Source organism: Pseudomonas sp. fls2-241-TYG-175 (assembly GCF_030209155.1).
Taxonomy (GTDB): Bacteria; Pseudomonadota; Gammaproteobacteria; order Pseudomonadales; family Pseudomonadaceae; genus Aquipseudomonas; species Aquipseudomonas viridiflava.
In genome coordinates, this window is record NZ_JARVSO010000001.1 from 57,040 (window position 1) to 170,393 (window position 113,354).

The following is a 113,354-nucleotide window of genomic DNA, read 5'->3' on the forward strand; positions in this document are numbered from 1 at the left end:
GTGTGCAAGCGACGAGTGCCAACGAGATCTGGCGCTGGAGTGCGGCTCAGGCGAAGGACTTGCCGGACGCCTACCGGCAGAAGCTGCTGTCGCATATCGACGAATGCAAGCCGGTCGAAGGTGGCCGCGCCATTCTGGTGACGTCTTCGACGGGCGGTGTGGTCTTGCTCGATCGGGCCTCGGGTCGGGTTCTGTTTAAAGCTTTGGCGCCGATGGCGCATTCGGCCGAGTACCTGCCCAACGGTTTGATCGCCGTCGCGTTGTCGATTGAGCCCAAGGGCGACCGGCTGCAGCTCTACGATCGGTACCGCAATGAAACGCCACTGTTCGAGACGCCGCTGCCCTCGGGGCACGGCGTGGTCTGGGATGAGCAGCGTCAGCGTCTGTTCGCGTTGTCCCATGACCTGTTGCAGGCCTTCACGCTGAGCGGCGACCGCGCATCACCCGTGTTGCAGGAATCTGAGCGCTGGACGTTGCCGGGAAGGCGCGATGGCCATGACCTGTCGGCGCTTGGCGATGGTCGTTATGCGGTCACAACCGATGATGGAGTCTGGCTGTTCAGCCCGGACAGCGGTGTGTTTTCGACGTTCGAGCCTTTACGCTCGGCTTCAAGGGTCAAGGCATTGAGCGTTATGGATGAGCGCATGGCCTGGGTCGAAGTGGAGCAAAGCTGGTGGGCCTTTGGTTTTCATCTGGCCGAGCGCGACGGTAGCGGCGGGGTGCGTGTGCCGGTCTCGGATCTGCATCTGTACAAGGTGCGCTGGGTGCATTGACCTGTCGGTCTCTGGCGGACTGCCTGCTCATTTTCCTGCGCCCATCTCGATCGCGCTTCGCAACCGGCTGGCATCCCTCGCAGGTGGCAGACCGAACAGGCGCACGTAGTCCCGACTGAACTGCGAGGGGCTTTCGTAGCCGACCTGATAGCCCGCACCGGCCGCATCCACAGCTTCGGCCACCATCAAGCGACGTGCTTCCTGTAATCGCAACTGACTTCGAAACTCCAGCGGACTCATTGAGGTCACGGCCTTGAAATGCGCGTGGAATGTGGAGCGGCTCATGCCCGCCAGTTCGGCGATGTCATCAATCCGGCAACCCTGTCGGTAGTGCTCGCGCATCCAGGCAATCGCCTTGGCAATCTGCCGCAGTCGGCTGTCTGCCCGGGCCAGTTGCCGGACGATGCCGTTGCCGCTCTCGCTCAGCAACCGATACAGCATCTCTCGGATGATGAGCGGTGCCAGTGCGTCGATATCCTTGGGTGTGTCCAGCAGACCGACAAGCCTGGCTGCGGCGTCAAGCAACTCCGGCGTGGTGGCGTTGAGTTCGATGCCAGCAGTCGGCAGGTCGCTCGTTTCGCTGGTATCCGGGTGCCGAAGCGCCAGTTCGCTCAGGATGGCCATGTCCAGATCCAGCACGAGACACAGGTACGGCAATGCTTCGCTTGCCTCGATGACCGAGCCCATGACCGGCATGTCCACCGACGCCACCAGATAGGTGGATGCATCGTACACATAGGACAAGGCACCAGCCGCGACTTGCTTGCGGCCCTGAACGATCAGGCAGAGGGTCGGTTCGTAGACCACCGGCATCGGCACGGTAGGCGCGCCCGAGCGAACCAGGCTGACACCTGCGACAGGCGTGGTGTGCATGCCGTCGGTCCTTGCATGCCGGCTGATGACGTCGATCAGTTTTTCAAGAGAACCCATAGCGGCTCCGGTCGCACGATGATGAAAACAGCCTTCAATCCCGTTCGGATAATCGTGCAAGAACGCAGGACGATCCGGCTACAGCGCAGCGCCTCCCTGACGGCAGACTGAACCCGACTGTTCAGAACTTCACATCCACAAGGAGGCCATCATGCCCGCTATCACTGCACTCGACCACTACCGCCTGCTCGGACGATCAGGTATGCGCGTCTCGCCCATGGCCCTTGGCACCATGACCTTCGGTGCCAACTGGGGCTGGGGCGCCGAGGCCGATCAGGCACGGCAGATATTCGATGCCTATGTCGACAAGGGCGGCAATTTCATCGACACCGCCGTCAACTACACCAACGGCGAGTCGGAGCGCATCCTGGGGCAGTTTCTCAAGGGCAAGCGCGAGCGCCTCGTCGTCTCGACCAAGTTCACCATGGCGCGTGATCCGGGTAATCCAAACTCGGGCGGCAACCATCGGCTGAACCTGATGCGTTCGGTCGAGACCAGCCTCAGGCAGCTCGACACTGACCGCATCGAATTGCTCTACCTGCATGCCTGGGACTTCACCACCTCCGCCGACGAAGTGATGCGTGCGCTCGACGATCTGGTGCGCGCCGGCAAGGTGCTTTACCTCGGTATCTGTAACACCCCGGCGTGGAAGGTCGCTGAGTTGCAAACCCTGGCGCTGCTGCGTGGCTGGTCGCCGCTGGTTGCGCTGCAGATCGAGTACAGCCTGGTCGAACGCAGTGTCGAGCACGAGCTGATTCCGATGGCCGAAGCGATGGGGCTTGGCGTGCTGCCGTGGTCGCCGCTGGGTGGCGGCATTCTGAGCGGCAAGTACAGCCGCGACGATCTGCAGCAGGTCAGCGAAGCGGGGGTTTCGACCACGCGCAAGGGCGTGATCAGTTCATCGGGGCATATGACCGAGCGATCGCTGGAGATCGCCAGTGTCGTTGGCGATATCGCGAAAGACATCGGCGTCACGGCTTCACAGGTCGCGCTGGCCTGGACGCTCATGAACCCGGCCGTGGTTGCGCCGGTACTGGGTGCCAGGACGCTGGCGCAGGCGCTGGACAATCTGGCCGCACTTGATCTGCAACTGGATGAGGAGCAGGTCGCCCGGCTGGATCAGGTCAGTGCGCCCGCGCCGATCTTCCCCGAGCGCTTCGTGTCGCGGCCCATGGTTCAGCAACTGATCTTCGGCGGTGCCCGGCTGCAAAACCGGATGTGACAGCTTCGAAAATGCCCGCTCATCCTGGGCGGGCCTTCTGCTCTTCAATGCCGTGACGGCCAAAGGAGTCTTTAGATGCACATTTCCATTCTGAAAAAAATCCACGCGTTGGCGCTGGCAGTGGCGGCCCTGATTGGCACCGGGCTGATTTCCGGCAATGCTCATGCCGCTTGCGCCCCGGATACCGAGGCATACAACAAGCAGCTCGTGACTCAGGCCTTTGATCGCTGGGCGGCTGGAGGAACGACCTTCTTCACTGACATGCTGTGGCCGGATGTGGTCTGGACCATAAAGGGTTCGGGTCCCAGCGCGGGCGTTTATCGAGGCGTCGATTCATTCGTTCAGCAGGCGGTGCAACCGTTCGTGTCGCGGTTGTCCAGTCCGGTCAGGCCGGTAAGCAAACGCGTCTGGGCAGAGGGTGATCACGTCATCGTGCAGTGGGACGGCGTTGGCGTGGCGCGGGACGGACAGGCTTACAACAACAGCTACGCGTGGATCTTTCACATGCGTGACGGCAAGGCGTTTGAAGCCACTGCGTTTCTCGACCTTGCACCTTACGACGAGGTGTTGCGACGGATTCCGGTGCCTGCCGCGAGCGGCGGATAGAAGATTTTCATTCGTGCGATAGACATTTATTGATGTCGATCAGCATCAAAGTCGTTGACGGCTACGATTACGTTCATCATCATAGCGCCATCTTCAGCCAATCGACCCGCGAAGGAATTCCCATGACGACTCCTAAACCTGTAGCACTGGTGACCGGCGCTTCTTCCGGTATCGGCGAAGCCACTGCCAATGCGCTCGTTGCGGCAGGCTATACCGTGTACGGAACCAGCCGGAAAGGGAATCAGAGCGGACAGCGTAACTTTTCGATGCTGGCCCTTGATGTGACGGACGATGCGTCCGTCGAGGCGGCGATCAAGGAACTGCTGGTGCTGGAAGGGCGCATCGATCTGCTGGTCAACAACGCCGGATTCGGGCTTGCGCCTGCAGCAGCAGAAGAGAGCTCAATCCAGCAGGCCAAGGCGATCTTCGACACCAACTTTCTGGGCATTGTGCGCACCACTCGTGCGGTCATGCCGCACATGCGTCGGCAGGGCAGCGGCCGAATCATCAACATCGGTTCCATTCTGGGCATCGTGCCGGTGCCGTTCGTTGCGCTGTATGCAGCCAGCAAGCACGCAGTGGAAGGGTACTCGGAATCTCTGGATCACGAATTGCGCACCTTTGGCATCCGGGTCACGATCATCGAGCCTGGCTACACCAAGACCTCGTTCGAAACCAACAACCTCGAAGCCGACGCCAAGCTTGAGCTCTATCAGGACGTGCGGGCCAGGGTGTCCAAAGCGGTCAACCACGCCATGGCCAATGCCGACAGCCCGGAGGTAGTCGCCCAAGTGGTGCTCAAGGCTGCGCGTGCCGAGCGTCCCAAGTTGCGTTATACCGCCGGTAAAACCGCTGGCCAGTTTCAATTCATGCGCCGCTTTGCGCCAGCGGGTTTTCTGGATGCGGCCATCCGCAAGAACCTGAAACTGGACGCAAAATCACCTTCGCAGGCACGCCCGTCTCACCAGCCAGGTTGATCCGGCTGGCATCGCCCGAGCAATCCATGTTCGCCAGACGCGCGTTTACTCACTACAGTGGTTCCCGATGGCAACTTCAGGAGGAGCCCGATGACGCTTCCAAAAGCGCTGGCGTTTGATGTCTTCGGTACAGTGGTTGACTGGCATTCGGGTATTGCCCGCGAAACCGCAGCGTTTCTGGCGAACAACCTGCCTTCGGTCAGCCCGGCCGAGTTCGCGTTGCAGTGGCGCAAGCTGTACGCCCCGGCAATGCGCGAGTGCATCAATGAGGCAAGGGGCTTCGTGGTGCTGGACACCTTGCACCACGAGACGCTGCAACAGCTGTTGACGACCCACGGCCTGGACGTCGGCCGGATTCAGCCCGATGAGTTATGGCGGCTCGCCCATGCCTGGCGCCGACTGGATCCCTGGCCCGATGTGCCTGAAGGGCTGGTGCGACTGCGCGAGCATCTGCCTGTCGTGACCCTGTCCAACGCCAACGTCGAGCTGATGATCGCGATGAACCGCTACAACGGCTTGCAGTGGGACGCACTGCTGGGAGCCGAATTTGCCCAGACCTACAAACCGGAGCCTGCCGCCTACCTGACGACAGTCGATGCACTGGGCCTGAAACCCCAGCAGTTATGTCTGGTGGCGTGCCATCACAGCGATCTGGCGGCAGCCAGGGATTGCGGCCTGATGACGGCTTTTGTCCATAGGCCCATGGAGTACGGTGGAGCGCCTGCGCCCGACGCGGATTATGCCCAGGACTGGGACTACGAAGCCGACAGTCTCATCGATCTCGCCCGGCAGCTTTGCACTGCACCCTGAACCTTCCGACGATACAGCGCTCACTTGTTAAGCCGCCGCGTTGAGTGACCGCGCTGTCCCATTGCCGATAAGGAATTCGCATGCACCAAGCCTCGCCATCGCTTTCGTCGACGACTTCGCTGGCCGGACCTGTAGAGCGTGAGCTCAGCCTGCGCGCTGTGGTTACCGGAATCGTGCTCGGTATCCTCCTGACGCCTTCCAATGTGTACGCGGGACTCAAGATCGGCTGGTCGTTCAACATGTCGATCATTGCCTTGCTGATCGGCTATGGCATCTGGCAGGGGCTGGCCCGGCGTTCGAGTACGCAATTGCCCTGGACCCTGCACGAAAGCAACATCAACCAGACGGTCGCTTCTGCCGCCGCATCGATCATTTCCGGCGGGCTGGTTGCGCCGATTCCTGCCTACACGCTGCTCACCGGCCAGCAACTGGATGCGATTCCGATGATCGCCTGGGTGTTCTCGGTGAGCTTTCTGGGCATCTGGATCGCCTGGTACCTGCGCCCGTCGTTGCTCAACGACAAGGCGCTAAAGTTTCCCGAGGGCATGGCGACGCTGGAAACCCTGCTGCACATCTACAACCACGGCCATGAAGCCGCGACACGTCTCAAAGTGCTGCTGAGCGCTGCATTGCTGTCGGCATCGGTCAAGTGGGTCGACACTTTCATGTGGGCCTTGCCACGCTGGTCGCCGAACGCACAGCTGGAGCGTTTGACCTTTACCGCCGACCCCTCGCTGCTGCTGGTGGGCTTTGGCGCCATCATCGGCATTCGCGTGGGCCTGACGTTGCTGCTCGGTGCCGCTCTGGCGTGGGGCGGGCTGGCGCCCTGGCTGCTGGAGCAGGGGCTGGTGCAGTTGCCGCCCGACAGCAGCGGACCACAGTTCGCCGCGCTGGTGGAGTGGTTGTTGTGGCCGGGCGTGAGCCTGATGGTCTGCTCGACACTCGCGTCGCTGGCGATACGGCTTTGGTCACTGCACAAAACCACCCGGGCGGAGGGCGGCAAAACCTGGACCCTGCCCAAGCCTGGACCGGCGGCCGGTTTCGCGCTGGCAATCGTGTTGGTGGTCAGCCTGCAGGCCCTGTTGTTCGGCATCAATCTGTGGATGGCGCTGCTGACCATTCCATTGGCCATCTGCCTGGCTGCAGTGGCTGCCCGAGTGGTCGGCGCCACTGGCATTCCACCCATTGGCGCCATTGGCCAGCTTTCCCAGTTGAGCTTTGGCATCGTCGCGCCGGGTCAGGTGCCGATCAACCTGATGAGCGCCAACACCGCAGGTGGCTCGGCCGGGCAATGCACCGACCTGATGAACGATTTCAAGGTCGGCCGCGCCATTGGTGCGACACCGCGCAAACAATTGATCGCGCAAACCCTGGGGATCTTCGTCGGCAGCATTGTTGGCGTGTTTGCCTATCTGGCCCTGATCCCCGACCCGCAGAACATGCTCCTCACTGAAGAATGGCCTGCGCCCGCCGTCGCTACCTGGAAAGCCGTGGCACAAACCCTGACCCACGGGCTGGACTCGCTTTCCACGAGCATCCGCTGGGCGATCTTCATCGGCGGGCTGGCCGGGCTGCTGCTGGGCATTCTCGACAGTGTGTTGCCCGCACGCCGCGCCAGATTCCTCCCCAGCACCGCCGCGCTGGGTCTGGCCTTTGTGCTGCCCGCATCGGTATCGCTGATGATGGCCCTCGGCGCAATCGTGACCTGGCTGGTGAGCTGCCGCTGGGCGAGCCTGACCGAGCGATTCGCGATTACCGCGGCTGCGGGGCTGATTGCAGGGGAGAGTATTACCGGGGTGGGGGCGTCGTTGTGGCAGATGGTGGGGAATGGTTGAAGTGCAGAGATATGCTTTTGCACGCAGGGCGCGGGATATTTTGGCGGTTTCATCTAATGCGTTGGATGTGCAGGTTTTGCTGCTGGGCCCCGGCAGATCGCAGGTAAGCTGCCTCTTATCAAATAACCTGTAACTTACTGAAGAGAAAAGATTTTTTAGGAGCGCGCTTGGTCTGGGCGGCAATCCGATAGGAGCTTACAGACAGAAAATCAGCGACTGAACTGACGCAATCGCGGGCAAGCGCGCTCCTACGGTCCGTGTTTGCTGAGCGACAGCGCTACGTCGAAGACATGGCGGGGCATCACACAGTTCGCTGCTTTGTATGGTTCCGCTGCACATCAAAGCAGCGAAGCCCTCTCGAGCAGCTCTGACAGGCCTTCAGGTACGAGGGGAGATTCAGCCGAGAAGCTGGACGCTTTACGCCACGCTGCCCTGAAACACGATCCGTCGCTCTCATACCCGTCCAGCAGGAGCTTTTCGTAAACAGTCACGTCATCAAACGCCGCGTCATACACCTGGACTATCTCGTGTCCGGGCTTGCCAGCGTAAGTGAAAATGCTTTCCAGCGTGCCGATCAGTCGCAGGTTGCTGATTGATAGGCCTAGCTCTTCCTGGACTTCCCGGACGATGGCATCGCTGCTTCTTTCGCCAAACTCGATACCTCCGCCGACGGGGCGAAAGAAGGTTTGCTGTTTGGCCTCGTCGTAGAACTCATTCACCAGAATCTTCCCTTGGTGATGGAAGATGCAGATGGCGAGGGGACGAATGCGTTGTAACGACATGGTGGGAACTTCCTTGTGAGTAAACAGCGCTGTGAGCTCAGCCTTTTTTTTGCGAATGCGTCATTGTGTGGCTTTTCGATGACATTGAGGCGCTGGTCAAAGCAAGACAGTCTGGGTATGACTGAATTATCCAACAAGCGACTTCAAAAGAATGTGCCGATTCCACGGTCCGCAATAGTTGGGGATGTATGCGATCAGCACATAGCCGATGCGCTGATACCAACCGGCAACCCCGTCATCCAGCGTTTCAATGATTGAATCCACGCAGCCTCTTTCGAGCGCCAGCGCCTCTAGCTTGTGCAGTGCCTCGGCGCCGAGCCCGGTTCCGCGCCATTGTTGATCGACCCACAGGAAATTGACAAACAAGCGTTGAAACTCTGTGCGGCCTGTAGCACCACCCATGAGCAACGAGTCTTCAGTGAGCGCACAGGCAATGGCTTTGGCATTTCCGCCTAGTGGCTCGGATAAATCGCGTCCGGTGTCGATGACGCCATTTCTAATGCTCTGCAGAACGTCACTACCGACCTTGTCATCGGTTATCCATTTTCTCATTTCTGTGCTCCATGCATGTGTGTGCCAAATACACAAGCAAACGAAGTGCCAAAGCGGTCGGTGTCCAGAATGAGCTCCGGAAAAATGCGCTGACAAGTTGGCGCGCGCTCTTCTACAAAAAGCGCGCGCCTGATAAACCCTGCGGGTCAATCACGATAAACAGGGTAATCCGTATACCCCTCGGCATTCCCGCCATACACCGTCGCCGGGTTCAGCGTATTCAAGGGCCAGTCATGTTTGATCCGCGCAGGCAGGTCGGGGTTGGCCATGAACGGGCGGCCGAACGCAACGAAGTCTGCCAGTCCTGAGTCCAGCAATCTGGCACCCGATTCGGCGTTGTAGCGACCTGCGTAGATGATCGCGCCCTTGAACGTGTCGCGTACTGCACGGCGGAAGGTTTCCGGCATGGCAGGGGCGTTGTCCCAGTCGGCTTCGGCGATGGACAGGTACGCGATGCCCACATCCTGAAGGATCTTGATCGCCTCGATGTACGTGGTGTGCGGGTCTTCCTCGACCATGCCCAGGTAAGTGCGGGCTTCGTCGGTGGTCGTGAACAGTGGCGCAAAACGCACGCCGACCTTTTCCTTGCCGATGCATTCGGCCACGCCAGCGACCACTTCGCGCAGAAAACGCAGGCGGTTTTGCAGGGAGCCGCCGTACTGGTCGGTGCGAAGGTTGCTGTGAGCAGAAATGAACTGGTTGACCAGATAGCCATTTGCGCAGTGCAGTTCGATACCGTCGAAGCCGGCTTCCATGGCGTTGCGCGCAGCCTGAATGTAGAGCTGGATCAGTTCCTGGACTTCATCGGTGCTCAGCGCTCGTGGAGCGGAAGGTGGAACCAGTTCGCCTGCGCCGGGGGCGGTTTCGATGAACACGCTGACGCGATCGGTGGCAACGGCAGAGGCCGACACCGGGGCATCGCCGTTTGGCTGCAAGGCGGTATGCGATACACGGCCCACATGCCAGAGCTGGGCGAAGATCACGCCGTCTTTGGCATGAACGGCTTCGGTCACTTTGCGCCATCCGGCGATCTGCTCTGCGGTATGAATACCTGGAGTCCAGGCGTAACCCTGACCGCGCGGCTCGATCTGCGTGCCTTCAGTGACCAGCAGGCCAGCACCGACGCGCTGTTGGTAATACTCGGCCATCAATTCGTTGGCGACGTTGCCCGGTTGTGTGCTGCGCTGGCGGGTCAGCGGCGGCAAGACAATGCGGTTTTTCAGGGTGTGGGAACCCAGTTTGGCTGGGGTGAAGAAAGCGCTGTTTTTCATCGGTGTACCTTGTTTGGTCTGATTAGACCAGTCGACTAGTATTTGGGTGAAAATAAAACCGCGTGCCAGGCACACGGTTTCATGAGCTGCTGAAGAAAAATACTGGCCTGCGGATCAGCCAAGCATCTTCAGAAGCTTGTCGGCCACTGCAGCCGAGCTGGCGGGGTTCTGACCCGTGACCAGTTGGCCGTCAACGACCACGTGGACTTGCCAGTCAGCGACTTTGGAGTAGTGGCCGCCAAGGCGTTGAAACTCGTCTTCGATCAGGAAAGGCACGACGTCGGTCAGGCCGACCGCAGCTTCTTCGGCATTGGTGAAGCCGGTCACTTCGCGGTGTTGGATCAACGGCTTGCCATCTGCTCTGACTACGTGACGCAACACGCCCGGCGCATGGCAAACGAAGCCATGAGGCTTGTTGCTGCGATCAAAGGCTTCAATCAGCGCGATGGAATGCTTGTCTTCTGCCAGGTCCCACAGCGGGCCATGACCGCCTGGGTAGAACACCGCATCAAAGTCATCAGCGCTGACATCGGCCAGGCGACCGGTAGTGGCCAATGCCTGCTGAGCAGCAGGGTCATTGCGGAAACGATCAGTCTCGGCGGTCTGTGCATCCGGCTCATCGCTCTTCGGATCCAACGGAGGCTGGCCGCCCGCTGGCGAAACCAGTGTGATCTCTGCGCCAGCGTCCTTGAAGGCGAAGTAGGGGGCGGCGAATTCTTCCAGCCAGAAGCCGGTTTTCTTGCCGGTGTTGCCGAGCTGATCGTGTGAGGTCAGAACCATCAAGATTTTCATAGCGCACCCTGTAAGTTGGTCAGGCATCAGCGACGTGCAATGAATTTGCGTGTCCCGAGTACCTGTGGAATAGGTTGACGGGGCGCAGCATAGTTTCTAATTAGACCAGTCGTCTAGTGGTTTTTTTAACCCGAGGTTTTTCACCACCGGATGTGGCAAACTCTCGGTCCTTCGAATACGACTGGTCTATTGCCTGGTAATCCGCCCCATGAAACCGACCTACGACGACACCCGCCAACACCTGCTCGACACCGGCCACCGGATGATGGCCGAGCGAGGCTTCACCAGCGTCGGCTTGAACGAACTGCTGCAGGCGGCAGGCGTGCCCAAGGGCTCGTTCTATCACTACTTCAAGTCCAAGGAACTCTACGGCCAGGCCTTGCTGGAGGACTACTTTGTCGGCTACCTCGCTGACATGGAGCGACGTCTCACGCTGCCCGGTCTGAGCGCTTACGAGCGTTTGATGGACTACTGGCAGGGCTGGCAGGATCGCTGCGTGCCGGACGGGCAGGGCGACGAATGTCTGGTGGTCAAGCTCAGTGCCGAGGTGTCGGACCTGTCCGAAACCATGCGTCTTACGTTGCGTGACGGTACGGAGCGGGTCGTGTCGCGTATCACTGTTTGCATCGAGCAAGGACAAGCCGACAAGTGCCTGCCTGTCGGCGATCCCCGTGCACTGGCGGAGACGCTTTATCAGCTTTGGCTGGGGGCCAGTCTGCTGAACAAGTTGCAGCGCACCGGGCAGTCACTGGGCAGGGCGATGGAGACGACGAAGCGGTTGCTGAGTGTTTGATCGAACGCAACAGCCCGACTAGGTGGAATGACTGAGAATTGAATCGAGCAAGCCTGGAAAGCGTCTTTCAAGCTCATCCTTGCGAAGAGAGTTCATGTGGGTTGTACCAACCGTGCGGGTGCGCATCAATCCCGCATCACGCAGAACCCTGAAGTGATGAGAGACGCTTGATTTGGGGCGCCCTCCATCCAGCTCACCGCAGGTCGCTTCGGCCATGCTGTCGAGACGGCGGATGATCTCCATGCGTACAGGGTCGCTCAAGGCATAGAGAACACGCTCAAGAACGAACTCACTGGCTTCCGGATGTTTGAGTGCTCTCATGATCAGCAACCTTTAACGCAGAACGGTTGGAGCGGATGCGAGGTTTTCAGCGCACCTGACCTCTGAAAGCATCAAGGTTTTCACGAAGCCAATCGGACAACGAGCGGGGCGCGTTACCGGTGAGGTCTTCTACCGTGAAGGTCCGTTCTGTCAGTACGCAGTCATGGAAAACCCGGTCAAGCCCCACGAGAATTTCAGCCACGAACGGAGAGAGTCCGTCGGCAACCAGCGCAGCATGCTGGGCGGCGGGAGTCCTGTGGGTATAGCTGACAGCGTGACCTAGCAAAACGGATAGTTCCTCGGCAATTTGCGGCATGGTCCAGTTTCCAGATCCTGTCAGGTGATAGGCACGCCGGGAGCCTTTCTCCACATCTTCCAGTAGCGCTATACGCGCACAACTGGCCACGTCTCGAGTGTCGATCAGGTTGACGCGCCCATGCCCTGCGGCACCGGCCCAGGTGCCCGCAGCAATGGCATTGCCGGCGCGTTTGAGTACGTCCATGAATGTGGTGGGTCTCAATACGGTAGAAGCCAGGGATTGCTGACCCAGATGAGCTTCTATCGTTGAATGCCAGGCGAATGGATTCATAGGGGTCGATGGCCCCATGACCGAGAGCTTTACGATGTGCTGCACACCTGCTTCTACGGCAGCGTCAATGAGGGCAATTTCATTGGCGACCTGTTGCACAGACGTACCGTGAGCAATGAACAGTTTATCGACATCTGCAAGCGCCTTTCCGAGCGTTGACGGTTGATCAAAATCCACTGTCGCAGACGCCAGCTTCGCGATGGAGGGCGGGGATGATTGGTGGCGTGTAAGCGCCACCAGGGTGACCGGGTCAGGTGCGAGTTGATTAATCAACTGCATGCCTACGCGGCCCGTAGCGCCTGCAATGGCGATGCGCAGTGGTTTCGTTTGCCTGTTGGATGGGTCAATCATGATGAATTTTCCGTATCATGGAACGATCAGTCCATCTATCCTGTACTGATCGTTCCAGCGTGTCAACGGAGGAATCATGAGCGGTAAACCGCAATATGATGAAAATGCGGTGTTGAAAGCCGCTACAGGCGTTTTCTGGCGCCATGGGTATGCAAATGCCTCTGTGAGCGATCTGACCGAGGCGACGGGGCTGTCTCGATCAAGCCTGTATCAGCGCTTTCAAGACAAGGACGGGCTCTTCAACGAGTCCCTCCAGCTGTATACCGAGCGCGTATTTGCCCGGATGAAATCGACTCGCGTACAGACCTCCAAAGCGAGCGTGGAAGCGCTGCTACGTGAGTTTCTGCCCAAAGAGTCTGATGTAACGCGTCCGTCAGGCTGTCTGATTTCGCGCAGCAACGCTGAGCAGGAAGGTCTTAGTGCCGCAGGAAAGAGCGCTGCGAACGCTGCTGCCTGCAAGCAGCGGCAGATTTTTCTGGAGATTTTGATGGATGGGCAAGTGGCAGGTGAGATCGAGCGCGACGTGGATGTGGATCTGTTGGCCTGGTATTACTTCGGAATATTGCAGTCGATTGTAAATCTGCCTCTGGTGGGTGCTAACAGCCAGACGCTTACCCGTCTCATTGACGTCGCCATGCTCGCATGGCCGCAAGGCAAGGCGTGAATGACGGTCGTGTTGAGGCTGCTTCGCCGACATCCGGAGACCCGTTGGCTGAACAGGTTGGCGTCGCTTCGATCAAGGCTTGCTTACATATAATTGGTAACTAATTGTTGGCTGATTGCCGCCCCGCATTTGATGTATACCCTTTTTCTTTTTTTGCCGTCGCCGCTGCACGAAGAGTGAAGGGTGAAGGGTGAGCGTTAAGGACTGACCATGAAGCCCGAAAGCCAACCCGCCATGCAGGCGAAAAGCGGCCCGATTACGTTTGCATGCAATGGATGCGGAATCTGCTGCAAAGGACGCCTCATACCTCTCACGCTACAAGAGGCCGAGGAATGGCTGGATCGCGGTAACGATGTCGCCGTCATACTTGAAGCGTTCGACCACTCGACCTACCTCGATCCGGCGCACTACGCCCACAGCGTCAAGCGCGCTGCGGAAGTGATCAGTGGCGAGGCACGCATCCAGGTGGTCGCCGTCTTTGCGGGTAACGCGCTGACACAGTGTCCGAGTCTGGGTGAGGATAACCGCTGCGGAATCTACGAAGACCGGCCGCTGGTCTGTCGAATCTATCCCATGGAAATCAACCCGTTTCTGACCCTGCGTCCTGAAGAAAAGGTGTGTCCGCCGGAAGTCTGGGAGTCGGGCGACGTGTTGTTTTCCGATCGGGTCGTTGACCCTGTCCTGGAAGATCAGATTCAACGCTCTCGCCAGGCTGACCGAGACGACGCCGGGGCCAAGATTGCCGTGTGTGAACAGATGGGAATGAACGTCGCCGCCTGGAAAGGCGATGCCCTGGCTGTTTATCTGGCTGACCGCGTGTTACTGCGACAGGCCATAAGGCTCGTCAGGGCTGGGGATCCTGGGCCTGCAAACGTGTTCTGGAAAGTTCGTGCCGATGATGCCGATCTTCATCGCCGTCTGGACTTGGCGGGCGTTGAAATGGATTTTGGAAAACAGACTGACTACATCTTTCATTCCGTTGCCGTATGAGCCTGCCGGGTGGTGGTTGTGCTTTTACGGAATGAAAAAATACCGAGACGTCAGCGCAACCGTTGATACGCCAGCAACCGGTGCTCGGTCGCTCGAAACAGGCCAACCAGAGTAAATGCCACCAGCATGTAGAGCAGCGCAGCTATCCCGTAGGCCTGAAAAGTCTTGAAGGTGGCAGCGTTGACGTCGGTAGCAATTTTCAGAATATCGGGCACCGTTGCGGTAAAGGCGATGGCCGTGGCGTGCAGGACAAAAATGACTTCGTTACTGTAAGCGGGGAGTGCCCGGCGCAACATGCCGGGTATCAGCACGTGAAGGAACAGTCCGCTGCGCGTCATGCCCAACGCCAAAGCAGCCTCGATCTCGCCACGGGGTGTGGTGCGCAATACGCCGGAGAGAATTTCGATGGTATAGGCACAGGTATTCAAGGCCAGCGCCAGAATCACGCAATGCATACCGTCCTTGAAGAACCACCACAAGCCCGGCGACTCCCTGATGACGCTCAGACTGGCCATGCCGCTGTAGATAATCAACAACTGGACGAACAGCGGCGTACCGCGAAACACCAGGGTGTAGAGCCTGACCGGCAGAGCGAACCATGGGCTGCTGTAGGTGCGTATCAGGGCCAACGGTATTGCGGCGAGCAAACCAATGGCGGCGGACGTTACCAGTAGCCATAACGTGACGGCCAGACCGCTCCAGTGGTAACCGTCTGACCACAGGAAATTCGGCCCGAACTCTTTCAGTATGTCGATCACGATAGCCTCCGCTTTGGCTCGATGCTGTAACGCCGCTCAAGCTGTTTGAGCGCAACACTTGAAAGGATTGCGAAGGCAAGGAATATCGCGGCAACCACCAGGTAGAAAAACATCTGCCTTGAAATCGCGTTACCGGCCTGCTTGGCTACCTGCACCATGTCGTTGAGACCCAGCAGCGAAATCAGTCCGGCACCTTTCAACAGGACTTGCCAGATATTGCCGAGGCCAGGCAACGCAAAGCGCATCATCAACGGAAACCGGATGCGGCGCAGCACTTGCCAGTGACTCATGCCGTAAGCACGAGCGGCTTCCAGTTGCCCAGGTGGAATGGCCTGGAACGCGCCGCGAAAGGTCTCCACGCAGTACGCTCCATAAATGAATCCCAGCGTTGCGATGGCAGTGCCGTAAGGGTTCAAAGGCCATGAATCCTGGCCAAACGCTTGCGCCATCTGGTTCAGTCCGATCTGTGCGCTGTAGTAAATGAGCAGCATCAGGACCAGGTCCGGAACACTGCGCACCAGTGTGGTGTAGAGGGTCGCGATCAGCCTCAGCGGTGCCAGTGGCGCCAGTTTTGCCAAGGCTCCCAGCAGGCCGAGCAGGACCGCGACGCAGGCAGCCCAGATGGCCACCTGAACGGTCAACCATGCCCCCTGAAAAATGAGATAGCCGTACCCCTCAAGGAACATGATTTCAGGCTCCGCAGTGGTGGTTTATTGAGGCGAAATGTCGAAGTCGAAGTATTTTCTGGCGATACGGTCATAGGTGCCGTTTTCGTGAATCTTCTTGAGCGCCTGGTTGATGTCGGTGGCCAGCGCGGTGTCACTCTTTCGCAAGCCGATTCCTGTTCCCGGCCCGAATATTTCGGGTGATTTGACGACGTCGCCGGCGTAGCTGAAACCCTTGCCTATCGGCTTCTTGAGCAAGCCTTCATTGATCGCGATGGCGTCGTCAAAAGCAGCATCGAGCCTTCCGTTGATCAAGTCCGAATAGGTCAGGTCGCTGCTTTGATAAGGCACTACTTCTACACCCTTCAAGCCCCACATCCGCTTGGCATAGACTTCGAACACGCTGCCTTGCTGCACACCAATGCGCTATGACCTTGCGCAAGGCATTGCAGATACTGATCGACCGAGGTGTGCTTGAGCGTCGCGGCAACCGTGGAACCTTCGTGACGGCACCAGGCGTTGAGCGGCCACTCAATACGATGGCGCGCAAGGGTATCGCCCAAGTGGTTGAACAGGCCGGGGCTCGCCCAGGCAGCAAGCTGCTCTACTTTGAGCAAACCGCTGCAAGTGCTCGCGTCGCCAGACTGCTGAAGATCCAGGAAGGGGACGTGCTACTCACCATCAGGCGTCTGCGCACAGTGGACCAGAAGCCCTTCTGCATCGAGACCAGCTACATCCCCGCCGCCAAAGTCCCTGAACTGGTTGCTGCCGACCTGATTGAAGGGGCGTCGCTGTATGCGCTGTTGTCGGAGCGCTATCAGATCGAAATAGAAAGTGATGAAGGGACGTTAAGCGTTGCCACGATGAACGACCAGGAGGCCCGGTTGCTGGAGGTTGAACCCGGCACAGCCGCATTGGTTTATCGAGGCGTGATATTCGATACCCAAGGGCAGCCGGTCGAGTATCTGGTCTCGGTCAACCACCCCCAACGCGTCGTGTTCAAACTGGCAGACAGTCGGATCAATGGTTTCCATGCCCGTCCCTAGACCGCCGGATGCAGGCCAAAAACAATTTGACATATGTTATTTGTGATCACATATTGAGCGCATAAGAACGCCAATATGAGCCAGATCCATGACCGACAGTCCGACCCTCCTGCCCAGCATGCGCCAGGTTTCTCGCGATACCCTGCAGGATCAGATCTACCGTCAGATCCGTGAAGCGTTGATGAGCGGTCGTTTCCAGCCGGGCCAGAAGGTAACGATCCGTGGCCTCGCCGAGGCGCTGGGTTCCAGCCCGATGCCGGTCCGTGAAGCACTCAATCGCCTCAGTGCAGAGAATGCCTTCGAAGTCACCGAAACCTCACGTCTGCGCGTCCGCATGATGACGCCCGAGCGACTGCGCGAGATCCGCGACGCGCGGGTTGCGCTCGAAGGCCTTCTGGCCGAGAAAGCGGTCCTTCTGCTCAAGGACATCGACCTCAAGGAAATCAGCCACCTCTGTGACCAGATGCAGCAGGCCGCCGACAGCGTCGATGTGCCCCGTTATCTGTGGACCAACTTTGCCTTCCACCGGCGTATCTACGCGGTAGCGAACGCTGAGCTGACCATCGCCGCCGTTGAGAATTTCTGGCTGCACATGGGCCCGTGCTTTGCGCTGGTGGCACCCGACAAGGCGCACCTTCAGCGCTCGATGGAGGCACACAACCGCATCGTTCAGGCGCTTGCCGAGCGCGATGGGGCTGCGGCCCGGGCGGCAGTCACCGACGACATCATGCAGGCCGCCGATTCTCTGGCGCGCCTGATCGTCAAGAGCGGCCGTTCAAGGTCGTCTGTCTCTGGAGCAAAAAAAGCATGAGCGTTCTCGATCGACTGATTCCCTATAGCGGCCTGCGAGTCCTGATCTCTGGAGGTGCCGCCGGCATTGGTGAAGTACTGGCGGCGGCTTACATGGAAACCGGTGCACACGTGCATGTGTGTGATGTCAGCGAAGCCGCCCTCGCATCGTTTCGCGACCGGTATCCAGAGAGTGTCGCCACCCAAGCGGATGTGGGTGATCCTGCGCAGATCGAAGCGGTGTTCAAGGTTCAGCGCGAGCGCTTCGGCGGTCTCGATGTGCTGATCAACAACGCCGGGATCGCAGGTCCTACGGCGGGCATCGACGCCATCACCGATGAAGAATGGCAGCGCACTGTCGACATCAACCTCACTGGGCAATACCGCTTTGCTCATCACGCGGTTCCGCTGCTCAAGGCATCGCCCAACGCGCACATGATCCACATTGCTTCCGTTGCCGGCCGCCTGGGTTACGCCTGGCGCACACCGTATGCGGCGACCAAATGGGCCATTGTGGGTTTGATGAAATCGCTGGCATCCGAGTTGGGCGAAAGCGACATCCGCGTCAACGCGTTACTGCCCGGCATCGTCGAAGGCCCACGCATGGACGGTGTGATTCGTGCCCGTGCCGAACAGATGAAGGTGCCTGAAGCCGAGATGCGCGAGGAGTACCTGAAAAAAATATCGCTCAGACGCATGGTCACCGCTGAAGACGTCGCGGCGATGGCGTTGTTCCTGTGTTCGCCCGCCGCGCGCAACGTGACCGGCCAGGCCATCAGCGTGGATGGCAACGTCGAGTACCTCTAGACGTCTCGATCTGAACGAAGATAACGGCCGTACGTATTCCGGTCGGGCAACCCCAATCACTTTCTCGCCAAGAACAAGAATGGAGAAGACTCATGCCCAAAAAACGCCCGGTGATCATCACCTGCGCCGTCACCGGCGCCATCCATACGCCCTCGATGTCGCCGCATTTGCCGATCACGCCGCAGGAAATTGCCGACGCGGCCATCGGTGCCGCTGAAGCGGGTGCATCGATTGTTCACCTGCATGCTCGCGACCCCCATGACGGTCGGCCCAGTCAGGACGTGGGTCTGTTCCGCCAGTTTCTGCCACAGATCAAAGCCAGCAGTGATGTGATCATCAACATCACCACCGGCGGCGCGCCGACCATGGGTGTGGAAGAGCGTCTGCAGCCGGTGGCGCAACTCAAGCCCGAGTTGGCGTCGCTGAACATGGGCTCCATGAACTTCGGTTTGTACGAAATGCTTGATCGCTTCACCGAGTTCAAGCATGACTGGGAGCGCCCATACCTGGCCGAAAGCGATGACCGGATTTTCCGTAACACTTTCCGCGATATCGCTCACATTCTCGATACCTGTGCTGAAAACCGCACTCGCTTTGAAATCGAATGCTATGACATCGGTCATTTGTACACCGCTGCGCATTTTCTGGAGCGTGGCCTGCTCAAGGCGCCGATTCTCATTCAATCGGTGTTCGGCCTGCGAGGTGGCATCGGCGGTCACCCTGAGGATCTGACGCACATGCGCCGTACGGCAGACCGCCTGTTTGGCGATGCCTATCAATGGTCGATTCTCGGCGCCGGTCGCAACCAGATTCCTTTGGGCACAATGGGCCTGTCGATGGGCAGTCATGTACGCGTAGGTCTTGAAGACTCGCTGTGGGATGGGCCGGGCAAACTGGCAGCGTCCAACGCTGATCAGGTCAAACGTATCCGCACGGTGATCGAAGCCTTGGGCGGGACCGTAGCGACGCCAGATGAGGCGAGGGAAATACTCGACCTGAAGGGCAAGAACCAGGTCGACTTTTAAAACCTGTTTTCAGTGACCGAACGTGCCATCTCAATAACAACAAGACAGAGGTGAAACATGCGTATCGAAGTCGTCGTGGACGTCAAGACCACGCTGGGCGAAGGGCCGGTCTGGGATGTCGAACAGCAACGGCTGTACTGGATCGACAGTTTCGACGGTCGGATCCTGCGCTGCACCGGGGACGGGCGCGAACTGCGCGCCTGGGATGTCGGGCAGAAAATCGGCTCCATGGCTCTGCGCAGGAATGGCGATGCAGCTATCGTCGCCCTGCAGAACGGGCTCTACAGTCTGGACTTGCCAACCGGCGATCTTGAACTGATCGTCGACCCCGAGCCTGGGCAGCCGAACAATCGGCTCAATGACGGCAAAGTCGATCGTCAGGGCCGATTCATCGTCGGTTCGATGGATACGCAGGAAGACCAGGCGAGCGCCAGGCTCTATCGTCTCGACCCGGACCTGAGCCTGCATACCCTGGACGAAGGCATCATCGTTTCCAACGGCCCATGCTGGAGCCCGAACGGCGAGACCTTCTATTTCGCCGACACCTGGTCCGGAGAACTCTGGGCTTACGACTACGACAATACGACCGGAGCCGTCGCCAATCGCAGAACCTTCGCCAAGGTCGATACCTCCGGTGGCGGCGCTGCGGATGGCTGCACCGTGGATGCTGAAGGCTGCCTGTGGCAGGCGCTGGTCTACGCCGGAAAACTGGTTCGCTACACGCCGGACGGGCAGGTGGATCGCATCATCGACATGCCTGTGAAGAAGGTCACCAGCCTGACCTTTGGCGGACCGAATCTGGACACGCTGTTCGTCACCTCCATGGCCAAGCCTCCGCTACCGCGCTTTCCCGAAGACGGCCAGCAACGGGGTGCTTTGTTCGCCATCACTGGGCTGGGTGTGCAAGGCATCGCCGAAAAACGCTTCGCCAGCTGATCGACCCGAAAAATCGGACCCGACCGTTAAGGACGACTGAACTCTCTTCACAGAGCGTGCGTGGCACGCCTGGAGATTCTCCCGTGCAAAATAATAAAAAAGCATCGCTGGGCCAGATCCATCGTTTCTCGTGGGTATCGTTACTGGTGTGTTGGTTGATCTGGATCCTCAACGCCTATGATCGCGAGATTGTCCTGCGCTTGGGGCCGACCATTTCCAAGCACTTCGATCTGTCGGCAGATCAGTGGGGCACACTGGCGACTGTCGTCATGCTGGCCCTGGCGGTTCTGGACATTCCCGGCTCCATCTGGAGTGACCGCTACGGCGGCGGCTGGAAACGCGCGCGCTTTCAGGTACCGCTGGTGCTGGGTTACACCGCGCTTTCGTTCCTTTCCGGCTTCAAAGCACTCAGTGCAAGCCTGGTCAGCTTCGTTGCCTTGCGGGTGGGTGTGAACCTTGGAGCAGGTTGGGGCGAGCCGGTCGGCGTCAGCAACACCGCAGAATGGTGGCCCGTGGAACGCCGGGGTTTTGCACTTGGCGCTCACCACACCGGCTACCCCATCGGCGCGATGCTCAGTGGCATTGTCGCCAGCTTCGTGATCACCACGTTCGGTGAAGAAAACTGGCGCTACGTGTTCTTCTTCGCGTTCGTTGTAGCGCTGCCATTGATGATTTTCTGGTCGCGCTACTCAACCGCCGAGCGCATCACCCAACTGTACGTCGACATCGCCGCCAAAGGCATGACCCCACCGGACAGCACGCCATCAACCAACGTCAAAGGCCAGGCCTGGAAAACGTTCAAGGCGACGCTCGGCAATCGCAACATTGCCCTGACCGCCGGCAACACGATGCTGACGCAAGTGGTGTACATGGGCGTCAACATTGTCCTGCCCGCGTACCTGTACAACATCCTTCACCTGTCGCTGGCCGAATCGGCAGGCATGAGTGTGGTATTCACCCTGACCGGCATCCTCGGGCAACTGGTCTGGCCGTCACTCTCGGACATCATCGGCCGGCGGGTGACATTGCTCATCTGCGGCGTGTGGATGGCTGCCAGCGTCGGTGCGTTCTACTTCGCCAACACCACATTCATCATCATCGTCGTGCAATTGCTGTTCGGTCTGGTCGCCAACGCAGTCTGGCCGATTTACTACGCAGTCGCCTCTGACTCCGCACAGCCATCTGCCACCTCGACCGCCAACGGCATCATCACCACCGCGATGTTCATCGGTGGCGGTATCGCACCGATATTGATGGGCACCCTGATCAGCATGGGCGGCGGCTGGACCAGCCTTCACGGCTACACGGTGTGTTTCTTCGTCATGGCAGGCTGCGCGCTCGGCGGGGCATTCCTGCAGCTGTTTTCTCATCGGCGGCAGGTGTTGGTTGCTCAGACGGGGCTTTGATTGGTTTGGTCCCGGTGGCGAGGGCTGCCGGGATTTCAGTGGCCCAGAATGCGATTGCAGACGGCACCAACGGCTCTCTTTTTTGTGGATTAAATCCATTCTATTGTGGTTAAAACCTAAAATTGGCCAATAAGACCCAAGATATGGGAATTAAGTCGCATGAGACAAAGCGGCTTTCGCGAGAGCCAATCACCGGTTTCCTGGCGTATCGATCAGAACGTTGGTCGGTTGCACCAAGGCCACGACGGCGGCGGTCGTCGCTGAAGATCGGAAGTGGCGGGCGACTCTCATATCACAATGCCTGGAGACAGTCCCAACAGCATGAACAGCTGCTTGTTAAGGGCTGTACATGTGAGGCGTTCAGCGCGTGGAGGTGGGCTTTTTCAGCAGGATGAAGCCTGAAACCAGGATAAGGACAAGGCCTGCTGCAGTTCGGCTGTTTAGCACTTCATTGAACAGCAGGGCTCCCCAGACAATCGCGAAGATCAGGTAGGTGTAATCAAATGCACCGATGATCGAGGTCTCGCCGATTTGATAGGCCCTGGCGATGCCGGTACTGACCAGTACCATCAGAATTGCCAGCACGACCATTACGCCCCAGTCACCTGTGCCCATGGGTGACCAGCCGCCTAGCAGGAAGCGCAAGCCTTCGTTGTCCGGCAGGTGAGGACCGGTCTGTAAGACGACAACGCTGCCGATCACCCCCATCAATAGCAACGCGATGTTCAGTGCCAGGGCCAAGTGCATCGGCACCTCGTTGGCGCACTTGCCCTTGGTCACGACCGCTGCCAAGGCATAGAAAATTGCCGCGAGCACGGGCAGCAGTGTCCATAGATTGAAGTCGGCCTGACTGGGCGCGAGCGTGACCAGCACCCCGGCGAACCCCACCAGAATGGCCACCCATTTGCGCGGTGTGACATGCTCGTCCAGAGTCACTGCCGAGAACAAGGCAATAAACAGCGGTGTCGTATAGATCGCCAATGCGGCCGTGGTCAGGCTGATGAAGGGCAGTGCGCTGTAGAAGGCGATCCACATCAGCGCCAGCAGCAGGCTTCTTGTTCCTACCCAGAAGGGGGAGAGTGGCCATCTTTGCGTTGTGCCACCACCGCGCATCAACAAGGCGGCGATAATGCCGATGGCCAGGAGCGAGCGAATCACATAGAGCTGCCACATTGACGTCTCGGCGCTGGTGGCCTTTATAAGAGCGTCTGACAGTGACAACAGGAACACCGACCCTACAACGATGAGGATGCTTTTTCGGTTTTCAGCGGCGGTAACTGTTGTGGTTGCAGGCATGATGGGTCCTGATGTGATCGAGTGGACGTACGTGCAAGGGAGACGTTGCAGGATGTTCGAGCTTAATTCGTTTCGCGAGACAGTAGAGGCTATCGCTGCATGCTCTGATGATCGGGCGCTATGGCAGCGATACGCCTGGGTCTACGTTCAGGGCGATACAGCGTTGCTGGAAAGTCGCTTTTACCTGGTGCCGAATCTCGATCAGGACGATGAGCGCCGCGTTTTGGACCTTGGCGATCAGTACAACCTTTCTCCATGCCTGGAAGCGGCTGATTTTGCAGACGTGTTGTGTGTACAGAAGCGACAGCAGCCGCACTCCACCCTGGAGGACTACGCTATCGCCCTTGAGCATTACGCTCAACAGGATGCTTTTCTGGAAGTGCCCGGCGGTGATGACATGAAGGCAGCAGAACCCGGGTTGGCACGCGAGTTATACGCCGAGTACGACCTGTTTCTGGCTGGATGCGCGCCTGATCGGTTGGGTGTTGCAGCACGGGAGGTGAGTGCTGTTCTGGAAATCAACATTGCCACAGCGTTGCAGCGTTGTCGGGCGTTGCCCTTGTGTCTGGGCGAGCGCATGACCGGCGATCAGTGCATGCAGATCAAGGCGCGTTTTTTTGCGCTTTCGGTTCCGCTGCAGGAAGTGACCCATCGCTCGTTTCCCTGGCAGTGAGGTGACTTCAGGACTTCAGATGAATGAACGCTTAGTCATCGTCGGTCAGTGGCTCTCCGTCGTTGTATGGACAACAAAGACGTCCGTTCACGCCCATCATGGCATCAATACCTTCGCCGAGCGTAGACGTCAGTAGTCTTCATCCTCGAAAACGAAGGCGTAGTTTTCATCAATCAACTGTTGCAGGTAATGATCAAAGCTTGGCGCAATCACTTTGTAACTGTCAGGGTCGTGAAGGTAGCGCACGACCTGACCCACGTTGCCGCCAGCCACTGGATTAAAATCGATATACAGCTTCGAGCTTCCCCCGTTGTTCATGCAGTGCGAGAAACATAGCCGCTCATGCATGCCCAGCGTGATGTCAATTCCGGGGCCGACCAGATCGGGCTCCTCATCCAGATAGCCTGCATAAATTTGCGCGATGCTCCGGGTGTAAGTGTCACTTTCTTCAAGGATCTGATCGATCGAACTGAGGTAGTAGGGATACTCGAATACATCTGAGCCCAGTACCAACACCATGACTCTGCCGTCCGGGTAATCCCCATAGTGCGTGCCATCGATCTGGCCAAGCAGTTCCAACAGGCTCGCGGGGCAGAGCGGATAACGATCGTTCAGCCGCTGCACATCTGCCGTCGAAGCCCCATGTGCATGTGTCAGCTCATTGAGTTGTTCGGCTGGCAGGGCCTTGCGCAGACCAGCGAGGTACGTATCGACGAGGCTCATGATTGAGATCCTTGCAAACCATCCATTGATGGATTCACGCTACATTATTGGCGACCGCTCGACTATCTCCGCGCGTTCTCTCACCGAGGTTCAGTCATTAACTGAGGTGAAGGGGAGTTCCATGGTTCGTTGAGAGGCAAAAATGATCAGATAATCAGCTGCCCCAACGAACCCTAAAGACTCTCAGGATCCCCAAAAAACATCTGAATCCGCGACCGCAACCACCGCTCCCCCGGATCATTGTCCTGCGCCCCACGCCACGCCATGTGCAGTTCAAACGTACGCGTCTCGATAGGCAGCTCTTCAGCCCGCACACCACCGGCCGCAGTCAACACCTGCGCGGCATAATCCGGGACGGTGGCGATGATGTCGGTGCCGGTCAGCAGTGTGGCCAGGCCATTGAACTGCGGGACGGCGAGGACGACATGGCGTTTGCGGTCCAGTTGTTCCAGGTGCTCGTCGATGAACCCGCTCAGGTCGCCTGCGAAGGACACGAGGGCGTGGGGGCGGGCGCAGAAGTCGTCGAGGCTCAGTGGGCCGGGGATCGAGTCGGCGCGCAGCAGTTGCGGCTTGCTGCGGCGCAAGACCTTGCGTTTGGCGTTGGCGGGCAGGTCCTGGGTGTAGCTGACGCCGACCGAGATTTCGCCCGATGCCAGCAGGGGCGGCATCAGGATGTAATTGACCCGTCGGATGACCAGTACGATGCCCGGCGCTTCCGAGCGCAAGCGTTTGAGCAAGGTGGGCAGCAGGGCGAATTCGACGTCGTCGGACAGGCCGATACGGAATACCGAGGTGCTGGTGGCCGGGTCGAACTCCGAGGCGCGGCTGACGGCCGTGGAGATGGAGTCCAGCGCCGGCGAGAGCAGGCCGAAGATCTCGGTGGCGCGTGCGGTGGGCTCCATGCTGCGGCCGGTGCGTACGAACAGTGGATCGTCGAACAGCCCGCGCAGTCGCGACAGGGCGGCGCTGATGGCCGGTTGGCCGAGGAACAGTTTCTCCGCCGCGCGCGTCACGCTTCGTTCATGCATCAGTGTTTCAAAGACGATGAGCAGATTGAGGTCGACGCGACGCAGGTCGTTGCGATTCATACGAAGGGTCTCGGGCCATTTGTCGAATGGAAGCGGGGGCAGGGTGCGATAGTACGAGCAAACGTCAATTTCACGAATCAAAAATTAACAGAAAGATCATTGACCTGCGTTAAATGCCCACATGGGTTGCAATGTTTCGTCGACATGCGAACAATGGCCGCCATCTGCGAATCGCCGCACAAGCGTTGTCCGGCAAGCTGTGCAGCCTTTCAGGGACAATCGATGACAGGCATGTCGACTATTAATAGCCACTGATAGTGTTACCGGCAATGCCCGGATAGAGTTTGTGGCATCAAGGTTTACGAGGCGAGGTTCTCAATGTCCCGCATGATCCGTTTTAACCAGTTTGGCCCGGCCGAGGTGCTCAAGATCGAAGAGCACCCCGACGCGTTGCCTGCACCCGGTGAGGTGCAAGTGCGCGTCCAGGCTATCGGTGTCAGCTGGTATGACGTTCTCTGGCGACAAAATCTGGCTTCCACCCATGCCCGCTTACCCGCCGGTCTGGGGTACGAAATGGCCGGCGTGGTGACTGCGCTGGGCGAGGGTGTCGATGACCTGCGCGTTGGCGACAAGGTGGCAAGCTTCCCCGCAGCGGACGCCAACGAGCATCCGGTGTACGGCGAGTCCATTGTGCTGCCGCGCAAGGCGCTGGTCCGTTACCCGGATGTGTTGACGCCGGTTCAGGCCAGTGTGCATTACACGTCGTATCTGGTGGCTTACTTTGCCTATGTCGATCTGGCACGGGTCAAGGCGGGTCAGTACGTGCTGGTGACCGATGCAAGCCACTGCGCCGGGCCTTCCTTCGTGCAGTTGGGCAAGGCGCTGGGTGTACGTGTCATCGCGGCGACCAAGACGGAAGATGCTCGCGATTACCTGCTGTCTCTAGGCGCCGAGAAGGTCGTTGTGACGGAAGAACAGGACCTGTTGATGGCGATCAACAAGTACACCGATAATCGTGGCGTCGATGCGGTCTTCGATGGCCTGGGCGGCCCACAGATGTCGTTGATGGGTGATGTGCTGGCCCCGCGAGGCAGTCTGGTGCTCTACGGTCTGCAAGGTGGCAACCAGACACCTTTCCCGGCCTGCGCTGCCTTCCAGAAGAACATCCAGTTTTACGTTCATTGCCTGGGCAACTTCACCGGCAAGCCGGAACTGGGCATTACTCAGGATGAGGAAGCGCTGAAGCGTGCGCTGCAGGACCTCAACCAACTGACTGCCGACCGCGTGCTGGCTCCGTTGCAGACCCGCAGCTTCCCGTTCGAGCAGGTGGTTCAGGCGCACCGATACATGGACACCTGTCCGATTGGTGGGCGTGCGGTGCTTGAGATCGAATCTGACTGATTACGTACGATTCAATGAACGTTGTCCTGAAGCCTTCCTGTTAAGGAAGGCTTTTTCAATTGAAGTTTCAGAACGACTTCAGGCTGTTTCTTTGTTTGCTACTTCATCAATGGCTTTATCGAAGCGGCAAACTCGCTGCCTCCATCGGCCGCTGTGTAGACCAGATGCAGTTGAATGTCTTCCAGTAGCGCTCTCTCTTTTTTCTCCGAATCTTTGCCATAAAACTGTTTGACAACGCTTTCATCCGGGAACGCCAGCGTCCAGTTCGAGATAGCCCCTGTGCCTTCGAACGGCAGATACCGACCATCGCCGAACAGCAGTTGGCACAGCCAGCCTTCCTTGCCTACACCTCGACCGTCGTCTGACAGTGTTGAAGACAACGCTATTTGCTGCAAGGCCCGCAAATTGGTTTTGATGTGAGGATGGGCCTTACGTGCGCCATAAAGCAGTTTTGCCGCTTCAATATCTGGCTTGATCAGTGTAGTACTGCCTGTTTGAGTCAGGACGGCACTCAGGTTCTGCAGGCTGTTCGGGTTATCGGATTTCAGTTTGAACGACACGGACACATGCGTGATCTGCCTCAGGTAATGTCCGGGATAGTTGCTGTCGAAGTCCTTGGATTGCAGCGAAAAGGAGAGCGGTGTCGAACTCAGTGATTTCAATGTCTGTAGCCATTGATCGACACTATTACCTAACAGGTCTCTGATCGAAATGGTCTTGTTGATGCTCATGCGCCGCTCGTGGTTTTGCAGATAGGCCGCTTCCATTTCCTGAACGTCGAGTTGCAGCGATTCGCCGGCGAGCATGCCTCGATAATTGTCGTTCCAGGCGCTGGTGCGAATGAAACGAGGTCTGTCGTAGTCGCCCGTTTCAAATCGCCAGGCATTCTCCTGAGCCAGACACAGAGAGAGCACCGCATCGTAGGCTGGCGCGTACAGCGTGGATGTGCGCGCCACCATCCAATTGTAAGTAGCAACGGTGGCAAAGCCTGTGGTCAACGAAACATACGTCTCCTGAAGGGCGGTGCGCTGTGCTTTCGATTCCTCAACGCAAATCTGTGCTGCCCGAATCAGTATGTCCTGCTCGGCGACCTCGGCTGCAATGGTCTCAAGCTCATGTTCTGCTATGCCGACCTGCAAATCCCATAGGCGCGATCTGCGTTCGTATTCAGCTTCTGTGGCAAGCATTTCCGATGTGAAACCTACGGCGCGGGTAGCAGCGTGCGCGGCTGCTATACCTGCCCCCACAGCAGCTGACGGTTTGAATCCGCCATTGGCGAGACCAAATATAGTCGGCAGCGAATCCAATGCCCCTTTGACGACCTCTGGTGCAGACATGGCCGTTTCATAAACCGCTGCCAATGCCTTGAACCTCTGCGAGCTGATTTCCAGTGCGGTCCGACTTTCAAGGAGTTGTGAACTGAAGAAAGTCCTTCGAAGCTCCGCTGATTTTTTACTCACGAGCAATGTTTTTCTGACTGCAAGTGCAGCGTTCAGGGCCTCCGTTTGCAGTTTGACCGTAAAGTCCGCCAGCCGTATCTGCTGCTCCTGCAGCTGCACATCGAGCATGACATCCGCTTCGGTTTCAATCAGGTGCAGCAACTGACGCCCCATGTCGATCAGTCGGGCGACTGCCTGCTGCACGGAGGGCAGCAGGGCCTTGAAGCGATGCGCCGGAACGGGGCCCGTGCCATTGCCAAAGGTGGTGCGCAGACCACCGGGCGCCCCCGACGCGTATTGAAATGCTTCGTCACTGGCATAAAAGGGCATGAAGGGCATTATCTTGCCATCGATTGTCAGTGCATGACGCAGATTGAATACACGTTGCTCAAGGGTTTTGCGCAGTTCAACAAGCCTGGGATTGAGGGGGCGAAGGAAATCTGTGCTTCTGGTTTGCGCCAGTTGCCGCGTTGTCCAGGTTTCGCTCCCATTGCTTGTCGGTAGTGCACCGATCAGCTTGAGGGCCTGCTGGTAGCAGAGCCATGCCTGGGTCAGGCTATCTCGGCTGAGCAGCCTGTAATGGTGGTCGCCCTCGCGCTGCCAGTGCTCCACCAGAAACAGAAAGACGGCACGACGATAATGGCGTGACGAGGTGAAAGCACGTACTGCAGGCTCCACATTGCCAGCCAGTTGCCCGGTGCCAGAATCCGGCTCGGCGAGCGGCCGAGTGCTCCAGAGGGCCGGTTCGCCGTGCTCGCCAGGTTCTGTGCGGTACGGATCGAACAGGTGGTCTGTGCACCAGCGCAAGGCGTGCTGAAACTGTTTTTCTTCACTCAGGCGGCACGCCACGAGGAAGGGCAGGTGCAAAAATAGCTCGCGTAGATAGCGACCGTTGGCGCCGTGAAAGTCGACTTGGGTTGTTGCACCTGCGTCTATGGCGGGCTCGTTCAGCGTCTGGGTTTCCCAGTCAAGTACCCGGTCTACTGATTGGGTGACACGACTGACCAGTTTTTTTCCGAACAGGGTGTTGAGACGGATCGTATTGAAAGGTAATTCTTTTGTGCCTGTAAGATCAAGGTAAAGAGCCTGGTCCGAATTCCGGGTTATTTTGCAGTTCGGCGCAGAGACGGTAGTGGCGCTGTAAATTGTTGTCCGGTATATGTAATAAGTATCTTCAAGCGAATCGGCAAGTGCGAAGCGATAAGTTCCAGGTGATTCACAATTAAAGTCAGCTTCAAGCATGGCTGTTCCGTCAAGTTTCTTCCAGCCGGTGTGGAGCGCGAAAAAATTTTCTTCACTCGGTCTCTTCATTAATAATTTAAGGGACCTTGAGCTAAAGAGGATTTTCGTTATTGGTTCTTTTCCGTTTGTTTTGTGTTCAGTTGTTTCTTGCTTTGTGTAAGTGGCCTTGATATGAGCCTTTTTGGAGATGGGATCTATGATCGATAGTTGGAATCGATAGGGGAGGTGTGAAAGGTAGTCGGGCCTTTCTGATGTTGTATTATTTGTTGTGTTGTCATAAAAACCTTTAATTTTATCCAGTATGTTTGGATTTGTTTCATGGTCGACTATTATGGGGCCAATTATTAAGGTTTCACCTGAGTAGATGTGTTGTATTTTGCGAGTTTGGTTGTATTTGCTATAGAGTTCTTGAAAGAAATCTGTCTTAGTGTCGTTCGTGCTTTCTTTTTTTATAGGTTTGTCGTCAATTAATAATAAGTCACGAACGCGTACGAAGTAGTCTTTATTTTCGATGCCGATCTTTTGTTTCGTGCTCGTGTCATAAAGTATGATTATGAACCATGGGTCTTTCTCTCGCCCACTGCTCTTGTCGACAACAGCAATCAATCCAGGCTTATAACTTTCATCCTTCAAGAAGTTATTGGTTTCGGGTATGTCCTTGTCGGGCTGTGTCGCGGGCTGTGTCGTAGTTGTCGAATTGGTTGCTGTGGCGGTCGCGGTTTCCTGATTCTCAGGCTGCGTCCCATCCAGACACATCAACTCGTTGGCCGGGCTCCATAATCCGTCAGCCTGTTTGTAGCAGTAATACACCGTTATCTTTTTGAATCGGGTTGGCTTCTGGTCCTGTCCATCGTTGCCGGGAATATAGGTCTTGGCGCGTTCGACCCAGATCACATAGGGTCTGCCTGCGATGATGATCGGGCGGATGACGTCCAGTTTTTGCCCGTCCTCGGTCGTTATCTGGACAATCTGACCGCTGATAGGCAGGCCTATCCTTTCCCATTCGCTCCATGCCAGCGGACTCAGCTGTCCCTTTTCGTCACGCTGGCTGATGTGCAGAGAGCGCCAGTAGTATTCGAGCGGCTCGACATTGGTCCTGCCAATAAAGTGATAGGTGTCCTGTGCCGGGTCTATGCCGTCCAGGTAGCCGCTGACCACTTGCAGGTTGCTGACGTGTTCGAACTTGCCGATATAGTTGGCGACGGCGAGCTGCACCATGTCATCGGTCAGCTTCCCCTGATTCAGCTCATTTTCCAGCTCTATGAAGGCCTTGCTCTTGCCGGGGCGTAAACCGGGATGGATCAGGTTTTCCGGGTGGTTGTTCTGCTGCTGCCAAATTCGCCAGTGGTCATACTGGCTGCGATAACGACGCCAGGCATCATGGGCATTTTTGATCACGCCGGGTGCCGCCGCCTGATAGCCGTTTTCAAGGTGAGCAAAAAAACGATTCAAATAGTGCTGCAGGCTTGCGGTGGCATGTGCAACACGAGTTGTGATGACTTCGTTGGACACTTGCGTATCGGTCAATAAGTAATCTGACAGATCGTCCACGTCCGAACGTGATGAAAATCCGGAATCGGATCTGGACGGCAACTTGACCAGCAGATAGCTTGCCAACGCATCCCGCCAGTGCTCGTCCAGCCGGGCTTCGATATTTTTCTGCTGTATTTCAGTACAACTGCTCAGCAGCTGAGTGGCCACCGAGTGGAAAGTGGAGAACGCGGACTGTTGCGTCAGATTGCTTAGTTTAATGAGCGATTGACACGATACGTTGGTTTTCAGGCAAAGTGATTGCAGTCTCATGACTTGGTCGATGTCGCTGACTGAAACGATTCCTTGAGAAGGATGCAGTTGTGTATCTTTAATGACGTCTGTGTCGGTGTCTGGGGAGCTGCTTTCCGTCTTGATAAAACTTACGCCTATCAGAGGGTTGCCTATGCGCTGGCCGTCGGTAAAGCTGATGACCGGGTTGGCGCCACGTTGTCGTGCTTGAGCTTTGAGTTGTCCCGCAACCTCATCGAATTGATCACGGGTAACAATCAACGGACCCGGATTGTCTTTTATGAATGCGTGGAACTCTTGCATTAATGCTCTTTGTTCGGCTGCCGGATGTTTGGTAATGTCAGTGATGTAATAATAAAGCCATATGACGTACCAGATCTCCGGCTTGGTTTCGTAGCTTGTTTTTGCTTCCTTGCCAAGGTTGGCTATGAAATCCGTAAAGGTCTTATTGGACATGTCGGGTGGTGCTGGAAATACCGGGCCACTGGCTGATGTAATCAGCTCTTCCGGAAGGTCATAGAGTGTATCGATTGCCGCTGATGTTTCTTCCACTCCCCACCCAATGAGCCTGGCCAGGCGGTCCGCAGTTTCGCTGGCGGTCAATCCTTCCGCGCCGTTGAGCGTGTTCAAGCAGGCGAGCACATCCGATTCCTGGTAGCCCAGCCCTTGAGCCCGGTTCACCCAGGCGCGATAGCAACTGAATTGGTAACACAGTTCCAGCGAGGCAGATCCGTTACCGACGTCCATGCATTCCGGAGATTCAAGATAAAGCTCCATCGCTGCAGGGCTCACCTCAAAAGCACAGATTAATGCCGCATGCCGTCTCAGCTCCGACCACAACATGAATGCCTTCTTGCCAAAGGTCCCTTGAACGCTTTGTTTCATTTCACTGAGCAAGGTCGCCGTGTCGCTATGCAGCCAGCGAAGCAGCAGCAGGATATGTTGTTCGCTCAAGGCAAAACCTGCTGAGTGGACAGTAATCCCGCTCAACGTCCTGGCGATAACTTTGCAGACATCCTCCTGAGCGACCAGCGCACCGTTTATCAGCCCGGTCAGCGTTTCACCCAATGTCAGGAAAGTATCTGCGTCCAGTGTGCCCTCGTGGGCTAGCTTTCCGGCAAGACACTGCGAGACCCTTGCGTTGATGGCCGATTCTCGCGTCTGACCCTTTTCAGGAATGACGGTAATGATCCATCCCTCCGGGCTGACCAGCGCCCCAAGAGCCTGTGTCCAGGTGCCGGACTTATCCAGAAGCGTTACCTGCCGAGCACTCGCTGCATCAATAAGCGCCTGCTCGGTCAGTAATAGCCTTTCCAGACGATCATTGGTTTCAGTGATCAGATTCGACCAGTCCGCAGGCACCGGCGCGGGACGGTCGGTGGTATCGGGAGTTGGCCGGATCAGCATGGCCAGACGCTGCAGACTCACCTTGTGTTGTCTGGACCATTGCGTGACGTTGACCATCGCCATGATCACATCGAGTATGTCTGGCTCTTCACCTGTCTCTGAAAGAACCGGGGTTTCTGCCAGTTGTTTCATAAGACTCTGGTCGGTTGTCAGCATTATTTCGGTAAGCGCCTGACCCTCTGCATCTGAAAGTCTCAGGACTCTTGGCAGATGGACAAAGCGGTAAAGCGCCGAGAAAAGCTTCAGTGTTTTCCCGGTTTTGCCTGCTAACCGGCCGATCAACGAAACAAGTGTCCTGCCGGTCTGTTCATCGATACTGAGCGCCTGGCCTATTTGTGCCAACGTGAGGCCGCCAGCTTCACTGTCTGGATCGAACTCTCCGTTGTCGAGAACCAGCCTCGCCCGGGCTTCGCTCCCGCTATCCGATACGTTGCCACTCATCACGCGGTCGAGGAATGGAAGGGGCTCGCCGGTTGTGTAGACAGGCAAGTCTCCAAGCAGCGCTGCAAATTCCTCGGTTGTCACGTTGAAGCTGGCATGCAGGTAGCGGAATACACCGATGACACGCAAGGTGTTGCGGGTGAAGTGAAAGTCGCTGGCCTGGCCCTCGGCACGCAGCGCTGACATGATCAGCAGATCGACCTCTGCGTAAGGAAGTTTCAGCTCGTGTTGCAAACGGATGATTTTGTACATCCGGTACAGTCGGTCGGCGTTGATGTGGACAAGTTGTGTAGAGAGGTGGTCTGGAGTTTTCTTGAGCGCGATGGCCGGTTCCGTTGCGTTGTTGATGAACGATGCGCCGAACAGATGGCTCGCAGCAGGCGTACCGTCACTGCCCTGGACGAGCCTTGAACGTGTCACGGTGGTCTCGGAACCTGTTTCGGCAGCAGCACCGACAGGCTTCACTGCAAGCGCCTCGCAAAGTTGTAGCTCACTCAGTCCAGTCCGTTGACACATATACGTGACGTCTTCCAGAGCTTTCAGCGCAGCTGTGAAATCGCCGTTTGTCCCGTAGGTGATACTGAAAAAGTCAGGCTTCGAAGTCGCTTGCTGATCCAGCAGCAGGGTGGTGGTTTCAGGGTCAATCCCACTGGCTGACAGCATGGCGCTGCGCAGGCTGGTACTGCGAAAATTCTGGTAGCAGAAGTTCGGGTAGTAGTAGGAGGTCTTTTGCAGAAGATCCAGCGGGTGGACGCCTTTTTCTTCCAGCACTGCCTTGATCTGTTCGAATGGACGGTGAAACGGTAATGCCGAATGTGCATTAGCTTTTGCAATGGCTTCTGGCAGCGGAAGGCTGCCGGCGTAGTTCTTCGCATGCTGTTCCAGTATCTCGTTCACCCGTGTCAGCGCCCGCATGGGGGTATGGGTGCTCTTATTGTCCAGCTCGAGCTGCTGCAGGTCTGGCCGTCTGACGCGAAGCGGTATTGCCTTGTCATCACCCATTACCTCCATCGCCAACGCGTGTTGATAAAGGTCGCTCAAGTAGGCCAGTGGTCCGTCATTGGCGTTCAGGGCGTTGGACGAAGTGGTAAGCGTGATGTTCTGCGGAAACAGACTCGCGTAGTCGGGGTGGGCTTCGGGAGTCGCGGGATTTTTAGGCAGGGCCATGGGTTCACGTTCCTTGTGAGTTTTTAGAAGTGCCCGGGCTTGCCGCAGCACCTTGTAAGTCTAGAGCGTAACCTGAGACCGCGATATTTCGAACGATCAGGCGTGAACTGCCAGAAATGCTGTGTATTCAACGGGCTATTTGCAAACAGGCTGCCCCACCGGTATTCCTCGTTTAGATTATTTTGCTATCAACTCATGTTGACGCTACGCATGGCGCGTGAGCTGCTTCCTTTTGTATTGGTATCGGAAGCCTTATGAAAAACCGTACTAACAGGCGTTATCCCTTGGTGGCGTGTAGTTTGACACCAATCAGCATGGAAGTACGGTAAAAGCAGCTCTGAAGAGGCTGTCATGTTTATTTTGCGAATAACCGTGTTTAATCCTTCTGTCGGTGACGCCATTGATTAATTGTTTTTTCCTACGCAGGTGTTCATGTGAGGGTAGCTCCAAGCGCGCTTAGGGTTCGGTCCTTTCCGTATTTTCCGGTCTTCAGGCTCGGTTGCTGAGGTATTTAAAAAGTCAATCAGTCAGGCAGTAAAAGTTGTTGTTGATAAACGGAATGTTTAATACCCCGTGGAGAGAAGAAACTGCACTCTTTTCCGCACATATCTGTGCCTTGTAATTGTTTCAAGGATACTGATAATAGTTGGGTAATTATTACTCAGGGAATGAGTCATGGTCGATTTCAGATGGGTTGGTCAGCCTGATGTTGAATACCGCGTGCGCGTGGTGCCTTGCCTTGATAAACAGGCAGGGGGAACACGATGAGTGCGATTCACGAACAGGCAATGAATTATGTATACCAGCAAGTGCTGCAACGTTTGTTGGGTTATTTCTCGCGGGCCGAGCGTACGGCGTTGCAACTGTTGATTCAGCGGTTGATTGTCGCAGCTGGCGGCATAGAACGAATTTCCACCTTCAAGGTGCTGGTCGCGTTCGGTGGGGGCAAGGACAGTGCCTACACGCTGGCGTTTGTTCGGGCTGCCCAACTGAGCATTGCCTGCCGCGCGCCAGGGACGTTCAACCTGCGTGTAGCCAATCGGCGTCACGCAGGCATGACTCCGGCGGTCATGGACAATATCGACAGAAGCTATGGCGCGCTGTTTCTCTACGATGATCCGCGGGTCGAAATGCTGGTTTTCGATAATCAGTACGTCCAGCCCTTCGAGCCGGATCTGCCGTTTTCCAGCGCAGGTCGCGAACAGAACCGCTCCGATATGTTGCTGGCAGGCCATCTCTCGGCGGGCGATGCGCGCACTACGTTCTGTAACAGTTGCTACCTGGGGCTGGCCGAGTTTCTGGGCCGGGCGTCGTGCTGGGGCAAGGGTGTCGATGCGCTGGTCAGTGGCGATTCGAGAAAGGAGCAGAAGCAGTACATCACCTGGATCATGCGTCTGGCGCAGGGCACGGGGCAGGGTGCCGGTCGCTGGAAAAACCAGAGCGCCAACACAGTGCTCAGAACGCTGGACCATGTAGGCGAGGCGTTTTACCAGGAGTTGTATGGCGACGAAGAAGGGTTGAACCGGGTCGCTCGACCTTCCGGCTCTGCATTCAGACCGAGTGCGCCAGCGCTGATTGGTATTGCCGATCTGGTCAGTTGCAATGCCGACGAGCACTGGACGTTGCTTACAGAGTTTCTGGGCTTTCGATTCGACGACCTGTCGTTCAGTTTCAGTGAGTCCGATTGTGCCAATCCTCTGTTGATGGCGCACATGCGAGGGCTCACCACGCAGTTTCTGCAGGACCGCAGCTATGCCGCCGGAATCGCCGAATACCTGACGTTGGCAGGATCCCTGATGCGTGCCAAGCAGATGCCTGCCCGGCTCGTCGAGCAGGCCTTGAGTGCCTACGAGGGTCAGGAACGCATCGAGGCGCGTCGTGACCTTGCCGCCAGTTTCGCTCAGGAAGGCTATGGCCTTAACGAAACGCAACTGATCTGCCTGTTGTTCTCTCCCTTTGTGAACGAAGGGCGCGGACTGGAAGCTTTTCTGCGGCGCTGCCATCCCGGAATGCTGATTGCGCTGCCTGACCTGCACAAGGTGTTATCGGGTGCCACAGCGCCTGATCAGGTGCTTCATTGGTTGATGGACATCAGCGGTCTCACGATCGAGGGACTGCGCAGCCTGTACACCCGGCAACGGGTGGATTTCAACGAAGATGACTCGATCATCGCCCGAATCCGTGCCGCCGACCCTGACAAGCGTCGGATCCTGACGATTGATCCGGCAACCGGTGAGTCCGTGGTGCAGATCCTTTCCGGGCGTTAAGCCTGCGTTGCGACCTTGGCCGTGTCGATGTCGGCATCGGTCAGGTCGCGGCCGCCTGGAATCTCTTATTGGCTGAGCGCCAGGTAATTCTTCGATGAAAAACAAAACGGATTTCGCCTATCAGGCGGTCTACCGCTATCTGTTGCGTCTGGTCAACGAGGCGCAGGCTACATCCCCCGTCAAACTGCCCTCGCTGCGTCAACTGGCAAGACGTCTCAAGGTGTCCATCTCGACGGTACAAAGTGCCTATTCGATGCTGGAAAAAGAGCGGCGCGTCTGCTCGGTGCCCAAGTCGGGTTATTACTCGGTCCCTGTCGACAGCGCCGAGAGCCACGCAGAAAGCGACAGTGACGGTTCGCTTCTTGACCTGTACTGCCGAAGCGCTCGCCGTCCGGGCTTGCATCTGCTGGGCAGTGACGAGCCGAGCGCAGTCAAGGAATCGATCTGTCCGCTGTTACTCATGGAGCGGGAGCTGGCGCGGCTGTATCCGCGTCCCGATGGCCTGGGGTATCAGCCTTTTGGTGACCTTGAGCTGCGCGCAGCGCTGGCAGCCCGCTATACATGTGATGCCGGACACGTCTGGTACGCCGACAATGTCTATGTAGGGTCGGACCTGCCGGGCATGCTCAAGGCCGTCATTGAAACCCTCGAACTGCGTGGCGCTACGGTTCTGGTGGAGTCTCCTTGTCCGTGGACGTTGTTGCGGATGCTGCAGGCGTTCGACATCCGCGTCATTGAAATGCCGCTGGACGAGCACGCAGGTATTGATCTGGCCAAGCTTGAGCAGGTGTTGCTGAGCGAACGGATCAGTCTGGCGCTGCTCTCATCGGTGCTCAATCCGGTCCGGGGCAGCATTCGTTCTGATGACAACACCCGGGCTGCAGCCTTGTTACTGAACCGCCACCAGATCCGGGTGCTGGAAAATGACAGCCACGGCGAGCTGTTGTTTGCACATCAGGCCATCCGCCTGCGTGATCTGATCGAACCGCGACACCTGCTGATTCTGGGTTCCTTCGCCAAAACGCTGGGGCCGGAGGCGCCGTATGGCTATCTCTTGTGTCAGACGCTGAAGCAGAGCTGGCAACGCTATTTTCTGCAGCGTTCGTTCGAGCTGCCGCCGATTCGCCAGAAGGCCATCGCCAGGCTTTACACGAGTGGACGTCTGGACCGGTACCTGGATTCGCTGCGAAGCTCACTGGCCGGGCGAATGCGGAATACAACCGAGCGGCTCGACCGCCATCTGGCACATACGCTGCGATACGAAATCCCGGCAGGTGGCAGCGGAATCTGGGCTGAAAGCCTCCACACAGTGGACATGCGAAAGGTCTTCGCGTGCCTGCTGGAGCAACGCATTGTCATCAGTCCCGGCGAGTTGTTCAGCCTGGAAGGGCTGCATCGACAGCATCTGCGTATCAGCTATGCCGTGAACGGGAGCGATGACTCCGAGCCTCTGTTCATCGCACTGGGCGAGGTGTTCGAGCAGGCAAATGGCACTCAAGTGGCCAAGTGATTGCCCGTCGATCCATTTGTGTTTGCCAGCGCTGCCTCGAGCCTGTTAACTGGACGCCTGTCCAGTACTCATCATTAATGGCTTCTCCTCGCAGTGACTTCGACCGCTCCCGCCCCCGCTGAATCCGTGCCTGTCCTCGACCGTTTGCCGACGCAACGGTACACGGTGGCCGTGCGCGCGCTGTGCGAGTTCACCGCCAAGGTGGGCGACCTAGACCTGCGCTTCACGCCATCACCCACGGCACAGGAAGGTATCGCTGGACATCGCACGGTCGCTTCCCGACGGGGTGCTGACTATCAGGCCGAACTGAGCTTGACGGGTGACTACGAAGAGCTGACTGTCAGGGGCCGGGCGGACGGCTACGATCCGGGCCGCAATCAGCTGGAAGAAGTGAAAACCTATCGCGGCGAGCTGGACGCCATGCCGGCCAATCACCGGCAGTTGCACTGGGCTCAGGTGAAAGTCTACGGCTGGCTGCTCTGTCAGCAGCTCGATCTTCAGGACGTCACGCTCGCGCTGGTCTATTTCAACATCGTCAGTGAGCAGGAAACCTTGATTCGTGAGCAGTTCAGTGCCGAGGCGCTGCGAGGTTTTTTCGAACAGCAGTGCGCGCTGTTTCTGAGCTGGGCGCGTCAGGAGCTGGCCCACACTCAGGCGCTGCATCAGTCACTGGATACACTGGCCTTTCCTCATCCCGCGTTTCGTACCGGTCAACGAACCCTGGCGGAGTCGGTCTACAAGGCCGTGAGCACTGGGCGTTGTCTGATGGCGCAGGCCCCGACCGGCATCGGCAAGACTGTCGGTACGCTGTTTCCGTTGCTCAAGGCGATGCCGGTCCAGGCGCTCGACAAGATATTCTTTCTGACTGCCAAGACGCCGGGCCGAAGACTCGCGCTGGATGCCTTGCAGGTGATCGGCAAAAGCGCACCGACGCTCGGATTGCGAGTGCTGGAGCTGGTGGCGCGGGACAAAGCCTGCGAGTACCCGGACAAAGCCTGCAATGGCGATTCATGCCCGCTGGCCAAGGGGTTTTATGACCGTTTGCCTGCGGCACGTTCGGCGGCCGTGCAATCGCCCTGGCTGGATCAGGCCGGTGTGCGCGATGTCGCGTTGCAGCACCAGGTCTGTCCGTATTACCTCAGTCAGGAACTGGCGCGCTGGGCCGACGTTGTCGTCGGCGACTACAACTATTACTTCGACCTGAGCGCGCTGCTGTTCGGTCTCGGCCAGTTGAATCAGTGGCGCGTCGCGACGCTGGTAGACGAAGCCCACAACATGGTCGAGCGCGCGCGACAGATGTACAGCGCCAGCCTCGACCAACATACGGTCAAGACGTTGATCCACACGGCGCCTGAGCCAGTGAAGAAAGCCTTGCAGCGCGTGAGTCGGCAGTGGACAGCGCTGCACAAGGAACAGACGGGCGTCTACCAGGCCTATGCCCAACTGCCGGATAAATTCCTCAACAGCCTCAACCTCTGTATTTCAACCATGGGTGATCATTTCAACGAACACCCACAGGCGGTGGACGTTGCCTTGCAAGGCTTCTATCTGGAAGCGATCGGTTTTGTGCGCATCGCGGAACTGTTCGACGAGCATTTCCTGTTCGACATTGCCAAGCGGGACGTCGGCAGCAAAGGCAGCCTGTCGCGTCTGAGTCTGCGCAATGTGGTGCCCGCGCGCTTTATCCAGCCGCGTCTGACGGCGGCGCGCAGTACGGTGCTGTTTTCCGCCACACTCAACCCGAGCCATTATTATCGCGATCTGTTGGGATTGCCCGCTAGCACGGTATGGATCGACGTGGAGTCACCGTTTCATCACGAACAACTGGAGGTGCACATCGTCAGTCGCATCTCTACGCGCTACACCCATCGGCAGGCGTCACTGGCGCCCATCGTCGAACTGATGGCGGAGCAGTTCCAGGCACGGCCGGGCAATTACCTGGCGTTCTTCAGCAGTTTCGATTATCTGCAACAGGTTGCGGAACTGATGGCGCGCACGCATCCGCACATCACGCTGTGGCAGCAGGCGCGGGGCATGGACGAGGGCGAACGACATGCCTTTCTCGAGCGCTTCACCCTGAGCAGTCAGGGCATCGGTTTTGCGGTGCTGGGCGGCGCTTTCGGCGAAGGGATTGATTTGCCCGGTGCACGCCTGATCGGTGCGTTCATCGCCACGCTCGGGCTGCCACAGCTCAACCCCGTCAATGAACAGTTCAAGCAGCGCATGGCGGCCTTGTTTGGCGCTGGCTACGATTACACCTACCTGTATCCCGGCGTGCAGAAAGTCATACAGGCGGCCGGCCGAGTCATTCGCAGCCAGAGTGATCGCGGTGTGGTGATGCTGATCGATGACCGTTTTGGCGAGCACAAGGTGACGCAGCTGTTTCCTGCCTGGTGGCGTCCAGTCGGCTCAAAGACTTAAGGATCGATATTCAAGCGTCGCTGTCGAACTGCCAGTAAACTGCCGCATCGCTCGCGGTCCGTTCGATTTCTTCTGTACGAATTTTCTTTTTTATCCACGGAGGTTGTATGAGTCTCAGTCCTTTCGCCGGCAAGCTGGCACCTGCGCAGTTACTGGTCGATATCCCGAGACTGGTCACGGCTTACTACACCGGCCAGCCCGATGCTTCGGTCGCCACCCAGCGTGTTTCGTTCGGCACCTCCGGGCATCGTGGCACCTCGTTCGAACTGAGCTTCAACGAATGGCACGTTCTGGCCATCAGCCAGGCCATCTGCCTGTACCGTCAGGCCAAGGGCATCGACGGCCCCCTGTTCCTGGGCGCCGATACCCACGCACTGTCCACTCCGGCTGCTGCCACAGCGCTTGAAGTGCTGGCGGCCAATGGCGTGCAGGTGATGATTTCCCAGGGCGACGAGTACACGCCGACGCCTGCGGTTTCCCACGCGATCATCTGCTACAACCGTGGCCGTACCTCGGGTCTTGCGGACGGCATCGTCATCACCCCGTCGCACAACCCGCCCCAGAGCGGCGGCTTCAAGTACAACCCGCCCAACGGCGGCCCGGCCGACAGCGACGTTACCAAGTGGATCGAGAACAAGGCCAACGAATTGCTGGCCGAGAAGATCGTGGGCGTGTCGCGCATGAGCCACGAAAAGGCCCTGCGTGCTGACACCACTCATCGTCATGACTACGTCAATACGTACGTGGCAGACCTGAAGAATGTCATCGACATGGATGCCATTCGCGATGCCGGACTGCGCCTTGGCGTCGATCCGCTGGGCGGCGCCGGGGTCAACTATTGGACGGCGATTGGCGAGCATTACGGCCTGAATCTGGACGTGGTGAACAAGTTCGTCGATCCGACTTTCCGCTTCATGAGCGTCGACTGGGACGGACAGATCCGTATGGACCCCTCGTCCAGCCATGCCATGCAGAGCCTGATCGGCCTCAAGGATCGCTACCAGGTCGCCTTTGCCTGCGATCCTGATCACGACCGCCACGGCATCGTGACGCCGACCGGCGGCCTGATGACGCCTAACAGCTACCTCGCGGTGTCCATCGATTATCTGTTTCAGAATCGTCCCGAGTGGCGCGCTGACGCAGCCGTCGGCAAGACAGTCGTCAGCAGCGGCATGATCGATCGTGTTGCTGCGCGTCTGGGTCGTCGTCTGTACGAAGTGCCGGTGGGCTTCAAATACTTCGCTGACGGTCTGTTCGACGGTTCGCTGGGCTTTGGTGGCGAGGAAAGCGCGGGCGCTTCGTTCCTGCGTCGTGACGGCACGGTCTGGACCACCGACAAGGACGGTCTGATTCCGGCGCTGCTGGCGGCAGAGATCACCGCACGTACCGGCCGTGATCCGAGCGAGCACTACCAGACCATGACCGAGCAGTTGGGCAAACCGTATTCGACCCGTGTCGATGCCAAGGCCAACCCGCAGCAGAAGGCGTTGCTGAGCAAGCTGTCGCCGGAGCAGGTCACCTCCACTGAACTTGCGGGCGAGTCGATCCAGAAAGTGCTGAGCAACGCGCCGGGCAACGATCAGGCGTTTGGCGGCGTGAAAGTCATGACTGAAAACGGCTGGTTCGCGGCGCGCCCATCGGGCACAGAAGACATCTACAAGATCTACGCCGAGAGCTTCGTGGGCGAGGATCACCTGAAGCGTCTGGTCGAAGAGGCCCAGGTGCTGGTGGACAGCGCGATTTCTGCGAAGTAATCGCTGAGGTCAAATTAACGGCCCGCCTGCGTTCGCGCAGGCGGGCCGTTTTCGTCAATCCCGGTAAAACACCTGCACCAAGTGGTAGCCGAACTTGCTCTTGATGGGGCCGTGCACGGTGCGCAGCGGCTTTTTGAAAATCACCTGATCGATGGCGCCGACCATCTGTCCTGGCCGGACTTCGCCCAGATCGCCGCCGCGTTTGCCGGACGGGCAGCTAGAATGCTTTTTGGCCAATACGTCAAACGCCTCGCCCTTGGCGATACGCTGCTTGAGCTGTTCGGCCTCTTCGGCAGTTTTCACCAGGATATGGCGGGCCTGTGCTTTCATGTCTCGATATCCAGCAACTGTAAAAGCCTGCCATTATGCCTGTCCTAGCGGCATCTGGCGCTCAGGCGACAGGCAAACGTTTTTCCACCCTGATTTCGTACGGTAGTGATTATGGATTTCCCGGCGTTGTTGAAGATTCTGGCCAGTCAGGACGGATCGGACCTTTATCTTTCCACCGGAGCGCCGCCCTGCGCCAAGTTCAATGGCGTGCTCAAGCCACTGGGCACCGAAACCCTCAAGCCGGGCGAAGTCGCAAAGATCGCTCAGGGCCTGATGGACGAAGAGCAGAAGCTGGAGTTCCTGCGCGAGCTGGAAATGAACCTCGCCGTGTCACTGGCGGGCATCGGGCGTTTCCGGATCAACATCTTCATGCAGCGCAACGAAGTGTCGATCGTCGCGCGTAACATCAAGCTGGACATTCCACGTTTCGAAGACCTGTATCTGCCGCCGGTTCTGCTCGATGTGATCATGGAAAAGCACGGCCTGGTGCTGTTCGTCGGTGCCACCGGTTCGGGTAAGTCCACCTCATTGGCGGCGCTGATCGACTACCGCAACCGCAACGCCAGCGGCCATATCATCACCATCGAAGACCCGGTCGAATTCATTCACCGACACAAGAAATCCATCGTCAATCAGCGGGAAGTGGGCGTCGATACCCGCAGCTTCAGGGCGGCGCTGAAAAACACCCTGCGTCAGGCACCGGATGTGATTCTGATCGGCGAGATCCGGGACCGTGAAACCATGGAGCACGCGCTGGCATTCGCCGACACCGGGCACCTGGCAATCTCGACCCTGCACGCCAACAATGCCAACCAGGCGCTGGACCGGATCATCAACTTCTTCCCGGAAGAACGACGTCCGCAGTTGCTGCATGACCTGGGTAACAACCTCAAGGCGTTCGTGTCGCAGCGTCTGGTCAAAACCCCGGATGGCAAGCGCCGTGCAGCGGTGGAGGTGATGATGGGCACGCCGACCATTCGTGATCTGATCCAGCGTAACCAGTTGAACGAGCTCAAAGGGATCATGGAGAAGTCCGGCAGCCTAGGCATGCAGACCTTCGACACCGCGCTGTTCAACCTTGCGGTGGAGGGCGCCATCAGCGAAGAGGAAGCGCTGAAGCATGCGGATTCGCAGAACAACGTGCGTCTGCGCCTCAAGTTGCACGGCGAAAACGGGGTGAACACCCTCACGACAGCGCCTGCTGCGCCGACCGGCGCGGCCAAGCCGAGCATGGTCGAGTGGGGGCTGGTCGACGACGAGCCCCCGTCCCAGAGCTGAGGGGCAACTTCGCTACTGAGCCAGCCATCCGCCGTCCACGTTCCAGGCTGCGCCACGCACCTGGACTGCCGCATCGCTGCACAGGAACAGCGCCAGCTCACCCAGTTGCTGCGGCGTGACGAAATCCAGTGATGGCTGCTTTTCCGCCAACAGGTCGTAACGCGCCTGTTCGGTTCCGCCTCGCTTGTCGATCTGCTGCTGTACCAGCGGGGTCAGCACCCAGCCGGGGCAGATGGCGTTGCAGGTGATCTGGGTGGAGGCGGTTTCCAGCGCGACGACCTTGGTCAGGCCGATCACGCCGTGTTTGGCCGCCACGTACGCCGCCTTGCCGGTCGAACCGACCAGCCCGTGCACCGAGGCAATGTTGATGATCCGCCCCCAGCCTTTCCTGCTCATGCCCGGCAGGCTGAGGCGCGTGGTGTGGAAGACGGAGGACAGGTTGATGGCGAGGATCGAATCCCAGCGCTCGACCGGAAACTCTTCCACACTGCTGACGTGCTGAATACCGGCGTTATTGACCAGAATATCGACGCCGCCGAACTCACGCTCGGCATAGGCGATCATGTCCGCGATCTGCGCCGGATCGCTCACGTCGGCCGGATGATGGCCGACCTTGCCGCCAGCCTGTTCGACCTGACTGATCACTTCGGATGTATCACCAAAGCCGTTGAGGATCACGTCGGCGCCAGCCTTGGCCAGTTCGACCGCGATACCCAGACCAATGCCGCTGGTGGAGCCGGTCACCAGTGCGGTTTTGCCTTGCAGATTCATAATCGATTCCTTACACGATGCCGGTGGCGTAGAACGTTGCAATAACGACGAATACCGCCAGCGTCTTGATCAATGTGATGCCGAAAATATCCTTGTAGGCTTCGCGGTGGGTCAGCCCGGTCACCGCCAGCAGGGTGATCACTGCGCCGTTGTGCGGCAGCGTGTCCATGCCGCCGCTGGCCATGGCGGCCACCCGGTGCAGCACTTCCAGCGGGATGTTCGCGGCGTTGGCGGCGGCGATGAAGTTCTGCGACATGGCGGCCAGGGCGATGCTCATGCCGCCCGACGCGGAGCCGGTGATACCAGCCAGCAGCGTGACGGTGATCGCCTCGTTGACCAGCGGGTTGGGGATGCTTTTGAGACCATTAGCCAGCACCAGAAACCCTGGCAGTGAGGCAATGACTGCGCCGAAGCCGTACTCGGAGGCGGTGTTCATGGCTGCCAGCAACGCGCCGCTCACCGCGCTTTTGGTGCCTTCGGCGAGCCTGCTTTTAATGGACCGGAAGCCAAAGATCAGCACCATCAGAATACCGACCAGCAGCGCCGCTTCGACCGCCCAGATGGCCGTGACCTTGGCCACTTCGGTCTGCACCGGTGCCGCCATGCCTGGCAGCGCGAGCGTGTGGGTCTTGCCGTACCACTGCGGAATCCACCAAGTGAACAGCAGGTTCATGACGCCCACGGCGACCAGTGGCGACAGCGCCAGCCAGGGATTGGGCAGCTTGAGGTCAGGGGCAGTCTCCGGTTCGTTGCGCAGTTCGGTGCCGTAACCTTCACCGGCACGTTGTGCCTTGTTGCGCTGGCGTTGCAGATAAAGCATGCCTGCGCTGAAGACGAAAATGGAGCCGATGAGTCCGAGCCACGGTGCCGCCCATGCGGTGGTGTTGAAGAAGGTGGTCGGAATGATGTTCTGGATCTGTGGCGTGCCGGGCAGGGCGTCCATGGTGAACGAGAACGCGCCCAGAGCGATGGTGGCCGGGATCAGGCGCTTGGGGATGTTGCTCTGCCTGAACATCTCCGAAGCGAACGGATAGACCGCGAAAACCACGACGAACAGTGACACGCCGCCGTAGGTCAGCAGTGCGCAGACCAGCACGATCACCAGCATGGCCTGACGCATGCCCAGCACGCCGATGGCGGCTGCCACAATGGAGCGTGAAAACCCGGACAGCTCGATCAGCTTGCCGAACACTGCGCCCAAGAGGAATACCGGAAAATACAGCTTGATGAAGCCGACCATCTTGTCCATGAACACCCCGGTGAAAGCCGGGGCCACCGCCGATGGATCGGTCAGCAGCACGGCACCCAGAGCCGCGATGGGTGCGAAAAGAATGACGCTGTAGCCGCGGTAGGCGGCAAGCATCAACAGCGCAAGCGCTGCGAGGGCGATGAGAACGCTCATCAGGTGTCTCCTGTTGTTATTGTTTTTGATGAAACCGGAACAGCTGGAGTCGACATAGCGGGTTTCGTGCCATGTGAGCAAGATGTTGAAATATATGAGTATTTTCAGGCTGGCCAGAATGCAGACCGAGGTTTTGTCTATAAATAGAGACAGATAACAGTGCTCAGGTCTGCAGCGCGGCGATCAAGCGATCATAAAGCGCCTGATTACGGGAGATTTAGCGCTATCTCCCTAAAGAGACTGCTGTCTCTTTATGGAGACTCGGCAATGCCCAAGGTCGTCATTTTCTTGTAGAGAGTGGAGCGCCCCAGGCCCAGTTGGCTGGCTGCCAGCACGACGCTGCCTGCGCACTGATGCAAGGTGGTTTCGATCAGGTGGCGGTCGAAGCGCTGCCGCGCCTCGCTGAACGTCTCCTTTTGCACGAGGCTTCTGACGCTTGCGGCGGTTGCCTTCAACGGCATCAGCGTACCGATGGCTGCCTGAATATCTGCAGCGGTCAGCAACGACTCGTCACTCAGCAGCGCGGCACGCTCCAGTACGTTGCGAAGCTCACGGATATTGCCAGGCCAGGCGTGTCGGGCAAGCACCCCCAGCGCTTCACTTTCCAGCTCATGATGACTGCGCAGTTCTTCCAGAATCGCCTCGCTGAGTGCGGGCAGGTCCTCGAGACGCTCGCGCAAGGGCGGCACTTTGATAGGTAGCACGTTGAGCCGGTAATAAAGGTCGGCGCGAAACTCGCCGCGCTGGATGGCGGCTTCAAGGTCAGTAGATGTTGCCGCGATCAAGCGCACATCGCTTTGAAAGACTTCGTTGGAGCCCACCGGCTCGTATTCCTTTTCCTGCAGCACGCGCAGCAGCTTGCTTTGCAGGGCCAGCGGCATGTCGCCGATCTCGTCTAGAAACAGCGTGCCGCCCTGAGCGATTTTCAGCTTTCCGGGGCGTCCCTTGCGTTCGGCACCGGTAAAAGCACCGGGTGCGGTGCCGAAGAATTCTGCTTCCAGCAGGGTTTCCGGGATCGCGGCGCTGTTGATACTGACGAACGGCTTGCCCGCCCGGGGCGAGGCGTTGTGAATGGCGTGGGCCAGCAGCTCCTTGCCAGTGCCGGTTTCACCCAGCAGCAACACGGTTGACTGAGTATTGGCGCCGCGTCTGGCGCGACGCTTGACCTCAAGCGACGCCTCGCTGGTACCAATGAAGTGCGCGAAGCTGTACTTGGCCTGCCGCGCCTTGAGCAGGGAGCGTGTGGTGGCCAGTTCCTGTTGCATGCTCAGGTAGCGGGTGAGCAGGGGAGACAACGTCTGCAACTGATCGAACAGCGCAAAGCCGATGGCGCCGATCAGTCCGCCCGCGTCATCGTGGATGGGCAGGCGCATGACCACCAGCGGGTCCTTGGCCGTGTCCATCATGTCCAGCAGGATGGGCTGGCCGTTGCTCGCCACCTGACGCAGCAAACTGCCCGGAATCACGCTCTCGCACGGCTGCCCGATGGCCAGGGTCGGATCCTGCAGCCCGAAACGCCGCGCATACCGCTCGTTGATCCAGACGATGCGTGCGTCCTTGTCGACGATGACCGTCCCTTCACTGGATTGCTCGATGATCTCGAACAGCGAACGGATCGCCAGGCGCCGGATGCTTTTATAGTCGTTGAGATTGTTGTCGTTCATGGGAGTGTTCCGTCAAAAGCGGGCGCCTGGCCGCACAGACTGTCCGTTTTTACGCAATCAAATGAAGCCCGGATGCGCGGCCGCCAGCAACTCCTGGGTGTACGGCTGCTGCGGCGACTCGAATACCGCGTGGCTGGGGCCTCGCTCGACCACCTTGCCGTCCTTGACCACGATTACATCATGGGCCAAGGCCTTGACCACCGCCAGATCGTGGCTGATGAACAGGTAGGTTAGCCCATGCTTCTCCTGCAACTCGCGCAGCAGGGCAACGACCTGCTTCTGCACGGTGCGATCCAGCGCCGAGGTGGGTTCGTCGAGCAGGATCAGCGCCGGTTTGAGCACCAGCGCCCGGGCGATGGCGATGCGTTGTCGCTGACCACCGGAAAACTCGTGTGGATAGCGATGACGGCTCTGCGGGTCGATGCCGACTTCTTCCAGTGCGCGTATCACCTCGACATCACACTGAGCCGCATCCAGGCCGCCATGCACCTCCATACCTTCGGCGATGATCTGCGCCACGGACATGCGCGGGCTGAGGCTGCCATAAGGATCCTGAAACACCACCTGCATCTCTTTGCGCCAGGGCCGCATCTGTTTCTGGTTCAGGCCGTCCAGCGCGTTGCCACGAAAGCGGATGCTGCCACGCGAGTCCAGCAGTCGCAGGATGGCTTGGCCCAGCGTCGACTTTCCGGACCCCGATTCACCGACGATGCCCAGCGTCTTGCCGCGCTCAATGCTCAGACTGATGTCATCGACTGCTTTCAGGTATTCCTTGTGCCGCCTCAGAATGCCGCCCGTCAACGAGAACCAGACCTTCAGGTTGTCGACTTCGAGCACGTTCTCCCGCGCATCACGCGGCAATGGCTCGCCTGCAGGCTCGGCATCCAGCAGCAAACGGCTGTAGGGGTGTTGAGGTGCCTTGAACAGTGACTGGCAATCGGCCTGTTCGACGATTTCGCCCGCGCGCATCACACAGACCCGCTGCGCGACGCTGTGTACCAGGTTCAGGTCATGGCTGATCAGCAGCAACGACATGCCCAGGCGTTGCTGCAATTCCTTGAGCAGCAGCAGGATCTTGCGTTGTACGGTTACATCCAGCGCAGTGGTCGGCTCATCGGCAATCAACAATTCCGGCTCGCAGGCCAGCGCCATCGCAATCATCACCCGCTGGCGCTGGCCGCCTGACAGCTCATGGGGGTAGGCCTTCAGGCGCTTGTGCGGCTGCTGGATGCCCACCAGTTCCAGTAATTCAATGATCCGCTTCTGGGCCTCCCGTCCGGCCATGCCTCGGTGCAGCAACAGGGTTTCACCGATCTGTTTGGACACAGTGTGCAGCGGGTTCAGCGACGTCATGGGCTCCTGAAAGATCATGGCGATGCGGTTGCCGCGCAGTTCGCGCAAGGTTCGGTCATCGGCGCCGATCAGCTGCTGGCCGCGATAGGTGATGCTGCCCGTCGTGACGGTGCCGCTGTTGGGCAGCAGTTGCAGAATCGAGTGTGCAGTGACCGACTTGCCTGAGCCGGACTCGCCAACCAGCGCCAGGCACTCGCCCGGCCGTACATCCAGACTCAGGTTGCTGACCACTGTCTGCCCGCTGAAGGCAACACTCAGGTCGCGGATTTCGATCAGGTTTTCTTGCATGTCAGGACCTCGGGTCGAAGGCATCGCGCAGCGCCTCGCCAATGAACACCAGCAGCGTGAGGATCAGGGCAAGGGCGAAAAACGCCGTGAGGCCCAGCCAGGGGGCCTGCAGGTTCTGTTTGCCCTGAGCGATCAGCTCGCCCAGCGAAGCACTGCCCGCCGGCATGCCGAAGCCAAGGAAATCCAGTGCGGTCAGGGTCGAGATAGCGCCCGTGAGAATGAATGGCAGGTAACTGAGCGTGGCGTTCATGGCGTTTGGCAGGATATGGCGCAGGATTACTGTCCGGTCGCTCAGCCCGAGGGCGCGTGCGGCTTTGACATATTCCAGATTTCGGCCGCGCAGAAACTCGGCGCGCACCACATCTACCAGGGTCAGCCATGAAAACAACGCCATGATGCCCAGCAGCCACCAGAAGTCCGGCTCGACAAAGCCCGAGAGGATGATCAGCAAGTACAGCACCGGCAGGCCCGACCAGACTTCCAGCAGCCGCTGGCCAAGCAGATCCACCCAACCACCGTAATAACCCTGAAGCGCACCCGCGGTGATGCCGATCAAGGCGCTGATGAAGGTCAGAGCCAGCGCGAAAAGAATCGACACGCGGGCACCGAAGATGACCCTGGCCAGCACATCGCGGGCCTGATCGTCAGTGCCCAGCCAGTTGGTCGCAGACGGCGGGCTGGGCGCAGGGATGGTCAGCTCGTAGTTGGGCGTGTCGTCGCTGAACGGGATGGGCGGGAACAGCATCCAGCCATCGCCCTTGTCGATCAACTGGCGCACATAGTCACTGCGGTAGTCTGGCTGAAACGGCAGTTCGCCCCCGAACTGCTGTTCGGTGTAACGCTTGAACACCGGGAAATACAACGAGTGCTGGTAGCTGACCATCAGCGGCTTGTCGTTGGCGATCAGTTCGCCACCCAGCGTCAGGGCGAAGAGGGCACAGAACAGCCAGAGCGACCACCAGCCTCGGCGATTGCCCCGAAAACGCTCCAGACGGCGACGGGCGAGCGGAGAAAGACTGCGCATCATGCCGTCCTCGCGTTGAAGTCGATTCTGGGATCGACCAGCGTGTAACAGACGTCCCCCACCAGTTTGATCAGCAGCCCGAACAACGTGAAGATAAACAGCGAGCCGAACACTACGGGATAGTCCCGCGAAACGGCGGCTTCGTAACTCATGCGCCCCAGGCCGTCCAGCGAGAAAATCACCTCGATCAGCAGCGATCCTGCAAAGAACACACTGATAAACGCCTGGGGAATACCCGACACCACCAGCAGCATGGCGTTGCGAAACACATGGCCGTACAGCACGCGCCGTTCGCTCATGCCCTTGGCTCTGGCGGTAATCACGTATTGACGGGTGATCTCATTGAGAAACGAGTGTTTGGTCAGCAAGGTCAGGGAGGCGAAACCACCGATGACCAGTGCCGACACCGGCAGCACCAGATGCCAGAAATAGTCGGCGATCTTGCCCACTGTCGACAGTTGATCGAAGTTGTCCGATACCAGCCCTCGCACCGGAAACCAGCTCATCGAGGTGCCGCCGCAGAACACCACGATCAGCAGCATGGCGAACAGAAAGGCTGGCGTTGCGTAGCCGATGATGATCGCGGTACTGCTCCAGATATCGAAATGGCTGCCATGTTTGACGGCCTTGCGAATGCCCAGCGGGATCGACACCAGATAGGTCAGCAGCGTCGCCCAGAGCCCCAGAGAGATGGAGACCGGCATCTTCTGCAGAATCAGGTCAGTGACCGTCGCCCCGCGAAAGAAGCTGTTGCCGAAGTCCAGTTGCGCGTAGTTCTTGAGCATCAGCCACAGCCGTTCATGCAGTGGTTTGTCGAAACCGTACTGATGCTCGATTGCCTTGATCAGCTTGGGGTCCAGCCCGCGGGAAGCTCTGGATTGCCCGGCACCTGCCGACTCCGAGGCGCTGGCACCTGCGGTGACGCCCCCGATGCCCTGCAGTCGCGCGATGGCCTGTTCGACCGGGCCGCCGGGCGCCGCCTGCACGATGAAAAAGTTGACCAGCAGAATGCACAGCAGGGTCGGGATGATCAGCAGCAGCCGCCGCAGAATGTAGCCGAGCATCTACTTCATCTCCGAAACAAGGACTGAAGCACCGCGTCTGGCCGCGAATTGTTCGTTGGTCAGCGGTGTCGGGCTGACTTCCCACCAGGTTTCGATGGCTTCGTTGTTGCTGGCCTGGATTTTCGGAATCCCGAAGCGGTTCCACCACACGGTCGAGGAACCGGGCGGGTAATAGTTGGGAATCCAGTAATAATTCCACTGCAGGACGCGGTCCAGGCAGTGCGCATAGTCAGTCATCGTCTGCTTGTTATCGGCCTTGAGCAGCCCGGCAATCAGCGTGTCCACGGCCGGGTCCTGCAGCGCCATGTAATTGCTGGAGCCGGGATCCATCGCCACCCTGGAGCCGAAGCTGTTGTACAGCTCCGAGCCCGGCGAGGTGGAAACCGGATAGCCGGTGACGATCATGTCGTAGTCACGGGCCATGACTCGGTTCAGGTACTGCGCTGCATCGATTCGGCGAATGTCGAAATGGATGCCGATCTGCGCCAGATTGCGCTTGTAGGGCAGCAACATGCGTTCCAGACCGTTCTGGGCGTTGAGAAAAGTGAAACGGAAAGGCTCTCCTTGAGCGTTCACCAGTTCGTCCCCTTTGGGTGTCCAGCCGGCTTCCTTCATGAGTTCCAGCGCTTGCAGTTGCTTGTCACGGATAAAGCCCGTGCCATCGGTTTTGGGCGTCTTGTAGACCGTATCGAACACCTGTTCCGGCACCTGGCCGCGCAACGGTTCAAGAATCTTCAGTTCGGCTGGTGTTGGCAGTTCCGTGGCGGCCAGCTGGGAATTGGAAAAGTAGCTGTCCTGGCGGATGTACATGCTGCGCATCATCTGCCGGTTGGTCCACTCGAAATCCCAGAGCAGCGACAGCGCCTGTCGTACCCTTCGGTCCTGAAACATCGGTCGGTTCAGGTTGAACACGAAGCCCTGAGAGCTTTGCACGGCGCCCTTGGCCAGATGCGCTTTTTGCAGTCTTCCGTCACTCAGTTGCGGGCTGTCGTAGCGAATCGAATAGCCGGTGGCCGAGAACTCCCGGTTGTAGTCGTAGGCGCCGCCCTTGAGCACCTGACGCGCAACGTCGATGTCGCCGAAGTACTCGATGCTGAACGTGTCGAAGTTATAGAGACCGCGGCTGACCGGCAGATCCTTGCCCCACCATGTAGGGTCACGTTCGAACGTGATGGTGCGACCCGGATCGACATGCGCGATCTTGTAGGGGCCGCTGCCCGGCGGCACTTCGAAGCCTGCGCCGCTGGCAAAGTCGCGGGTCTTCCACCAGTGCTCGGGAAACACGGGCAACGAGGCGAGATCCAAGGGCAGGGTACGACTGTCGCTGTGTTTGAAGTCGAAGCGTATCTGCGTCGGTGATTCGACTTCCAGGCCTTTGACCGCTTCGAACTGGGTGCGGAACTGCATGCTGCCCTGGGTCATCAGCAGCTCGTAGGTGTACTTCACATCACTGGCAGTGATCGCTGTGCCGTCGGCAAAGCGTGCCTTGGGGTTCAGGTAGAAGGTGAGGGACAGGCCGTCAGCGCTACGTTCCATCCTCTCGGCCACCAGCCCGTAAACGGTATAGGGCTCGTCCATCGAGCGCACCGCCAGCGGCGAATACAGCATGCCGTTGATCTGCGAAACGCCCATGCCTTTGTCGGTAAAGGGCATCAGGTGATCGAACTGGCCAATTTCGATCGCCGAACGGCGCATGCTGCCGCCTTTCGGGGCGTCGGGGTTCACGTAATCGAAATGCTGGAAGTTGGCGGGGTAGCGGGGCGCCTCACCATAAACGGTCAGGGCGTGTTGCGGTGCGGCGAACAGCGAGGATGAGGCCAGGGCCAGCGTTGCGGCGATCAGTGAAGAAAAAACAAAACGCATTACTCGAATCCCGATTGACCGTAGAAGCGCCCGGCGTCGCATTGCAGACAGCGGTATCTTCTACAGATAAATCCCTGATTCGCCAAGCCACCTGCAAAAACGGCCCATCTGAAGATGAGCCGTTTGGTAACCGCTGTGTAACCGTGCGACAGGATCAGTCCTGACGGCTGGTCACTTCCAGCAGGTGGTAGCCAAACTGAGTCTTGACCGGACCCTGAACGGTGTTGACCGGAGCGCTGAACACGACGGTGTCGAATTCCTTGACCATCTGGCCTGGACCGAACGAACCCAGTTCACCGCCCTGGCGGCTGGATGGGCAAGTGGAGTTGGCTTTGGCGATTTCAGCGAAATCAGCGCCGCCTTCGATCTGTGCCTTGAGTTCGTTGCACTTCTCTTCGCTCGAAACAAGGATGTGGCGGGCAGTGGCTTTAGCCATGGGGAAAATTCTCCTGTGAAAAAAAAGAAACAGCCTACCGGAATCAGTTCGGTATTTCCTGACAAAGTTCCTTCGCAACGCTGTTATCTGTAGCGCAACCGATCAACCGCCCGGCGCAGCAACTGCTCGGTTCCCGTCCAGCCCAGGCAGCCATCGGTCACTGAAACACCGTATTCCAGGGTTTTGCTCAACGGCTGGCAGCCATCGAACAGGTGGCTTTCGACCATCATGCCGATCAGTGAGGTGTTGCCTTGCAGGCGCTGCAGGAGCACATCGTCGAAGACCTGCGGCTGGCGTAACGGGTCCTTGCCACTGTTGGCATGGCTGCAGTCGACCATGATGCGCGCCGCAATCCGGTTCTTTGCCAGGCTGGCCTGCACCTTGGCAATGCTTTCGCTGTCGTGGTTCGGTCCGCTGTGTCCGCCGCGCAGCACGATATGCGTGTCTGCGTTGCCCCGCGTCTCGATGATTGCCGGATAGCCATGGCTGTCCATACCGAAGTGGCGATGGGGATGAGCCGCCGAGCGGATCGCGTCACTGGCCACTGCAACGCCACCGTCCGTACCGTTCTTGAAGCCGACTGCCATGGGCAGGCCGCTGGCCATTTCGCGGTGGATCTGCGATTCGGTCGTGCGGGCGCCGATGGCGACCCAGCTGAGCAGGTCGTCGAAGTAGCCGGCCGCCATGGGCTGCAGGATCTCGGTCGCGACGGGCAGGCCCATGTGCAGCATCTCGCGCATCAGTTCCCGAGACAGCCTCAGGCCCACTGCCATGTCGTCGCTGCCGTCGAGCCGGGGATCGTAGGCCAGGCCTTTCCAGCCGACAGTCGTGCGGGGCTTTTCGACGTACGCACGCATGACCAGCAGCATCTGGTCGCTCACTTCAGAGGCGAGACCGGCCAGGCGTTCTGCGTATTCGAGTGCGGACTGCGGGTCGTGGAGGGAGCAGGGGCCGACGATGACCAGCAGGCGCGAGTCCTGGCCTTCAAGGATGGCGCTGACGGCACGACGATGAGCGGCGACCTGTTCGGTCAGGGCGGTATTCAGCGGCAGGCTGCTTTTGAACTCAAGGGCACTGGGCAGACGCGTCGAGGTAGATGTGCTGTGGGGCAGCGTGATCGAGTGGCTGGACAGGTCGGACGGTTTTACGGCAACGGACGAATTCATGTTCTGGCTTCCTGGGCTGGCGGGTGGTGTTCCCGCTCAAAGCCCTACTGGGGTGTTCGACAAAGGGCCGGTTCGGCCATGCGTGTGCAGTTGCCACCTGGCAGTGACCGATCGGAGGCGGCAGGCTGTCCCGAACGGAGGTTGCTAAATCGCCAGGCGAAGTCGATGTCGTTGCGGTAATAAGTGGCGTAGTTCATGTCGTGTTCCTCGATTCGATCAGTGTGGTGTTTTTTGAGGGGCTAAAAAAACAAAACCCCCGGTCGGGTAGCCGACCGGGGGTAGAGAATTCTCTGGTTGGCGTCCCCTTGAGTGGGCGCCGGATGGGTATCAGGCGCGCCAGTGGCTAAACCAATACCCGTAATAAGCGTTGAGCTGAAGATCTGCCACCGCTGGAGCAATCCGCACGGTCACAGCGTCTGCCGAGCGACGGGCGCTGGCATGAATGAAGCACTGTGATGGAATGGATTGCAGCATGGTGTGTCTCCGTTGATTGAGCAGGAGCTTACTTCAGGCCGGGGCGCTCATTCAATTGGAAAATTCAATCGGGTGGATTATGGATCAGTCCTCGCAAGGCAGCGGACAAAATGGGCTGTGGACAGAAACTGTCAGAAAACGCTATTTCTTCAGTCCGTCCGTGCAACTGTGCTGTAAAGATTCCTGTCTTACACTCTTCGGAGCAATTCCCTTCAATCCGCCACAGTTTCTGATTTTTCACCCTCGGAAGGTATGCTGCCAATCTTCATCCCTAGCAACACCGCCACTTTATGGGCCTCGCCGCGTTTTCCCTTCTTGCGTCCTGCCAGCACTTGGTAGGTCGTCGCAGGATCAATGCTGTTCTCTCGAGCGAATTCTTGAACAGATTTACCCTGTTGTTCGAGCCAGGCCTTGGCTTGTGCAGCAGTAAGTATTCCGGGCATAGTTCAAAACCGTTCAAATCAGTTTAATTTTAGCTGGATTCTACCATTCGTAAGGATGGGGTCAACAGGGTTATGCATTCAAATGAGTGGAATTGGGTACCGACTAAGAAAAGAAAGAGAACGTCTGGGGCTGTCTCAGCGTGCCTTCGGTGAAATCGGTGGTGTGGAAGCGAACGCTCAAGGGAAGTATGAAAGTGGCGATCGTGCCCCCAAGGCCGATTACCTGGCAGCGGTAGCAGCCAAGGGTGTCGATGTACTCTACGTGCTCACAGGGACGCCTACGCCGATTCCGGTCGACAACCTCAGTGTTGCCGAAGAAAAGGTGCTGGGCAGCTATCGTGTGCTCGACAAGGAAGATCAGGACGCCATCAGACGGCTGACCACGACCATGGCGGAGCTGTCGGCTTCGTATATCACCTCAGACAAGCAGACCGACAGTTGAGTGCCGCTCGCTTTCTGCAGGTTCGTCTTACGCTGCCGTGTCTGTCGTTCCTGTTCGCCGTGCCTGAACCGGTTCGGCCCAGGCAGAGCGTTCACGCCCGATACCGTTAATCGTCGGCGTTCTCCCGTGCCGGAGCCTGCCTGTGGGCGGTTCGAGCGAAAACGGCAACATCCCCTAGGTCTGCCTCGCCGTTTTTGTTATGGTGAATAGCATTCGTTATGTCCGTTGCGCGAGGTGTCTGCTTGATTAGGGTGCTAGTTGTCGATGACCATGATCTTGTTCGGACAGGCATCACACGGATGCTCGCCGATATAGATGGCCTGCAGGTGGTAGGTCAGGCCGATTCCGGTGAGGAGTCCTTGAAAAAGGCGCGGGAGCTCAAGCCCGACGTCGTGCTGATGGACGTCAAGATGCCGGGAATCGGAGGTCTTGAAGCCACGCGCAAGCTGTTGCGCAGCCATCCCGACATCAAGGTCGTGGCCGTGACGGTCTGCGAGGAAGACCCTTTTCCGACGCGGCTGCTTCAGGCCGGCGCGGCGGGTTACATGACCAAGGGCGCAGGCCTTGCGGAAATGGTCCAGGCCATTCGTCTGGTCTTCGCCGGTCAGCGCTATATCAGTCCGCAGATTGCTCAACAACTGGCGCTCAAGTCATTTCAGCCGCAGGTCAACAATTCACCGTTTGACCTGCTGTCCGAGCGCGAAATCCAGATTGCATTGATGATTGTCGGTTGCCAGAAGGTCCAGACCATCTCGGACAAGCTGTGCCTGTCGCCGAAAACCGTGAATACTTACCGCTACCGAATCTTTGAAAAGCTATCCATCAGCAGTGATGTCGAATTGGCGTTGCTGGCGGTACGTCACGGCATGGTGGACGCCAGCGCCTGAACATGACCCAGACCTTTGATCCAAGTGCCTTTCTCGCGACCTGCAGTGGTCGTCCCGGCGTCTATCGCATGTTCGATGCCGAAGCCAAACTTCTGTATGTGGGCAAAGCCAAGAACCTGAAGAAGCGCCTCGCCAGTTATTTCCGCAAAACCGGGCACGCGCCCAAGACTGGCGCTCTGGTGGCGCGCATCGCGCAGATTGAAACCACCATCACCGGTAACGAAACCGAAGCGCTGTTGCTCGAACAGACACTGATCAAGGAATGGCGACCTCCTTACAACATTCTGCTGCGCGACGATAAGTCTTATCCGTATGTGTTCCTGTCCGACGGCAAGTTTCCGCGCCTGAGCATCCATCGTGGCGCAAAGAAAGCCAAAGGCCGGTATTTTGGCCCTTATCCGAGCGCGGGTGCCATTAGGGAAAGTCTTAGCCTGCTGCAAAAGACCTTTCTGGTGCGTCAGTGCGAAGACAGCTATTTCAAGAACCGTAACCGACCCTGTCTGCAGTATCAGATCAAGCGCTGCAAAGGGCCGTGCGTCGATCTGGTCGAGCCTGAGGTATACGCGGAAGATGTGCGTCACTCGGTGATGTTTCTCGAGGGGCGCAGCAATGCCTTGAGCGACGAGTTGAACGCTGCAATGGAAAAGGCCGCCATGGCGCTGGATTTCGAGCGCGCGGCCGAACTGCGTGATCAGGTCGCCTTGCTGCGCCGTGTCCAGGATCAGCAGAGCATGGAAGGCGGTACCGGCGACGTCGATGTGGTCGCTGCTTTCGTCAATCCGGGCGGTGCCTGCGTGCATCTGATCTCGGTGCGCGGCGGTCGCGTGTTGGGCAGCAAGAACTTCTTTCCTCAGGTGGGTATCGAGGAGGAGGTTGGCGAAGTCATGTCGGCCTTCCTGGCCCAGTATTTCCTAGGTGGCGTTGACCGTGAGTTGCCCAGCGAAGTCATCGTCAACGTCGTCAACGAAGATTTTCCGGCCCTGATCGACGCAATCGAAGAGTCGCGCGGTCGCGAGATGACCATCAGCCACCGGGTGCGCGGCACTCGCGCGCGCTGGCAGCAACTGGCCGTGACCAATGCCGAACAGGCCCTGTCGGCGCGTCTTGCCAATCGCCAGCATGTGGCGTCGCGCTTCGAAGCATTGGCCAAGGTGCTCAATCTGGACGAGCCGCCGGTGCGTCTCGAGTGCTATGACATCAGTCACTCCAGTGGTGAGGCGACCGTTGCTTCCTGCGTTGTATTCGGCCCGGAAGGCCCGATCAAGGCGGACTATCGTCGTTTCAACATCGAAGGCGTGACGGCGGGCGATGACTATGCTGCCATGCATCAGGCGCTGACCCGACGCTACAGCCGCATCAAGGACGGAGAGGGCAAACTGCCTGACGTCCTGTTGGTCGACGGTGGTAAAGGGCAGATGGCGATGGCTCGCGACGTGCTGAATGAACTGGCCATACCGGACCTCATCCTGCTCGGGGTCGCCAAGGGCACCACGCGCAAGGCCGGTTTCGAAACCCTGTATCTGAACGATGCCGCCCATGAGTTCACCTTGCCGGGTGACTCGCCTGCGCTGCACCTTATCCAGCAGATTCGCGACGAGGCGCACCGTTTTGCAATCACCGGGCACCGCGCCCGTCGGGGCAAGACTCGCCGTACCTCGACGCTTGAAGGCGTGGCCGGGGTAGGGCCGACACGACGTCGCGACCTGCTCAAACACTTCGGCGGTCTTCAGGAATTGTCTCGTGCGAGCATCGATGAAATAGCAAAAGCACCGGGAATCAGTAAAAAGCTGGCAGAGTCGATTTATGCAAACCTGCACAGCGAGTAGAATGCCCGCTCACCTCGTAGCCAGTTGTGCCGATGAATATCCCTAATCTGATTACCGTACTACGCGTTTTACTGATTCCGATCTTCATTCTGTTGTTCTATATGCCTTATCACTGGAGCTACATGGCTGCCAGCGCGGTGTTTGCCTTTGCGGCGGCGACCGACTGGCTGGATGGGTATCTGGCACGTCGTCTGGAGCAGAGCACGCCATTCGGTGCGTTTCTCGATCCGGTCGCCGACAAGCTCATGGTGGCCGTGGCACTGGTGCTGCTGGTTCAGGCTCACGCAAACCTGTGGCTGACGCTGCCGGCGGCGGTGATCATCGGACGCGAAATCGTCATTTCCGCCCTGCGCGAGTGGATGGCAGAAATCGGCGCCAGAGCCCAGGTCGCAGTCTCAAACATGGGCAAATGGAAAACCGCTGCCCAGATGCTGGCGCTGGTCATCCTGCTCGGCAATCCGCCAGCCATCACGTTCTGGGTCATTCTGGGCTACGCGTTGCTGCTGGTGGCTGCAGGGCTGACATTGTGGTCGATGGTGCAATACCTGAGGGCCGCCTGGCCGCATCTGAAAACCACGGCAGAAAAAAAATAAGTTTTTGAATCAAGGGCTTGACGGGAGTTTTTGAAGCGCTAGAATGGCGCCCGTCAACACGACAATGCGGGAATAGCTCAGTTGGTAGAGCACGACCTTGCCAAGGTCGGGGTCGCGAGTTCGAGTCTCGTTTCCCGCTCCAAACATGGTGCTGAAGAGGTTTCACCATCACTTCAGCAAAAGAAAAAAGGACCTTATGGTCCTTTTTTCGTTCTTGTTTTTCTTCAAAATGTCCTCGCTCATCCGTTACGGTCAATCGGCTCGATGCTGAGCTCTCGGTGTCAGTTCATCAAATGCCGACCAACGCTCATACCACTCTATTTCGCCCTATAAGCCTTCAGCATCGACGTGCTGCCGATAGCTTTACGAAGTGCGCCATGCCTTGTCCAGAAGGCTTTGTAGCGCGCCGCTGCGGTAACTGTGGTCAGGGTTCATGAAGGTTTTGTTCTTTATTGAGCACTGCTTCCAGGCACTCGATGAACACGCGTACCCTTTGAGGGACCTGCTGACGGGTTGGTAGCACGGCAGTGATAGACAGCAGCTCCGGTGTCGCATCGTTCAGCTTCACCAGCACGAGAGAACCTTCAGCGAGCTCTCTGCGAACGTCCCAATACGTCAGCATGGCCAGTCCCAGGCCTTGTTTGCTTGCCGTGCGAACTGCCTCGACACTGTTGGCAGAAAAGGCACCGTGAATCCGTAAAGCCAAAGGCTCGCCTCGTTTGGAAAACAGCCAGCAAGGCATTGCGTGCAACACGATGCATTGATGCTGTTTGAGCTCATTGAGGTTTTGCGGTGTGCCCGACCGTGCGAGGTAATCAGGGCTCGCACAGACGACACGGGGGTTGTCAGCCAGATTTCTCGCCACCAGGTTCGAGTCGCGCAATGCGGCGATGCGAATGGCCACATCAATGCCCAGCCCGGCGATGTCTACGATGCTGTCAGACAGCGTGAGGTCGATTCCGAGTTGGGGATTGCTGGAGAGCAGCGCGGGTAGCAGGGGCATGATGACGGTCTGACCGAATACGGTTGGGGCCGTGACTCGCAATGTTCCGCTCACGCTGGCCACGTTGTTTTTCAGTGTGGCTCGCGCTGTCTCGCTCGCTTCCAGCATGGTTCTGGCATGGGGCAGAAAAAGCTCCCCCTCCGGCGTGAGAGATACGGAGCGGGTTGTGCGGTGCACCAGCCGTACACCCAGATCGCTTTCAAGAGACGCCAGGCGCCGAGAGACCATCATTGCAGACAACCCGAGCCGCCTGGCTGCTTCGGACAGGCTGCCGCTGGTGGCTATGTTGGCGAACACTTCTATTTCCGGAAGCTGCATATTTATATCTGTATCCGTTAAGCCGCCTTATCGTGTGACGGGCTTTTATTGACGTCTTTGAGTGCCTATTGTCTTTGGTATCTGAGCTGTTCGTTCAGATAACCCATCTGGAGGATATGACGATTGGATACGACACGCCGGGCTATTTTAACGCCTTTTGATATGGGCCATCTGCAGCTCAGGAACCGCCTTGCGCTTGCGCCCATGACGCGCGTCAGCGCGACCGAGGCCGGAAATGCCACGCACGACATGGCAAAGTATTACGAACGATTCGCCAAGGGCGGCTTCGCATTGGTGATTACGGAAGGTGTCTACACGGATCGCAGGTTTTCTCAGGGTTACCGCTTTCAGCCGGGCCTCACTGACCAACAGCAGGCGTTGGCCTGGCGCCCTGTGGTGGACGCAGTTCATCGGCATGAGAGTGCGGTGATCGCTCAGATCATGCACGCAGGCGCGCTCAGCCAGGCAAACCGGTTCACCGATGGCACTGCAGGACCGTCGGGGATCCGCCCCAAGGGTGAGCAAATGGCGTTCTATCGCGGTGACGGTAAGTACCGCGTCCCTCGGGTCATGAGTGATGAGGATATTGCCGACGCCATCGAGGGTTTCGCCCAGGCAGCGAAGCTGGCTGTCGAGACAGCAGGTTTTGACGGGGTCGAGATCCATGCAGCCAACGGATATTTGCTTGACCAGTTTCTGACGGACTATTCAAACCAGCGTTCAGATGGTTGGGGAGGCGATATTCGTCAACGCCTCAGGCTTACCCTTGAAGTGGTCGCCGAAGTGAAAAAGGTCGTTGGCCGTTCGCCAGTCGGAGTGCGTATATCGCAAGGCAAGGTCAACGACTTTCAGCACAAGTGGGTTGAGGGAGAGAAGGGGGCAGAGACCGTTTTCGGCAGTTTGTCCGACTCAGGTGTCGATTTCATTCACGTGACTGAGTACGAAGCCTGGCAGCCTGCTTTTCCCGACAATGACGTCAGCTTGCTTGCGCTTGCCCGGCGTTATGCGCCTGACGTCGTGTTGATCGCCAATGGCGGTCTTCACGATAGGGAGAAGGCAGAGCAGGTCCTTCAGAGTGGCGCAGACATGGTTGCTGTGGGCAAGGCTGCTCTGGCCAACCCTGACCTTGCGCAACGGATTTCGGAACGTCGTGCTCTCAACGACTTCGATCCGTCGCTTCTCGGCCCGATTGCTGATATCAAGCAAAGCGAGCTAGGCCTGACGTGAAAAACAGCCGGCAGCGCAGGGTGGGCATCCCTGCGCAGTCGAATACCTAATGAGTTGCCAGTTTCGGCTTTTCGGTCTCCCGCATGAACTGCTCCAATTCCTTGCTGTAGAACTTCGCGTTGCTTGTCGTCCCATGACCTCGGGTTTCGGCGCTGGCAGGAATGAGCAGCAGCCTCGCGTTCCTGATCTCTCGTAGCGAGCCTTCCAGCAGCCCTGTTTCCGGTGGGTTGCGTTCGTCGTCTGCCGCGTTTATCGCCAGCACTGGCGCCTGGATTTTATTCAGCCCCTTCGACGCGTCGTAATCGGCGGAGGACTGCCATTGATAGATGAAGTCGTTGGCGTCAGACGTCTGTGGTGAGTTGAGTCGGTCATCCACGTACTTGTCAGCCAGCGCCCGGGAAGGGGCCGCAGCCTGATAAGCCAGATTGCCACCGCTGGTGCCGATGCTGAACATCGCGTTGGCCAGGCGCAGGGACGGCGGCTGTGTGGTGTAGTTGCCGTTGTTCCAGGCCGGATCCTGCTTGATCGACTCCACGAGCAGCCGACGCATCATCCAGTTGCGCGATGACATTGGCGTGGGTTGCGAGGCCATCGGCACGAGTGCATCCATCATCTGCGGCCAGGTCTGACCCCACATCCAGGTTTGCATGCCACCCATGGAATTACCAATGATCAGGCGCAGGTGCTTGACGCCAAGTCCCTCGGTCACCAGTCGATACTGCGCCTGAACCATATCGGCGTAGTTATATTCCGGGAAGCTGGCGCGCAGGCCGTCCGAGGGTTTGGTGGATTGCCCCATGCCAATGCCATCGGTGGAAATGATGTAGTACTTGCTCGCGCTCAGCGGTTGGCCTTCGCCGAATAACTCCCCACCAAAGTCCTTGGCGAGGATGTCGCTGCCGGGCCGGTAAGTGCCATGCAGGAAAAGGATGGCAGGGTTCTTCGGATCGCCGAGGGTGATGTAGTGCAGTTTCAGGTTGGCGAGTTTTTCACCTGTGTGAAAGGTGAACTCGGGGGCGACCCAGTCGCCTTCTTTTGCAGCCGGGAGCGGGGCGGCATGAAGGCTGGAGGCGAGACAAAACAGAAACATCAGCCCGATGGCAGGGCGCAAAGCGGAGCGCTGCATGAAAGGTATCCTGTCTGGTTTTTATTGTCAGGTTGTAGGCGTGCCGGACGGATATTCCTCCTGTGATCGTATTTTGTGAAGCTATTTTTCAGTTAACAATGATTAACATTGGGCAACGAAAAAAGGACCTCAGGTCCTTTTTTCGTTTCTGGGGTAAACCGCCGGGTGTCATGAGCACAAGTCGAGCGGGCTACTTATAGCGCTGCTCGAACGTCGCCAGATTTTCTGGCGTTATCAATTGAAAGGGCACCCACACGTCAGCTGTGACGGGCTCACCCTTGATCATCCTGATCGCCGACTGCATCGCACTGGCGGCCTGGGCCTTGGGGTCCTGAAAGACCGACGCAACCAGCATTCCGCGTTTGATCGCTGCCAGACCGTCAGGCAAGCCGTCGATACCGACAATCGCAACCTCGCCCTTTGCCTTGCCTGCCTGCTGCAGGGCCATGGCTGCGCCGATTGCCATCTCGTCGTTATTGGCAATGATCGCGTCGAAACGGCTGCCTGCGAGCAGCCAGTTGCTGGTCAGGTCCATTCCCTTGCTGCGTTGCCACTCGGCACTTTGCTGTTCAACGACCTTTATGTTCGGGTAGTCCTTAAGGATCTGTTTGACGCCTTCGGTACGGTCATGCGTGGCGTTTTGCGCCAGGTCGCCCATGATGATTGCGAGGGTGCCTTTGCCTCCCAGCTTTTCAGCCAGATAACGCATCTGCAGTTGCCCGGCCTCGATATCGTTGGACGCGACCGTGACCACCCCTGTGGGCAGCTTGCGTTCGTCCGGGTGACGATTGACGTACACCAGCGGTATTTTTGCTGCCACTGCGGCGCGGGTCATGCTCGCCGTGGCGGAAGTGTCGACGGGCAGGACGATGACTGCATCGACTTTTTGATTGAGAAATCCCTGAACCTGATTGAGCTGGCGAACCACATCGCCCTGTGCGTCCTCGAACTGGATCTGGACACCCTCCTGTCTGGCGGCATCGTCCAGACCGTTACGCACATAGGTCATGAAGTTATCGTCAACTCTGGCGATACTGACCCCGATGCGGTAACTGGCGGCGGCCCATTGGCTGAACAGGGTCAGCAGCGTAGCGAGCAGCAGTGTGTAAATGCGCATGACGGTTTTCCTTTTGTTGTTATGGGTAGACCTTCACTGACAAGCGTTGGCGCTCAGTGCGGCGTGCTCAGTCAAGCGTGAACGCGTGACGGAAACGCTCAAGTGCCCGTTCGCTGTCGCCGCTGGCCCAGCCCTCGAGGCCGACCACACCGCTGTAACCGATGCCGGACAATGCTCTGGCAATCGCCGGGTAGTGAATCTCGCCAGTACCGGGCTCCATGCGGCCGGGCACATCCGCGACCTGAATTTCGCCGATGGCCTTGCCGGCGCGCTGGATCAGCTCGATCAGGTTTCCTTCGCCGATTTGTGCGTGATACAGGTCCAGGTTCATTTTCAGGTACGGGCTGTCTACCGCTTCGATGAGTGCGAGTGTGTCCTCGGCGCGGGCGAAGGGCGTGCCGGGGTGATCGACCTCGGTGTTCAGGTTTTCCAGCAGAAACACCCGGCCCGCGTCCTCGCCCAGCCGCGCGATCTTTTCCAGCGTCTTGCAGGCGCTCAGCCACATGCGGCCTGTGGTATGCGCGACCGGCTTGACCGGCAGGCCGTCAGCGTCCAGGCCGGTGCCATGCAGGTTCAGGCTCGGGCAGTTCAACTGCTCGGCGACCCTCAATGATTCGCGTGCGGAGTCAAGCAACCGACCGATGTCGTCCTGATCGGTCAGGTTGCCGGAGATGTAGCCAGTCATGGAGGTAAAATCTGCGCCCGTGGCCACAAGGGCCGCGATGTTCTTGGTCGTCCAGTTCCAGATCTCGACGCTGAAGCCCAGTGCATGGATACGCTCGACGCGTTCGGTGAAGGGCAGGTCGAGGAATACCATTTCAGCGCTGACGGCCAGTTTAAAGGGCGTGACGCTCATGAGGCGGCTCCTTGTACGCGTACCGCCTTGCCTTGCTGAAAGGATTCGATGCAGGCGCGGGCAATGGCCAGGGCTGCCCGTGCATCTTCGCCGCTTGCCAAAGGTTTTTCCCCACTGCGCATGCAACCGACGAAATGGTTGAGTTCGGCGAAATAGGCGTCACGCAGCAGGTCGGTGTCCATTCTCTGGGTGTCAGCCTGGACGCCAGTCGCCAGATAGCGAAGCAGGTCGGACTCATTGACACTGCCCATGCTCAGCATGCCAGCGCTGCCAAAGACTTCTCCCCGGACATCGTAGCCATAGACCGCCTGGAAATTCGCCTCGGCAACCGCAATCGCGCCGTTATCGAAGCGGACGGTAACCACGGCGGTATCGAGAAATCCGTTGGCCTTGAATTCCGGGGCGATCAGGGCGTCTGCCATGACAAACACCTCGACCGCTTCCGCGCCTGGATTGAGATAGCGCAGGGTGTCGAAGTCATGAATCAGGGTTTCGAGGAAGATCACCCATTGGGGCGATGCGGCCGGATTATTCAGGGCCGGATCGCGAGTCAGCGAACGCAGCAGCTGTGGCGTCCCGATTCTGCCTGCAACAACGTCCAGATGGGCAGTACGAAAACTTTTCGCGAAGCGCCGGTTGAAGCCGACCTGCAAGGTCACTCGTGCATCGGCAGCCGCAGCGATAGCGCGGTCGGCCTCTTCCAGCGTGATTGCCATCGGTTTTTCACAGAAGACACTTTTTCCGGCGCGGGCGGCTCTTATCACCAGCTCGGCATGGCTGCGGGCTGGTGCGGCGATCAGAACGCCGTCGATGTCCGGGTCGTCCAGCAGTTGCTGTGGGTCTGAATAGACTTTTTGCACGCCCAGCTCTGCTGCCAGGCGTGTCGCGTGGGCGTGAGAGGGATCAGCGATGGCGGTCAGACTTGCTCCGGGAATATGCCGTGCGGCGGTCAGGCCGTGAAAGCTACCCATGCGTCCGGCGCCGATGAGACCCAGACGGATCGTTTGCGATGTACTCATGACGTTTCCTTTTTATTGTTGTTGGGTGTACCGACAGTAAGGACGGCCGGTATCAGGTCAGGAGCAATCACTGTGCCAATCTATAACTAACTGATTTTCAGGATAATTTTTTTAAAGACTGAATAATTGTGTGCATTTAAAAGACATGTCTACACTGACATGTCAAAGATATGAACATAGCGAGATGAGCGATGGGCCCACAGCCGATGATTCTCAGTGCAGAGGACCGCGATTACCTCACTGCACTCGGTCCGGCCTCAATGAACGCCGGGCCGAGCGAGGCGCTGAAAAGCGCCTGGATAGCTTGCCTTCAGGGATGCACCGAACGGCCTTCAGAAATCAGGCAGACCATCTGGGATTCGTGGTTACGCAGCATCAAGGCCGGTATCGATCCGGCCGATGGCGAATACCGTTTCGTCACGCCCGGCGAGTTGAATGCGGCGTTGGCGACGAATCGTGCGCTGATCGCCGCAGCGGCTCAGGTCATGGGCGGCTTGCTGGCTTATAACCCCAGAGGTCATATCAACCTGACCGACGCACAGGGCACGACCCTGTATTTCTGCGGGCTGGATCTCACACCGGTGGGCAGCCTATTGCTGGAGTCGGTACAGGGCACCAACTGCACTGGCCTGGCGCTTGCTGAAGATAGACTGGTCTATGTGCTGGCCGAGGAGAACTTCGGCTCAGGCCTGCGACAACGGGGCATGCACTGCGCCGCTGCACCTATCAGAGACGCCGAGGGGCGTACGCTGGCGATGTTGACCCTGACCGCAGAGCCGGGCTGGTTTCATTTCCATACGCTCGGCACCGTTCAGGCCGCAGCGGAGGCCGTGTCGCGGCAGATGGCCTTGCAGGCGCTGCTGGAAGAACAGCAGACGGTGCTTGAAGTGCTTAACGAAGGCCTGGTGGTGCTGAACGGCCAAGGCTGCATAAAGGCGCTCAATCGTTACGCCCGACAGCTGTTTCGCGTCGGGCTTGAGGTGCTGGGCAGTCCTTTTCAGCAGCTCGGTCAGAGCGAGCTCACCGATGGAATCCTGCAGCGTGGCGGGGAAGGGGTGCGTGATCTGGACTGCACCTTCGAGTTGCAGGATCGCAGCCATCTGGCATGCCTGGTTTCGATCTGCCCGCTGGAGCAGGGTGGCCTGATTGTTTCGTTGCGTGAGAAAAGACGGATTCGGGATATCACCCACAAGATCATCGGCAGTCAGGCCAGCTACACTTTCGACACCATTCAGGGCAGTTCACGCGCGATACAGGACGCGCTGCACCTGGGTCGGATCGCCAGTCGTAGTGATTCCACGACACTGATACTGGGCGAGAGCGGGACCGGCAAGGAATTGTTCGCCCAGGCGATCCATAACGCCAGTGAGCGGTGCGGCGGTCCTTTTGTGGCGGTCAACTGCGGAGCCATCCCGCGGGATCTGGTGCAGAGCGAACTGTTTGGTCACACAGAAGGCGCCTTCACCGGTTCGGCTCGCGGGGGTGCCGCAGGGAAGTTCGAACTGGCTGATGGCGGGACAATCTTTCTCGATGAAATCGGAGACATGTCGTTCGATGCTCAAGTCAGTCTGCTGCGGGTTCTGCAGGAAGGCGAAGTGACCCGTGTCGGGGCGAAGAAATCGCAACGGGTGAACGTGCGGATCATCGCGGCGACTCACCGCAATCTGAGTCAGGCGGTGGCTGATGGTGCCTTTCGTGAAGACCTCTATTACCGTCTCAACGTGCTGAACCTGACCGTGCCTCCCTTGCGAATGCGGCGCGAGGACGTGCCCTTGCTGGCGCGCCACTTTCTCGTTCGCTGTGCCCGCTCGCTGCGCAAACCCGTGCGCGATTTTTCGCAGGAGGCATTGGATACCCTGTGCGGCTACCACTGGCCGGGCAATGTGCGCGAACTGGAAAATATCATCGAGCGCGCGACCAATCTCACTACGAATGAGCGTGTTCAGCTCAGTGACCTGCCGCTTGAAATCCGGCAAGGTTTGCGTCCACTGACGCCGGGGATCGTGGCCGAGATTCGGACAACGCCGGACCTTGGCGCTCATGAGATGAACGCAATCGCCGCCGCCCTTGAGGAAACGCGGGGCAACATTCGTCAGGCTGCCCAGCGGCTGAAGGTCTCGCGCGGCGGTCTGTACAACAAGATGGAACGCTACGGACTCAAGGCCGAGGCGTTTCGATCATGACCGGCTGCGCGCAACCCCTCGCATGAATCACGCGTTGATCGAGGTCAGCCGCACCGGCACCGATTTCGCCGCTGGCACCTTGCTGCGCTCGGCATGGTGCCAGATCGGGATGAGTGCGTTGCACTCTGGGTAATAAGCGCCAGCGCACCCTTCTGGAATGTCGTAGGCGATGATTTCGAACGGCCCGACCTGACGCTTCACCTCGGGCTCCACCGCAGTGGTTAGCAGGACGCGCTCACCGACCTTGAAGCCCAGCCGCTCGATGTCATTGCAATGCATGAAAATCACCTCGCGGGTCCCGCTCACACCTCGAAAACGATCGTCATAGCCGTAGATGGTGGTGTTGAACTGGTCGTTGCTGCGCAGCGTCATCAGTTGCAGCACGTCGCGAGTGGATTCAGGAAGCGCGATGTCGTCGTTTTCGACCAGCGTGGCAGGTGTGACGAACTGTGCCTTGCCACTTTCGGTGTTCCATTTGCGCTGCGCGGCGGCGAGCGGACGATGAAAACCACCGGGTTCGGCCATGCGGGTTTCCATGTCGTGAAAGATTTCCGGATAGATGATGCCGATGGCTGTTCTGATTTTCGTGTAATCGTTGCTCCAGGCTTGCCAGTCAATCAAACAGCCATCGAGCACGGTGGCGGCAGCAAGCCCGGCGACAATGCTTGCCTCCGCTCGGACAGCAGGGCCTACCGGCTGGGCGCTGCCTTTCCAGCCATGTACGCAGCCGGTGCTGTCCTCGGTGGTATAGGTTTGCTCGACGCCGTTCTGCTGGTCGATTTCGATTCGGCCCAGGCAGGGCAGCAACCAGGTGTTATGGGCGGGGACCAGATGCGTGCGATTGAGTTTGGTCGCGATCTGGACGCTCAGGTCCAGTCCATGCCAGGCCGGTTCCATCCGGGAGGTGTCGGGGATGGCCCGCAGGAAATTACCGCCCAGGCCGATAAAACCTTTTACACGACCCTCGAGGATGCCTTCGCAGGCGTCCACCGTCGCCATGCCTTTCTGTTCCGGGACCTTGAAGCCGAAGTGCTGCTCAATCAGGTCAGCCGGGACTTTTTTCGGGTCTTCGGTGATGCCGACGGTCCGCTGGCCCTGCACGTTGGAGTGGCCACGCACCGGGCAGATACCGGCTCCCGGCTTGCCGATATTGCCGCGCATCAGCATCAGGTTCACCAGCATCTGTACGTTGGTCACACCACGCCGGTGCTGGGTGAGGCCCATTCCATAGACAAACATGACGCGCTGACTGCGGGCATAAACATTCGCAGCGGCTTCCAGCGCCCCTCGTGTCAGGCCGCTCTGGCGCTCCAGTTCCGACCAGGTGCTGTGGCGGACATAGTCTGTGAAGGTGTCGAAGCCCTGGGTATGGCTGGCGATGAATGCGTGGTCCAGCACGGGCGGCGTACCGTTGGCGGTGGCTTTATCTTCCATTTCCAGCAAGGCCTTGGCGATACCGGTCATGGCGGCCGTGTCACCACCGGTGGCCACCTGATGATATTGCGTGCTGATAACGGTCGAGCCGGGTATCAGCATTTCGCCGGGCGATTGCGGATTGACGAAGCGCTCCAGCCCACGCTCGCGCAGCGGGTTGAAGGTAATGATCGGCACGTCTCGCTGGCGCGCCTCCTGCAATTGATGAAGCATGCGCGGGCTGTTGCTCCCGACGTTCTGGCCGAAGAAAAACAGGCAGTCGGTGTGCTCGAAATCGTCCAGCGTCACAGTGCCGACAGGCACGCCGATGCTTTCCTGCAAACCCACCGAGGTGCTTTCGTGGCACATGTTGGAGCTGTCGGGCAGGTTATTGGTGCCATAGGCGCGGGCGAACAACTGGTACATGAATGACGTTTCCAGTGAAGCGCGCCCTGAGGCGTAGAACACCACGCTGCCCGGCTCCATGCTCTTGAGTTGTGCGCCGATCTCCCGGTAGGCCTCTTCCCAGGATGTTTCCAGGTAACGGTCACTTTTGGCGTCGTAGCGCAGGGGGTGGGTCAGCCGGCCGTGTTGCTCCAGATCGTAGTCGGCCCAGCCGCGCAACTCGCTGAGCGTGTGCGCGGCAAAAAAGGCCGGGTCGGTTTTCAGCGACGTCAGCTCCCAGGCAGTCGCCTTGGCACCGTTTTCACAGAACTCCAGTGCGCGCGGGTGGCCGGGCTTGGCCCACGCGCAACTGACGCAGGCAAAACCATCGGGTTTGTTCTGTTTCAACAAAGCAACGGCTGGCTTGGTCAGCGCTTTCTCCCGCCAGAGAATCTGCGCCACCGACTTAGCCGACCCCCAGCCGCCGCTGGCATTGGTATAGGGTTTGAAACGGGTCTTGGGGTAAATCAGCATCGGTCGCTCCAGGCCATTAAGCAGGCTGCTTGATAAGGCTGGGACGAAGCCGACCGGAGAAAGGTTCAGCGGATTTCGAGGCGGTAGGCGTCTTCGAGCAACGCTCAAGGACTTCAGCTGGACGAACGGCTGACTCGCAGGTCTGTGCGTGAGTCGTAAAACCTTCGGCAGGCCCGCACAGAGCCTGCCTTGGACACAACAATCCTACTTGGCTGTGAAGAAGCTCAAGCCTTTGCCAACCGCGCAGTCGTAACTCACGGCCTGTCCGGTCTGCTGGTAGCCAGGAACACTGAGCGTGGTCATGCTGAAATCGGCTTTGCCGTCGGGTTTCACGCGGTAGCGAATGAACTGCTCGATAGGCTTGTTATCCCGGTCGAGCGTGAAGTGTGTGTCCGAGAACGCCAGCATGCCATCGGGCGTGATTCGATAGGCATCGATACGTTTACCGCCCTGGGTCTTTGACGGCTCCGCGCCCTTGATCGAGGACGTGCACTGTCCGAGATCGATCACTACCGACACCGACTCGCCGGTGTTCAAGGCTTTGATGATGGAAGGCTGGTCGCGAAGGGCGTCGCCTGCGAAAGCGAAGGCGGGCAGTGACAGGGCAATGAATGCAGCGCAATAACGTTTCATGGTTGACTCTCCAGCAATGCAGACCGGTCCTCGTCACCTGCTACGAGGGTGTTGCAACGTAACGGGGACCGCTCAAATCCGGGGTTATTAGGCAGCGCGAACCCTACCATAAGGCTTTTCCCGGATGGGCCTCCTGTCGCAGTGGCCAACATGAAAGTTTGTCCGGTTATCCTTTTCAGACATCTGCCGATACAAATGATGGTGGCAATATGGTCGCCGCATTGAGGAAGAGGGTTGGACATGCTGAGACAGCTGAAAATCGCAGTCAGAACGGCCGTTTGCTTTACGCTGATGGTGGTTCTCGTCATCGGGCTCGGGGTTTTCAGCCTTCAACAGCTACGCAGCATTCGTGAACAGTCCCTGGAGATCGAAAACGACTCGCTGCCAGGCATCGCACTGGGCGATGACATCTCGCTGGCGTTCGAGAAAACCCGTACCACGGCGATGAAAATGCTGTCGACTCATACGGATCAGCAGGTCGAACAGGTGCACGCGGAATTGCTGGAAAAGAAGGCCGGTTTTCAGAAGGCCATGCAAGCCTACGCCCCATTGATCACCTCCGAGGACGAGCGGGCTTTGATCAACCAGCTCGGCGCGGGGTATCAGTCTTATGCTCAGGGTGCTGAGCGGGTCTACCAGTTGGTCAAGGACAATCAGGTCGAGGCCGGTCAGCAACTGGCCTGGGTCGAGATGAAGGCCATCGCCGAAAGCATGGAAGCGCTGGTCGGCAAGCTGGAAAAGCTCAATGACGCCTCGGAAGAAGAATCGAGCGCCAATGCCACCAGCGTTTACGGCAGCGCTTTCTCCGTCACCCTGGCGGTCATGCTGCTGGCGGTACTGCTCACCGTACTGCTTGCCTGGCGCCTGTCGCGCAGCCTTTCAGTGCCCATCAGTCAGGCACTGTTGACCTCGGAAACCATTGCCTCAGGTGATCTGCGACCTACCGGCGTAGACCGCGCAGGTACCGATGAGGCCGCGCTCTTGCTGCAATCGATGGAGCAGATGCGCCTCAGCCTGAGCAAGACATTGACCCACGTGGGCGACGCTGCGAACCAACTGGCCTCGGCGACTGAAGAAATGAACGCGTTGATCGTCGATAGCAACAATGATCTGGTGGCGCAGAACAGCGAAATCGAAATGGCCGCAACGGCGGTAACCGAGATGAGTCAGGCCGTGGATGAGGTGGCACGCAATGCCGTGGCCACGTCGCAGGAGTCCAAGGCATCTTCAGCGTCTGCGCGCCAGGGTCAGGACGAACTCGATCACACCGTCAAATCGATTCTTGAACTCACTCAGAACGTCGGCACAGCGTCTCACGAAGCAAAATCGCTGGCCACTCGAACGCTGGACATCACCAAGGTGCTGGACGTCATTCGCGCCGTGTCGGAGCAGACCAACCTGCTGGCGCTCAACGCCGCTATCGAGGCCGCTCGCGCCGGAGATGCAGGGCGTGGCTTCGCTGTGGTTGCCGATGAAGTCCGCGCGCTGGCGCATCGCACCAGCGAGTCGACCCGCGAGATCGAAACCATGATCGGGCATATTCAGCAGGGTACTCAAAGTACATTGACGGCCCTTGAGGTCAGCACCGAACAGGCGCAAAAGACCCGGCAGCAGGCGGAGTCGGCCAACGCGGCGCTGGCGCTGATTGCGAAGTCAGTCGCGGTCATCGACGAACGCAACACCATGATCGCCACCGCGTCTGAGCAACAGGCAGAAGTTGCACGTGAAGTGGACCGCAATCTGGTGCGCATTCGCGACCTGTCCGCACACTCGGCGGTCCGCACCGGGCAGACCGGCAGTGCCAGCCAGTCGCTGGCAGAGTTGGCCAATGGTTTGAACACCACGCTGGGGCAATTTACCTTGCGTTGATCGGTTGCCGGTCTCGAGTTTTGCAGTGCTGGCAATTCGTCCTCGTCGGATTGCCGCCCGGCTCATGATTACTCGGTGGTGCGTACAGAAGAGACCTTCTCTACGACATGACGCGCGTCACGCGAGATGCCGGAGAACCTTCCCGATCCCCAAGTGTGCAGCCATGGCAAGCCGAGGAAATACAGGCCTTTCTGCGCTGTAATACCGCGCGTATGGCCTGGGTAGGAGCGACCATTGAACACCGGTACATCGACCCAGCTGAAATCCGGCTGAAAGCCAATGCACCAGATGATGCTGGTAATGTCGCTGTGCGACAGGTCCAGTTCGGTGGTCTCGCCCTCCGGCGTCCATAGCGGGGCATAAGGCACACCGGCGGGTGCGTCGATGTCGTGTTCGGCAATGTATTTGTCGATGCTGGCGTTGATGCGGTTGTAAACAGCATCGGCAGCGTCGAGGTTTGCAGCAAGGTCGGCTGCAAATTGCAGGCGTGTGCCGTCCAGGCTGTTAAGACGACCAAACAGTCGCATGCCCTCAGTAGCAAAGCGGCGCAAATCGATATCGCGGCCTCCGTCCCGTCCGGTCACGTAGTGGTTGGTGTTATCACGCACACCTTCACGCAGCGGATGAGCATCGACGCCGATGTCGTAGTAACCCATGTCCGCCAACCAGTCGACGACATCCCGGCCGCGGTGAAAGCGCGCGCACCGCGGCGCATCGCCGACTGCCAGAAATACCTTGCGACCGGCCAGGTGCAGGTCCTCGGCGATCTGTGCACCCGATTGCCCGGATCCCACCACCAGTACCGCTCCTGCGGGCAGGGCCTGGGGACTGCGGTATTGCTCCGAATGGAGCTGAGTCATCCCGGTCGGCAGACGCTCGGCCAATCGCGGGATAATCGGAGTGTGGTAGCCGCCGCTTGCGACGATGACCTGATCTGCCGTGAATTCGCCAAGCGTCGTTGTCAGGCGATAACCGCCTTCAGGTCTGGTGGTCATATGGAGCACTGCGCAGCCCTCCCGCACGGGGGCATTGACCCTGGCAATAAAGCCATCCAGATATGCAATGATCTCGTCTTTTTTCATGAATCCGTGCGGATCATTGCCGGCATACGGATAGCCGGGAAGATCACATTGCCAGTTGGGCGTCACCAGGCAAAAGGCATCCCAGCGCTGATTGCGCCAGGTGTGAGTCAGGCTGTGCTTTTCCAGCACAACATGATCAATGTCGTGCTGCTGCAGGTAGTAGCTGGCCGATAACCCGGCCTGGCCCCCACCGACGACAATTGTGCTGTAGTGAGTCATTTGCGTGTTCCTTTTGATGGGGGAGTGGTCAGATGTCGCCAAATCCGGAGTAATGGACTTTCCCGCTGCCCTGTTCCTTGACTTCCAGAACTGTCACCTGCGCCTCGGCGGTCGTGAATCTGCGCGCCATCATGCGAATCCCGCTCAGACTGTCCATCGCAGAACTGCAGTAGAAACCTTTGACGGCCTTGACCCGCTCGGAGGCTGCATTCAGGCCCGCATCGGCGCGCTGCAAAAAATCGGGCAGGGTATAGGAATCGCCTTGAGTCAGATGTTGATGAATCACGGTGGACGGCGAATACACGTTGCTTTCCTGGCCATCCGGCCAGCGCAAACGAATGTTGACTGCGGGCATGTCAATGCTCCTTGACGTCGAAAAGGTGGCGTAACCGGGGGTAACTGAAACCGGTGAAAGGCTGTCGCGCCAGATCCCAGAACACTTCGCTTTCCGAGCCATGGTTGACCTGCAGGCGCGCGCTGTCGTCGGTCTCGCCGATGCAGGCGCAGTGCAGGCCTTCATGAGCGAAGGCAGCCTTGACCGTGGATAAGTCCTTGGGGTCCAGCGTCAGCAGAAATCCATAGCTGGGAAATGCTTGCAGCCAGCGCGCAAATGGCGCGTCGGCGGGTCGGGGAACGGCGGACAGATCAATCGCCGCACCGCAGGCCGTGGGCTCAAGCAACATGAGCAAGGTGCCCAGAATCCCGGCGTTGCTGACATCTTTGGCTGCCGTCAGCAGTCCGGCCTCGGCTAGCCGTGGGATAACCTCAAGCTTTGCTCGCAAGCGCTCGGGCGTGTCATTCTCGAACGCTTTCCAGTAGGGCGCGTCACCGTGCCACTCGCCATCGAGGTCAACGGCCATGGCAATGATCTGTCCAGGCGCAACGTGCAAGGTCGATAGCAGGGCGCGGGCCCAGCCTGTCACTGCAACTGCCAACGCTGCGGGGTTACCGGGCGCCTGACTGGTGTGGCCTCCCGCCAGGATCAGACCGTAGGCCGCACAGGCCGCCTGGATACCCGCCATGACCTGATCGGCGGCCTTCTCGTCATGGTGCCAGTAAGCATTCACGACAGCAGTGGCACGTCCGCCCATCGCGGTAATGTCGCTCACGTTGGCCATTACGGCGGACCATCCTGCAAACCAGGGGGCCTGTTCGACGAACGCTGGAATCATCCCCTCGATTGCCAGTAGCTGATACTGATCACCGCACCGAATGGCGGCCGTGTCATCACCCGGCAGTGCGTACACACTCTCTCGTGTAGGGGCCACTGCAGAGCAACTGCCGGCCGGCGTCTGTATCGCCATTTTCGAGCGCATTGCGGGCGTGTCCCGAAGTTCGGCGAGCAAGGCTTTCAATGCAGACTCGGTCGCACACGCGTTAGCCATTGCGGTTCACCGTTCTACCTAAAAGCGCAGTCTGGCGGGCCATGAACGGATAGTGTTCAAGCCGTGCCTGCATGAGGCAATGTGGCTGGCCGAGCAGGCTCATCTCCTTGAGCGTTTCCCAGTGCAGACCCTGGAAGTAGTCCTCGTTGGCGTGTTGCACTGTTGCCAGAAAGGTATGACAGCCCAGGTCAAGTGCCTTGGACACGGCCTCGTTGACCAGCGCTTTGCCGATCATTCCATAGCGGCGGTATTGACGATCAACACACAGTCGCCCTCCGTACCAGACCCCTGGCGTCTCTTCGTAAATGCGTACTGCGCCGATGACGCGTTCCGGCATGCCACAGTGGTGAGCCACTGCCACGATCGGCAGCGCTTTGAAGTCGTTTTCGTCTTTATCTTGCGCAAGCAGCTGCTGCTCTTCGGAAAACACGGCTCGGCGCAGTGCGTAATAATGCCGTCGCTCCCAGGCCTCATCAGCCGGTTTGACCAGCATGTCACCGGCGAGAAAGTCTTTGAAGGTTCCGTCGATCAAAGCAAAGGCATGTTCGGCCATGGCGTGCGCTCCCGCTCCGTTACTCGTGGTGTTTCAGTGCTGAGCACGCGCCACATTTGGCGCAGCCCGCGTTGATATTGTCCGAGTGCAAGCCATGCCGGCGCAGACTCGCCCCGATACGGGGGTAGAGCCGTTGCATGAATCCATTGTCCGGCTTGGGGTGACGGGCGAGCGGGGTTCCATCGATGGGCACGAAGGGCACGACGAACGGATACACGCCGACACTCGCCAGGCGCTCGCTCATCTGCGCAATGGCGTCTTCGCTGTCGCCGAGCCCGGCCAGAATATAAGTGCTGACCTGGCCCCGGCCGAACACCTGAACTGCTGCATCGAAGGCGCTGAAGTAGCGCTCCAGCGGCACTTGCGCCTTGCCGGGCATGATGCGTTGACGGACCGCATCGGTGACGGCTTCAAGGTGCATGCCCAGCGAGACCACGCCGCTGTCCCTGAGTCGCTGGAACCATGCGTCGTCATCCGGGGGTTCACATTGCGCCTGGATGGGCAGGTCAACTGTGGCTGTCACTGCCGTTGCAGATTCACACAGTACGGCTGCTCCCCGGTCACTGGTCTGAGGGGTGCCGGTGGTCATCACCATGTGCTTGACGTTGTCCAGTTCAACCGCAGCCTTCGCCACTTCGGCCAGCTGTGCCGGACGCTTGCGGGCGATGGTTTTGCCGTTGGCAAGCGACTGGCTGATGGCGCAGAACTGACAGGACGTAGCTGTATCGTTCATGCGGATGCAATGCTGCAGGATCGTGGTGGCCAGTACGTCCTTGCTGTGCAAGGTAGCGATTTTCCAATAAGGAGTGCCGTCCTCGGTGTTCAGTCCATAGAACCTGGGTACGCCGGGCAGCTCAACCTTACCGACCTGCAGACCCTCGCGAAAAATCAGTGCCTGAGCGCCGTCTGCGCCTGGACGCGCAGAGTAGGGCGAGTCAAGCGAAGCATGGTTAAGCATTGGCACCATCGCGGTGTGCTCACCCAGACTCAGCGCCTTGTGGTCGGATGGCCCGGCACCGCCTTTGCGAGACAGACCGTCCGCGCCTTCCCAGCGCACGCCATGGCATTGCAGCTCGGCGAGAAGGTCTGCATTGAGGTTCCTGACCGGTATCAAGTCCACGTCGTTGGCTTTATGAGCAGGCATCCCGGCAGGCTTGTGTGCGATCAAGTCATTCATGTGAGGCCTCCTCGAATGATCCGTGCAGGTCATGCACATGAGCGGTCGCGCGACGGTCGATCAACAGGCTCAGCAGTTCGGGCCGGCTGTAATGTCCGACCGAGTCCATCATTCGTTTGCGTTTGTCGATCAGGGCAAAGTCGAGGTCGGCGATGACTGTGCCTTCGCCTTCTGTACGTTGACCAAGCACCCTGCCTTCCGGAGAGATGATTGCGGTGAAGCAGCCGCCCGATATCGGCTCCAGCGCACAGCCCGTGTCCATCATGATCTGTGTCTGTTGCCCGGCATCCAGCCACGCGGTGGCGTTGACCACGAAACAGCCGCTTTCCAGCGCGTGATGGCGGATGGTGACTTCCATTTGCTCGGCAAAGATCTGCCCGACCAGCGAGCCTGGGAACATGGCGGCATGGATCTGTTCGCCGTCAGCCATCAAGGCGTAGCGAGCGAGAGGGTTATAGTGTTCCCAGCACGCCAGCGCGCCGATCCGGCCGACGGCGCTGTCGGTGGCTTTCAGGCCAGATCCATCACCTTGCCCCCACACCATGCGCTCGTGGTAAGTCGGCGTGATCTTGCGGCGATGCTGGATCAGCGAGCCGTCGGAATCAAAAAGCATTTGTGCGTTATAAATCGTTCCCCCATCGCGTTCATTTATGCCGATGCAGGCTACGATTCCGGCTTCGCGGCAGGCTTCGCCGATCTGCCGGGTCACGTCAGAGGGAACCGTCACAGATTCTTCCAGCAGTTTCAGGTGCTGTCTGCCCATGGCGAAAGGTGGCTGGACGAATGAGAAATAAGGGTAATAAGGCACCACGGTTTCAGGAAACACTGCGAACTGCACACCATCACGGCCCAGGTCGAGCAGCGTGTTGCACAGTTTTGCGACTGTGGCTTCGCGTGAATACAACACAGGGCTGAACTGAACGGCGGCAGCACGGATTGTTGGCATGTTTCGATTTCCTGTCGTTTGAAACCAAGAGCGGTCAAGGGGCGAGGCGCGTCAGCCGCCTTGGTGAGGCCGGGAAATGACCCGGCAGCAACTCGGCGGCCTCGACGGTCAGGGCTCCTGCGTAATCAGCGGTTGCCGACTTACGCTGTCCAGGTATCAATGATCATCGCGCCTTCGCGACGCATCAGAAGCCGCAGATCCATGACATCCAGCGGGTTGATCGGGCGGATGCCTTCGATGAGGGCTTTCTCGGTCTGACCGTAGAGTGCCTGCAGGGCAAAGCGGCAGGCATAGACTTCGCCGCCTTCGGACATGAACGCTTTCAGCTGGTTGTTGACCGCCAGGTGGCCGGGGAACGCTTCGGCACCCAAGGTAGGAAAACCGCGCTGCACGCCCAATTGGACACCAGGGCCGTACAGCAGGATTTTGGTTTCAAACCCTTTACGCAGCAGGCGCTTGGCTTGCAGCATATTGACCAGGCCAATGGAGCCTTCGAAGGCGATGGTGTGGAACGTGATCAGCACTTTCTCGCCGGGTTCGGCCTTTACGTCCTCGAAGACTTTCTCTTCGTAATTGACCAGAAAGTCGCCGTCTTGGTAATGAGCAATGTCCACGGTTGGCATATCGTCTTCTCCAGTGAGTCATGTTTTGTCAGCGGCCGAAGGCGGCTGAGTGCATGAGTACAAGAGCGAATCACGTGCCAGAAATTAATGTGGCTGCCGCAAGGCATCCAACTGTTTGAATCTGAACGGTTATTGGATCTGAAACGCTTTTTTGGACGCTTTCTGATGCTTTCGCCGCGCCACGTATTCCCGTAGTAATACGAATATTCGTAGCCAAAAAACACGAGATATCGTAATGAGCGAGCCAGATTCTCTCAACGGTTGGGCCGACCTGGCCTATTCGTCTCGACACATGGTGTTTGAGCATTGCGCTGAAGCCATCGCCTTGCTCGATCCGGTCGCCGATCGATTTGGCGATCTGAACATCGCCGCCTGCAAACTGCTGGGATACCCCCGGCAGGAACTTTTGAAACTGCCGGTGAGCAAGCTGTTCGGGCATCAGTTGGCCGACCTCATCGTGTTCACCCAGGCAGTAATGGACAAAGGGCACGGCTGGAGCGAAGACCTGAGTTGCAACTGCAAGACCGGCGAACGGATCGAACTGGCATTGTCAGCCACAATTCTGCAGGTCAAAGGCAGCCCGCAACTGATCCTCGTGATGCGAGAGGTCAGCCAGGAAAAGTATCAGCGTGATCAGGCGCATACCGAACGCACGATGCGCGGCGGGCTTATAGAGTGGCGCAATATTCTTAACCTGTTCCAGGAAAGCGAACGCGATAACCAGCTTTTACTCAGTGCCGTGGGCGATGGGATCTACAGCATCAACCCGGATGGACTGGCCACTTTCGTCAACCCGGCAGGCGCCCGGATGCTGGGATGGGAGCCTCAGGACATGATCGGCAAGAACATTCACCGGATTCACCACCACACCCATGCCGACGGCAGCCACTACCCGGTTGAAGATTGCCCCATCTACAAGGCCGTGCGGGACGGCGTCGTCCATGAGGGACGCCAGGAAGTTTTCTGGCGAAGGGATGGAACGTCCTTCCCTGTGGAATTCACCAGCACACCTGTGATCACCGATGGCCGGATCGCAGGAGCGGTCGTGGTGTTTCGCGATATCACCGAGCGCCGCAATACCGAGCGCCAGCTTCAGAGCGCCCTTGAAGAACTAAAAGTGCTGAAGCATCGACTGGAGGAGCAAAACGCCTACCTGCAGGAAGAAATCCATACGGAACACAATTTTCGGGAGATAGTGGGGCAGAGCGAGCCCATCCTGAAAATCATCAAACAAGTGGATGTCGTGGCGCCCACGGACGCCAGCGTGCTGATCAATGGCGAGTCCGGTACGGGCAAGGAACTCATTGCCCGGGCCATTCACCAGGCCAGCCGACGCAGCGCAAATCCGCTGATCAGGGTCAACTGTGCGGCGATCCCTGCCGAGCTGTTCGAGAGCGAGTTTTTTGGTCACATTCGGGGTGCGTTTACCGGCGCCATACGTGACAGGGTCGGACGCTTCGAACTGGCCGATGGCGGGACATTATTTCTCGATGAGGTTGGCGAGATCCCGCTGGATCTGCAAAGCAAGTTGCTGCGTGTACTGCAGGAAGGGCAGTTCGAACGTGTGGGCGAGGAGCGTACGCGCAAGGTCGATGTGCGCATCATCGCTGCGACCAACCGCGACCTGCGGCAAGAAGTGGCTGGCAAGCGTTTCCGCGAGGACCTGTACTTCCGGTTGAACGTATTTCCAATTCAGTCACCCGCGCTTCGCGAACGCCCGATGGACATTGCGCCGCTCGCTGCGCATTTTCTCAAACAGACAGCCAAGCGCTTGAACATGCCCGGCCGCCGCCTTCGCAACAGCGATATTGACCGCCTGCAACACTATTCATGGCCTGGAAATATTCGTGAACTGCAGAATGTCATTGAGCGCGCACTGATCACCTCTCGTGGCGCCGACCTCGCCCTTGACCTGCCCGATGAACCGGGTCAAACCAAGATCCAGCCTGTGATGGAGTCGTCCGCAACCCCTGTCGTTTTAACGGACGCGCAAGTGCGGGAGCTGGAGCGCAGAAACATGCGCGCCGCTCTTGAAGCGACCAGGGGGAAACTCTTCGGCAAGGGTGGGGCGGCAGAGTTGCTGGGTTTGAAGCCCACCACGCTGGCTTCGCGATTGAAGCGACTGGACATCGAACCAGGCGGTGGTGAGGGCGGCGCTTCGACGCGTGACTGATGCCGGGTGCTGTTGATCCGGCAACAGTGAATCGGCAATTTGCGCAGCATTCCTCGGCAGGCCCACGAGCTTTATGCTCACGGAAACGCTGGGTGATACTCGACGTAAATCCCTGAAAGCACCAAGGGCCATGCTTCGCAGGGATATTCAACCCTCAGCGCCTCGCTCGGGCACGGGCTGTGCACTGCTCCTCGGATTCCTGTCCTGAATCTGCGGAGCTACCCCGATGCCCGATGCCGTTCTTCCTTCGACGTCCAACCGATTTGGCAAACGCTGGCCTGCACTGGCACTGACGTTAATAGCGGCCTGCATGGGCATGTCTGCACAGGCCGATGACAGCGACGTTCCATCGCTGGCAGGCAAGCGCATCGCGATCAGCATGACCGGTACCAGTCACTACTTCGATATCAAGGCGTTTCAGGCGCAGGTCGATGAGGTCAAACGGCTGGGCGGCACGCCGATCACCCTGGATGCTGGGCGCAACGACAAGAACCTGGTGAACCAGCTACAGACCGTGATCACCCAGAAGCCCGATGCAGTCATCCAGACGCTCGGAACCCTGAGCGTGATCGATCCCTGGCTCAAGCGCATCAGCAAGGCGGGGATTCCGCTGTTCACTATCGATGCGCCGTCGCAGTACAGCCTCAACAACACCACCTCAGACAACGTCGCCACCGGCAAGGCGCTGGCCGGGCAACTGATCAGGGACGCGGGTGGCAAGGGCAACATTCTGGTGTTCAACGGTTTTTACGGCGTGCCGGTCTGCGCGATTCGCTACGATCAACTGAAGCTGGCGCTCAAGGATCATCGAGAGCTGAAGATCATCGAGCCCGAGTTGCGCGATGTCATCCCTAATACCGTTCAGGACGCCTACTCGCAGGTCTCGGCCTTGCTCAACAAGTATCCCAAGGGCAGCGTGTCGGCCATCTGGTCAGCCTGGGACATTCCGCAACTGGGTGCCAGCAAGGCGCTGATCGATGCCGGGCGCACCGAGATCAAGACCTATGGCGTGGACGGCACGCCGGAAGTGCTGGAACTGCTTGGCCGTAGCGATTCGCCCATCGGAGCCGTTGTGGCGCAGCAGCCGGTGCTGATCGGCAAGACAGCCGTGCAGAACGTCGCACGCTATCTGGCGGGACAACGGGAGCTGCCCCGGGAAACCCAGGTGCCCACGTTGCTCACCACCGCAGGCAACCTGCCCGAAGTGCGGCAGCTTCGCGGCGACAATTGATCGGGGATAGACCATGACTTCAGTGACGTCACCGCCTGCCTTGCACCTGCAAGGCATCTCCAAACGCTTCGGCGCTACCCAGGCGCTGGATGCGGTCAATCTGCGCGTCGAGCCGGGCACCATTCATGGTCTGGTCGGTGAAAACGGCGCGGGCAAATCGACCCTGATCAAGGTGCTTGCCGGCATACACAAGGCCGACAAGGGCAGCCTGAGCGTTCATGGCCAGTCCTTCGACGCCTTCACGCCGCGTCAGGTCGAGTCGCTGGGCGTGCAGTTCATTCATCAGGAGCGTTTGCTGCCCGCAAGCTTCACGGTGGGTGAGGCGCTGTTCTTCGGTCAGGAAATCAGGCGTGGCCTGCTGGTGGATCGTCGCGCTCAAGAGCGTGAGGCTGCGCGGCTGATCCATGATTATTTCGCCATGGCGTTTCCCAAAGGGGCGCTGATCCGCGATCTGGACAGTGCCCAGCGGCAGATTGTGCAGATCATTCGCGCGCTGATCGCGAAACCAAAAATACTGGTGTTCGACGAGCCAAGCGTGTCGCTGGTGAAGCGGGAAGTGGACCGTTTGCTGTCCATCGTGCGTCGCCTGCGCCATGAAGGACTGACGATTCTGTACATCTCGCATTACCTGCAGGAAATCGAATCGCTCTGTGATCAGGTGACGGTGCTGCGCAACGGGCGCGACGTGGCAGTGGTGGATCCGGAAGTCACCAGTACCGCGCAGATTGCCCGGCTGATGGTCAATCGTGAGGTGGGTGAGCTGTATCCCCGGACGCAGGCCATACCGGGCGGCCCGGTCCTTGTATTGAAGGGACTGGGTTCGGGCCACGCCTATGACGGCATCGACCTGACCGTGGGTCGCGGCGAAGTGGTCGGTCTGACCGGGCTGGTCGGTTCAGGGGCCAAGGAACTGCTCAAGAGCCTGTTCGGATTGGTCAAGCCTTCGCGTGGCGAGCTGCTGCTGAACGGCAAGCTGCTGCACCTGAATTCGCCACGGGATGCCATCCGTGAGGGCGTCGCGCTGGTGCCGGAAGAGCGTCGCAGCCACGGCGTCGCCCCGGCGCTGTCGGTGCTGGAAAACATCACACTGGCGAGTCTGGGCCGGTTCAGCCGCTGGGGGCTGCTGGACGGCAAGTCGCAGGTTCGCGAGAGTGAACGGCTGATCCATGAGTTGGCGATCAAGACGTCGGGGCAGGGCAGCGCAGTGCAAACGCTCAGCGGTGGCAATCAGCAGAAAGTCGCGCTGGCCAAATGGCTCAGCCGACAGTCGTCGTTGTACTTGCTGGACGAGCCAAGCGTGGGTGTCGATATCGGCGCCAAGACCGAAATCTATCGATTGATCGCCCGGCTGGCCGAGGGCGGCGCTGCGGTTCTGGTGCTGTCCTCGGACCTGCCTGAACTGATCGGCATCACGCAGCGCATCGTGGTGCTCCACCGGGGTCGCATCGCCGGTGAGTTCGATGCGCGCACCACCGATAGCGATGAGTTGCTGGCCTGCGCCACCGGGGCCAGTGAGCGCGAGACCGTCTTTGATCATGCCCATGAGGAGCGCCAACATGTCAGGGCTTGAAATTTCCCTTCATCAGTCAGCAAACCCGTCGGCAGGCTGGCTGCTGCGTCTGGCGCAGCGTGGCTCGCTACTGGTGTTTCTGATCATTCTGCTGGGGTTTGCCCTGAGTGCGCCCAACTTCCTGAGCCTCGGCAATCTCAGCAACGTGTTTGCCCAGTCGGCTGTGCTGGGCATTCTCGCGCTGGGGCTGACCTGCGTGGTCATCGGCGGCGGCTCCAACGTGGTTCGCGGTGGGCTGGACCTGTCGCTGGCGGCCAACCTGGGATTGTGTGCGGCCGTCTACAGCAGCCTCAACAACGCAGGGCTGGAAACCTGGCAAGCAGTGGCGCTCACGCTGGGCTGCGGTCTGCTGGTCGGTGCAGTGAATGGGCTGGCAGTGGTGCTTCTGCGCTTGCCGCCGTTGCTGGCAACCCTGGCGAGCATGAACCTGATCGCAGGCTTGGAACTGGTGCTGACCCAGAACACCGTGCTGGCCACCGACTCTGCGCTGCTGGACGTGCTGGTATCGGGTGAGTGGCTGGGCGTACCGGCCCTGGCCTGGATGTTATTGAGTGTGGCCGCCGTGCTGCATGTGGTCATTCAGCACAGCGCCTATGGCCTGCGCCTTTACGCCATTGGCGAATACCCGCTGGCAGCGAAAGCGGCGGGTTTGAACTCCCGTGGCTATGTGTTCTCCACTTACCTGCTTGCCGGGACCTGCGCAGCACTGGGGGCGTTCTGCTCCGCGGCGGTGTTCAGCGGCAGTACGACCGGCTCTGGTGACCTGCTGTTGTCGGTGGTGGCAATCGCCTTTCTCGGCTCGGTGTTCTCCAGGCGGCTGACCGCTAACATTCCCGGCACGCTGTTGGCGACCCTGTTGCTGGGTTTTCTCATCAACGGCTTTCAGTTGCTGAACATTTCCAGCTTCTGGGTCAACGGCGTGCAAGGCGTCCTGATTCTGCTGGTGGTGGCCTTTTCCGGCGCCGTCGGCCAACCGGAGGGTGAACAATGAGTACGCTGACACTGACGGCGTCATCGCTACGAAACAGCGTTCTTCCGCGACTGTTGACGGCCACGTTACCGGCGCTGGTGCTGATCATTCTGGTGTTCTTCGCGCTGGAGGCACCGGGCTTTCTGAGCTGGGGCAACCTGTCGAGCCTGATTCTGAACAACTTCGTGTTGCTGGCAATTGTCGCCGTGGGCATGACCTGGGCGGTGGCGGCAGGCGGTATCGATCTTTCAGTGGGCACCGCAGTGGACTTTGCCAGCCTGGGGTTCGTGGTCGCGCTCAACGGCGGTTACGGACTGGGCGCTGCAGTGGTCGTTGCCTTGTTGGCGGGCGGCTCGGCGGGAGCGTTCAACGCGCTGTTGATTGCAGGTCTGCGCATCTCGCCGTTTCTGGCGACGCTGGGCACACTGTTCATCGGCACCAGCGTGCAGCAACTGCTGTCGGATGGCGGGCAGCCGATCTACATCGCTCAAGGTGTATTGCCTGGCATCACCGGCGTGGTGATTCTGGGCCTGCCGTTGCCGGTCTGGCTGGTGGCGTTATTGGCGGGCGTCTACGGCCTGGTGCTGGCGCGTGGGCGTCTGGGGCGCGAGATTCTGGCGGTGGGCACGCAGCCACAGCTGGCCTATTACTCGGGTCTGTCGATCCGACGCATTGCCGTTCAAGTGTTTGTCGGCAGCGCACTGGCCTGCGCGGTGGCGGGCATTCTGCTCAGCTCGACCGTCAACGCGTACGTGCCGATGTCAGGCAATGCCTATCTGATCAGCGCCATCGGCGCAGTGTTCATGGGCACCACCTTGAGTCGTCAGGGACGGCCCAACATCGTCGGAACGCTGTTGGGTATGCTGTTCATCAACGTCATTGCCAATGGCTTGTTGTTGATCGGCTGGAATTTCTATTGGCAACAGGTCGCGACCGGGGCGCTGATCTTTCTGGTGCTGGCTTTCAGTTTCGCCAGTCGCCACCTGTTACAGGATACTCACTGAAAACGCGGCTCAGGCCTTGCCCGAGCCGTTGCCGATCTGCCAGACATAAGGCGGCTCGGTGCCGTTGATGCGCCAGTCGCCGACGATGCGTGCCTTGTAGATCAGCGGATTGTGCGACGCCGCCGTGCGTGCGTTGCGCCAGTGGCGGTCCAGCGCCTTGTTGACGCTGACACCCGATGCGCCCAGTGCGTTGAACAGGTCGGTGGCTGCGCGCAGCACCAGCTCCGAGACAATCACCTGCGCCTTGGCGGTTTCGATTTCTGCGGCGATGTTGGCGTCTTTCTCTCGCTGCGCATCGTGGCCGAACCGGGCCACGTAAGCGCGTTGTAGGGGCTCCGCCGAACGCAGGGTTGCCGCCTCGGCCGCGTAGACCTGCGCTGCAATCTGCCCGACCACCTGCTGCACCTGAGCGTCCTGGCTCACGCTGTCGGCATTGCCGGTGCTGAACACGCGCTTGCGATCACGCACTTCCTGAGCGATGTCGCGCTCGACGGCCCGGCCAATGCCTGCCAGTACGGCCAGCAGCACCAACTGATAAAAAGCCGTCTGGTACTTGAAGCGCTGCTCGAACGGAATCACGTGTTCGGCGGGCAGCGGCACGTTCTCGTAGACCGAGGTGCCGCTGCCGGTGGTGCGCTGGCCGAAACCGTCCCAGTCATCGCTGTGACGCACTCCGGTATGGTGCGCATCGACCACGGCGATCACGTCGGCACCATTGTCGGCACGCTGGGCGTATACATCGATCCAGTCCGCGAAAATGCTGCCGGTGCTGTAGAACTTGCGGCCGTTGAGCACAAAGCCGGCGCCCTGGGCGCTGACCTTGGTGATCACGTCGCCAATCTTCACCGCGCCGACTTCGGTCCAGCCGTTGCCGACCAGATCACCTGCAACAAAGCGCGCGAACCATTTATCCCGGTCCGGGCTGGGGGGCGCATTCAGGCGGTCTTCGACAAAGGCGAAGTGCGCGCGCAACGCTTGCGGAATGTTCGAATCCGCTTCAGCCAGTTCGATCAACAACTGAAACAGTTGACCGACCGAGGCACCGCCGCCGCCATATTCCTTGGGCACGCGGACCGCGCCAAAGCCTGCCTGCTTGAGCCAGGCAATGGGTTCATGGGGCAGGGCGCGGCCTTTTTCGCGCTCGACCGCGCCAGCGCCGATCTCACGAAAGATCGGGCGGAAGCGGTGGGCGAGGGTTTCGTAGTCGGTTCCAAGTGACAGCGGGTTGGCGTCGTTCGATAAAGTCATGCAGTACTCCTTAGCGCTGGAAGATTGGCACTCGGCCAATGAAAGGTTGCTCAGGGCATTGCATAGTCTGTGCCTGAATCTAATCTATTGATTTTAAAGACTATTTAATTTTACTGCCGTTACAGATGTTGGCCGCGCAACAGCGCCGCAACAGCCTGGCTACAAACCGAACAGCGCCGGATTTGCATCAGGCTTCGCAAGTCCTTGATCTGCATGATTTTCCCGGTATGGCACGTTCGCTGCTATGGCTCCTTCGATCCCCTCTCGACGGAAACCTTCATGCCGCATTCATTGCCTCAGGCATTGCTGATCCAGGCTCAGACCCGTAACAGACAGATCGCCCTGCGTTACAAAAAGCTTGGCATCTGGAAGACGCGTACTTGGGGCGAGGTGGCGCAGGACGCTGACCATCTCGCCGAGGCATTGCATCTCAAAGGGTTCAAAGCGACGGATTGTCTGCTGATCATCAGTGAAGCCAACGCCGAGGCGTTATTACTGACGCTGGCGGCGCAGGCGCTGGGCGGCAGTGTCAGCCTGATCGAGCCGTCGGTGGACCATCGCAGTTGGCTGGCGACGGTCAAGCCTCGTTACGCGGTCGTGCAGAATCTGTTGCTTCTCGCGCAGTTGGGCGATGCCGAACCTGACGTGGTGATCGTGCTGGACGACCGCGGCCTGCACGATGCGAAAGATGCGCGTCTGGTTGACTATGCCGAGTTGCTGAAGCCCGCTGCTAAAGGGATCCGGAAGCCGTTGATCGACGCCGCAGCCTGTGCGTTTGTCTTTCAGACGCCTCAAGGTGAGCAGCGACTGACCCATGCCGACTTGCTCAACGGTGCTCGGCAACTGATCGACATCCAGGCCATCACCGAGCGCGACCAGGCATTGGCGGCCCGCGTATTTGCCGCCAGCGGCCAGGCCCGTTATCTGCTGGCGCCCTGGCTGGTGGCCGGTTTCTGCCTGAATTTCCCTGAGGCGCTGGGCACCCGCGATAACGACCGACGCGAACTGGGGCCGACGCTGGTACTGGGCACTCGGGAGTCCTATGCGCGGCTCGAACTCTGGGCAAGGGAACGCTTGCCGTTGCCAGGCACATTCGCCCACGCGTTGTATCGGTGGGCAATGGCGCCCGCCAAAGGTCTGATCAGACGCCAGCTTGGGTACTGGTTGATCCGCCGTCCGTTGCTGGATGTGCTGGGCATGAGTCGTCTGAGCAAGCCTTTGCTGGCGGGTGAGGCGCTGACGCCGCAGAGCCAGGCGTTTTTCGCCGCGCTTGGGATTCTGCCACGTCCGCTAAATACGCCAGTTCCGATCAAACCAAGACTCAAGGCTGCCGTCGAAGACTGTCCGTTACCGGTCCTTCTGGGAGCGTCTTCATGAGTGCAAACCTGCCTTCGCAGCTTCTGACGCTCGATGATATTTCCTTGTCTTTCAAGGGCGTCAAGGCCGTCACTTCAATCAGTTTCTCAGTAGCTACGGGTGAAATATGCGCGTTGATCGGGCCGAATGGCGCGGGCAAAAGCTCGCTGCTCAATGTGATCAATGGCGTGTACCGGGCGCAGAGCGGCTCCATCCAGTACGCAGGCACGACCCGTAAGCGCATGCGCCCGCATCAGGCCGCCGAGAGCGGCATTGCCCGAACGTTTCAGAACATTGCGTTGTTCAAGGGCATGAGCGTGCTGGACAACGTGCTGACCGGTCGCAACCTCAAGCGCCGCAGCACCTGGCTGGAGCAGATGCTGCGGATGGGGCGGGCGCCTGCCGAAGACGATGAGCAACGCGCCCACGCCGAGCGGGTGATTCGGTTCTTGCGCATCCACCCTTGGCGCCACGCGCTGGTCGGCAAGCTCTCCTATGGCCTGCAGAAGCGCGTCGAGCTGGCGCGTGCCCTGGCTGCAGAACCGCGCCTGTTGCTGCTGGACGAGCCGATGGCAGGCATGAACGCAGAAGAGAAAGCCGAGATGACTCAGTTCATTCGCGACATCAACCGCGAACTGGGCACCACGGTCGTGCTGATCGAGCACGACATCGGTGTGGTGATGGGCCTCAGTGATCACGTGGTGGTGCTGGATTACGGCCGCAAGATCGGCGACGGAACGCCGGAGCAGGTGCGCAACGACCCGCAGGTGATTGCTGCGTATCTCGGCACACGGCGTCCTGTTTCGACGTAGCACTATCGCGCAGCAGACAACGGACTGTGGAAGGCGGCTTGCCGGCGATGAACGATGACGCGGCTTTCCTGACACATCGCGTCGACTGCATCGCGGGGAAGCGCGCTCCTAAAAAAAATAGTGGTTCCTCAGTGGCTTACAGGTTGTTTGAAAAGGTAGCTGAACCATGGAATTTTTCTTTGAAGTACTGATTGGCGGGCTGCTGGCCGGGGTGATGTATTCGCTGGTGGCGATCGGTTTCGTGCTGATCTACAAGGCGTCGGGCGTGTTCAATTTTGCTCAGGGCGCGATGGTGCTGTTCGCGGCCCTGACATTCGTCAGTCTGCTGGAGCGTGGCCTGCCGTTCGGGTGGGCATTTCTGGCGACGCTGGCGAGCATGGTCGTGCTGGCGCTGCTGATCGAGCGTGTGGTCCTGCGGCCGCTGGTCAATCGACCGCCGATCATCCTGTTCATGGCCACGCTGGGCCTGTCGTACATGATCGAAGGCTTGGCGCAGGCGTTATGGGGTGCTCAGGTTCACGGGCTGGACCTGGGCATTCCTGACGAGCCGCTGGAGATTCGCGGCATGCTGCTCTCGCAGTTCGACCTGTTCGCCGCAGGCACGGCGGCGGTGCTGGTCATCGCGCTGTCCATCCTGTTCAACCGCACCCGCATCGGTCTTTCTCTGCGCGCCGTGGCCGACGATGCGCTGGCCGCGCAAGCGGTGGGTATCCGTCTGCCGCGTATCTGGGCGGTGGTCTGGGCCGTGGCAGGGTTTGTCGGTCTGGTGGCGGGACTGCTGTGGGGCGCGCGGCTGGGCGTGCAGTTCTCCCTGTCACTGGTGGTGCTCAAGGCGTTGCCAGTGCTGATCATCGGCGGCTTCTCGTCCATCGGCGGCGCCATCGTCGGCGGCCTCATTATCGGCGCGGCCGAGAAACTCGCTGAAATCTACATCGGCCCGATCATCGGCAGCGGCATCGAGAACTGGGTGCCGTACGTGCTGGCCCTGTTGTTTCTGCTGGTACGTCCCGCCGGGCTGTTCGGCGAGCGAACCATCGAGCGCGTCTGACTTTCCATAAGGATCATCGCCATGCTTTATCGAGAAGCCGGACAACTGGCGGGCTCCTATGCCGCCGAGCGTCGCCTGTTTCGTTTGCGTCAGGACCGGATCGGGCTGCTGGCCTTGCTGGGATTTGCTTTTGTCATCGTGCCGCTGGCTGGCAACGACTACTGGTTCAGCGCGATTCTGGTACCGTTTCTGGTGCTTTCGCTGGCGGGTCTCGGCCTGAACCTGCTGACCGGTTACGCCGGGCAGTTGTCGCTGGGTTCTGCTGCGTTCATGGCCGTCGGCGCTTTCGCCACCTACAACCTGCAACTGCGCGTACCGGGCACGCCGTTGCTGCTGGGTATTGTCTTCGGTGGGCTGGTCGCGGCGGCTGTGGCGATGCTGTTCGGGCTGCCCAGCCTGCGCATCAAGGGCTTCTACCTGCTGGTATCGACGCTGGCGGCGCAGTTCGTGGTCGAGTGGGTGCTGACCCGTTTCAGCTGGTTTACCAACGACAACGCATCGGGCGTGATCACCTCGCCACCGCTGAGCGTGGCGGGACTGAATTTCAGCTCGCCGCAAGGTCGCTATCTGCTGACCCTGACTCTGGTGACCGCGTTGTTCTGGCTGGCCAACAACCTGATCCGCAGTGAGCTGGGCCGCACCTGGATGGCGGTGCGCGACATGGACACCGCCGCAGCGGTCATTGGTATCCGGTTGTTCAAGGCCAAGCTACTGGCGTTCGCCATCAGCGGTTTCTATCTGGGGGTTGCCGGTTCGCTGTGGGCGTTTGCCTATCTGGGCACGGTGGAGCCCCATGGTTTCGACCTGAATCGCTCATTTCAGGTGCTGTTCATCATCATTATCGGTGGGCTGGGCAGCGTTTCCGGCAACTTCCTCGGCGCTGCCTTCATCGTGCTGCTGCCCATTCTGCTGGGCCATGTCAGCGCCTTGCTACCCGTCGGCCTGATCGATTCCGGACAGCTGGAAAACATCCAGAAAATACTTTTTGGCGCCCTGATCATCATCTTTCTGATCAAGGAGCCCGAAGGACTGGCGCGCCTGTGGCAGCGCTTTCGTCAGCGTGCGCGGATCTGGCCGCTGCGCTACTGATCGATCGTTTGCGAGTAAGCATTTCCCTCACCTCAACAACACCCTCAAACCTTCAAGGATCTGCCCATGAAACCCCGAACATCCGTAGTGCGCCTGATGCTGGGGCTGGCCTTGTTGGCTGGCGGACTGTCGACGACTGTCCAAGCCGCCAACGAACAGTATTTTCCTCTGCAAAGTTACCGGGTCGGGCCTTATGCGGCTGGCGGCACCGGTTTCTTCGGTGGCTTCATCGATTACCTGCAATACGTCAATGCCAATGGCGGGGTCAATGGCGTCAAACTGACTTGGTCAGAATGCGAAACCGAATACGTGGTGGAGAAGGGCGTCGAATGCTACGAGCGCCTGAAGGGCGGCCTCAATGGCGCTCCCGCGGCGGCGACCAATCCGTTGTCGGTCGGCATTGCCTACGCCACGCTCGATCGTTCCACGGCCGACAAGCTGCCGCTGATCACCATCAACCACGGACGCACCGATTCCACCGACGGCAGCGTGTTCCCGTATGTGTTCCCGCTGCAGTTGAACCCGTATTCCGAGGTGTCGGCCATCGTCAATTACATTGGTCAGCGTGAAGGCGGGCCTGAGTCTCTGAAGGGCAAGAAGATCGCGGTGCTTTATCACGGCTCTCCTTATGGCAAGGAAACCAACGGCGTCCTGGAAACCCTCGCCAGGCATTACGGTTTCGAGCTGACGACACTGGAAGTGCCGCATCCCGGCAACGAGCAGCAATCCCAATGGCTGAATATCCGCCGTCTAAAACCGGACTGGGTGATCCTGCGCGGCTGGGGCGTGATGAACCCGGTGGCGCTGAAGTCGGCACAGAAGGTCGGGTTCCCGGTGGATCACATCATCGGCAACATCTGGAGCAATTCAGAGGAGGACGTGATCCCCGCAGGCGCAGCCGCCAAGGGTTTCATTTCCATCACCACGCATCCGTCCGGTACTGACTTCCCGGTGCTGCAAGGCATCAAGAGCGCGGTGCTCGACAAGGGGCAGGGCAATCTGGCCGACCCCAAGCGTTTCGGTACGGTGTACTACAACCTGGGCGTGGTGAACGGCATTCTCAATGTCGAGGCGCTGCGCATCGCTCAGGCCCGTTTTGGCAACCAGCCATTGACGGGTGAACAGGTGCGTTGGGGTTTCGAGCACCTGAATCTCGATGACGCCCGTTTGCAGGCGCTGGGCGCCAAGGGACTGGTGCAGCCGTTGAAGCTGTCGTGTGCAGACCATGAAGGTGGTGGCGCGGTGCGTTTTCAGCAGTGGGACGGGCAGCGCTGGAACCTCATCAGTGACTGGGTGCAGGCCGACCGCGCCTTGCTGCGGCCGATCATCGAAGCGTCTGCCGCACAGTACGCCAAGGAGAAAGGCATCATCCCACGCGACTGCAGCCAGGAGCAATAAGGCCATGAGTTCGATTCCGCATGCCAGTCGGTCTGCCGAGGTTCTGTTGTCGGTGGAGCAGGTCGAGGTGTTCTACGAGCAATCCATCCTCGCCCTGCGCGGGATCAGCCTGCAGGTCCGGCAGGGTCAGATGGTCGCGCTGCTGGGTGCCAATGGGGCGGGCAAAAGCACGACCCTCAAGGCGATTTCCAGTCTGGTACGTGCCGAGCGTGGTGAGGTGGTCAGTGGCCGGATTCAGTATCAGGGCAAGTTGATCACCGCCAGCGATCCTTCCGTGCTGGTGCGTAATGGGCTGGCGCAGGTGCTGGAGGGCAGACACTGCTTCACGCACCTGAGCGTTGAGCAGAACCTGCTGATCGGCGCGTTTGTCGCCAAACCGTCGCGGGCCGAACTCAAGGCGCGACTGGAAAAGGTCTATGGCTACTTTCCCCGGCTGAAGCTGTTGCGCAAGCGCCTCACAGGCTACACCTCGGGCGGTGAGCAGCAGATGGTGGCCATCGGGAGGGCGCTGATGTCCGGGCCTCGCCTGTTGCTGCTGGATGAACCGTCCATGGGACTGGCGCCGCAGGTGGTGGAAGAGATCTTCGATATTTTGGGGCGGCTGAATCGCGACGAGGGGCTGAGTCTGCTGGTCGCCGAGCAGAACATCGGTCTTGCGCTGGAGTACGCGCACTACGCGTATGTGCTGGAGAACGGCCGGGTAGTCGAATCCGGCGTTGCCGCAGAGCTGGCCGCGCGCGACGACGTTCATCATCACTATCTGGGTACAGCGGCGCATTGAGTGCGCTGCTGTTCTTCCAGCAACAGTGTTCGAACACTATGTTCATGTAAATACTTTTTCCACTTTAAGGATATCTCGCAACCCACTGTTTTTAATTGGATTACCTTTTAGGCATGACCTGTGCACTACCTGAAACATGTGGGTTGAATCGTTTCAACCTGTTATCGATAATCAGGAACCTGCCCATGACCCAACCGGTTAAAAGCCCGCCAAAGGCCCATGTCATTGCCTCGGATGCCGAGGCGGTCGAGGTCGCCAGAGCGCTGGCCATACGTTTTGCTGAAGAGGCGTCGGTTCGTGACCGCGAGCGTCGCTTGCCCGTTGCTGAACTGGATGAGTTTTCTGCCAGCGGCCTGTGGGCAATCACTGTGCCCAAGGCCTACGGTGGCGCGGGAGTGTCTTATGTGACGGTTGCCGAGGTGATCAAGATTATCTCCGCAGCCGACCCTTCGTTGGGACAGATCCCTCAGAACCATCTGGGCATTCTCGACATCCTGTTGCAGACCGGAACCGAAGAGCAGAAGCGTCATTACTTTGCCAAGGCGCTGGCGGGCTATCGCTTCGGCAACGCGTTTTCGGAATCCAAAAGCAAAAATGCTGGCACCTTTCAGACGCGTATTCGCTTCGACGGCGAACACGCAGTGGTGGACGGTGAGAAGTTCTACTGCACCGGAGCGCTGTTCGCCCACATCGTGCCGGTGGTGGGTGTCGACGAGCAGGACAACGCGTTTATCGCCTTCGTGGAGCGCGACAATCCGGGGCTGACGATCATCGACAGCTGGGACGGCTTCGGTCAGCGCACCACGGCGAGCGGCGGTGCGGTCCTGAAGGCGGTGAGAGTCCCCAGGACTTCGGTGATACCGGCGCATCGGGCGTTCGATGAACCTACGGCTCATGGTCCGATTTCGCAGATCATTCAGGCGGCTGTCGATACTGGCATCGCCCACGGCGCGTTCGAGGAAACCCTCAGGCATGCGCGTCTTGCGCGGCCATGGATCGACAGCAAACAGGACTTCGGCTGGCAGGACCCGTTCAGCATCGCAACCATCGGCGATCTGCAATGGAGGCTGCACGGCACAGACGCGATTCTGGCCAAGGCCGGGCAAGCCATCGATCAGGCACTGGCCGCACCCAGTGAAGCCAGCGTTGCACACGCCTCGGTGGTGGTGGCTCAGGCCAAGGTGCTGTCGGCGCAGATTGCCTTGCTGATCAGCAGCAAACTGTTCGAACTGGCTGGCACCCGCTCTGTGCTGGGCTCGCTGAACCTGGATCGCCACTGGCGCAACGCCAGAACCCACACGCTTCATGATCCCGCCCGCTGGAAATATCACCTGATAGGCAATCGCGTACTCAACGGTGTCGCGCCGCCGCGTCACGCCTGGAACTGATCGAGGAGCAATCATTTGTCTCATTCAACTATCGACACCCAATTGGCGGTTGCTGCCGAAGACCTGAACGACGCACGGCGAGGCTTGCAGCAGACCCTCGAATACCTGCGCGAGCAGGGTCAGCCCTGGGCGTTCAGCGATGTGCAGAGCATCGTCGAGGACCCTTATGTGATCGGCAAGATCGGCGATCTACAGATTCGCATCGACCTGGCGGCAGCACTGCTGGAGCGGGCACAGACGCTTGACGGCTCGCCCGAACAGCGTCTGATCGCCAGCACCGAAGCGGTCATTGCCAGCGCCGATGCCTTGCTGGCGGTAGACAACGTCCAGCACGAACTGACCGGCCAGCGTCAGTCCCTGCCGTCGCAGGCCGGTCGTGAACCGCTGCGCTGGCACTATCAGGTGCTGGGCAACCATCGCCTCAATGGCGTCGCGCCACCCCAGCTTCAGGAGTGATTGCATGTCCCGTCAAATTCGCCTCAATGCCTTCGACATGAACTGCGTCGGCCATCAATCGCCGGGCCTGTGGGCGCATCCACGTGATCGTTCCTGGCAATACAAGGACCTGGAGTACTGGACCGATCTGGCAAAAATTCTGGAGCGCGGCAAGTTCGACGGCCTGTTCATCGCCGATGTGCTGGGCATCTACGATGTCTATCGCGGTAATGGCGAGGCGGCGATACGCCAGGCCACGCAGGTGCCGGTCAATGATCCCTTGCAACTGATTCCGCCGATGGCGCTGGTCACCGAGCATCTGGGCTTCGGACTGACTGCTTCACTTTCGTTCGAGCATCCGTACCCGTTTGCCCGACGCCTCTCGACTCTGGATCACCTGACCAAAGGCCGGGCAGGGTGGAACATCGTGACGTCCTATCTGGAAAGTGGGGCGAAGAACCTGGGCCAGAAAACCCTGACCGAACACGATGCCCGCTATGACTTCGCCGAGGAATACCTGGAGGTCTGCTACAAACTCTGGGAAGGCAGTTGGGAAGACGGCGCTATTCTGCGCGACCGGGAGCGACGCGTGTTCAGCGACCCGAGCAAAATTCATGAGATTCGTCATGTCGGCAAGCATTTCCAGGTACCCGGCATTCACCTGTGCGAGCCTTCGCCACAGCGTACGCCAGTGCTGTATCAGGCGGGTGCCTCCAGTCGCGGCAAGCAGTTCGCCGCGGAGCATGCCGAATGCGTGTTTGTCGCCTCGCCATCGAAAGTGCTGCTGAAGAAAACGGTTGCCGACATTCGCCGGCGCACGGCCGAAGCGGGTCGGGATCCGGCCAGCGTGCTGATTTTCAACCTGCAGACCGTGATCCTGGGCGAGACCGATGCCAAGGCGAAAGCCAGGTTCGAGGAGTACAAGAGTTGGGTCAGCTATGAGGGCGCAATGGCGCTGATTTCCGGCTGGACCGGCATCGACTTCAGTCAGTTTAGGCCCGATGAACCGCTCAGGCATGTGCACACCAATGCCATCCAGTCAGCCGTGGAAACCTTTTCTACCGCCGACCCCGACACCATCTGGACCCCGCAGGCACTGGCCGACTGGGTCGGCATCGGTGGTTTCGGCCCGTTGTTCGTCGGCAGCCCGGAAACCGTCGCCGACCTGTTGCAGGACTGGGTCGAAGACACCGATGTCGATGGCTTCAATCTGGCCTACGCGCTGACCCACGAAACGTTCATCGACGCGGTTGACCTGCTGGTGCCGGAGTTACAGAAGCGTGGTGTCTACAAGACCGAATACGCCCAGGGCACGCTGCGCTAGAAGTTGTTCGACAGCGGGCCGCGTCTGCAGGCACCTCATCCGGGTGCGGAGTTTCGTGATCTGACGGCGCTGAATCGCCAGCGAGAGCCGCAGAGCGCCTGAGAGTCCTCGTGTAATACGATGACGAGCTTTCCCCCCCGCTCTGTGCTCATCGTTGTACACAAATCCGCAAGACGCGCAAAACGCAGCGGGACTCGGGTATAACGCTGAGCACAGGCATGGGCATGATCGACGTGCTTGATATCACGCTGATCGTTCCTACGCTCCGCGTGGGAATGCCTCCCAGGACGCTCCGCGTCCGCTCTGGAATGTGGCGCAGGTGCGTGGACAAGCTCCAGCGTTATCCACGTCATGCGCTCGGCTCACTGAATCCTCAGTCTGTGCCATTTGTGACGCGGAGCGTCACGGGCGGCATACCCACGCAGAGCGATGGGCACGATCAACCTCCTCCCCAATGGTGTCACCCGCCTGCATGCCTCGGCGCAGAGCCTTCATGTCACCGTTTACAACGTCATGGATGAACGCCGGAATCTGTAATCATCTCTCTGGCTAACCTTTTGAATCGAGAGACGCCCCAAACGTTTTAATGACACCTGCTGCGCGGTCGGGCGTTATCCGCTCGCGCTTCAGTCTTGATCCATCATGAACAGGAGTTCTCATGAAACCGACGATGCCGAGTCGTTCCAGCGTATTTGCGCTATTGGTCATCTCTTTCTTTCCGCTGACCCCGGCGCTGGCCGGAACGCCGTCCTCGAACGTGGCCGATAACCTGGCCCAACTGCCCGTCGTCACGCCAGTCACTGCCTGCGCAGCACTGACCCAGACCGACCTCAGTGACATTGGCGGCTCCGGCAGCCGAGTAGTGTCAGCCAGCGAATCCAGCCGTGATGGCGTGGCGGTGTGTGCCGTGGAAGGCTTGCTGGCGCCGCAGATCGGTTTCAAGCTGGAACTGCCGACGACCACTTGGGCGCAACGTTATCTGCAGGTCGGCTGCGGCGGCTTTTGTGGCCACAGTGATTCAAGACCGGGCGTTGCCGACAGTTGCAAGCCGCTCAAAACGGGCGCGTTCGCCGTGGCGTCCACTGACATGGGACACAAGACGATAGACACCACGTTTGGCGACGACCCGCAGAAACGTGCGGACTTTGCCCATCGCGGTGTACACCTCACGGCACTGGCGTCGAAGAAGCTGATCCAGACGTTCTATGGCCGCAAGGCTGAATACGCATATTTCACCGGCTGTTCGGACGGCGGCCGTGAAGCGCTGATCGAAGCGCAACGCTACCCGGAAGACTTCAATGGCATCATCGCGGGCGCCGCTGCGCTGAATTTTCAGGTGCAGAAAGTGTTGTTTCACGGATGGGTAGCGCGCGCCAACACCGGTCCTGATGGCAAGCCGATCATCCTGGCGTCCCGCCTGCCGATCCTGCACAAGGCGGTGCTGGCGCAGTGCGATGTGCTGGATGGACAGATCGATGGTCTGATCTCCGACCCCAGGCTCTGCCGCTTCGACCCCTCGGTGGTGCAGTGCAAAGTGTCTGCCGACAACGCCAAATGCCTCACGGCGCCGGAAGTGGAGGCTGCGCGGCGTATCTACGACGGCCCGAAAGATCCGGCCAGTGGAGAACGGCTTATCGTGGGCGGCCCACAACCCGGTTCGGAGCTGGCCTGGGCGGGGCTGTTCGTACCTGTTTCTGCTGATCAGCCTATCGTCAGTCAACAGATCGCCGAACAGTCCATTCGCAGTCTGGTGTTCGAGACCAATCCCCCTGAGGACTTCAAGCTGGCGGACCTTCGCTTCGACAAAAGCACGTTCGAACGCCTGCGCCCCTTGCACGCGCTCTATGACGCGACCAACCCCGATCTCGCGCCTTTCGCCAGCCGTGGCGGAAAGCTGATGCTCTGGCACGGCTGGGCCGATCCGCAGGTCTCGCCACTCAATACGCTGGCCTATCACGAGGCTGTCGAGGCGCACATGGGCAAGGCACGCACTGAATCCTTCACCCGGCTGTACATGCTGCCCGGCGTCTACCATTGCGGTCGTGGAGAAGGGCCGAGCGAGGTGGACCTGCTGACGCCGATCATGGCCTGGGTGGAAAAAGGTCAGGCCCCTGGCGCCATCGTTGCCCGTCAGTACCAGCCGCAGCCGGTTGATAAGGTTGTTGCAGCGAGCCTGCCAGCGTTCATGACCAGAGAAGACATTTCCAATCGCGATCGCACGCGCAAGGTGTTCCCATATCCGTACATGGCCGAGTACGACCACAAGGGCTATTCGAAACGCGCCAACAGCTACCAGCGCTCAGAACCGCTGACGGCCGAGAAGACACCGAAATGGGTGGGCAGTGGCTTCTTCCAGCCTTACGAGTCGTTACAGCGCTGATCGCTCTGGCAAGTTTTCGACGCAGAACGAACGGGCATGATCAGGTAACTACTGATCGTGCCCATGCTGTGACGCCAGCGCATTTCTGTGAAGCAATAAAAAACCCCGTCAATCGAAGCTGACGGGGTTTTCAAGAGTGGAGGCCGAGGTCGGAATCGAACCGGCGTAGGCGGATTTGCAATCCGCTGCATAACCATTTTGCTACTCGGCCTCAAACATCCGATGCGTTACCGCTGCATCAAACGTAGTAAACTTTTCGGAAGAGAAATATCTTTGTCTTCCAACCCATTGAATCTTAAGGGTTTTTTTCAATTCCGCAGTCGGGAATGGACGCAATTCTGTACTGGTTCGAATGGCATGTCAAGAACGGGGCGAAAATAATTCATCGGGTGTCGTAAGCGGGGCAATCCGTTGAGGCCTCAATCACAGCTAGACGGCAGGGAGGCATGTTGTCGGGTGCGAATTGCAATGCTGGTGGGCAGTGCCTGAGCCGTAGGGTACTGGCAGATTTGAGAGGTGGTCAGCGGCCAGGGGGTGGAGGTTCAATCATCGGACAGGTAGTACACGCCTGTTTTTAATGATTGAGGTGACGAAAATGACTGATGACAGAAACACCAAGACGCCGAAGCATGGTTGGGTCATCTCTCCTGCCAGCCGGGGCTCGAGAGCGATTGACCTTGGCTTTTTGCTGGAATGGGAAGTCGATGAGTTGGAAGGGGGTAAAAATTTTCCCGACCTGGAGGAAGGGCCATTTCCAGGGCACTCCGCAGACGAACCTAGTGAAAAGCCGCCTAGTGATGGGCTCATTTTAAGTGGCGGTCACGAAGACGGTCACCGCGAGGATTTGAATCTCACTAATCAACAGTTGATAGAAAAATACCCTAAAGACGGCAGAGGCTGGACTGTTCTTTCAGTCAATCCTGGCGATGATTTTCCCGTGACCTGGAAGTATCTGGCCAGCCACACCACGCGCGGATATCGCTGGTTCATTACTAAAGATGGTTGGGACGAGAACGCAGCCATAACGCGTGATCAACTTGAACTCAAACCATTTCACGAGACCATAAGCCCAATTGATCCTTATAACGAGACCATGGTGCCTGACGAAAACATTTCAGCGCCTTTGCCAAAAGAAAAGACAGGCTACCATGTCATTATCCTGCTCTGGATCGTGGCCAACACGGGTAACGCGTTCTATCAGGCTTTTGATGTCGACTTTGGCCAGCCAGCGTCCAGGCCCTGACTCAACCCGCCATCCGCATCCGACGTTCTTCGCGCAACTGCTCCAGCTCCGAAGGCGTGCGGGCCAGAAGCCTTAGGGCAAAGTCATGAGGCGTCGTATCGCGTTCCTGCGCTGCCCGCAGGAACGCTGACCGTGCGTGCTCCGCACGACGTTCGCTGATAAACAAGCCACCGGGGTGACGATTGAAGTTGGCCAGCTCCTGCTGAAGCTGTTCATCGCGACGGATGAAGATTTCGAGTGCCTTGCTGATCTGGGTGTCCGTGAAAAGCATGTGTTTCTCTCCTTGAAAATATCGACCGATACCTCTATCGGCGGACCTGAGCAAATGTTGTGTGCAGTTCGTCGGCGAATGTTTGCCGAAGGCAGCGGTCAGCGCCGGACGTTTGGCACTGACACGGGGTTTTTCAAGCTCAGAGTGAGTAGCTTGCTGTCTGGGTCTGAATGCCTTCGTTGATGGCTGCAATGGCGTGCGGCGGCATTTGCTCGATGGCCATGAATGACGGCGTTTCAAATACCTGTAAAACAGGCGTGCAGGGCGCGTTCAATCGAGCCGACTCGGTTTCCAGTGCTGATAAGTGCTTCGCGTGGTTCGCTGCGATTTCACTGAGAGTTGACACGGTGCATCTCCTGATGACTGAACGGCATTCCAAAGGGTGGCTGACACGCCAGAAATACATCGTTCTGACGCCGTCAGAACGTTATATAGCAAGCCGCGAGCCATACAGTGCACCGGTCGGCGCAAAACCCTGACAGACGGCCCCGAGTCATGAAGCATGCGACGTTCTCGTTCCGCTTGTCTGTTTTCAGGCACTTCCAGTTGCCCGCTATTTTCTCACCTGTAAGCGCAGATACCCTGCGCCACAGGTTTGAGGAGCTGATGATGAGTATTGACGACAATGGGCCAGAAAACGCTTATCCCGGTCCGGCAGAGCCCGGTAGCGAGGATGAGGTTTACCCGGATAAAGAGAGCGAGCAGGCTGATGACGAAGACACCTCTCGCAACGACCTGAGTGACGATCCAGACATGCCGGTCAATCCTCCGGTTGATGAAACAGAGGTTCCGTCGCTGGGCAGCGGCGCCTGAAGTGCGTCACGAGCGCCAGACCCCGCCCAAGCGGGGTCCTTTGCGAAGTGCTGTTTACGACTGTTTGCGGGCTTCAGCCAGCTTGCGTGTCATGACCTCACTGAACAGTTCTTCAAGGGCTTCGATATCCTGCGTCGACACTGCATCGGCACAGGCCAACCCCATTAAAAAGCCTTCTCCCACGCCACCTGCAGTCGCCATTTCCAGCAAACCGTCAGCGATTTCGATCCGTTGCGCAATACGGGCTGCCTCGGTCTTTATCGCTGGCGCGAGGGCTATTTCTTCGAGTTTCATCGGTGCATTCCTCGTTAACTGAGGGTACATCGGCCGCTCTTCATGCCGTCATGGCACGATTGGAAGCGACCATTTGCTCGCGTGTAAGTTGGCCCCAAGAGGCCGTGAACCGTGTAAACAGCGCATCCCGGTTTTGCGCCACGCGTGCTTTATCCGCTGCATCCAGAGCCAATTTGAGTTCTGGCAGCGTCAATTCGGTGCAGTAGGCGGGTGTGCCTGGCTGCTGACGCCACGAGTTTTCAAGACCGCCGGTGGCCAGCGCATCGAAGCCCGTATCCTCTACAAGTCGCTGCGCAATTGCCACTGCATTCACGTCATCGCCCGCTACAGGCAAGGCTATGCGTGAGGAGGAGCCGGCGGGTTGGCCTTGTTCAATCAGCGTCGCCGACAGCACCGCATTCCACGCCTTGACGACCGAACGGCCAATTTGCTCGCTGATCCAGACACTCTCTGCCTTGCCATCATCGACTTCCTTGATCGCCCCGTCACGTACCGGGTAGTAGTTGGACGTATCAATGACGACGACTGACTCGGAGGCTTTGCTCAATGTGTCGCGAAGATCCGGGTATTTTGCGAAGGGTATCGAGAGAATGATAACGTCCACATCCGCTACCGCCTCTTCCTTGGTGACTGCGCGTGCGCCGAGTTCATTGGCAAGCGCCTGGATGCTCTGAGGGTCTTTCGAATTCGCCAGTTTGACGTCATGGCCGCAGGCAGCGAGCTTGCGGGCGAGGGTAGAGCCGATATTGCCTGCGCCGATAATTCCGATTTTCATTTGGATAAACTCCTTGCTGTCATTTGGCTGGGTGAGCGAATGCATTGAGCGTGTCACGAAGGTCCAGCAGACCCTCGGCAGTGAGCTGACACGCTGATTCGATCTTCTCGGTAATGCCCCAGAGCTCATGCCGCAGCGCTTCGCCCGTGGCCGAAAGCGCCACAAGTACCCGGCGCTCATCGGCCCGATCACGGGTGCGAGTCACGACGCCCAGAAGCTCAAGCCTCTTCAAAAGCGGCGTGATCGTACCGGTGTCCATACCCAGCTTCGTACCCAGGTCGCCTACTGCACGAGGCGCGGCGCTGAAAAGCTCCAGCATCACGAGGTATTGGGGGAACGTCAGGCCAAACGGCTCCAGAAGCGGCTTGTGCAACCGTGCCATCCGGTTCGCTGCGCTGTAGAGCGCAAATGACAGCTGTTGGCCGACTTCTCTACGGGTGGGGGTGTGGTTTTGATTTGGCATTTATCTAGTTGGCTATTATGTAGTGTGCTAGATAAATTAGCGGGTTTGGTAGGGATGATCAAGCCTTGGATGTTGCTGAAGGTATGAGCGGTCGTGTTTAAGCAGACTATATCTGGAACCCGTGACTGTGCTCACGCAGCAGGCTGTCAGCGATTTGCCCCGACAGAATCGCGCCGGGGCGAGGTCGGGATCAGCTTCGGACAGCCCGAAGCGACTGATGATTCTCACCTTCAGACTGAGCACCGTGTGAAGTATTTTCTCCCCATTTTTCAGGGCTGATGTCGGCGGTGCGGAGCAACTGCCTGTGATGGTCGATGATGCGTTTCAGTGAATCGATCTGACCCCAGGAGTCGGATGCATTTCGCAGCAGATCGGATATCCGGCTATCCGCCGCCTTGAGCTTCGTCGAAAGCTTTTCCCGCTCTGCCGAAGCGGTGCTGTGCATGTCGATCATCTTGGCCAGGTGCTGCCGATATCGGCTTACCTCGCCGCGCAGCAGCCGGTTCTCCTCATTCACGATGTGGGCACGCTGCCGGATCATTTGTTCTTCGGTCGGGTTGTAAGCCCAATCGTCGGCGATATCTGTGTCCATGATTAAATTCTCGAGAGCTGTATGGGTATACAGTATTCGAGAATTGCTGTTTTGGGGAGTGGCGTTCGTCGGCAGGACGCCGAGGAGTGGAGAAAAAGGTGGATTGCGGAGCGCTAAATAAAATTGCGTAGCAAAAACAACAAAGGGTCAGGCAGAAATCTGCCTAACCCTTTGATTTTAAATGGTGCCCCGAGCCGGGGTCGAACCGGCACGTCCAGAGGACGAGGGATTTTAAGTCCCCATAAAAAACGAGCTACGACAAATGGTTACGAGCGAATTCTTGCCTCAAAAAGTGCCGTAATACTTCGCTGTAAGCCAGACTCTCCGCGGGGTGTGTATTTTTTGCGGCACGATTTTTCGAGGGGATTTATTTGGTCGACGTGACCTTTTTGCCGATCCTGTTTCTGATGTATTGCTCTGTCATGGTCACGGTGGTGTGGCCTAGTTGGTCCCTTGCTTTCAAGATATCGCCACTGTCCTCCGCCTTGTCGGTACCAGCCTTGGCGCGCAGATCTCGCATCTGGAAATCCTTTTTTGCAATGCCGGCTTTTTCCCGCGCGTCATCAAAGCCGTACCGGAGCATGCCGTAAGTGAAAGCCTGGCCATCCGCCGACACGATCAGCTTTGTGGATCGAACCACGAGCGCAGCTTTGCGGGCCGCAATCCGGTCCAGGACTACCAGCAACTCTGGTCCCATTTCGATCCGCCTTTTGGCCTCGGTCTTGTTTTGTCGAACGTGGATCACACCGTCACGAATGTCTCGCTCGTCAATCTTCAGCGTGTCGGCAACGCGTTGGCCAGTGAGATATGCAATGTCCATCGCGTCCTGAACCGGTGCTGAGGCGTGCGCGTAGACTTTCGCAAAAACGTCATTTTCTATGTAGACCTCGCGTCCTGATTCCTTGTTGCCCTTGATCCCTGCGCACGGGTTCGCAAGGCTGGTGTAGCCGGATTCACGAGCAAAATTCCAGATATGGCTCAGCAGCGCCTTTTCCCTGTTTGCCCGGACCTTGGCCTTCAAGCCCCGGATGCGCAGGTACTGGCGCACGTGCTGGGGCTGGATTTCTTCCAGCGGTGCCGGCGGGTCGTTGAAGAACAGCATTAGCTGCTTGAGTTCGCGGATGTTGTCTTTTTGCGTGGCAGGTCCTTTGGTCGGCACCACTTCGACGAGATAGCTCTGTGCGACGTAGGCGAAGGTAACCACGGACTTCACACGTTCGGTGGCGGTGCGGTCCTTTTCCAGTTTCGCGTACTCGATGATCGCCAGGCCGTAGTCCTTGCCTAGGTATATCTCTTTCCTTGGTTTGCCGCCGAGGTCGTAGCTGTAGTACGTGAGCTTGCCTCTTTTCCTTTTGCGGAGCCGGGTAATCGCGCCTGGCTCCGATGGTCTTCTTCCCATTTATCCCGCCTTACGCGGCTGCCAGCCGCTGCTTTCTTTCACGGCTTCCTTGCCACCGACCAGCGCTGCAGCTATGACGCAGGGCCAACCGGTGCGTTTTATGGTGTGACGTATTCCGTTACGTGCCAGGACAGCGATCTGTCCGGCCTTGGTGCGCGCGCCTGTAAGCTCGCACACCTCTTCATGACTCAAAAATTCGATGTTATTCATGCGCTGCTCCGGGCGGCGGAAGGGTCTATAGATAGACAAACTGGCTATTTGGGTCGAAGGGTTTGCCCTCTGGGTCCGGTACCAGTTCCGGGACGTGCTGGCGGATGAACGCGTCGAAGCAGACCGGGCAGTAGGTTCGATATCGCGTGAGCAACTGTCCGTGGCCTTTGTAATCGCACTTGGGGCACTTGATCGGGTTTGGTCCTATGGAAGCCATGTGGATTCCGGAATCGCTTGTTACTGATGTCATGGGCACATCTCCGCCCGCCGATCACCGGCAGGCTCAATAGGGAAGGGGTTACGCCAGTAGATCTGGCGGTGGGCGCTTGGCCCGGCGAAGCGGGAGGTTGTGTTTCGGGAAGAAATTGCGACGGGCATCAAGCCACGCTTTGTACGGGTGGCCGCTTCTGGAGCTGAACGGGTAGGACTCGTCCACGGCCTTACTGATCGAAGCGTCGTCCATTCCCTCGGCTTTGCACCTGAGGTATGTCACGTGCATGCGCTGCCAGCACTCCGTGTACCAGCTCACAGCGGAGCCGAGCGCCGTGCCCACCAGCAGACTGGGCCGTCGTCGGTGTCATGAATTGACAGACAGAACCAGCCTTCACCGTCCGGGCGATCTGGCTCCCAATAGCTGCAATCAGGGTCGCCCGCTTCGAAGTAGCGATCGGACACAGCTTGGTCGCTTGCATATTCAAGTTCGACCTTGCGCACCTCTAGAGCCTGCTCAGCGACCCACGCTTTGCATTTTTCGCCGTCGCCCTCATCGAAGTCCGGCATATCCGGGTGTTCAAAGAAGCCGTTTTCGTCACGAATGACCGGCGCTGGCTGGATGAACACGATCTTTTGTTCAGGCATGACTTCGTCCTTGCCGCGCATGCGCAGCGTTCAAAGGGGAGTGGGGGAGGTTCAGCCGCAATAGTAAATTCCGACCAACTGTGCGCCGCTTGGCGGTTCGTTGGCGCTCGGTGCGCTGGCGCTGTGCTACAAATATTCGTGTAATAGCTCTAGAACGGAGCTGTTGTACCGATGAGGCAAGTGGACAATGGAAGTCACAAGCACTTATGAGGTCTATGGGCAGAATCGCCTACGCCTCGGAGAGATGGACGAGCACGGTGTAATCAGGAGGTCGGGCAGGGTGGTACTCCGCGTGGAGCGCGGCTCGATCTTTTCCGTGCACGGTAGTTACATGGGTAAATGCAAGAACGGTGTCGGCAAGTCAGACCATGGACAGCTGATCTTCACGCTGAAGCCGGTTTGATCTGACCCTTCGCCCGGGCCAGCCTTACGAGCCTGGGCGACCAAGCCTCTGGATAGCCGATTCATACTCTTCTTTTACGTTACTGCGCCAGTTCGCAGGGTCTTTCATGTAGTGCAGAAGCATCCAGTGGATGGTTGCCGCCTGTTCATCCGCCGCGCGTTCGGCAATCTCATAACCAAGCATGCGAAGCACTGTTGCCTGGCTCATGCAGTAGAAGCTCTGCGTGCCGAGGATGTAGCGCAGGTCCTCGGTAAGCGGCAGCTCTATCGAATGTTCGGTTTTTAAGCTCGAATTCTGGTTGTTCACAGCCACCTCGGGTAGAGCCATGTAAGTCGTATCATCCATCTGAGCCGTCGAGAACTGTCCGTGTTACATCATACGGTTTAGTTCAAGTTGGGACAGAAAGGTATGTGTTCGTTCAAACTAATCGGTCTGGATCTGACTGAGCGGTCTGCGCAAAATCTATAGCTCATTAACGCTAAGATTTCGCGAGCCCTCTTCGGGTTAGATCTGTCGCTGTATACGGCTGCCGATCCAGCGAACAACCGGTACCGCTTTGCTATTGCCGATCGCTTTGTAACGGGGGCCGTCCGGGCAAAGTCCCAAAGGCCTTCCGCGGTAGCAGATGAGGGTGTAGTCGTCCGGGAAACCTTGGAGACGCTCGCATTCGACGGGCGTGAGCCGACGAACAGATGCACCACCGACCAGCATTGATGCCTCTGTGACTGGGTTGCTGTTGTTGCGAGCGTTTCCGGATCGAAGGGTCGGCGAGAGCTCGGCAACAACGTTGGGGCACAGGGCCGAGTTTGTGTTGTCCATCTGCTTGCCGTAGTTGCTGGTGATGGTCTGCGCAACTTCTCGGCAAGCGACAATCGGCTGGCCTCGACCTGTCCCATCTTCGCTGCCGTCAAAGCCTTCGGCCTTGAGCGTGTGTGTCACGTCGCCGGTGATGCAAACGGCAACCTGCCCGCCGGCGTTGGCATGGCTCACGCCGTGTCCCATAGCCCGCAGCGTCGGAGAGACGGCCCCGGCGTCGGCGCCGTGATCCTTGCAAGTGAACGCCAGCACATTCTCCTGCCCACTATTCCTGCCCAGTGAGAACGCCAGTGACGTAGAGACGCTTGGATCTTGGGTCCCGTGCACGACCAGCAGCCCGCTCTCGGCGTCTTGACTGGTTGCGCTTCCAGCGGCTTTCCCGTTCGCCTGTAGCGTTCCAGCGACCGCTATGAAGTGGCCGCACGCTGCGCCCTCTGGCCGACCGCCAGCCCCGCCACTAAACGCATGACTGGTCAGCGTCCCTGCAACCTGAAGTCCGCCTGCCAAGTCGAAGTCGGTGCCAAGGCCGCCGCCTGCGCTTGATCGCGCGCTAAGCGTTCCAGAAACGACAAAAGCCTCACTGTCGGCCCGATGGCTGCTCTGGCTTTGTGCTCGTAGCGACGGAGCCAGCAGAAAGGTTTCGCTTTCCATATCCATGCGTGTGTCATTGGTCAGCGTGGCGGAGCGCTCGACCGATTTCGTCAAACCATGGCCGCCGAAGGCAGGTATGCCGCCGAACATGGTCACGGCTGGACCTTCATCACCCTCGCAGTTTGGGCAGCCGTAGTGCCCTAATTCGTCTGCGAAGACATGTCCGCAGCCGCACTGGAGCGCAGGGCCGAAAGGAGCTGTTCCGGTAACGTCTTGCCCCTCGCCTCGGCGCGGCGCAGTATCCCGGCGCACGCCTTCCCGCTCAAAAAGTACTTCGAGTGGATCGAACCCTGCTCGAGCACTTGCGACAACGAACACACGGCGCCTTCGTTGGGCCAAGCCGAAATATTGGGCGTCCAGGATCCGCCACGCGATTGTTCTTTTGGGTCCATACACACAACCAGCGTCCTGCCAGCGCTTCCCTGGAGGCTGCAGCTCGCAGTCTTCCCCAGCAAGCGCGCCAAGAAAGCATCCGAAGGCGTTGCCTTTGTCGGAAAGGACACCTGGGACGTTTTCCCAGACGATGATGGATTCGGGTTCATTACGACTGGTTCGAACATGGTCAACTGCATCTGCAAGCTCCACATATTTGATGGTGAGGGCGCCGCGGGGGTCGAGCATCCCTTGGCGCATCCCTGCGACACTGAAGGCTTGGCATGGCGTGCCGCCAACGAGAACGTCGGGAGCTGCGATCTTGCCGGACAGCACCAGAGCGGCGAGCTTCGTCATGTCGCCGAGATTCGGTGTGTCCGGGTAATGGTGTGCTAGCACTGCGCTGGGGAAGGTTTCGATTTCAGCGAACCAGACGGGCTTCATACCCAGCGGATGCCAAGCGACGGTCGCGGCCTCGATGCCGGAGCAAACAGAGCCATATAGAATTTGAGACATGAGAGGTCCTCGTTTCATTAGGTGCTGGCTGTATGTACAGTGCCGAATTGACGACGAAAGAAAAAAGGAGTGAAGTGGAGGAGCTGATGTCGCCGATGTCAGCGCTGCTCGCTCGCGGCGATGTAGCCAATCTATTTTTCGAGTGGTGAATCAAATGACATGGGGATCCAAAGCTCTTGCCGAGGGCATAGCTCGGCAGGTCGTGCGTGCTGAGAAGACGTACGGCACCGTTGACCCTAAAGTTACGGTGGAAAACTGGAATGAACGGTTCAACTTCGTCAAGAGCGACAAGGTGGAGCAACTTGTGCGCGCGGTAGAGCTTGAGCTGCCTGCCGTAAGAAATGAGAAAGACGTTCCGAAGATCGACACAGTTTCTTATGCGGTTTTCAAGGCCGCCGCGTTGACGGGGATGCTTGATAGTGAAATTGAGGGGCCCTTGAACGCATAGCTACTGAGACTGAAAAAGTCGCCATTGCTAAGTTAACGTTGGTGATGGCGATTAATCCCCACAAAAGCACGCAATTCCTTCGTCTTGATCGGCAAACATATCGAACTGCGTGTCTGAGTAATCGAGCATCTGCTGATAGCTCGGCCGGTCGAAGCGGAAAAGCGCGCCGTCATTTGTGGCGGCGCTGCTCTGAGTGGCGGTGCGTTCCATCCGAGCCCACCAGTCGGCCTTGCTTCGGTCGCTGGCGATGATTGAGTAGACCTGCTTTGCACCTTTGAGAAAGCACAGGTCGCAGTTACCTTCCAGCGTGCGGCCATTGATCGTTGGTAGCTCCAGGTCAAACGGCTGTGCTTTCCAGAACTCTCCGACCTGCTGCACGCCGATGCCCGAATCCGCCAGCGGCATCACCATCGTGGCGTGTTTGCTCTCTGACGTGGTCTTGCGGTGTCGTATCTTGGCTACCCGGCGCGGTTCATCAGCTCGGATGCCTGTCATCATGTCGACTGGCGTTTCTTCGGTTGAGCATCCAACCATCCGCAGATATTTGTGGATCACCCTGATTTTGAGGTCAATGGTGCAGAACCGTGTGACCGGGTTCGGCAGGTAGCTGCGTTTGCGGATCAGCGCTTCGAACGGCTCGCCGTCCCTGCTGGCTGTTTCATAGGTGGCAATGGCGAAGCCTTGATCATCGTCGCGGTACTCCAGCCAGACGATGGGCACCTGCCAGCGCTGCGCGCATTCGTTCACAAAGTCGAGGGTGGCGGGGTGTTCCTTGCCGGTGTTGGCGAACGTGACGATCAGACCGCCCAGATCATCGTTGGCGTCCAGCACCTGGCGCAGCATGTAGGCGCTGGTCCTGCCACCGGAAAAGCTGACGACCGTCGTCCCGGACATTTTGTAGGGGGACATGTGGATTCCTCGCCGGGGTGGCGTGAGTCGTTGAAGTGGGGTTAGGGGGGCGTTCGTATTAACTGCGTCCAGTGCTAAAAAAAGCGTTGGCTCGATCGGCCTACCGGTGCTGAGGTAGGAGAAACCCTGGAATTTAGAACTTTTTGAATAGAGGACACATACCGTTACAAGATCCTTTAGTGTCTAAACCCCTCGTTTGCGGGGGTTAGCGTCGGAGCCCGACGAACGGCGGTAGTGGTAAATGGCTTGCTTGACGACACAGGGGAACATGACCTGGAGTTCTCGATATGATGCTGCGCAAACTTAACCTTGCCCCCCGATCCGCTATCTGCTTCGGACTGTTCTGTCTGATGATCCTCGCATTAGGACTTATTGCACTCAGGCAGGCATCAAGCTTGAATGATTCCGAAAAATTCGTCGAAACGAACGTGGTACCAAGCATTTCGCTCGTGGGATTAATGGACCGTGAGTTCGTGAGTATCAGAGGTAGCAACTCCAGACTGCGCAATCCTATTGAACCTACTGATCGCAAAGTCGCTGCATTGGAAGACGTGAAAAGATCAAAACAGGCAGTACAGGATTTAATTTCGAAACTGCAACCATTAATAGTGACCCCAAAGGGCAAGCAACTTTTCGGAGAACTATCCCAAGCTTATTCTGAATATCAAATCCTTCAAGACCAATACTTGGCCCTGATCGCTGCATCAAATATTGACGAAGCCGTTAAGCTATCCAGCGGGGCAATGAAGCAGTCTGCTGATACCGTAGAACACCTCATGAAGAGCCTGATTGAGCTGAACAACGCTAAAGCGAAAAAGGCCGGCGATGAAGCTACTGATATTTATGAGGATACGAAGCTGATTGTTGGAGGTTTCATCGCAGCGAGCACGCTCGCAGCAATCGTTCTTGCTCTGATGTACACGCGCAGCATCACGCACCCTATTAGCCAGTCGTTGACCATTGCCGAACGCATTGCCAAAAATGATCTGACCGAGGTCATTGAGCCTCAAGGACATGATGAAGTCGCCCGGCTCATGATGGCTTTGAAGGCAATGCAAGGCGGGCTGCGTACCACGCTTTCCTCCATCTCCGACTCTTCCAATCAGCTCGCTTCAACAGCTGAAGAAATGCATGCGGTCACAGAGGATGCAAATAAAGGCATGCTGCGGCAGAACAATGAAGTCGAGATGGCCGCAACGGCTGTAACCGAAATGAGCGCTGCCGTTGAAGAAGTGGCCAGGAACGCCTCCGCAGCATCAGAGGCTGCCACTCGTTCAAACTCCGCAGCCGTGTCCGGCCGTGCACGCGTAGACCAAACCGTCGAAGCGATCAGCCTCATGGTTGGGAGCGTCGAAGACGCTACCCAGGAAGTGCAAGGGCTCGCTGTAATGGCCACTGACATTAGTAAGGTGCTTGACGTGATCCGTGCGATCGCTGAACAGACCAATCTCCTGGCGCTCAACGCTGCGATTGAAGCTGCTCGAGCCGGTGAGGCCGGCCGTGGGTTCGCAGTGGTAGCCGACGAGGTGAGAGCATTGGCGCACCGCACCCAACAGTCCACCAGCGAGATCGAGCAGATGATCAGCTCGATACAGAAGGGCACGGGAGCAGCTGTGTCGGCTATGAGCCACACGAATGCTCAGGCTCAGAAAACGCTCGATACTGCTCATGGTGCTGGATCTGCATTGGTCGAAATCACTGAGTCGATCGACAACATCACTGAGCGAAATGTGCTGATTGCTACCGCGTCGGAAGAGCAAGCCCAGGTCGCTAGGGAAGTCGATCGCAGTCTGGTGAGCATCCGCGACCTGTCTAATCAAGCTGCTGATGGATCGAGTCAAACAGCCATCGCAACATCTGAACTGACCAAGCTCGCTGTAGAACTGAATCGCCTCGTCGGCCAGTTCCGCATGTAGGCTTCATCTCGAATATTTGCCCCGCGATGCGGGGCTTTTTTATTGAGAAGAAAATCCCGCCGCCGGTGCCGAATCGCGAAATACGTCCATCTGCGCCGCGCCATCCAGCCATTCCGCGTCGATCCGAGCTGGCCTAAATAGTTCGTATATTTTATTTGTTGGCAAAAATACCTATGTCTGGGCATGCTCAGTTCGTAGCGGGGGTAAAATCAGGAGAAATGGGCTAAAGAACTGATTTAAAATCTCTCTGGCTTCGATTTGTCATACATTGCAGGGTGAAAAACATGGAAACGGATAGCCAGGTTAAAAAAGTTCTCGCCAATCCAATATTCATAATCAGTGACGATGCTGCTCTAAAAATTAAAACTCAGTTGATGGTAATAAGTTTTATTGCGTTATTTCTAACTTTGGGTGGAGTGCACGTCGACCAAGGTTCTATTTTTTTTGGGCTCAGGTTTACGGGGCTTACCGAACAAGTTGTAAGGCTAGGGCTATTTATTATAATTGCCTATATGGCCGTACATTTTATTTGGATTAGCTACGACGCCCTACAGGAGTGGGAGATCCGCACAACCGGAACAAAAAAATCTTTCGCCCCTGTCGTCAAGAATGACCTCGAAGAAAACTTCCGTCCTTCACTACCCTCTGACCCCAGGCAGTCTACCCTGTACTTTTGGTGGACTACCCAAGCTGGTCGCATTGGCGATCTCTCGTCCATGATGCAGAAATGTAGTGAGGAGATTAGCCACCTACCTCAGGAAATACTGGAAGTTCTGCGAGAGAGACATGATAGGAAGCTCGACCAAGTGAGGGTTCGCTTGGATGGTATTGATACCCAACTCACTAGCTTGGAGCGCTCGGTTAAATCAGCATTGGGAACTTACGAGTCATCACAGATAAACGATTCGCTAAAAGTATTCGATAGAAGGTTTCATATGTTTTTGGCTAGCCAGAATCTACGCTGGCTAGTTTTTGATTTTCTAGTT

General features: G+C 58.5%; 102 protein-coding genes, 2 tRNA genes and 3 pseudogenes (2 of these 107 only partly in view). 52 read left to right on the plus strand and 55 right to left on the minus strand.

Annotated elements, in window-relative coordinates; all coding sequences use genetic code 11:
• Positions 1-773, plus strand: partial view of a DUF6528 family protein gene (locus QRN20_RS00260; RefSeq protein ID WP_122428741.1) — the 3' portion only. Its footprint begins 109 nt before the window's first position; 773 of the gene's 882 nt are visible here — the last part of the coding sequence; its start codon lies beyond the left edge, outside the window; the stop codon is at positions 771-773.
• A 27-nt stretch (positions 774-800) separates the two neighbouring features.
• On the opposite strand, the gene QRN20_RS00265 is transcribed toward QRN20_RS00260, so the two are convergent.
• Complete coding sequence (locus QRN20_RS00265; RefSeq protein ID WP_122545035.1) at positions 801-1,703, minus strand: AraC family transcriptional regulator; 903 nt, start codon at positions 1,701-1,703, stop codon at positions 801-803.
• A gap of 151 nt (positions 1,704-1,854) precedes the next feature.
• Between QRN20_RS00265 and QRN20_RS00270 the strand changes: the two genes are divergently transcribed.
• The 5 genes from QRN20_RS00270 to QRN20_RS00290 all read left to right on the plus strand — a co-directional run bounded on the left by QRN20_RS00270 (position 1,855) and on the right by QRN20_RS00290 (position 7,153).
• A complete protein-coding gene (locus QRN20_RS00270) occupies positions 1,855-2,925 on the plus strand; it encodes an aldo/keto reductase (RefSeq protein WP_285359775.1) in 1,071 nt (356 codons plus the stop codon).
• 75 nt (positions 2,926-3,000) lie between these two features.
• Complete coding sequence (locus QRN20_RS00275) at positions 3,001-3,531, plus strand: nuclear transport factor 2 family protein (protein WP_088235383.1); 531 nt, start codon at positions 3,001-3,003, stop codon at positions 3,529-3,531.
• 122 nt (positions 3,532-3,653) lie between these two features.
• The gene (locus tag QRN20_RS00280; RefSeq protein WP_088236419.1) at positions 3,654-4,508 is read left to right on the plus strand and encodes an oxidoreductase; all 855 of its coding nucleotides are present in this window, start codon (positions 3,654-3,656) and stop codon (positions 4,506-4,508) included.
• 90 nt (positions 4,509-4,598) lie between these two features.
• On the plus strand, positions 4,599-5,318 hold the full coding sequence (locus QRN20_RS00285) for a haloacid dehalogenase type II (protein WP_025993710.1): 720 nt from the start codon (positions 4,599-4,601) through the stop codon (positions 5,316-5,318).
• Between the two features lie 80 nt (positions 5,319-5,398).
• A complete protein-coding gene (locus QRN20_RS00290; RefSeq protein WP_122605854.1) occupies positions 5,399-7,153 on the plus strand; it encodes an OPT family oligopeptide transporter in 1,755 nt (584 codons plus the stop codon).
• A 338-nt stretch (positions 7,154-7,491) separates the two neighbouring features.
• Here QRN20_RS00290 and QRN20_RS00295 read toward each other — a convergent pair whose 3' ends face one another.
• The 4 genes from QRN20_RS00295 to QRN20_RS00310 form a co-directional block, all read right to left on the minus strand.
• On the minus strand, positions 7,492-7,935 hold the full coding sequence (locus QRN20_RS00295; RefSeq protein ID WP_043303935.1) for an NUDIX hydrolase: 444 nt from the start codon (positions 7,933-7,935) through the stop codon (positions 7,492-7,494).
• Between the two features lie 126 nt (positions 7,936-8,061).
• A complete protein-coding gene (locus QRN20_RS00300) occupies positions 8,062-8,487 on the minus strand; it encodes a GNAT family N-acetyltransferase (RefSeq protein WP_043303841.1) in 426 nt (141 codons plus the stop codon).
• 146 nt (positions 8,488-8,633) lie between these two features.
• Entirely contained in the window at positions 8,634-9,758 is a 1,125-nt protein-coding gene (locus QRN20_RS00305) for an alkene reductase (RefSeq protein WP_122605852.1), read from the minus strand.
• Positions 9,759-9,872: 114 nt separating this feature from the next.
• Complete coding sequence (locus QRN20_RS00310; protein WP_122408349.1) at positions 9,873-10,550, minus strand: type 1 glutamine amidotransferase domain-containing protein; 678 nt, start codon at positions 10,548-10,550, stop codon at positions 9,873-9,875.
• 208 nt (positions 10,551-10,758) lie between these two features.
• Here QRN20_RS00310 and curR point away from each other — a divergent pair, with 208 nt between their 5' ends.
• The gene (curR, locus tag QRN20_RS00315) at positions 10,759-11,343 is read left to right on the plus strand and encodes a TetR family transcriptional repressor CurR (protein ID WP_122439672.1); all 585 of its coding nucleotides are present in this window, start codon (positions 10,759-10,761) and stop codon (positions 11,341-11,343) included.
• A gap of 18 nt (positions 11,344-11,361) precedes the next feature.
• Here curR and QRN20_RS00320 read toward each other — a convergent pair whose 3' ends face one another.
• Together QRN20_RS00320 and QRN20_RS00325 are read right to left on the minus strand one after the other, a co-directional pair.
• Positions 11,362-11,664: an ArsR/SmtB family transcription factor gene (locus QRN20_RS00320; protein WP_122434717.1), complete on the minus strand. Its 303-nt coding sequence runs from the start codon at positions 11,662-11,664 to the stop codon at positions 11,362-11,364.
• Positions 11,665-11,710: 46 nt separating this feature from the next.
• Positions 11,711-12,604, minus strand: coding sequence for an NAD(P)H-binding protein (locus QRN20_RS00325; RefSeq protein WP_122410633.1), 894 nt, complete (start codon positions 12,602-12,604; stop codon positions 11,711-11,713).
• Between the two features lie 76 nt (positions 12,605-12,680).
• Between QRN20_RS00325 and QRN20_RS00330 the strand changes: the two genes are divergently transcribed.
• Together QRN20_RS00330 and QRN20_RS00335 are read left to right on the plus strand one after the other, a co-directional pair.
• The gene (locus QRN20_RS00330) at positions 12,681-13,268 is read left to right on the plus strand and encodes a TetR/AcrR family transcriptional regulator (protein WP_122518187.1); all 588 of its coding nucleotides are present in this window, start codon (positions 12,681-12,683) and stop codon (positions 13,266-13,268) included.
• 210 nt (positions 13,269-13,478) lie between these two features.
• On the plus strand, positions 13,479-14,258 hold the full coding sequence (locus QRN20_RS00335; protein ID WP_122517700.1) for a YkgJ family cysteine cluster protein: 780 nt from the start codon (positions 13,479-13,481) through the stop codon (positions 14,256-14,258).
• Positions 14,259-14,308: 50 nt separating this feature from the next.
• Here the strand turns inward: QRN20_RS00335 and hisM are convergent, their stop codons facing one another.
• The 3 genes from hisM to QRN20_RS00350 are packed head-to-tail and all read right to left on the minus strand — an operon-like array spanning position 14,309 to position 16,098.
• Positions 14,309-15,016: a histidine ABC transporter permease HisM gene (gene hisM, locus QRN20_RS00340; protein WP_122605850.1), complete on the minus strand. Its 708-nt coding sequence runs from the start codon at positions 15,014-15,016 to the stop codon at positions 14,309-14,311.
• Entirely contained in the window at positions 15,013-15,702 is a 690-nt protein-coding gene (locus QRN20_RS00345; protein WP_122517699.1) for an ABC transporter permease, read from the minus strand. The genes hisM and QRN20_RS00345 overlap by 4 nt, the downstream gene beginning before the upstream one ends.
• Positions 15,703-15,726: 24 nt before the next feature.
• On the minus strand, positions 15,727-16,098 hold the full coding sequence (locus QRN20_RS00350) for a transporter substrate-binding domain-containing protein (protein WP_240994924.1): 372 nt from the start codon (positions 16,096-16,098) through the stop codon (positions 15,727-15,729).
• 11 nt (positions 16,099-16,109) lie between these two features.
• On the opposite strand from QRN20_RS00350, the gene QRN20_RS00355 reads away from it, so the two are divergent.
• From QRN20_RS00355 to QRN20_RS00380, 6 genes are all read left to right on the plus strand, one after another.
• Positions 16,110-16,727 carry a GntR family transcriptional regulator gene (locus QRN20_RS00355; protein WP_122517698.1) on the plus strand — a complete coding sequence of 206 codons (618 nt, stop codon included), beginning with the start codon at positions 16,110-16,112 and terminating at the stop codon, positions 16,725-16,727.
• An 88-nt stretch (positions 16,728-16,815) separates the two neighbouring features.
• Complete coding sequence (locus QRN20_RS00360; protein WP_004879610.1) at positions 16,816-17,538, plus strand: GntR family transcriptional regulator; 723 nt, start codon at positions 16,816-16,818, stop codon at positions 17,536-17,538.
• Complete coding sequence (locus QRN20_RS00365) at positions 17,535-18,323, plus strand: SDR family oxidoreductase (protein WP_122422163.1); 789 nt, start codon at positions 17,535-17,537, stop codon at positions 18,321-18,323. Before QRN20_RS00360 ends, QRN20_RS00365 begins: the two co-directional genes overlap by 4 nt.
• 92 nt (positions 18,324-18,415) lie before the next feature.
• Complete coding sequence (kce, locus tag QRN20_RS00370; RefSeq protein WP_285359802.1) at positions 18,416-19,348, plus strand: 3,5-dioxohexanoate:acetyl-CoA acetone transferase; 933 nt, start codon at positions 18,416-18,418, stop codon at positions 19,346-19,348.
• A gap of 57 nt (positions 19,349-19,405) precedes the next feature.
• A complete protein-coding gene (locus tag QRN20_RS00375; protein ID WP_122428757.1) occupies positions 19,406-20,284 on the plus strand; it encodes an SMP-30/gluconolactonase/LRE family protein in 879 nt (292 codons plus the stop codon).
• Positions 20,285-20,367: 83 nt separating this feature from the next.
• Complete coding sequence (locus QRN20_RS00380) at positions 20,368-21,690, plus strand: MFS transporter (protein ID WP_122428758.1); 1,323 nt, start codon at positions 20,368-20,370, stop codon at positions 21,688-21,690.
• Between the two features lie 360 nt (positions 21,691-22,050).
• Here QRN20_RS00380 and QRN20_RS00385 read toward each other — a convergent pair whose 3' ends face one another.
• Positions 22,051-22,986, minus strand: a complete 936-nt coding sequence (locus tag QRN20_RS00385; protein WP_122418568.1) for a DMT family transporter — start codon at positions 22,984-22,986, stop codon at positions 22,051-22,053.
• Positions 22,987-23,038: 52 nt separating this feature from the next.
• On the opposite strand from QRN20_RS00385, the gene QRN20_RS00390 reads away from it, so the two are divergent.
• Positions 23,039-23,659, plus strand: a complete 621-nt coding sequence (locus QRN20_RS00390) for a hypothetical protein (protein WP_122418569.1) — start codon at positions 23,039-23,041, stop codon at positions 23,657-23,659.
• A 129-nt stretch (positions 23,660-23,788) separates the two neighbouring features.
• Here the strand turns inward: QRN20_RS00390 and QRN20_RS00395 are convergent, their stop codons facing one another.
• Complete coding sequence (locus QRN20_RS00395; protein WP_285359810.1) at positions 23,789-24,382, minus strand: SMI1/KNR4 family protein; 594 nt, start codon at positions 24,380-24,382, stop codon at positions 23,789-23,791.
• Between the two features lie 173 nt (positions 24,383-24,555).
• The gene (locus QRN20_RS00400) at positions 24,556-25,470 is read right to left on the minus strand and encodes a LysR family transcriptional regulator (RefSeq protein WP_088235334.1); all 915 of its coding nucleotides are present in this window, start codon (positions 25,468-25,470) and stop codon (positions 24,556-24,558) included.
• 318 nt (positions 25,471-25,788) lie between these two features.
• Between QRN20_RS00400 and QRN20_RS00405 the strand changes: the two genes are divergently transcribed.
• Entirely contained in the window at positions 25,789-26,811 is a 1,023-nt protein-coding gene (locus tag QRN20_RS00405) for a zinc-dependent alcohol dehydrogenase family protein (protein ID WP_025993028.1), read from the plus strand.
• Positions 26,812-26,909: 98 nt separating this feature from the next.
• On the opposite strand, the gene QRN20_RS00410 is transcribed toward QRN20_RS00405, so the two are convergent.
• Positions 26,910-34,289: a Tc toxin subunit A-related protein gene (locus QRN20_RS00410; RefSeq protein ID WP_350310286.1), complete on the minus strand. Its 7,380-nt coding sequence runs from the start codon at positions 34,287-34,289 to the stop codon at positions 26,910-26,912.
• 764 nt (positions 34,290-35,053) lie between these two features.
• Here QRN20_RS00410 and QRN20_RS00415 point away from each other — a divergent pair.
• The 4 genes from QRN20_RS00415 (at position 35,054) to pgm (ending at position 42,241) form a co-directional block, all read left to right on the plus strand.
• On the plus strand, positions 35,054-36,556 hold the full coding sequence (locus QRN20_RS00415) for a hypothetical protein (protein ID WP_122410649.1): 1,503 nt from the start codon (positions 35,054-35,056) through the stop codon (positions 36,554-36,556).
• 94 nt (positions 36,557-36,650) lie between these two features.
• A complete protein-coding gene (locus tag QRN20_RS00420) occupies positions 36,651-38,066 on the plus strand; it encodes an aminotransferase-like domain-containing protein (protein ID WP_122545043.1) in 1,416 nt (471 codons plus the stop codon).
• Between the two features lie 165 nt (positions 38,067-38,231).
• Positions 38,232-40,487 (plus strand): ATP-dependent DNA helicase, encoded by a 2,256-nt coding sequence (locus tag QRN20_RS00425; protein WP_163003907.1) that lies wholly within the window; start codon positions 38,232-38,234, stop codon positions 40,485-40,487.
• A 107-nt stretch (positions 40,488-40,594) separates the two neighbouring features.
• Positions 40,595-42,241 (plus strand): phosphoglucomutase (alpha-D-glucose-1,6-bisphosphate-dependent), encoded by a 1,647-nt coding sequence (pgm, locus tag QRN20_RS00430; RefSeq protein ID WP_122605838.1) that lies wholly within the window; start codon positions 40,595-40,597, stop codon positions 42,239-42,241.
• Positions 42,242-42,295: 54 nt separating this feature from the next.
• Here pgm and QRN20_RS00435 read toward each other — a convergent pair whose 3' ends face one another.
• Positions 42,296-42,571 (minus strand): peptidylprolyl isomerase, encoded by a 276-nt coding sequence (locus QRN20_RS00435; protein ID WP_004879573.1) that lies wholly within the window; start codon positions 42,569-42,571, stop codon positions 42,296-42,298.
• 111 nt (positions 42,572-42,682) lie between these two features.
• On the opposite strand from QRN20_RS00435, the gene QRN20_RS00440 reads away from it, so the two are divergent.
• On the plus strand, positions 42,683-43,849 hold the full coding sequence (locus QRN20_RS00440; protein WP_004879571.1) for a PilT/PilU family type 4a pilus ATPase: 1,167 nt from the start codon (positions 42,683-42,685) through the stop codon (positions 43,847-43,849).
• Between the two features lie 12 nt (positions 43,850-43,861).
• Here the strand turns inward: QRN20_RS00440 and QRN20_RS00445 are convergent, their stop codons facing one another.
• The 11 genes from QRN20_RS00445 to QRN20_RS00495 all read right to left on the minus strand — a co-directional run bounded on the left by QRN20_RS00445 (position 43,862) and on the right by QRN20_RS00495 (position 55,797).
• Entirely contained in the window at positions 43,862-44,620 is a 759-nt protein-coding gene (locus QRN20_RS00445) for a 3-hydroxybutyrate dehydrogenase (RefSeq protein ID WP_122517685.1), read from the minus strand.
• Positions 44,621-44,630: 10 nt separating this feature from the next.
• A complete protein-coding gene (locus tag QRN20_RS00450) occupies positions 44,631-46,022 on the minus strand; it encodes a GntP family permease (protein WP_029242207.1) in 1,392 nt (463 codons plus the stop codon).
• Positions 46,023-46,273: 251 nt separating this feature from the next.
• A complete protein-coding gene (locus QRN20_RS00455; RefSeq protein ID WP_122414607.1) occupies positions 46,274-47,686 on the minus strand; it encodes a sigma-54 interaction domain-containing protein in 1,413 nt (470 codons plus the stop codon).
• A 57-nt stretch (positions 47,687-47,743) separates the two neighbouring features.
• Positions 47,744-49,327 (minus strand): ABC transporter ATP-binding protein, encoded by a 1,584-nt coding sequence (locus QRN20_RS00460; RefSeq protein ID WP_122605836.1) that lies wholly within the window; start codon positions 49,325-49,327, stop codon positions 47,744-47,746.
• A gap of 1 nt (position 49,328) precedes the next feature.
• Positions 49,329-50,351: an ABC transporter permease gene (locus QRN20_RS00465; RefSeq protein WP_025992958.1), complete on the minus strand. Its 1,023-nt coding sequence runs from the start codon at positions 50,349-50,351 to the stop codon at positions 49,329-49,331.
• The gene (locus tag QRN20_RS00470; RefSeq protein WP_122414609.1) at positions 50,351-51,415 is read right to left on the minus strand and encodes a microcin C ABC transporter permease YejB; all 1,065 of its coding nucleotides are present in this window, start codon (positions 51,413-51,415) and stop codon (positions 50,351-50,353) included. The genes QRN20_RS00465 and QRN20_RS00470 overlap by 1 nt, the downstream gene beginning before the upstream one ends.
• On the minus strand, positions 51,416-53,278 hold the full coding sequence (locus QRN20_RS00475; RefSeq protein ID WP_285359826.1) for an extracellular solute-binding protein: 1,863 nt from the start codon (positions 53,276-53,278) through the stop codon (positions 51,416-51,418).
• A gap of 154 nt (positions 53,279-53,432) precedes the next feature.
• Positions 53,433-53,714: a peptidylprolyl isomerase gene (locus QRN20_RS00480; protein WP_058432735.1), complete on the minus strand. Its 282-nt coding sequence runs from the start codon at positions 53,712-53,714 to the stop codon at positions 53,433-53,435.
• Positions 53,715-53,797: 83 nt separating this feature from the next.
• A complete protein-coding gene (locus QRN20_RS00485; RefSeq protein ID WP_122605832.1) occupies positions 53,798-54,880 on the minus strand; it encodes a 3-deoxy-7-phosphoheptulonate synthase in 1,083 nt (360 codons plus the stop codon).
• Between the two features lie 327 nt (positions 54,881-55,207).
• A complete protein-coding gene (locus QRN20_RS00490; protein WP_163003905.1) occupies positions 55,208-55,354 on the minus strand; it encodes a hypothetical protein in 147 nt (48 codons plus the stop codon).
• 212 nt (positions 55,355-55,566) lie between these two features.
• Complete coding sequence (locus QRN20_RS00495; protein WP_029242200.1) at positions 55,567-55,797, minus strand: DNA-binding protein; 231 nt, start codon at positions 55,795-55,797, stop codon at positions 55,567-55,569.
• Between the two features lie 82 nt (positions 55,798-55,879).
• Between QRN20_RS00495 and QRN20_RS00500 the strand changes: the two genes are divergently transcribed.
• The 5 genes from QRN20_RS00500 (at position 55,880) to QRN20_RS00520 (ending at position 59,687) form a co-directional block, all read left to right on the plus strand.
• Positions 55,880-56,239 carry a helix-turn-helix domain-containing protein gene (locus QRN20_RS00500; RefSeq protein ID WP_029242199.1) on the plus strand — a complete coding sequence of 120 codons (360 nt, stop codon included), beginning with the start codon at positions 55,880-55,882 and terminating at the stop codon, positions 56,237-56,239.
• Between the two features lie 242 nt (positions 56,240-56,481).
• Positions 56,482-57,126, plus strand: a complete 645-nt coding sequence (gacA, locus tag QRN20_RS00505; RefSeq protein WP_025992955.1) for a response regulator transcription factor GacA — start codon at positions 56,482-56,484, stop codon at positions 57,124-57,126.
• A gap of 2 nt (positions 57,127-57,128) precedes the next feature.
• Complete coding sequence (gene uvrC, locus QRN20_RS00510) at positions 57,129-58,952, plus strand: excinuclease ABC subunit UvrC (RefSeq protein WP_043303798.1); 1,824 nt, start codon at positions 57,129-57,131, stop codon at positions 58,950-58,952.
• A gap of 32 nt (positions 58,953-58,984) precedes the next feature.
• Positions 58,985-59,545 (plus strand): CDP-diacylglycerol--glycerol-3-phosphate 3-phosphatidyltransferase, encoded by a 561-nt coding sequence (gene pgsA, locus QRN20_RS00515; RefSeq protein ID WP_004879535.1) that lies wholly within the window; start codon positions 58,985-58,987, stop codon positions 59,543-59,545.
• 66 nt (positions 59,546-59,611) lie between these two features.
• Positions 59,612-59,687 (plus strand) — tRNA-Gly (locus QRN20_RS00520).
• Between the two features lie 282 nt (positions 59,688-59,969).
• On the opposite strand, the gene QRN20_RS00525 is transcribed toward QRN20_RS00520, so the two are convergent.
• Positions 59,970-60,866, minus strand: coding sequence for a LysR family transcriptional regulator (locus QRN20_RS00525; protein ID WP_122545047.1), 897 nt, complete (start codon positions 60,864-60,866; stop codon positions 59,970-59,972).
• A 123-nt stretch (positions 60,867-60,989) separates the two neighbouring features.
• On the opposite strand from QRN20_RS00525, the gene QRN20_RS00530 reads away from it, so the two are divergent.
• Positions 60,990-62,093: an oxidoreductase gene (locus tag QRN20_RS00530; RefSeq protein WP_277312852.1), complete on the plus strand. Its 1,104-nt coding sequence runs from the start codon at positions 60,990-60,992 to the stop codon at positions 62,091-62,093.
• A 46-nt stretch (positions 62,094-62,139) separates the two neighbouring features.
• Here QRN20_RS00530 and QRN20_RS00535 read toward each other — a convergent pair whose 3' ends face one another.
• The 4 genes from QRN20_RS00535 to QRN20_RS00550 all read right to left on the minus strand — a co-directional run bounded on the left by QRN20_RS00535 (position 62,140) and on the right by QRN20_RS00550 (position 66,211).
• Entirely contained in the window at positions 62,140-63,219 is a 1,080-nt protein-coding gene (locus QRN20_RS00535) for an alpha/beta fold hydrolase (protein WP_122570121.1), read from the minus strand.
• Between the two features lie 190 nt (positions 63,220-63,409).
• Entirely contained in the window at positions 63,410-64,336 is a 927-nt protein-coding gene (locus QRN20_RS00540; RefSeq protein ID WP_122605828.1) for a sugar ABC transporter substrate-binding protein, read from the minus strand.
• A 67-nt stretch (positions 64,337-64,403) separates the two neighbouring features.
• The gene (locus QRN20_RS00545) at positions 64,404-65,192 is read right to left on the minus strand and encodes a TIM barrel protein (RefSeq protein WP_122605826.1); all 789 of its coding nucleotides are present in this window, start codon (positions 65,190-65,192) and stop codon (positions 64,404-64,406) included.
• On the minus strand, positions 65,189-66,211 hold the full coding sequence (locus QRN20_RS00550) for a Gfo/Idh/MocA family oxidoreductase (RefSeq protein WP_122605824.1): 1,023 nt from the start codon (positions 66,209-66,211) through the stop codon (positions 65,189-65,191). The genes QRN20_RS00545 and QRN20_RS00550 overlap by 4 nt, the downstream gene beginning before the upstream one ends.
• Before the next feature lie 191 nt (positions 66,212-66,402).
• Between QRN20_RS00550 and QRN20_RS00555 the strand changes: the two genes are divergently transcribed.
• Complete coding sequence (locus QRN20_RS00555; protein WP_122605822.1) at positions 66,403-68,394, plus strand: sigma-54 interaction domain-containing protein; 1,992 nt, start codon at positions 66,403-66,405, stop codon at positions 68,392-68,394.
• 27 nt (positions 68,395-68,421) lie between these two features.
• Here QRN20_RS00555 and QRN20_RS00560 read toward each other — a convergent pair whose 3' ends face one another.
• Together QRN20_RS00560 and QRN20_RS00565 are read right to left on the minus strand one after the other, a co-directional pair.
• Positions 68,422-70,725, minus strand: a complete 2,304-nt coding sequence (locus QRN20_RS00560) for an FdhF/YdeP family oxidoreductase (RefSeq protein WP_122501512.1) — start codon at positions 70,723-70,725, stop codon at positions 68,422-68,424.
• A gap of 204 nt (positions 70,726-70,929) precedes the next feature.
• Positions 70,930-71,358: a VirK family protein gene (locus tag QRN20_RS00565; protein WP_004879519.1), complete on the minus strand. Its 429-nt coding sequence runs from the start codon at positions 71,356-71,358 to the stop codon at positions 70,930-70,932.
• A 240-nt stretch (positions 71,359-71,598) separates the two neighbouring features.
• Here QRN20_RS00565 and QRN20_RS26705 point away from each other — a divergent pair.
• Together QRN20_RS26705 and QRN20_RS26710 are read left to right on the plus strand one after the other, a co-directional pair.
• Positions 71,599-72,120 (plus strand): annotated as a pseudogene (locus QRN20_RS26705) (MCP four helix bundle domain-containing protein); the annotation flags it as partial.
• A 399-nt stretch (positions 72,121-72,519) separates the two neighbouring features.
• Positions 72,520-73,227: a methyl-accepting chemotaxis protein gene (locus tag QRN20_RS26710; protein ID WP_422762886.1), complete on the plus strand. Its 708-nt coding sequence runs from the start codon at positions 72,520-72,522 to the stop codon at positions 73,225-73,227.
• 68 nt (positions 73,228-73,295) lie between these two features.
• Here the strand turns inward: QRN20_RS26710 and QRN20_RS00575 are convergent, their stop codons facing one another.
• The 7 genes from QRN20_RS00575 to QRN20_RS00605 all read right to left on the minus strand — a co-directional run bounded on the left by QRN20_RS00575 (position 73,296) and on the right by QRN20_RS00605 (position 79,212).
• A complete protein-coding gene (locus QRN20_RS00575; RefSeq protein ID WP_050575374.1) occupies positions 73,296-74,528 on the minus strand; it encodes an MSMEG_0569 family flavin-dependent oxidoreductase in 1,233 nt (410 codons plus the stop codon).
• A 28-nt stretch (positions 74,529-74,556) separates the two neighbouring features.
• Positions 74,557-74,883 (minus strand): MSMEG_0570 family nitrogen starvation response protein, encoded by a 327-nt coding sequence (locus tag QRN20_RS00580; protein WP_029242186.1) that lies wholly within the window; start codon positions 74,881-74,883, stop codon positions 74,557-74,559.
• Between the two features lies 1 nt (position 74,884).
• Entirely contained in the window at positions 74,885-75,913 is a 1,029-nt protein-coding gene (locus tag QRN20_RS00585) for a sll0787 family AIR synthase-like protein (protein ID WP_029242185.1), read from the minus strand.
• The gene (locus tag QRN20_RS00590) at positions 75,906-76,466 is read right to left on the minus strand and encodes an MSMEG_0567/Sll0786 family nitrogen starvation N-acetyltransferase (protein ID WP_029242184.1); all 561 of its coding nucleotides are present in this window, start codon (positions 76,464-76,466) and stop codon (positions 75,906-75,908) included. The genes QRN20_RS00585 and QRN20_RS00590 overlap by 8 nt, the downstream gene beginning before the upstream one ends.
• A gap of 19 nt (positions 76,467-76,485) precedes the next feature.
• On the minus strand, positions 76,486-77,610 hold the full coding sequence (locus QRN20_RS00595) for an MSMEG_0568 family radical SAM protein (protein WP_050575376.1): 1,125 nt from the start codon (positions 77,608-77,610) through the stop codon (positions 76,486-76,488).
• A gap of 25 nt (positions 77,611-77,635) precedes the next feature.
• Positions 77,636-78,589 carry a Nit6803 family nitrilase gene (locus QRN20_RS00600; RefSeq protein ID WP_122605820.1) on the minus strand — a complete coding sequence of 318 codons (954 nt, stop codon included), beginning with the start codon at positions 78,587-78,589 and terminating at the stop codon, positions 77,636-77,638.
• A gap of 140 nt (positions 78,590-78,729) precedes the next feature.
• Entirely contained in the window at positions 78,730-79,212 is a 483-nt protein-coding gene (locus QRN20_RS00605; protein WP_004879505.1) for an MSMEG_0572/Sll0783 family nitrogen starvation response protein, read from the minus strand.
• A 235-nt stretch (positions 79,213-79,447) separates the two neighbouring features.
• Here QRN20_RS00605 and QRN20_RS00610 point away from each other — a divergent pair, with 235 nt between their 5' ends.
• From QRN20_RS00610 to QRN20_RS00630, 5 genes are all read left to right on the plus strand, one after another.
• Positions 79,448-81,385, plus strand: coding sequence for a sigma 54-interacting transcriptional regulator (locus QRN20_RS00610; protein WP_058432747.1), 1,938 nt, complete (start codon positions 79,448-79,450; stop codon positions 81,383-81,385).
• Positions 81,386-81,611: 226 nt separating this feature from the next.
• On the plus strand, positions 81,612-82,616 hold the full coding sequence (locus QRN20_RS00615) for a sugar ABC transporter substrate-binding protein (RefSeq protein WP_122605818.1): 1,005 nt from the start codon (positions 81,612-81,614) through the stop codon (positions 82,614-82,616).
• Between the two features lie 13 nt (positions 82,617-82,629).
• Complete coding sequence (locus tag QRN20_RS00620) at positions 82,630-84,186, plus strand: sugar ABC transporter ATP-binding protein (RefSeq protein ID WP_122605816.1); 1,557 nt, start codon at positions 82,630-82,632, stop codon at positions 84,184-84,186.
• Positions 84,173-85,177, plus strand: a complete 1,005-nt coding sequence (locus QRN20_RS00625; protein WP_122428797.1) for an ABC transporter permease — start codon at positions 84,173-84,175, stop codon at positions 85,175-85,177. The genes QRN20_RS00620 and QRN20_RS00625 overlap by 14 nt, the downstream gene beginning before the upstream one ends.
• Complete coding sequence (locus tag QRN20_RS00630; protein ID WP_122605814.1) at positions 85,174-86,160, plus strand: ABC transporter permease; 987 nt, start codon at positions 85,174-85,176, stop codon at positions 86,158-86,160. The genes QRN20_RS00625 and QRN20_RS00630 overlap by 4 nt, the downstream gene beginning before the upstream one ends.
• 9 nt (positions 86,161-86,169) lie before the next feature.
• Here the strand turns inward: QRN20_RS00630 and QRN20_RS00635 are convergent, their stop codons facing one another.
• On the minus strand, positions 86,170-87,408 hold the full coding sequence (locus QRN20_RS00635; protein WP_122467829.1) for an acyl-CoA dehydrogenase family protein: 1,239 nt from the start codon (positions 87,406-87,408) through the stop codon (positions 86,170-86,172).
• 279 nt (positions 87,409-87,687) lie between these two features.
• Between QRN20_RS00635 and QRN20_RS00640 the strand changes: the two genes are divergently transcribed.
• The 10 genes and pseudogenes from QRN20_RS00640 to QRN20_RS00685 all read left to right on the plus strand — a co-directional run bounded on the left by QRN20_RS00640 (position 87,688) and on the right by QRN20_RS00685 (position 99,419).
• On the plus strand, positions 87,688-88,785 hold the full coding sequence (locus QRN20_RS00640; protein ID WP_122467917.1) for an AMP-binding protein: 1,098 nt from the start codon (positions 87,688-87,690) through the stop codon (positions 88,783-88,785).
• Positions 88,782-89,576, plus strand: a complete 795-nt coding sequence (locus tag QRN20_RS00645; RefSeq protein ID WP_122467826.1) for an ABC transporter ATP-binding protein — start codon at positions 88,782-88,784, stop codon at positions 89,574-89,576. The genes QRN20_RS00640 and QRN20_RS00645 overlap by 4 nt, the downstream gene beginning before the upstream one ends.
• Before the next feature lie 166 nt (positions 89,577-89,742).
• Positions 89,743-90,624 carry a branched-chain amino acid ABC transporter permease gene (locus QRN20_RS00650; RefSeq protein WP_043303772.1) on the plus strand — a complete coding sequence of 294 codons (882 nt, stop codon included), beginning with the start codon at positions 89,743-89,745 and terminating at the stop codon, positions 90,622-90,624.
• A 21-nt stretch (positions 90,625-90,645) separates the two neighbouring features.
• Positions 90,646-91,713 carry a branched-chain amino acid ABC transporter permease gene (locus QRN20_RS00655; protein WP_122467824.1) on the plus strand — a complete coding sequence of 356 codons (1,068 nt, stop codon included), beginning with the start codon at positions 90,646-90,648 and terminating at the stop codon, positions 91,711-91,713.
• Between the two features lie 66 nt (positions 91,714-91,779).
• Positions 91,780-93,111, plus strand: coding sequence for an ABC transporter substrate-binding protein (locus QRN20_RS00660; RefSeq protein WP_122467821.1), 1,332 nt, complete (start codon positions 91,780-91,782; stop codon positions 93,109-93,111).
• Positions 93,112-93,115: 4 nt separating this feature from the next.
• Entirely contained in the window at positions 93,116-93,892 is a 777-nt protein-coding gene (locus QRN20_RS00665; RefSeq protein WP_122605812.1) for an ABC transporter ATP-binding protein, read from the plus strand.
• A gap of 185 nt (positions 93,893-94,077) precedes the next feature.
• Positions 94,078-95,280, plus strand: coding sequence for an SfnB family sulfur acquisition oxidoreductase (locus QRN20_RS00670; protein ID WP_164660471.1), 1,203 nt, complete (start codon positions 94,078-94,080; stop codon positions 95,278-95,280).
• A gap of 15 nt (positions 95,281-95,295) precedes the next feature.
• Positions 95,296-95,736: an acyl-CoA dehydrogenase gene (locus QRN20_RS00675; protein ID WP_285359852.1), complete on the plus strand. Its 441-nt coding sequence runs from the start codon at positions 95,296-95,298 to the stop codon at positions 95,734-95,736.
• Between the two features lie 4 nt (positions 95,737-95,740).
• Positions 95,741-97,141, plus strand: a pseudogene (locus tag QRN20_RS00680) (LLM class flavin-dependent oxidoreductase).
• A gap of 556 nt (positions 97,142-97,697) precedes the next feature.
• On the plus strand, positions 97,698-99,419 hold the full coding sequence (locus QRN20_RS00685; protein ID WP_285359853.1) for a tannase/feruloyl esterase family alpha/beta hydrolase: 1,722 nt from the start codon (positions 97,698-97,700) through the stop codon (positions 99,417-99,419).
• A gap of 137 nt (positions 99,420-99,556) precedes the next feature.
• On the opposite strand, the gene QRN20_RS00690 is transcribed toward QRN20_RS00685, so the two are convergent.
• Positions 99,557-99,630 (minus strand) — tRNA-Cys (locus QRN20_RS00690).
• Positions 99,631-100,014: 384 nt separating this feature from the next.
• Here QRN20_RS00690 and QRN20_RS00695 point away from each other — a divergent pair.
• A complete protein-coding gene (locus QRN20_RS00695) occupies positions 100,015-100,662 on the plus strand; it encodes a lytic polysaccharide monooxygenase auxiliary activity family 9 protein (protein WP_122412210.1) in 648 nt (215 codons plus the stop codon).
• A gap of 1 nt (position 100,663) precedes the next feature.
• Here QRN20_RS00695 and QRN20_RS00700 read toward each other — a convergent pair whose 3' ends face one another.
• Together QRN20_RS00700 and QRN20_RS00705 are read right to left on the minus strand one after the other, a co-directional pair.
• On the minus strand, positions 100,664-100,933 hold the full coding sequence (locus tag QRN20_RS00700; protein WP_029242164.1) for a DUF6388 family protein: 270 nt from the start codon (positions 100,931-100,933) through the stop codon (positions 100,664-100,666).
• Between the two features lie 139 nt (positions 100,934-101,072).
• A complete protein-coding gene (locus tag QRN20_RS00705; protein WP_122414626.1) occupies positions 101,073-101,279 on the minus strand; it encodes a hypothetical protein in 207 nt (68 codons plus the stop codon).
• Positions 101,280-101,428: 149 nt separating this feature from the next.
• Here QRN20_RS00705 and QRN20_RS00710 point away from each other — a divergent pair, with 149 nt between their 5' ends.
• Positions 101,429-101,746 carry a hypothetical protein gene (locus tag QRN20_RS00710; protein ID WP_162999646.1) on the plus strand — a complete coding sequence of 106 codons (318 nt, stop codon included), beginning with the start codon at positions 101,429-101,431 and terminating at the stop codon, positions 101,744-101,746.
• Positions 101,747-101,800: 54 nt separating this feature from the next.
• Here QRN20_RS00710 and QRN20_RS00715 read toward each other — a convergent pair whose 3' ends face one another.
• The 10 genes from QRN20_RS00715 to QRN20_RS00760 form a co-directional block, all read right to left on the minus strand.
• Complete coding sequence (locus tag QRN20_RS00715; protein ID WP_122414628.1) at positions 101,801-102,040, minus strand: hypothetical protein; 240 nt, start codon at positions 102,038-102,040, stop codon at positions 101,801-101,803.
• 40 nt (positions 102,041-102,080) lie between these two features.
• Positions 102,081-102,815: an NADPH-dependent F420 reductase gene (locus QRN20_RS00720; RefSeq protein WP_240994809.1), complete on the minus strand. Its 735-nt coding sequence runs from the start codon at positions 102,813-102,815 to the stop codon at positions 102,081-102,083.
• Between the two features lie 19 nt (positions 102,816-102,834).
• The gene (locus QRN20_RS00725; protein ID WP_043303754.1) at positions 102,835-103,278 is read right to left on the minus strand and encodes a MarR family winged helix-turn-helix transcriptional regulator; all 444 of its coding nucleotides are present in this window, start codon (positions 103,276-103,278) and stop codon (positions 102,835-102,837) included.
• A 190-nt stretch (positions 103,279-103,468) separates the two neighbouring features.
• Positions 103,469-103,870, minus strand: a complete 402-nt coding sequence (locus QRN20_RS00730) for a hypothetical protein (protein ID WP_122467810.1) — start codon at positions 103,868-103,870, stop codon at positions 103,469-103,471.
• Between the two features lie 367 nt (positions 103,871-104,237).
• Complete coding sequence (locus tag QRN20_RS00735; RefSeq protein ID WP_285359856.1) at positions 104,238-105,269, minus strand: tyrosine-type recombinase/integrase; 1,032 nt, start codon at positions 105,267-105,269, stop codon at positions 104,238-104,240.
• Positions 105,270-105,479, minus strand: a complete 210-nt coding sequence (locus tag QRN20_RS00740; protein WP_099227690.1) for a DUF4224 domain-containing protein — start codon at positions 105,477-105,479, stop codon at positions 105,270-105,272.
• 25 nt (positions 105,480-105,504) lie between these two features.
• Positions 105,505-105,696: a hypothetical protein gene (locus QRN20_RS00745; RefSeq protein WP_122575216.1), complete on the minus strand. Its 192-nt coding sequence runs from the start codon at positions 105,694-105,696 to the stop codon at positions 105,505-105,507.
• Between the two features lie 308 nt (positions 105,697-106,004).
• A complete protein-coding gene (locus QRN20_RS00750; protein ID WP_122418624.1) occupies positions 106,005-106,337 on the minus strand; it encodes a hypothetical protein in 333 nt (110 codons plus the stop codon).
• 427 nt (positions 106,338-106,764) lie between these two features.
• Positions 106,765-107,085 carry a hypothetical protein gene (locus QRN20_RS00755; RefSeq protein ID WP_122518174.1) on the minus strand — a complete coding sequence of 107 codons (321 nt, stop codon included), beginning with the start codon at positions 107,083-107,085 and terminating at the stop codon, positions 106,765-106,767.
• A 159-nt stretch (positions 107,086-107,244) separates the two neighbouring features.
• Positions 107,245-109,095 carry a DNA cytosine methyltransferase gene (locus QRN20_RS00760; protein WP_285359862.1) on the minus strand — a complete coding sequence of 617 codons (1,851 nt, stop codon included), beginning with the start codon at positions 109,093-109,095 and terminating at the stop codon, positions 107,245-107,247.
• A 154-nt stretch (positions 109,096-109,249) separates the two neighbouring features.
• On the opposite strand from QRN20_RS00760, the gene QRN20_RS00765 reads away from it, so the two are divergent.
• Positions 109,250-109,543, plus strand: a complete 294-nt coding sequence (locus tag QRN20_RS00765) for a hypothetical protein (protein WP_122418602.1) — start codon at positions 109,250-109,252, stop codon at positions 109,541-109,543.
• A gap of 51 nt (positions 109,544-109,594) precedes the next feature.
• Here the strand turns inward: QRN20_RS00765 and QRN20_RS00770 are convergent, their stop codons facing one another.
• The gene (locus QRN20_RS00770; RefSeq protein WP_285359864.1) at positions 109,595-110,452 is read right to left on the minus strand and encodes a phosphoadenosine phosphosulfate reductase domain-containing protein; all 858 of its coding nucleotides are present in this window, start codon (positions 110,450-110,452) and stop codon (positions 109,595-109,597) included.
• A gap of 290 nt (positions 110,453-110,742) precedes the next feature.
• Between QRN20_RS00770 and QRN20_RS26715 the strand changes: the two are divergent.
• From QRN20_RS26715 to QRN20_RS00780, 3 genes and pseudogenes are all read left to right on the plus strand, one after another.
• A pseudogene (locus tag QRN20_RS26715) lies at positions 110,743-111,510 on the plus strand (MCP four helix bundle domain-containing protein); the annotation flags it as partial.
• A gap of 129 nt (positions 111,511-111,639) precedes the next feature.
• Complete coding sequence (locus tag QRN20_RS26720) at positions 111,640-112,368, plus strand: methyl-accepting chemotaxis protein (protein WP_502942015.1); 729 nt, start codon at positions 111,640-111,642, stop codon at positions 112,366-112,368.
• 284 nt (positions 112,369-112,652) lie between these two features.
• A protein-coding gene (locus QRN20_RS00780; protein ID WP_285359867.1) for a hypothetical protein crosses the window boundary here: on the plus strand, positions 112,653-113,354 show its 5' portion. The gene runs 72 nt beyond the window's last position; 702 of the gene's 774 nt are visible here — the first part of the coding sequence; its start codon is at positions 112,653-112,655; its stop codon lies beyond the right edge, outside the window.

Excerpts from the sequence above, each read along its gene's own strand:
- QRN20_RS00760 (WP_285359862.1), bottom strand. The coding sequence starts at position 109,095 with ATGTCTCAAATTCTATATGGCTCTGTTTGCTCCGGCATCGAGGCCGCG.
- QRN20_RS00400 (WP_088235334.1), bottom strand. The coding sequence starts at position 25,470 with ATGAATCGCAACGACCTGCGTCGCGTCGACCTCAATCTGCTCATCGTC.
- QRN20_RS00495 (WP_029242200.1), bottom strand. The coding sequence starts at position 55,797 with ATGCCCGGAATACTTACTGCTGCACAAGCCAAGGCCTGGCTCGAACAA.
- QRN20_RS00455 (WP_122414607.1), bottom strand. The coding sequence starts at position 47,686 with ATGAACGACAACAATCTCAACGACTATAAAAGCATCCGGCGCCTGGCG.
- QRN20_RS00645 (WP_122467826.1), top strand. The coding sequence starts at position 88,782 with ATGAGTGCAAACCTGCCTTCGCAGCTTCTGACGCTCGATGATATTTCC.
- QRN20_RS00650 (WP_043303772.1), top strand. The coding sequence starts at position 89,743 with ATGGAATTTTTCTTTGAAGTACTGATTGGCGGGCTGCTGGCCGGGGTG.
- QRN20_RS00410 (WP_350310286.1), bottom strand. The coding sequence starts at position 34,289 with ATGGCCCTGCCTAAAAATCCCGCGACTCCCGAAGCCCACCCCGACTAC.
- QRN20_RS00670 (WP_164660471.1), top strand. The coding sequence starts at position 94,078 with ATGACCCAACCGGTTAAAAGCCCGCCAAAGGCCCATGTCATTGCCTCG.
- QRN20_RS00610 (WP_058432747.1), top strand. The coding sequence starts at position 79,448 with ATGAGCGAGCCAGATTCTCTCAACGGTTGGGCCGACCTGGCCTATTCG.
- QRN20_RS00445 (WP_122517685.1), bottom strand. The coding sequence starts at position 44,620 with ATGAATCTGCAAGGCAAAACCGCACTGGTGACCGGCTCCACCAGCGGC.
- QRN20_RS00475 (WP_285359826.1), bottom strand. The coding sequence starts at position 53,278 with ATGCGTTTTGTTTTTTCTTCACTGATCGCCGCAACGCTGGCCCTGGCC.
- QRN20_RS00525 (WP_122545047.1), bottom strand. The coding sequence starts at position 60,866 with ATGCAGCTTCCGGAAATAGAAGTGTTCGCCAACATAGCCACCAGCGGC.
- QRN20_RS00740 (WP_099227690.1), bottom strand. The coding sequence starts at position 105,479 with ATGAATAACATCGAATTTTTGAGTCATGAAGAGGTGTGCGAGCTTACA.
- QRN20_RS00275 (WP_088235383.1), top strand. The coding sequence starts at position 3,001 with ATGCACATTTCCATTCTGAAAAAAATCCACGCGTTGGCGCTGGCAGTG.
- QRN20_RS00590 (WP_029242184.1), bottom strand. The coding sequence starts at position 76,466 with ATGGCCGAACATGCCTTTGCTTTGATCGACGGAACCTTCAAAGACTTT.
- QRN20_RS00625 (WP_122428797.1), top strand. The coding sequence starts at position 84,173 with ATGTCAGGGCTTGAAATTTCCCTTCATCAGTCAGCAAACCCGTCGGCA.
- QRN20_RS00535 (WP_122570121.1), bottom strand. The coding sequence starts at position 63,219 with ATGCAGCGCTCCGCTTTGCGCCCTGCCATCGGGCTGATGTTTCTGTTT.
- QRN20_RS00440 (WP_004879571.1), top strand. The coding sequence starts at position 42,683 with ATGGATTTCCCGGCGTTGTTGAAGATTCTGGCCAGTCAGGACGGATCG.
- QRN20_RS00305 (WP_122605852.1), bottom strand. The coding sequence starts at position 9,758 with ATGAAAAACAGCGCTTTCTTCACCCCAGCCAAACTGGGTTCCCACACC.
- QRN20_RS00270 (WP_285359775.1), top strand. The coding sequence starts at position 1,855 with ATGCCCGCTATCACTGCACTCGACCACTACCGCCTGCTCGGACGATCA.
- pgsA (WP_004879535.1), top strand. The coding sequence starts at position 58,985 with ATGAATATCCCTAATCTGATTACCGTACTACGCGTTTTACTGATTCCG.
- QRN20_RS00500 (WP_029242199.1), top strand. The coding sequence starts at position 55,880 with ATGAGTGGAATTGGGTACCGACTAAGAAAAGAAAGAGAACGTCTGGGG.
- QRN20_RS00730 (WP_122467810.1), bottom strand. The coding sequence starts at position 103,870 with ATGGACACAGATATCGCCGACGATTGGGCTTACAACCCGACCGAAGAA.
- QRN20_RS26710 (WP_422762886.1), top strand. The coding sequence starts at position 72,520 with ATGAGTCAGGCCGTGGATGAGGTGGCACGCAATGCCGTGGCCACGTCG.
- QRN20_RS00630 (WP_122605814.1), top strand. The coding sequence starts at position 85,174 with ATGAGTACGCTGACACTGACGGCGTCATCGCTACGAAACAGCGTTCTT.
- QRN20_RS00320 (WP_122434717.1), bottom strand. The coding sequence starts at position 11,664 with ATGAGAGCACTCAAACATCCGGAAGCCAGTGAGTTCGTTCTTGAGCGT.
- QRN20_RS00655 (WP_122467824.1), top strand. The coding sequence starts at position 90,646 with ATGCTTTATCGAGAAGCCGGACAACTGGCGGGCTCCTATGCCGCCGAG.
- curR (WP_122439672.1), top strand. The coding sequence starts at position 10,759 with ATGAAACCGACCTACGACGACACCCGCCAACACCTGCTCGACACCGGC.
- QRN20_RS00605 (WP_004879505.1), bottom strand. The coding sequence starts at position 79,212 with ATGCCAACCGTGGACATTGCTCATTACCAAGACGGCGACTTTCTGGTC.
- QRN20_RS00665 (WP_122605812.1), top strand. The coding sequence starts at position 93,116 with ATGAGTTCGATTCCGCATGCCAGTCGGTCTGCCGAGGTTCTGTTGTCG.
- QRN20_RS00765 (WP_122418602.1), top strand. The coding sequence starts at position 109,250 with ATGACATGGGGATCCAAAGCTCTTGCCGAGGGCATAGCTCGGCAGGTC.
- QRN20_RS00415 (WP_122410649.1), top strand. The coding sequence starts at position 35,054 with ATGAGTGCGATTCACGAACAGGCAATGAATTATGTATACCAGCAAGTG.
- QRN20_RS00720 (WP_240994809.1), bottom strand. The coding sequence starts at position 102,815 with ATGAAAATCGGAATTATCGGCGCAGGCAATATCGGCTCTACCCTCGCC.
- QRN20_RS00280 (WP_088236419.1), top strand. The coding sequence starts at position 3,654 with ATGACGACTCCTAAACCTGTAGCACTGGTGACCGGCGCTTCTTCCGGT.
- QRN20_RS00595 (WP_050575376.1), bottom strand. The coding sequence starts at position 77,610 with ATGCCTGCTCATAAAGCCAACGACGTGGACTTGATACCGGTCAGGAAC.
- uvrC (WP_043303798.1), top strand. The coding sequence starts at position 57,129 with ATGACCCAGACCTTTGATCCAAGTGCCTTTCTCGCGACCTGCAGTGGT.
- QRN20_RS00325 (WP_122410633.1), bottom strand. The coding sequence starts at position 12,604 with ATGATTGACCCATCCAACAGGCAAACGAAACCACTGCGCATCGCCATT.
- QRN20_RS00600 (WP_122605820.1), bottom strand. The coding sequence starts at position 78,589 with ATGCCAACAATCCGTGCTGCCGCCGTTCAGTTCAGCCCTGTGTTGTAT.
- QRN20_RS00555 (WP_122605822.1), top strand. The coding sequence starts at position 66,403 with ATGGGCCCACAGCCGATGATTCTCAGTGCAGAGGACCGCGATTACCTC.
- QRN20_RS00385 (WP_122418568.1), bottom strand. The coding sequence starts at position 22,986 with ATGCCTGCAACCACAACAGTTACCGCCGCTGAAAACCGAAAAAGCATC.
- QRN20_RS00725 (WP_043303754.1), bottom strand. The coding sequence starts at position 103,278 with ATGCCAAATCAAAACCACACCCCCACCCGTAGAGAAGTCGGCCAACAG.
- QRN20_RS00560 (WP_122501512.1), bottom strand. The coding sequence starts at position 70,725 with ATGCTGATTTACCCCAAGACCCGTTTCAAACCCTATACCAATGCCAGC.
- QRN20_RS00290 (WP_122605854.1), top strand. The coding sequence starts at position 5,399 with ATGCACCAAGCCTCGCCATCGCTTTCGTCGACGACTTCGCTGGCCGGA.
- QRN20_RS00295 (WP_043303935.1), bottom strand. The coding sequence starts at position 7,935 with ATGTCGTTACAACGCATTCGTCCCCTCGCCATCTGCATCTTCCATCAC.
- QRN20_RS00580 (WP_029242186.1), bottom strand. The coding sequence starts at position 74,883 with ATGCCCGCAGTCAACATTCGTTTGCGCTGGCCGGATGGCCAGGAAAGC.
- QRN20_RS00420 (WP_122545043.1), top strand. The coding sequence starts at position 36,651 with ATGAAAAACAAAACGGATTTCGCCTATCAGGCGGTCTACCGCTATCTG.
- QRN20_RS00285 (WP_025993710.1), top strand. The coding sequence starts at position 4,599 with ATGACGCTTCCAAAAGCGCTGGCGTTTGATGTCTTCGGTACAGTGGTT.
- QRN20_RS00450 (WP_029242207.1), bottom strand. The coding sequence starts at position 46,022 with ATGAGCGTTCTCATCGCCCTCGCAGCGCTTGCGCTGTTGATGCTTGCC.
- QRN20_RS00695 (WP_122412210.1), top strand. The coding sequence starts at position 100,015 with ATGACTGATGACAGAAACACCAAGACGCCGAAGCATGGTTGGGTCATC.
- QRN20_RS00640 (WP_122467917.1), top strand. The coding sequence starts at position 87,688 with ATGCCGCATTCATTGCCTCAGGCATTGCTGATCCAGGCTCAGACCCGT.
- QRN20_RS00405 (WP_025993028.1), top strand. The coding sequence starts at position 25,789 with ATGTCCCGCATGATCCGTTTTAACCAGTTTGGCCCGGCCGAGGTGCTC.
- QRN20_RS00480 (WP_058432735.1), bottom strand. The coding sequence starts at position 53,714 with ATGGCTAAAGCCACTGCCCGCCACATCCTTGTTTCGAGCGAAGAGAAG.
- QRN20_RS00565 (WP_004879519.1), bottom strand. The coding sequence starts at position 71,358 with ATGAAACGTTATTGCGCTGCATTCATTGCCCTGTCACTGCCCGCCTTC.
- QRN20_RS00575 (WP_050575374.1), bottom strand. The coding sequence starts at position 74,528 with ATGACTCACTACAGCACAATTGTCGTCGGTGGGGGCCAGGCCGGGTTA.
- QRN20_RS00485 (WP_122605832.1), bottom strand. The coding sequence starts at position 54,880 with ATGAATTCGTCCGTTGCCGTAAAACCGTCCGACCTGTCCAGCCACTCG.
- QRN20_RS00660 (WP_122467821.1), top strand. The coding sequence starts at position 91,780 with ATGAAACCCCGAACATCCGTAGTGCGCCTGATGCTGGGGCTGGCCTTG.
- QRN20_RS00360 (WP_004879610.1), top strand. The coding sequence starts at position 16,816 with ATGACCGACAGTCCGACCCTCCTGCCCAGCATGCGCCAGGTTTCTCGC.
- QRN20_RS00460 (WP_122605836.1), bottom strand. The coding sequence starts at position 49,327 with ATGCAAGAAAACCTGATCGAAATCCGCGACCTGAGTGTTGCCTTCAGC.
- QRN20_RS00745 (WP_122575216.1), bottom strand. The coding sequence starts at position 105,696 with ATGGCTTCCATAGGACCAAACCCGATCAAGTGCCCCAAGTGCGATTAC.
- QRN20_RS00470 (WP_122414609.1), bottom strand. The coding sequence starts at position 51,415 with ATGCTCGGCTACATTCTGCGGCGGCTGCTGCTGATCATCCCGACCCTG.
- QRN20_RS00375 (WP_122428757.1), top strand. The coding sequence starts at position 19,406 with ATGCGTATCGAAGTCGTCGTGGACGTCAAGACCACGCTGGGCGAAGGG.
- QRN20_RS00435 (WP_004879573.1), bottom strand. The coding sequence starts at position 42,571 with ATGAAAGCACAGGCCCGCCATATCCTGGTGAAAACTGCCGAAGAGGCC.
- QRN20_RS00585 (WP_029242185.1), bottom strand. The coding sequence starts at position 75,913 with ATGGCTAACGCGTGTGCGACCGAGTCTGCATTGAAAGCCTTGCTCGCC.
- QRN20_RS00700 (WP_029242164.1), bottom strand. The coding sequence starts at position 100,933 with ATGCTTTTCACGGACACCCAGATCAGCAAGGCACTCGAAATCTTCATC.
- QRN20_RS00335 (WP_122517700.1), top strand. The coding sequence starts at position 13,479 with ATGAAGCCCGAAAGCCAACCCGCCATGCAGGCGAAAAGCGGCCCGATT.
- QRN20_RS00685 (WP_285359853.1), top strand. The coding sequence starts at position 97,698 with ATGAAACCGACGATGCCGAGTCGTTCCAGCGTATTTGCGCTATTGGTC.
- QRN20_RS00465 (WP_025992958.1), bottom strand. The coding sequence starts at position 50,351 with ATGCGCAGTCTTTCTCCGCTCGCCCGTCGCCGTCTGGAGCGTTTTCGG.
- QRN20_RS00490 (WP_163003905.1), bottom strand. The coding sequence starts at position 55,354 with ATGCTGCAATCCATTCCATCACAGTGCTTCATTCATGCCAGCGCCCGT.
- QRN20_RS00330 (WP_122518187.1), top strand. The coding sequence starts at position 12,681 with ATGAGCGGTAAACCGCAATATGATGAAAATGCGGTGTTGAAAGCCGCT.
- QRN20_RS00365 (WP_122422163.1), top strand. The coding sequence starts at position 17,535 with ATGAGCGTTCTCGATCGACTGATTCCCTATAGCGGCCTGCGAGTCCTG.
- QRN20_RS00770 (WP_285359864.1), bottom strand. The coding sequence starts at position 110,452 with ATGTCCCCCTACAAAATGTCCGGGACGACGGTCGTCAGCTTTTCCGGT.
- QRN20_RS00355 (WP_122517698.1), top strand. The coding sequence starts at position 16,110 with ATGACCTTGCGCAAGGCATTGCAGATACTGATCGACCGAGGTGTGCTT.
- QRN20_RS00345 (WP_122517699.1), bottom strand. The coding sequence starts at position 15,702 with ATGTTCCTTGAGGGGTACGGCTATCTCATTTTTCAGGGGGCATGGTTG.
- QRN20_RS00265 (WP_122545035.1), bottom strand. The coding sequence starts at position 1,703 with ATGGGTTCTCTTGAAAAACTGATCGACGTCATCAGCCGGCATGCAAGG.
- QRN20_RS00550 (WP_122605824.1), bottom strand. The coding sequence starts at position 66,211 with ATGAGTACATCGCAAACGATCCGTCTGGGTCTCATCGGCGCCGGACGC.
- QRN20_RS00715 (WP_122414628.1), bottom strand. The coding sequence starts at position 102,040 with ATGAAACTCGAAGAAATAGCCCTCGCGCCAGCGATAAAGACCGAGGCA.
- QRN20_RS00545 (WP_122605826.1), bottom strand. The coding sequence starts at position 65,192 with ATGAGCGTCACGCCCTTTAAACTGGCCGTCAGCGCTGAAATGGTATTC.
- QRN20_RS00310 (WP_122408349.1), bottom strand. The coding sequence starts at position 10,550 with ATGAAAATCTTGATGGTTCTGACCTCACACGATCAGCTCGGCAACACC.
- QRN20_RS00635 (WP_122467829.1), bottom strand. The coding sequence starts at position 87,408 with ATGACTTTATCGAACGACGCCAACCCGCTGTCACTTGGAACCGACTAC.
- QRN20_RS26720 (WP_502942015.1), top strand. The coding sequence starts at position 111,640 with ATGGCCGCAACGGCTGTAACCGAAATGAGCGCTGCCGTTGAAGAAGTG.
- QRN20_RS00735 (WP_285359856.1), bottom strand. The coding sequence starts at position 105,269 with ATGGGAAGAAGACCATCGGAGCCAGGCGCGATTACCCGGCTCCGCAAA.
- QRN20_RS00615 (WP_122605818.1), top strand. The coding sequence starts at position 81,612 with ATGCCCGATGCCGTTCTTCCTTCGACGTCCAACCGATTTGGCAAACGC.
- kce (WP_285359802.1), top strand. The coding sequence starts at position 18,416 with ATGCCCAAAAAACGCCCGGTGATCATCACCTGCGCCGTCACCGGCGCC.
- QRN20_RS00620 (WP_122605816.1), top strand. The coding sequence starts at position 82,630 with ATGACTTCAGTGACGTCACCGCCTGCCTTGCACCTGCAAGGCATCTCC.
- pgm (WP_122605838.1), top strand. The coding sequence starts at position 40,595 with ATGAGTCTCAGTCCTTTCGCCGGCAAGCTGGCACCTGCGCAGTTACTG.
- QRN20_RS00300 (WP_043303841.1), bottom strand. The coding sequence starts at position 8,487 with ATGAGAAAATGGATAACCGATGACAAGGTCGGTAGTGACGTTCTGCAG.
- QRN20_RS00395 (WP_285359810.1), bottom strand. The coding sequence starts at position 24,382 with ATGAGCCTCGTCGATACGTACCTCGCTGGTCTGCGCAAGGCCCTGCCA.
- QRN20_RS00390 (WP_122418569.1), top strand. The coding sequence starts at position 23,039 with ATGTTCGAGCTTAATTCGTTTCGCGAGACAGTAGAGGCTATCGCTGCA.
- QRN20_RS00540 (WP_122605828.1), bottom strand. The coding sequence starts at position 64,336 with ATGCGCATTTACACACTGCTGCTCGCTACGCTGCTGACCCTGTTCAGC.
- QRN20_RS00710 (WP_162999646.1), top strand. The coding sequence starts at position 101,429 with ATGAAGCATGCGACGTTCTCGTTCCGCTTGTCTGTTTTCAGGCACTTC.
- QRN20_RS00750 (WP_122418624.1), bottom strand. The coding sequence starts at position 106,337 with ATGCCTGAACAAAAGATCGTGTTCATCCAGCCAGCGCCGGTCATTCGT.
- QRN20_RS00755 (WP_122518174.1), bottom strand. The coding sequence starts at position 107,085 with ATGGATGATACGACTTACATGGCTCTACCCGAGGTGGCTGTGAACAAC.